The following is a 112,636-nucleotide window of genomic DNA, read 5'->3' on the forward strand; positions in this document are numbered from 1 at the left end:
CGCGCCGACCGCGAAGATGAACGGCTTGCCGGTGACGGCGATCGCGGCCGGATCGGCCTTGAACGCCTCGTCCAGCGCGTTGTTCAGGCTCAGCAGACCGTTCGGGCCGAACGTGCTGGGCCGCGTGTGGTCGAACCCGTTGTCCAGCGTGATCAGTGCCAGCGGCTTGTCCAGGCCGGGCACGGTGACCAGCCGCGTGACGGCCTTGGTGGTGACCTCGTCGGTCAGCTTGGCCGCGAGAGCTTCCAGGGTGCTCACTTGCCCTCCCAGTGGGGGTTCTCCCAGATCACGGTGCCGCCCATGCCGATACCGATGCACATGGTGGTGATGCCGTAGCGGACCTCGGGGTGCTCGGCGAAGTGGCGGGACAGCTGGGTCATCAGGCGGACGCCGGAGGAGGCCAGCGGGTGGCCGCAGGCGATCGCGCCGCCCCACGGGTTGACCCGAGGGTCGTCGTCGGCGATGCCGAAGTGGTCGAGGAAGGCCAGCACCTGGACGGCGAACGCCTCGTTGATCTCGAACAGTCCGATGTCCTCGATGGACAGGCCCGCGCGCTTCAGTGCCTTCTCGGTGGCGGGCACCGGTCCGACGCCCATCACCTCGGGGTCGACGCCCGCGAACGAGTAGGCGACCAGCCGCATACCCACCGGCAGTCCCAGCTCGGCGGCGGTCTCCTCCTCGGCGAGGATGCAGGCCGTCGCGCCGTCGTTCAGACCGGCCGCGTTGCCCGCCGTGACCCTCCCGTGCGGACGGAACGGCGTCTTCAGCTTCTGGAGGTCGTCCTCGGTGGTGCCCGGCCGCGGCGGCTCGTCGGTGGCGGCGAAGCCCCAGCCGTGCTCGGCGGAGCGCGTGGCGACCGGCACCAGCGTGGCGCCGATCTTGCCGGTTTGGACGGCGGCGTCGAACTTGGCCTGCGAGGCGACCGCGAAGGCGTCCGCGCGCTGCTTGGTGATCTCCGGGAACCGGTCGTGCAGGTTCTCCGCGGTCTGGCCCATGACCAGCGCCGAGGGGTCCACCAGCTTGTCGGCCAGGAACCGCGGGTTGGGGTCGACACCCTCGCCCATCGGGTGGCGGCCCATGTGCTCGACGCCGCCCGCGATGGCGATGTCATACGCGCCGAACGCGATGCCGCCCGCGGTGGTGGTCACCGCGGTCATCGCGCCCGCGCACATGCGGTCGATGGCGTAGCCCGGAACCGAGCGGGGCAGGCCCGCCAGCAGCGCGGCCGTGCGGCCGATGGTCAGGCCCTGGTCGCCGATCTGGGTGGTGGCGGCGATGGCCACCTCGTCAACGCGCTCGGGCGGAAGCTCGGGGTGGCGCCGCAGCAGTTCGCGGATGGCCTTGACGATGAGGTCGTCGGCGCGCGTCTCGGCGTAGATGCCCTTCGGACCGGCCTTGCCGAACGGGGTGCGCACCCCGTCGACGAAGACCACGTTCCGAACGCCCTGCCGTGACGCGGCTGCGCCGGGTGCGGGCGCTGCTGGTGCGGCCATGGAAGATCCTCCCGGTATCAGCTGATCGGCCCGAGCCCCGGACAAACCGGTCGCTCGGCGCGGAGTCCATCTTAGCTACCGCTTAGTAACATCCGCGCGGCGATGTAGCCCGTTCCACACCCGATCGGGCAAGTCGCCCGCGCCCCTGATGGAGCCATGCGTTCGATCGAGGGCCGGTCGAATCGGTGTCAAGATCCCTTCGGCGTAGGGCGCCGAATTCGCGTTCCGTTGTTTCACATTGTTCACGTGGGCAAGTGAATAAATTGCCGACGGGCAAGCGTGACACGTCTTTCTATGGTGCTTAGTACTATGCTACTTTGACAAAAGTTCGGCCGCTCCGAACCCCTGCTTGGAGCTGTTATGAATCATGTGTGTTCACGTCTTCATACCACGTTTTCCGATGTGCTCGACACCATTGGTGATTCGCCGTTGATTGGCTTGCGGCGTGTAGTCGATACCCGTGACGCGGCGGTTGTGGTGAAGCTGGAACGCTGCAATCCCGGCGGCAGCGTCAAAGACCGTCCCGCGTGGTATCTGGTGCGTGACGCGGAACAGCGGGGTCTCTTGCGGCCCGGCGGCACGATCATCGAGTCCTCGTCGGGCAACTTCGGTATTTCGCTGGCGATGATCGGTGCCGCTCGCGGCTATCGGGTGATTGTCATCGTCGACCCGAAGGCCACGGTCACGAATCTGGCCATGCTGCGTGCCTTTGGGGCCGAGGTGATCGTGGTGGACGAGCAGGACGACACCGGCTCTTACCACAAGACGCGTATCGCGTTGGCGAATGAGTTGTACCGGCGGATTCCGGGATCGTTTCGGCCGGATCAGTGTTTCAATCCGCTCAACTCGCAGGCCCATTATGTGTCCACCGCCGCGGAACTGGTGGACCAGGCCGGACCCGAGTTGGCGGCCGTCGTGGTCACGGTGAGCACGGGTGGCCAGTTGGGTGGAATCTCTCGCTATCTGACCGACAAGGCGCCCGGTGTGCGGGCGGTGGGAGTCGACGCGGTGGGTTCGGCCATCTTCGGCGGTGCCTCGCATTCGTACCTCATCCCGGGCGTCGGGCTCGGTTGGACGCCGTCCAACCTGGACGACCTGTCCCTGCTGGATTCGGTGTACAAGGTGCCGGATGAGGACGCTTTCCTGGCCTGCCGGGTGCTCGCCCGCCATGAAGGCATCCTCGTCGGCGGCTCGACCGGAGCGGCGCTGTGCGTCGCGTTGCGGCTGGCGCGGGCGTACGGAACGGGTAGCTCCGTCGCTTTGATCGCCGCCGACAGCGGAGAGCGGTATCTGAACACCATCTACGACGACGAGTGGATGAGCGCCCACGGCCTGTGTCTCGACATCTCCTCCGACGCTCTGTGGCGCCGCGTGAACCGCCTGTCCCCTTACAGCGTCGAGCCCCCCGAGACCGCGAACCACCGGCCCGAATTGGCCGCCGAACTCGGCTCGCCGCACGCCGTGGCCCGGGCGAAGCGATGACCACCGACATCCGCCCACCGATCACCAGGGCGGGCGCGTGGTCGGTGCCCGGCTTCCGCAGGCTGTGGCTGGCCAACTCCGCCGATGCGTGGGCGGTGTCGCTGGTGCCCGCCGCGGTGACCTTGGCGCTGGTCCATCAAGGCCATGGGGCGTCGGCGCTCGGCATCGTGCTCGCGGCCAAGACGGTCGGGTTCATCGCGGCGACCGTGCCGGGTGGGCTGCTCGCCGACCGCTGGTCGCGCCGCGTCATGATCATCGCCGCCTGCCTGCTTCGGGTGCTGGCGGCCCTCGCGCTCCCGCTCGCGCTGGCGGGCCCGACGTGGGCGAGCGCGTGCTGCGTGCTGTTGGTCGGCGCGGGCGAAGGCGCCTTCCGCCCATCCTATCAAGCCATGATCGCCCACGTGGTGCCGGAGGCGCAGCGGCAGTCCGCCAACGCCTTGTCCACCATCACCTTTCGCGTCGCGCTGGTCCTCGCTCCCGGTGTCGCCACCGTCGTGACCGCCGTCGCCGGGGCCGAGACGGTGATGGTTGCCGCGGGCGTGTTGTGGGCGGCGGCCGCCTTCGCCATGCGGCCGGTACCCGACCAGCGCGACAGCGCACCGGCGCCGGAGTCGATGCTGCGCCAGTTCGCCGCCGGGGTCCGCGAGGCGCGCCGCCATCCCTGGTTCATGGCGGGCCTGGCCATGCTGGTGGTGGTGCTCAGCGTGGGAGAGGCGTCCCAACTGGTGCTGTTGCCGGTGATCAGCCGCGACCGGTTCGGCACCGATGTGGTCTACGCCGCCGCGCTCACCGCCTACTCCCTCGGTGCGCTGGCAGGCGGCGCGATCATGACACGCTGGCGGCCTGCCCGCCCCGGCTTGGTCGCGGTGACCGGACTGGCGCTGTACGCCGCCATCCCCCTCGCCCTGGCGTTCTCGCATGCGGCGTGGCCCCTGCTCGTTGTCTACGCCGCCGCGGGTCTCGGCATGGAGCTGTTCAACGTGCCCTGGTTCGGTGCGGTGCAACGCGAAGTCGCCCCGCCGATGCAGGCCAGGGTGTCCTCGCTGGACTTCCTGGTGTCCTACTCGATGAGTCCGTTGGGTCTGGTGCTGCTGCCGTCGGCGGTGTCCGCGGTGGGCATGCGGACCGTGCTGATCGGCACCACGGCCCTCGTGCTGCTGGCCTGCGCAGCGACGCTGGCCGTGCCCGGAATGACCCGGTTCACCACCCCTGGGAGGTTGGTATGCGACGCCTCGGCGAACTCGAGGCCGTGATCATGGACTGCCTGTGGACCTGGCAGCGCCCGGTGGCCGTCCGGGAGGTGGAACGGCACCTTCGCGCGCACCGCGAGATCGCCTACACGACGGTGACCACGGTGATGGACAACCTGTATCGCAAGGGCTGGCTGCGGCGGCACCGCGAAGGCAGGGCGTTCATCTACCAGCCCACCCGCAGCCGCGAGGAATACGCCGCCCGGCTGATGCGCGAAGCGCTGGAGCTGAGCAAAGACCACGACACGGCCTTCACCCACTTCCTGCACACGATCAGCCCGGAGGAAACGGAAGCACTCGGCAGAGCCATGGAGAACCTCAACCAGGAGGAGCCCGACACATGATCCTCGCCGCGTTCCTGCTGGGCTGTGGATTCACCCTGGCCTACCGCGGAATGCGTCTGCTGCGACCGGCGACCGACCGGACCCAGACCCCGCTTGCCGCCGTGCTGGCCTGGATCGCCACCGAATTCTCGGCCGTGCTGTGTTGGCTGCTCGGCGGTCTGCTGCTCGCTTGGCCCGAGCTTCTCGTTCCCCGCGCGATCAGCGAGTTCTTCGCCGACTGCGTGCCGATCCTGCACGAGACCGTGGCCAGTCATTTCTCGGTGGTCAGGGTGGCCGGTGCCGTCTTCACCGTCATGGCGGCACTGCATACCGCGGGTTGTGTCGCCGCGGCACTGGCGTTGCCCAGCAGGACGCGCTCCCGGCACGCCGAGGCCATCCGGATCGTCGGGCGCTACGACCCGACGCTGGACTGCTTCGTGATCGACTCCGGTCCGGCGATCAGTTACTGCGTACCCGGTCGATCCCGGCTGGTCGTCGTCACCAGGGCGGCGCTGGACGCGCTCACCCCGCCGCAACTCACCGCGGTGGTCGCCCACGAACGCGCTCACCTCGCCGAACGCCACCACATCCTCGCCGGCCTCGTCAGCGGCCTTGCCCGCGCCTACCGGCTGCCGCTGTTCACCCTCGGCGCGAGCACCGTGCCCCTCCTGTTGGAGATGCGTGCCGACGACGAAGCGGCCCGTCGACACGGTCAACCCGCGGTCGCGGGCGCGCTGTGCTCGCTGGCGGGCTCCCGCGCAACGCCGCCCCTCCAGGTTGTGACCACCGAGGGCTGCGTCGTCACCCGGGTGCGACGGTTGACGGCCGCGCCCGCCACCTGGTCACAGCAACTGCGGGCCTGCTACCGATCCGTGCTGTCCTCTTTGGCCGCGGCCCTCGCCCCTTACGGCGCGTCCGCCCTGCTCCTGGTCACCGCGGCCGCCACGCACTTTGTGGTCTGTCCATGATTGGTCGGGTCAGGTGCGGGGGCGTTCCTGGACGATCCAGGCGTTGCCGTCCGGGTCCTCGAAGGAGAAGAACGAGTTCCAGGTGCCGCCGGGGCCATCGGCCCAATCGCCGTCCTCGAAATGGCGGATGGCGCTGACCGTCACGCCGTTCTCGATGAGTTGGGTGCGGGCGGCGTTGATGTCGGAGACGACGAGCATCATCCCCTTCATCGAGCCCGGCGTGCCCTCGATCGGGCTTCCGGTGGGCAGGTCGACGCCGGTGCCCAGGTGGATTGAGCAGCCGGAGCCGGGTGGGGTGAGCTGGATGGTGCGTCTGGTCTCGGTGAAATGCTCGTCGAGGTCGACGGCGAAGCCGACCTGTTCGCTGTAGAAGCGTTTCGCCCGGTCCAGATCGGAGACCGGGAGCAACACCACTTCGAGTGTCCAGTCCATGCGCGGGAGTCCTTCCATGGGAGTGCTCCCAGGAGTGTGGACTCCGGTACCGACAAAATCTCATCGGTCACGCCGTCGGGACGGCGGATGAGCGTGTCCGCGCTCCACACGGGAGCACCCGGCGTGGACTCCGGTCCCGACAAGACCTCAGCTGTCGGGCATATCCAACCCGTGATCGACGCCTCCGCTGGAGGCACCGAGTGCCGGTCGTGCCGCTCAGGAGCGGGTGACCGCCAAGGCCTGAGTGAGTGCGTCCACAGTCAGGCCGATCTGCCATGCGCGGGCGCCGCCCGCCTTGAGCACGTCGGTGACCGCGTCGGTGGTGATCTCCGCAGGCGGCTGCCAGCAGGTGCGGCGGACCAGGTCCGGTTGCAGCAGGTTCTCCACCGGCAGCCGGTTCTGTTCGGCGATCTTTCCGAGCTTCTCGCGCGCCGCCGACAGTCTCGCCGCGGCCTCCGGGTCGCGGTCGGCCCACCGGTTGGGCGGCGGAGGGCCATCGTGCGACGGGCTCATATCGGGCAACTCCGCCCGCGTGAGCTTGCGCGCCTGGTCCAAGGCGCTCATCCAGGTGTTCGCGACCCGACGCTGGGCGCGGCCGCCGAACACCGGCAGCGCCATCAGCTCCTTCAAGCCCTCCGGGTTCGCGCTGACCGCCTCCACGATGGCGCTGTCGGGCAGCACCCGACCGGGCGCGATGTCCCGCTGACGGGCCAGCGCGTCCCGCGCCTCCCACAGCGCCCGCACCGCGGCCAACTGCCGCGGGTTGCGGATGCGGTGGATACCCGAGGTGCGGCGCCACGGCTCCGCGCGGCCCTTGGCGGGCGGCGCGGTTCTGATCGCCTCGAACTCCTCATGCGCCCAGCCCAGCTTGTTCTGGGCGGCCAGCTCCTGCTCCATTGCGTTGCGCAGCGGAATCAGCAGCTCGACGTCCAGCGCGGCATAGGCCAGCCACTCGTCGGGAAGTGGCCTGCGCGACCAGTCGGCGGCGCCATGGCCCTTCTCCAACTGGTAGCCCAGGATGTTCTCCACCAGCGAGGCCAGCGCGACCCGCTGGAAACCGGCCAGCCTGCCCGCCAGCTCGGTGTCGAACAGCTCTTTAGGCCGCAAACCCAGCTCGGCCAGGCACGGCATGTCCTGAGTGGCCGCGTGCAGCACCCACTCGGCATCGTTGAGCACGTCCACCATCGGCCCGAGGTCGCCGCCCACCGCGATCGGGTCGATCAGCACCGTGCCCGCCCCGTCCCGGCGCAGCTGCACCAGGTAGGCGCGCTGGGAGTACCGGTAACCGGACGCCCGCTCGGTATCGACCCCGATCGGACCGGTGCCTGCGGCCATGGCTCGCGCCGCCGCCCGCAGCGTCACCTCGTCGGTGACGACCGGCGGCACACCGTCCGCCGGGCGGGTCAACAGGACGACCTCGCGTTGGCCCGTGTCGGACTGCCCTTCCAGTTGGCTTGATCCGCGTTCCACCACGGAACCAGACCATACGGGTTGTTGCGTAATAGGTAATCGCTCCTCGCACGACGATCTGCAACGGATCGGGCGCAGGGCGCGTTATGTCGCGCCCTGCGCCCTGCAGCGCAGTGCCCCTGTAGCACCACCGTTGCCGCGGCGGTGCGGCAGCCCGCGTGATCCCGTTGTACTCGTCCCGGCTAGGCCGGTCCGCGTACCTGGTGAAGCTGGGCTCGGGCTGTCAGCGGATGACGCCGGCACGCATGGCCAGCGCAACCATCTGTGCCCGATCCCCGGTGCCCAGCTTGCGCCCGATCCGCGACAGGTGAGATTTCACCGTGAGCGCGGAAAGGTTCAGCGCCTCACCGATTTCCTTGTTGCTACGGCCATCGGCGACAAGCTGGAGCACCTCGACCTCGCGAGCGGAAAGCTCACGCGGCGTGTTGTCCGTACCCGGCACTCTCGTACCGGCGGCCAGCACTGGCGCCACGCTGGGATCGGCATACACGCCGCCATCCAGCACTCGCCGCACTCCGTCGGTGACCACCATGGGCGATGCGGACTTCAGCAGGTAGGCCTGAGCGCCTGCCTGGAAGGCCGACCGGACCGCATAGGGGTCGTCGGAGCTGGCGAGCACCACGATGCGCGGCCATCCCTGGGCACGGAGTTCCGTGACCAGATCAATGCCGCTCCCATCGGGGAGCCCAAGGTCGAGTATCGCGAGGTCGCACGGACCCGTGGCCAGAGCGCGAGCTCGGGCCTCGGCTACCGAGGCAGCCTCGTGTACGGTGCCGGCTCCCATCTGCATCAACCGGGTGGCAATAGCCTCCCGTAGCAGTGGGTGGTCATCGACCACCAGCACCGAGAACAGTTCCTCCCGCGGGTGCGGGACCATGTTGGCCGGCAAAGCACCGGCTGGCGTGGTTCGAACGGCCTGACCTAAGCCGACGGCAGCCACGTCACTACCTCCCTGGAGTCGGTCGTGCCCCCCGACCGGCACCGGGACTCTCGACCAATCAGCCGCGCCACTGATCGACCGAAAGTGGTGTCGACGGAGGCAGCCTAGCCGCCCGGAGGGGTCAGCGGGACGATCAATCGGGTATCTATCCCGATCGAGTTGTCACAGTAGGCCGTCCCGTTCCCCCTTTTGGGGGACTGCTTCCAGTGAGGCTAACGTTTCAAGGACGCAAAACGAAGAAAAAAGATTTGGGGGCCGAATGGACGAGAGCCTGTTACGCGCCGTCGAAGTACTCAAGACGACACCGCTGTCCGACGGTCACAACGACCTTCCATGGGCCCTTCGAGCGCTGGGCGAACGCACTTCCAGGCACCCGCTGGAGATCGACTTGCGGGCCCCGCAACCACCCTTGCACACCGACCTGGCGCGTTTGCGTCAAGGGTGTGTCGGGGTCCAGTTCTGGTCGGTTTACGTGCCATGTAGCTATGCGGGGACCGTCGCGACGGCCGCCGTGCTGGAGCAGATCGAGCTGGTCCATTCGATGATGGAGCAATACCCCGACCATCTCAAGATCGCGCGAACGGCCGATGAGGCGTTGGCCGCGTTCGGAGAGGGCCGGATCGCCTCGCTCCTGGGCGCCGAGGGCGGCCACTGCATCGCGGATTCGCTCGGCGTGCTGCGGGCGCTCTTCCGCCTAGGTGTGCGTTATCTCACTTTGACGCATAACGACAACACATCTTGGGCCGATTCGGCGACCGATAAGCCCGTTGTAGGTGGTTTGTCGGAATTCGGTTGTTCTGTAGTGGCGGAGATGAACCGACTCGGGATGCTCGTCGACCTGTCCCACGTGGCGGAGACGACGATGCGCGACGCCCTCGCCACGTCCAAGGCGCCGGTGATCTTCAGCCACTCCTCGTGCCGCGCGGTCGCCGACCACGTGCGCAACGTGCCCGACGACGTTCTCACCTCCATGGCCGCGGCGGGCGGGGTGTGCATGATCACCTTCGTGCCGGACTTCATCTCGGAGGAGTGCGCGGCGTGGTCAAGGGAACTGACCGCGGACATGAAGGCCCGCGGCGAGAACCCCCGCGACCTGACCCAGCGCGAGGCAGCGGTCGGCAGGCTCCGCCCGATGCCGAAGGCGACCCTGGAAGACGTCGTGCGGCACGTCGAACACGCCCGTGAGGTCGCAGGCATCGACCACATCGGCCTCGGCGGCGACTACGACGGCACCACCGTCCTCCCGGAAGGCCTGGAAGACGTCAGCGGCTACCCACGCCTGATCGCGACCCTCCTCGACCGCGGCTGGTCGGAAAAGGACTGCGCCAAACTCGCGGGCCGCAACACCCTCCGAGTCCTGGCCGAAGCCGAGTCAGTGGCACGGGCCCTCGCCGCCACCTGACCCAAGCAGCCGCCACCCCACCCGCGACTTGCCACTCCCGACTGCCACCCCCGACCCCGCGACTCCCGACCCCGCGACTCCCGACCCCGCGACTCCCGACCCCGCGACTCCCGACCCCGCGACTCCCGACCCCGCGACTCCCGACCCCGCGACTCGCCACACCCGACTCGCCACACCCGACCCGGCTGCCGCCTACCTCAGCCAAGTCGCCCTGGCAGCCGCTCTGTCGAGCCAGCCAGCCGGATCGCCATGCTGCGACCGGGCTGCCGCCCGGCCGAGTTCGGCGCCTGCGGCTCTGCCGGTCGCCATGTCCGGCCCACCCGGGGTTTAGCCGAGGCCAGCGTCCGCGGCATGGGCGCCGGCCTCGCTCGCGGTCGGCCGTCGCCTAGAGGGTGTCCTCACCGCGCCGACGAGGCCCAGGCGCATGATGCGCCCGCAGGTTGTCGTCATGACGTCCTGCGGGCGCATCATGACGACACAGGGCGACATCATGACGACCTGGGCGGGACCTGCGAATTTGGCGCCTGTCGCGTCGGCTTTGTCCGATCTTCGGCGCTAGGGTTCGATCGGGGGCGGCTGTGATCTCGCGGCGGTGGGGTGCTGCCCCCGATACACAAGTTAGCGATGGGGTCTGACATTTCGATCTGTTGACCAGCGCGATCTGTCGGGCAGCGTGGACTGTTGGGCTGCGCGGACTGTTGGGCTGCGCGGACTGTTGAGCGGTGCGGATTGTCGAGCAGCGCGGACTGTTGAGCAGCGCGGACTGTTGAGCAGCGCGGAGCAGGCCTGAACGCGAAGTTGGCTGTGTCCACCACAGGTATCCCGTCGGTTCCCCGCCGAGCGAGCGCGTCCCGGGTGGGAGTTTCACAGTTCGCGGTAGGGGGCTGGCCGATCGTCGCGTCCCGTGAACTGGCCGGACTGGATGGGCATGACGTGGTCGGGCTTCGCGGTGGTGAGGGCGGTGGCCTGCCGGCGCCGAGCGCGCTGTGGGAGGCCTTAGCTGGAGTTGCGTTGGGGGATCATCGCCACGCCGACCGGGGGGAGGCCCGCGGCGCTGGCCAGGAGGGTGCAGAAGGCTTCGGCGTGGGCGTCCAGGGCCAGGTCGGTGGCGGTCCAGGAGGCGCGGAGTTCGAGGTCGTAGCTGCGCTCCGGGCCTGCGATGTCGCCGAAGCGGGCCGAGGACGTGAGGGTGACGGTGCCGCCGAGGGCGGTCCACGCGGCGCCGCTGGTTTCCAGGGCCTCGGTCAGCCAGGACCAGCCGACGTCGGGCAGCAGCGGGTCGGAGGCCAGTTCCGGGTCCAGTTCCGCCGTGGCGTAGACGACCAAGCGAAACTCGCCGTCCCACGCCTCGTTGCCCTCCGGGTCGTGCAACAACACCAGACGGCCGGTGGCGATCTCGCCCGCAGGGCCGTTCACCTCGGCCCCGAAGGCAGCCGACCACGGCGCAAGACGTTGCGGCGGCCGCACCTCACCGAGTTCAACCTCGGCTCGTGGCTTGACTGCGCGCAGTGCCGCCACGGCCTGCCGGAACACCTCGGGTGGTCCCGAAATCCCGGTCACCCGGTGGACTTTAAGTCCGCACCCCCGCCCAAGCGCGCAGGCGCGCCGGGGCGTGTCGGACCGACCACGCGACGCATAAGTCCGAGGCCGTGGCACGATGAAGATGGGCAGGTGTCCGATACCCGCCCTACACCGTTCCACCGGACCCGCCCCGCGAGAGCGCGAGTCCGCACAGACCTGCGGGGGTCGGCCCGCCCGCGAGAGCGCAGCGCGGGGCCAGCCGCACGACACAGGAGCCTCATGACCAACCTCGCCGTTCTCCCGGGCCGTCGGGATCTCGCCGACGCGCCGTTTCTCGTCGCGGCGAGGGGCGGGCGCCCGTCGCGCGTCCCGGTCTGGTTCATGCGCCAGGCAGGGCGCTCGCTGCCGGAGTACCGCAAGCTGCGCGAGGGCACGCCCATGCTTCAGGCCTGCATGACACCGGAGATGGCCTGCGAGATCACCCTCCAGCCGGTGCGCAGGCACGGGGTGGACGCGGCGATCCTGTTCAGCGACATCGTCGTGCCGCTGCGGGCCGCGGGCGTCGACCTGGACATCGTGCCCGGCACCGGACCGGTGGTCGCCAACCCCGTCCGCACCGAGGCCGATGTGGCCGCGCTGCCGAAGCTGGACGCCGAGCAGGTCGAGCCGGTCGCCGACGCCGTGCGGCTGCTCGTGCGGGAACTGGGCAGCACGCCGCTGATCGGCTTCGCCGGTGCGCCGTTCACCCTCGCCTCCTACCTGGTGGAGGGCGGACCGAGCCGCAACCATGAGCGCACCAAGGCGCTGATGTACTCGGCCCCCGAGGTGTGGCACCAGCTGCTGGACTGCCTCGCCGACACCACCCTGACCTTTCTGCGCGCGCAACTGGCCGCGGGCGTCGACGCGGTTCAGCTGTTCGACTCCTGGACCGGCGCGTTGTCGATCGCCGACTACACCGACTTCGTCCAGCCGCACTCGGCCAAGGTCCTCGGCGGACTCGCCGACGCGGGCGTGCCGCGCATCCACTTCGGCGTGGGGACCGGTGAGCTGCTGGGCGCCATGCACCAGGCCGGGGCCGATGTGGTCGGCGTCGACTGGCGGATCCCGCTGGACGAGGCCGCCCGCAGGGTCGGCGGCGGCGTCGCGCTCCAGGGCAACCTGGACCCCGCCGTACTGTTCGCCTCGCCGGAGGTGGTCGAGCGTGAGGTGCGGCGGGTGCTCGCACAGGGCAAGGTCGCGGCGGGCCACATCTTCAACCTCGGACACGGCGTGCTGCCCGACACCGACCCCGCCGTGATCACCCGAGTCGTCGAGCTGGTCCACGAGTTGGGCTGACATGCGTCGGATCGCGATCGTCGGGGGCGGAATCTCCGGCTTGGCGGCGGCCTACCGGCTGCGGGAGCACGCCGAGGTGACCGTCTTCGAGCAGACGGGCACGCCGGGCGGCAAGCTGCGCACCACGGAGTTCGGCGGCGTGGACTACGACCTGGGGGCCGAAGCTTTCCTCGTGCGCAGGCCGGAAGCGGTCGACCTGATCACCGAACTCGGCCTCGCCGACCGCCTCGTGCACCCGGCTGCGGTGGGCGCGACGGTGCGGGCGGGCGGGCGGATCGTTCCGCTGCCCAAGCAGACCATCCTCGGCGTGCCCGCCACCGCCGATGCGATGACCGAACTGCTCTCGCCCGGGGGCTGTGCGCGGCTGAGCGCCGAGACGCAGCTGCCGCCGGTGCGGTTGGAGGGCAAGGACATCGCGGTCGGTGCGCTGGTCCGGGCGCGGATGGGCGACGAGGTGGTCGAGCGGCTGGTCGACCCGCTGCTCGGCGGTGTGTACGCGGGCCGCGCCGACCGGCTCAGCCTGCGCGCGACCATTCCCGCGGTGGCGACCGCCTTGGACAACGGCGCCAATTCGCTGCTGGCCGCCGCGCAGAGCGTGCTGCGCCCGGCCGAAACCGGGCGCAAGCCGGTCTTCGGCGCGCTGACCGGCGGCATGCGCACGCTGGTCGACGCGTTGACCGCCCGCTCCGGCGCCACAATCCGGACGAATACGACGGTCCGCGGCCTGGCGCCGACGGACGGCGGTTGGCGGCTGGAATTCGGCGCAGCGCCGCGACCCGAGTACGAGACCTTCGGCGGCGTGCTGCTCGCCGTACCCGCGCCCGCGGCCCGCAAACTGCTGGCCGACGTCGTTCCCGACGCGGCGGCGGGCTATGCCGATATCGACGTGGCCTCGATGGCCATCGTCGCGCTCGCCCTGCCCGCCGACGCCGCGCTGCCTGACTCCTCGGGCGTGCTGGTCGCGGAGGGGGAGCGGCGCAGCGACGGAATCCCCTTCTCCGCCAAGGCATTCACGTTCTCCAGCCGCAAGTGGCCGCACCTCGGCGGAAACCACGTGCTGGTACGGGGATCGGTCGGCCGCTACCGCGAAACCGGTGTCCTCCAACTGGATGACACCGAGCTCATCTCGGCGATTCGCGGCGACCTCGCTGATCTCACCGGCGTGACGTCGACCCCGGTCGCGGCGGTGGTGCAACGCTGGGGCGGCGGGTTGCCGCAATACGCGGTCGGACACCAGGACGCGGTAGAACGAATTCGCCGGGCGGTGGCGGAGCATCCCGGCCTCGCGGTGGCCAGCGCGGCCATGAACGGCGTGGGCATCCCGGCCTGCATCGCCGCCGCCGATGCGGCGGTGGCTCAGCTGCTCGACACGCGCGAACGTCAGCCATCGTCCTGACCCGCCGTGCCAAAGCGAGCCGGGCTGGGCCAATACGGCGTGCCTGCGCGCGCCGTGCTCACGCGGCCACGCCGCCGACGCTAGGGTTGAATCGGGGGCCGCTGCGGTCTTTCGGTGGCTGGGTGCTGCCCCCGATACACAAGCTAGCGATGAGGTCGGACATCGCGGCATCGGTCAACGCTCGGACGGCCGACTCTCCGCGAAGCGCTGAGCACGGGAGCGGACCTGAGCCTCGTAGGCAAGGTCCCGCGGGCCGGCTCGATCGGAGCTTCTCCACATGCCGATCCTTCAGGCCACCAGCACCGCGAAACAGTCCTCGCGGCAGGTGATCACAGCTCCGGTGCGTGTCTGATGAAGGTGTGGGTGTCGCCGACCGCGGTGAAGCCCGCCGCGGCGTAGAACTCCCTGGGCCAGTCGTCGGCATCGGCCAGCAGGAACAGCAGGTCGCAACCCGCCTCGGCCGATCGGCGCAGGCTCTCCGCGAGGATCGCCCCCGCGTAGCCACGCCCCCGGGCGCGGGGGATGGTGGCCAGCGACTCGAACTGGGCGATGCCCGCGGCCCGGTCCAGGTACAGATCGGCGTGCGACACGACCGCGTCCCCCTCGCGCACCCCCAGGAAGACCACATCGTCGGCGCCGTCCAGTCGGGTCAGGTAGCGGTCGGCCAACTGCTCGACGACCGCCGCGTAGCCCGGCGAATCCAGCCGCTCCTGCCAGGTCACCCGGGAGGCCTCGCGGACGTCGGCGAACTTCAGCGGCTCCACGACGATCGCGCTGTCCCGCGGCGGCGTCACGCCGTCGTGGCACATCACGACGTCCGTCTCGTGCACATAGCCCGCTTCCGCGAACTCCTCGGCGCAGGCCAGGCCGAGCTCATCGGCGTTGACCCTGATCAGGCGGTGTTCCAGGCCCGCGCGGCCCAGCACGTCCTCGGCCGCCGTCAGCGCCTGGCCCGGCGTCACGGACTCGCGCAGGACCAGCTTGTTGTTGTCGTAGGACGCCGGGAACCGGTCATCCAGCACGGCGAAGCCGCCGGGCACCTCCACCGTCCGCCGCGCCTGCCTGCGGGCGAAGTCCTCCAGGAACTCGACGGCCCTGGTGAGTTGGGTCATGATCGCGAACCTACCCGCTGGGTGCCGTGCGAGTGGTCTGGCGGCGGTGGCACGATGGAAACATGACCCGCCTGAACTTCGCCGAGCTCAACGACACCATCCGGTACACCATGTGGTCGGTGTTCCGGGTCCAGCCGGGCAAACTCGGCGAGGACCGCGCCGCCACCGCCCGCGAAGCCCAGGACTACCTGGACGCGCTGGAGGGCAAGGGTGTCATCGTGCGCGGGGTGTACGACCTGGCGGGCATGCGGGCCGACGCCGACTACCTGATCTGGTGGCACGCCGAGCGCATCGAGTCGTTGCAGGAGGCCTACAGCGGCTTCCGGCGGACCACCGCGCTCGGGCGGGTGTCCGACCCGGTGTGGAGCCAGGCCGCGCTGCACCGGCCCGCGGAGTTCAACAAGAGCCACGTGCCCGCGTTCCTCACCGGTGAGGAACCCCGCAGGTACGTGTGCGTCTACCCCTTCGTCCGCTCCTACGAGTGGTACCTGCTGCCCGACGAAGAGCGGCGCGCGATGCTCGCCGAGCACGGCAAGCAGGCTCGCGAGTACCCCGACGTCCGAACCAACACCGTGGCGTCCTTCGCGCTCGGCGACTACGAGTGGATGCTGGCCTTCGAAGCCGACGAACTGCACCGCATCGTGGACCTGATGCGGCACCTGCGCGGCAGCGCGGCCCGGCGCCACGTCCGCGAGGAAATCCCGTTCTACACCGGCACCCGGATCCCGGCCGCGGACCTCGTCACCACGCTTCCGTAACACCGCTTTCGTTCGCGGCAAACGTGACGCCTGCTCATTCTTTCCGGGCAAACGTCACATACACCCGCGATGCTGCTGCTCTGTTCGGGCGAGAAAGACGATCTTGGCTCTTCTTACCTCCGCGTAGGCCATAAATTTCTAGGCAGGCCTTGGGCCGGGGGAGCAGGGGAAGATCGGAGAACCTCGCACGATGGCAGGCTGGACGCGCCACCCCAAGACGCGGCGAAAGCCGTCGGACCCCCCGTCTACCGAGGCGGCGGTTCCCTTGGTGCCCAAGAACATTGTGGAGGCGCAGTCCCGCGCCGAGGCACTGGAGGCCAGACTCGCCGCACAACGCGATGTGCTGCGCCGCGCGTTGGCGAACCCGGTGGCGCCGCTGGACTTCGACTCGCTCAAGAAGTCCCGCCCGTCGATGCCGGACATCGACCCCGCGGTACTGAGCGCGGGCACCGAGCCGCTGCCCAAACCCGCGAGCATCGCCGACCGCCTGCCGCCCAAGCCGGGCATCCGCGGTCTGATCCCCGGTGTGCGGCGGCGGTACCTGGCCGCGGTCCGGGAGGCCATGCGGCGCGCGGAGGAGGACTTCACCCGCTATCGCGCCGCCGAGGCCCGCAGGCGGGAGGACGCCGACGCCGCCGAGAAACTGCGCGCCGCCCAGTCGGCCTGGGAGGCGGTCGCCGAGCAACACGCCGAGGTCGACCGCTACGCCGTCGCCGTGCGCGCGGGCGACCCGCAGGCCGTATGCCACTACTTCCACCGCATGCTCACCGCGTCCGCCGGAGACGACCCGGCGGAGCTGATCATGCACTTCCAGTTGGGCTACGAGCCGGACAACCGGGTGCTGAAGGCACGGTACGAACTGCCGCACCCCGAGATCGTGCCGCCGGATTACGTGGTCCGCTCACCAGGCCTCGCACCGGTGTTCCACCCGCGGGGCGCGGAGGAGCACTCCGAGCTTTACCTGCGGCTGATCGCCCACCTCGCGCTCCGCACGTTGCGCACGATCTTCGGCAGCGACCCGGTGAACCTGGTCGACACGGCGATCGTGAACGGCCTGGTGTCGGCGGTGGAAGAGACCGAGTTGGTGCCCGAGCAGGTCTGCGTGCTCAGCATCGCCGTGCCCGCCAAGCGGTTCGCCGACCTGGACCTGGACGCGGCCGAGGCCGATCCGGTCGTGTGTCTTCGGGACGCGTTGGGTGGCAACCTCACCGAGAACCCGCGCACCCTGCAGCCGGTCCCGCCCGCCCGCTACCAGCCCGTGGCGGACTGACGCGCGTCGGCCGGGTCCGGTCGGTGACCGGACCCGGCCGCGGCCAGTGCGTCAGAAGGGGCGGGCGTCCAGGCGCTTGGACTGGATGAAGCCCGCGACCTTGGCCTCCAGGGAGGCCGGGCGGTCGGTGGGCGCTACGCGGGACGAGGGGGAGTCGGCGGGCACGTCGGGCCTCGGCTCTCCCTTGCAGACGACGCGGCTGCCGGGCAGCACGCCGTCCACCAGGTAGCGGTTGATGAGCTTGGTGGCGCACTCGTTGAAGCCGTACAGGCCGTGCGCGCCGTCATCGGCGACCGAGATCAACGGGTCGTTGAGCTTCGCCGCCATCGCGGGGCCGCTGTCGTAGTGGGTGTTGGCGTCGCCGTCGGCCTGGATCACCAGGCCTGCCGGGTAGCCCGCCCGCTTGAGGTCGGTCACGGCGTCCGGAGGGGTGAAGGTGCGGAAGGTGCACGGCTGGGGGGCGGCGCGGTAGACGCCGAAGCCGTAGGGGTACTTCTCGCGGAAGTGGCGCATGTCGTTGTAGTAGGTGTTGAGGTCACGCGGCCAGTCGGCCTCGCAGGTCACGGTGTCGAACACGCCGGACACCGTCTCCTTGATCGCGATCTCCTTGGCCACCTTGGCGGCCTTGGCCGCGTCGACCACCTTCACGTCCTCCGGCGACTTCACGCCGTCGGCACCGGCGCGAAGCTCGCCGATGATCCACGCGAAGGACTCCCACTCCGGGCGGAACCTCGTGAAGTAGTTGACCACCAGGTCCAGCAGGTTGCGGTCGATGCCCGCCACCGGCTTCTGCGCGAGCTTCGCGGCCAGTGCCTCGTAGCTCGCGATGACCTCGGCCTGGGACTTGCCGAGGCCGAAGGTGTTGTTGCGCTGGCCGGTCCAGGCGGCCCACAGGTCGAAGTTCTCGCGGATCGCGTACGCCTGCGCCTTGAACTGCTCGCGCCAGATCCACTCCGGGTGCACCGCGGAGTCCAGCACGTTGCGGTCCAGGGTCGCCGGGAACAGCGAGCCGTACACCGCCCCCAGGTAGGTGCCGTAGGAGAAGCCAAGATAGTTGATCTTCTTCTCGCCCAGGACGCCGCGCATCACGTCCATGTCCCGCGCGGTGTTCGGGGTGTTGATGTACGGGCGGATGCCGCCCGCGCTGCGCTCGCAGCTTTCCTCGAACTGCCTCGCCTCGGCGGTGAAGATCGCGAACTCGCGGTCGGTCGGCCGGGTGTTGAGCTGGCCGAGCGCGTCGGTGACCTCGCACTCCAGCGGGGTGGAGCGGCCGACGCCGCGGGGGTCGAAGCCGATCAGGTCATAGACCTTGGCGATCGGGTCGTTGCGGAAGTAGTTCGGCATGGACAGGCCGGAACCGCCGGGGCCGCCAGGGTTGATCAGCAGCACGCCGCGCCGCTTGGCGGTGTCGGAGGCCTTGAGCCTGCTCATGGTCACCGCGATGCGCCCGGCATCGGGGTTGCGGTAGTCCAGCGGCGCGATCACCTCGGCGCATTCCAGGCCCGCCAGGCCGGGTGTGGTGCCGCAGGCGCTCCATTCGACCTGCTGGCCGTAGAACTCGCTCAAGCCATTGTCGGCCAATGCGGGGGCGGTGGTGGTGAGCAGTGTTGCCACACTCAACGCCGCGGTCACCGCGGCATTTCTGAATCTACGGGGTCTTGAAACAGAACTTGTCAATGCACTTCCCTCCGTAGCACCTGTGAAGCTGTTGTGCAGCCTACGAATCCGCTGTGCACGCGCGATCCGGCAAAAGAAGTAAATTCGGTCGCGAAAATATGTGCATTGAATGGTCCGATGACATACCGGAATGGGCCGGGGTGGCATTTCCCGGCCCATTCCGGTATTTGGTGGAAGGTGGTTAGCGGGCCTCGCGCTCCAGTCGCTTGAGGTTGACGAAGTTCAGCACCAGCGACTCCAGGCTCTCCGTCGGGGCGCTGCGGGCCGCGCGGCTCGCGACCGCGTTGTCCTCGGGCACGTTCGGCCGCGGGTCACCGGCGCAGGTCACCCTGGTCGGCGGCAGCACGCCGGAGACCAGGTACCGGTCGATGAGGTCCGAGGCGCACTTGTTGCGGGCGTAGAGACCGTGCGTGCCGTCGTCGGCCACCGAGATCAGGTGGTCGCGCAGCTTGGCCGCCATCGCGGGCCCGCCGTCGTAGTGCGTCTGGGTGTCACCGTCGGCCTGGATGACCAGGCCGGTGGGGTAGGCGCGCTTGAGGTCGGTCACCGGGTCCGTGGTGTCGAAACCGCGGAAGGTGCAGTTCCACGGCGCGGCGCGGAGCACGCCGAAGCCGTAGGGGTACTTGTCCCGGAACAGCCGCATGTCGTTGTAGTAGGTGTTGAGGTCGCGCGGCCAGTCGGCCTCGCAGGTCACGGTGTCGAACACGCCCGCCCTGGTCTCGGCGATGCCGACCTCGGCCATCACCTTCGCCGCCTTGGACGCGTCCAGCACGGCCGGGTCGTTCGCAGGCGTGCCCTCGGTGGCCGCCTTCAGCTGGGCGACGGTGTAGCCGTAGCCCGCCCACAGCGGGCGGTAGCGGGTGAACTGCCCGGTCAGCAGGTCGAAGGTGTTGCGATCGATGTCGTTGACCGGCTTGACGTGCAGCGCCGCCGCGACCTTCTCCACAGTGGCCATGACCTCGGCCTGGGTTTTGCCGAGGTGGTAGGTGCCGTCGCGCTTGGCGGCCCAGTCGGCCCACAGGTCGACGTTCTCGCGCAACGCGATGCCCTGGGCCCTGAACTGCGGGCGCCAGATCCAGTCGGGGTGCACCGAGGAGTCCAGCACGTTGCGGTCCAGGTTGGCCGGGAACAGCGAACCGTAGACAGAACCGAGGTAGGTGCCGTAGGAGAAGCCAAGGTAGTTGATCTTCTTCTCGCCCAGCACGCCACGGATGACGTCCATGTCGCGGGTGGTGTTGGGGGTGTTGATGTAGGGCCGGATGCCGCCCGCGGCGCGCTGGCAGGCCTCCTCGGACTCCCGGGCGTCCGCCGACCAACCGGCGAACTCACTGTCCTCGGGGCGGGTGGAGAACTCGGCGATCGGGTCGACGACCTCGCACAGCAGCGCCGTGGACCGGCCGACTCCGCGCGGGTCGAAGCCGATCAGGTCGTAGGCCGCGGCGATGGGCCGCTTGGCGAAGGCCGCGGGCATGCCGAGGCCGGAACCGCCGGGGCCGCCGGGGTTGAGCAGCAGGATCCCGCGGCGCTTGGCCGCGTCGGTGGCCTTGAGCCGCGAGATGGTGACGGTGATCCGCTCATCGGTGGGATTGCGGTAGTTCAGCGGCACGGTCAACTCGGCGCACTCCAGCGTGGCCAGTTGGCCGGACGGCGCGCACTTCGACCAGGTGGGCTGCTGGCTGTAGAACTCCTCCAGGCCTGCGGGGACCTGTGACGGCGCCGCCAGCGCCGAAGCGGGGGTGAACAGGGCACCGGCGAGCGCCAGCGACAGGTATGCCGCGATGCGTCTCCCGGGCAGACGTGCAATCGCCATCGATTTCCTTTCGCAAACCCGCTCCGGAACGCCGCCAGCGTCGGTCTCACGCATCGCGCCCCCAGGCGGAAGGCAATTACGCCGAGCGATTAGAGCCCTCACTCATCGCCCGGTCGGGGTCAGACTAAATGGTGAAAGTTGCCTGCACAACGGCCGTTCGGAGTCGAATTTTCGAGTTATGCGCGTGCTTGATACCCGAATGAGATAGGGCTCGGCACCCATTTGTCCGAATGCCGAGCCCTATTCCTGTTGAAACATGTCAGGGCAGATCCGGGTTGTTCAGCTTCTTGTCGGAGATGAAGCGCTTGGCGAGGTCCTCCAGCGAGGCCGACGCGCCGCGGGCGCGGGCGTGGTCGCCGGGGACGTCCGGGCGGGGGTCGCCCTTGCAGGTGGCCAACCTGCTGCCGGGAAGCACGCCGTCGAGCAGGTAGCGGTCGACGATCTGCCGCGCGCACTCGTTGCGGAAGTACAGGCCGTGCGAGCCGTCGTCGGTGACGGTCACCAGGTTGTTCCGCAGCGTCCGGGCCATCGCGGGGCCGCCGGAGTAGTGGGTCTGGGTGTCGCCGTCGGCCTGCACGACCAGGCCCACCGGGTAGCCCGCCCGCTTGAGGTCGGTCACCGAGTCGGTCGGGGTGAAGCTGCGGAAGGTGCAGACGCTGGGCGCGGCGTTGTAGACGCCCTCGCCGTAGGGCAGGTGGGCGCGGAAGAACCGCATGTCGCGGTAGTAGGAGTTGAGGTCACGCGGCCAGTCGGTCTCGCAGGTCACCGTGTCGAACACGCCAGAGCGCACCTCGGGGATGGCCAGCGCGGCGAACGCCTTCGCCGCCTTCGCCGCGTCCCGCACCGCCGGGTCCGTCGGCGGCTTGTTGCCCGCCAGTTCCGACACCCACTGCGCGGCGATGTCCCAGACGTAGCGGTAGCGGGTGTTGGCGCCGATCGCGTAGTCAAACTGGCTGCGGTCCAGACCGTCGACGGGGTTGGCGTGCAGCTTCGCGGCCAGCCGCTCGACGCTCGCGAGCACCTGCGCCCGGTTGCGGCCCAGGTGGTAGGTGTTGTCGCGCTGCCCGACCCACTCCGCCCAGCGCAGCACGTTCTCCATGGTCGCGACCGTGCGCGCGTTGGCCTGCCGGTGCCAGATCAGCTCGGGGTGGATCGAGGAGTCCAGCACGCTGCGGTCGAGGTTGGCCGGGAACAGCGAGCCGTACACGGCGCCGAGGTAGGTGCCGTAGGAGAAGCCCAGGAAGTTGATCTTCTTCTCGCCGAGCACCGCGCGGATGACGTCCATATCGCGGGCGGTGTTCGGGGTGTTGATGTAGGGGCGGATGCCGCCCGCGGCGCGCTGGCAGCCTTCCTCGTCGGCACGGGCGTCCGCGGCCCAGCCCGCGAAGTCGGCGTCGGCCGGGCGGGAGGAGTACTTCGCGGCGTAGTCGACCTTCTCGCAGAACAGCGCCGTGGACCGGCCCACCCCGCGCGGGTCGAAGCCGATCAGGTCGTAGGCCTGCTCGAGCGGGGTCCCGCCGAGGTACAGCGGGGTGGCCAGGCCCGAACCGCCGGGTCCGCCGGGGTTGAGCAGCAGCACGCCCCGGCGTTTCGCGCCGTCCTTGGCCTTCTGCCGACTAACCGTGACGGTGATGCGCTCTTCGGCCGGGCTGCGGTAGTTCAGCGGCACCGTCAGCTCGGCGCACTCGAGTTCGGCCAGCGAGCCTTCCTCGGCGCACTTCGACCAGTTCGGCTGCTGGTGGTAGAACTCGTCGAGGCCCGGCTCGACGGCGGCGGCGGGGGCGGCGAGCACGCCCGTGAACAGGACGGCGGCGAGCAGGGCGCTGCGCCGTCGCGGCATGGCTGTCATGGTGTCCCTTTCGGACTTCGCGCCAGGACAGCGAGGATTTGTTCCCGGACGTGCGAAGTGCAGATGCCCTCAGGTTTCAACCCGGATGGTTGTTGGCATCAAGGGAGAGCGATAGCCGCCATTCGGCCGCTGTACGGCGGGCGATCAGCCGTGGTCGGGTACCAGCCGCAGGCTGATGGAGTTGATGCAGTACCGCTGGTCGGTGGGCGTCGGATAGCCCTCGCCCTCGAAGACGTGCCCCAGGTGGCTGTGGCAGCGGGAGCAGACGACCTCGACGCGGGTCATGCCGTGGCTGCGGTCCTCGCGGAGGATGACCCGGTCCTCGGCCAGCGGGCTGAAGAACGAGGGCCAGCCGCAATGGGAGTCGAACTTGGTCTCGCTGCGGAACAATTCAAAGCCGCACGCGCGGCACTCGTAGACCCCCACCGTCTTGGTGTCGACATAGCGACCGGTCCACGGCGGCTCGGTGCCCGCCTGCCGCAGAACCGCGTACTCCGCGGGGCTGAGCCTGCTGCGCCATTCCGCCTCGGTCTTCGAGACCGCCCGGTTGGCATCGGCAACGGGTTCCATGGGTTCCACGCTAGTTGTTTTCCCCGACCGGTGGCGGATCAGTACCGCTGGATCAGTCCAGGAATGTCTGCCACACCACACCCAGAGCGCCATAAACCGCCCACACGACTCCGGTGAGTAGCAATAACACCACGAGCACCGCCATCAGCCGGTGATGCCCGCCGGTGCGATTGGCCGAATCGGCGAAGTCGCCGATCCCGTCCAGGTACCCCTCGACGGTGTAGTTGGACCGGTTCTGCTGCATGCGGTCCAGGTGCTCGGCAAAAGCCTGGGCCTCGGGATCGCTGGGATCCAGACCCACCAGATCATCGTGGAACCGGTCCTTCGGTTCCTCGTCCTTGGGAGAGGCGGCTGCCATGCTTAAAAGGTAGCGTCTGTTTTCGTGGCACGTGCTGAAGCGATCGAGTTGACCGTGGGGGACCGCACCGTGCGCGTGTCCAGCCCGGGCAAGGTGTACTTCCCGGACCGGGGCATCACGAAGCTCCAGGTCGTCGAGTATTACGTGAGCGTCGCCCCCGCGCTGCTCGCCGTGCTGCGAGACCGCCCCACCACGTTGAAGCGCTTTCCCGATGGCGTGACCGGCGAACCCTTCTACGCCAAGCGCGTCCCCAAGGGCGCCCCGCCGTGGGTGGAGTCGGTGCGCATCGCCTTCCCCTCCGGCCGCACCGCCGACGAGGTGTGCCCCACCGAGGAGGCCGTGGTCGTCTGGGCCGCCAACCTCGGCACCTTCGACTTTCACCCGTGGCCGGTGCGCCGCCCCGAGGTGGACCACCCCGATGAGCTGCGCATCGACCTCGACCCGCAGCCCGGCACGGGCTTCGCCGAGGCCGCGCAGGTGGCCGGGGTGCTGCGCGAGGTGCTGGCGGAACTGGGCATGGTCGGCTACCCGAAGACCTCCGGCGGCCGCGGTATCCACGTCGCGGTCCGCATCCGCCCCGAATGGGACTTCGTCGGGGTTCGGCACGCCGTGATCGCCCTGTGCCGTGAGGTGGAGCGCCGCATCCCGAAGCTGGCCACCACGGCGTGGTGGAAGGAGGAACGCGGCACCCGCGTGTTCATGGACTACAACCAGGCGGCCCGCGACCGCACGATCGCCTCCGCCTGGTCGGTCCGCGGCACCCCGCGCGCCACGGTTTCCATGCCCGTCACCTGGGATCAGCTGTCCGAGGTGGACCCCGACGACTTCGACGTCTTCACGGTGCCGAAACTGCTGGCCGACAACGGCAACCCGCACGCCGCTCTGGACGACGAGGCCTTCGCCATCGACACGCTGCTGGAGTGGTTCGACCGCGATAAGGCCGAGGGCCAGGGCGATCTGCCGTACCCGCCGGAGTATCCGAAGATGCCCGGCGAGCCCAAGCGCGTCCAGCCGAGCCGAGCTCGCGACGACACGTAATTCGGTTGCCGGGCGCGTTGCGGACTGGCTGCGCCGGAACCGGATCACCGATCCGCCACCTGCCGCGTGATCTCACCGCGCGGCAGTGGGCGGACCTGTTCCACCTCGTCACCGGTGCGGCCGCTCGCGAGCGGCCGCACCGGTGAGGATCAGAACTCGAAGTCGCCGAAGCCCTCGGTCATGTCGCCGACGCCGTCCATGGCCTCGCCGATCATCATGCCGCCGACCACGCCCGCCGCGCCCGCGGCGAGCATGCCGCCCATGCCCATTCCGCCGCGGTGATGACCGCCGTGGTGGCCGCCCATCATGCCGTGGCTGCGCTGGCTGACCTGGCTGAGCCAGTTGTTGATCTCGCTTGCCCAGTCGTGCTGCTCGACCTGCTGGTGCGGCAGGTGCCAGCGGCCGAACGCGTCATGGCCGGAGCTGAACATGCCGCCGCGCTTGTCGGCCTCCAGCACGATCAGCAGGTTCTGCGGATCGGCGAGGAAGGTCAGCTCGACCTCGTTGATGCGGTGGCCGTACTGGTGCGGCGGGAAGAACTCGATCTCCTGGTAGAACGGCAGCGTCTGGTGCGCGCCGCGGATGTGGCCGCGCTCGAGGTCGGCGTTGCGGACGCGGAACCCCAACTGCGCGAAGGCGTCCAGCACGCGCTGCTGCGAGGGCAGCGGGTGGATCGCGACCGGGTCCATATCGCCCTTGTCCACGGCCTTGGCCACCGACAGCTCGGTGCGCAGGCCGATGTGCATGCCGTGCATGTGCTGGCCGTACAGCTCGGTGGGCGGGGCCTCGAGGGGAATCGGGAACTGGAACGGGATCGCGTGCTGCCGGCCCGCCGCGAGCTGGAACGCACCCGCCACGACCGCACGGTGGAACTCGATGGAGGAGTTGTACTCGCTGTCGCCGGACTCGGTCTCGACGCGGGCCACCAGGCTCAGCGCGACGTGCTCGATGGCGACCGGGTGGTCACCGCCCTGGATGCGGACCTCGCCGCCGATCATCTGACCCGGGTAGCAGTGCGGGCTGGACAGCACGGTGTCCACCGACGGGCCGCCCACGCCGAGGGCGCGCATCATCTTCTTGAAGACCACCGGGTTCGTCCTTCCTATCGGGACCGCGGACGGGGTGCGGGCCTCGTGTGATCACGTTCTAGCAGGCCAACGTCTCGTCGGAGTCACCGGTTCCGGACTTCACCGATTCGTGCCCGCCGACGGCCATGATCGGCCGTCTGGAGGAGACGGACACCTCATCACTTACATATGGCTATAAGTACATCGATTCGTTTCAGCGATCGGGTGACGCTGCTTCACACCCGTAGCGGTGTCACAGACTGTTAGGCCAGCCTTACTGTTTGCGTTGCCGGGGCTCATCGATTATGGGAGGTAACCATGACCGTCAAGACTCCTCAGGGCGGATGCAGCTGCTGTGGTTCGTGCACCGGACCTGGCTGCGGGTGCTGCTCCAGCTGTAGCTGAGCATCGGCGAGCTGATCACCCCACCGCCGCGTGGCGGCTGATCAACCCATGATGTTGCGCGGGGCTGTCCCGCGATCCGGCAGGTTCTCCGAGGACACGCCGGTCGCGGGGCGGCCCTCGCCGCTGTTTCAGGGCGGGCAGGTGGTGCCCGCCGACGGCAGGGTGCCCGCCAGCAGGAAACCCGAGACGGCCTCGGTCACACACGTACTGGCGGGATACGCGCCGTGCCCGGCGCCCTGCCAGCGGATCATCACGTCCGAGGACAGCGCCTCGGCGGCCCGCACCGTGCCCTCGCGCGGGGTCATCGGGTCGTTCTCGGTGGCCACCACCAGCATCGGCGGCGCGCCCGCGGCCCGCGGCACCGGCGACGGCTCGGGTACCGGCCACGACGCGCACCACAGCAGCCGCTGCGCGAACAGCCCGCCGAACACCGGCTGGGTCTTGCGCCACTGCTCGGCGAGCGCGCCGATCCGCTCCGGCGGCACCCGGGTGGTGCTGTCGTTGCAGGTGGTGATCAACGCGGCGTCGAAGTTGGCGGGCAGTTCCTCGCCGTCGGTGATCGCGGGCAGCACGAACCGCGTCAGCGCGGTGCCGTCACCGGCAGCCGCCGCACCCAGCGCCGAGGCCAGTTCGGGCCAGCGCTCCCGCGCCGCGAGGCCGGTCAGCAGCGCGGACAGCTTGGTGCCCGCGGTCAGCACGGTGCCCGCGCCGGGAACCGGCGGCGCGTCCAGCAGTTGCCGTACGGCGGCGCGGGGATCGGGACCGAGCGGGCAGCCCGGCCTGGACAGGCAGTCGCGGGCGAAGGCGTCCAGGGTCTGCTCCGCGGCCCTGGACTTCGACTCCGCCTGCGCGATGGCGTCCAGTTCGGGCTCCGGGGCGCCGTCGAGCACCATCCGGCCCACCGCGGTGGGGTAGCGCTCGGCGAAGAAGGACAGCACCCGTGACCCGTCGCCGCGGCCGATCGCGTGCAGCCTGCTCAGCCCCAGCTCCTCGCGAACGCGGTTGAGGTCGGCCGCGGTCCGCCAGGAGTCGTAGGCGGGCAGCCGCTCGTTGAGTTCCAGCGCGCACTGCTGGGTGGCGTCGCGGGCCACGTTGCGCACCGCGGACACCGTGGCCGCGTCGCCCGCACGCGGATCGGCGTCCAGCATCTCCTTGCGGGTTTCCGGCCGCACGCAGCGGGCGCCGTCGGAGTTGCCGCTGCCGCGCCGGTCGATGCCGATCAGCGAGAACTTCTCGAGCAGGGCCGCAGGCACGCTGGCCGCCAGCCGAGCGGCGTAGAGGGTGCCGGGGCCGTCGTTGATGTCGCCGACGATGACCAGCGGGATCTCACCGGTACCGGCCTTGAGCAGCGACAACCGGGCAAAGCCTCGGCCGGGATTCGCGGGAGGGTCGAGTATGCCCAGCATCCGCGCGCACTCGAAGCGCAAGCCCGCTGGCGCGCCGACCGCCGCGGCGGTGGTTTCGGTGCAGTCCGACCAGCCGACGGCCTCGCCCTCCGGCGGGTCCAGTCCCGGCAGCGGCGCGGGCGTCACCGACGGCGCCGGACCCGGCGGCAGGCCCTCGGCCTCACCTACCGCGACCGGTGGCCGCGACGACGGCCCCACCGCGCACCCGGTCAGCGCCAGCAGCCCGGCACACAGCACCGCGAGGCCTGCCGAAACTCTGCGCAACACGCTCCCCGTCCGTCCTTGGCGAAACCTGGGATGGAGCCTGGCATGGGGGTGGTGAGGACTCAGTGAGCGGGGCGCACGTCGCCGCGCAGGACACCGTCGAGGTCGTAGCGGGCGGGCTCCTCCAGCTGGTCGTACCGGCAGGAGGCGGGGTCGCGGTCGGGGCGCCAGCGGACGAACTGGGCGGTGTGCCGGAACCGGGAGGGCATGCCGCCCTCGGTGTGGTCGTAGGACACCTCCACCACGCGTTCCCTGCGCATCGGCTGCCACTGCTGCACCGCGCTCCGCCAACGGTTGATCGACCCCGGCAGCCGCCTGCCGTCGCCCGCCTGCTCCCCGAGCCACGGGTGGTCGACCTCGCCGCGCTCCAGCAGCGGGGCCAGCTCGGCGGCCAACTCGCGGCGCTTGGCGGCGGGGAAGGCACCGACCACGCCGACGCTGTGCAGCACGCCCTTGTCGTCGTGCAGGCCCAGCAGCAGCGACCCGACCGCGGTGCCCGGTTCGGTGTCGGCGTGCCAGCGCAGCCCGGCGACCACGCAGTCCGCGGTGCGGGCGTGCTTGATCTTGAGCATCGTGCGCTTGGCGGGCGTGTACGGCCCGTCCGCGGGCTTGGCGATGAGACCGTCGAGACCGGCGCCCTCGAACAGCTCGAACCACTCCCGCGCCACGCCGTTGTCGGTGGTGGTGGGGGTGAGGTGCAGCCGCGATTCCGGGGGCGGCGAGCCGAACAACTCGTTCATCCGCTCACGCCGTTCGGTGAACGGCTTGCCCGTGAGATCGTCGGAGCCCTCGGCGAGCAGGTCGAAGGCGATGAACCGGGCCGGGGTGGCGGTGGCGAGTTGGTTGATGCGCTTGACCGCGGGGTGGATGCGTTCGCCGAGGGCGTCCCAGTCCAGCTTCCCGGTGCGCGCCACCACCAGTTCGCCGTCCAGCACGGCGGGACGGCGGATGTGCGTGCCGAGCGATTCCACCATCTCGGGGAAGTAGCGGGCCAGGTCCTTGCCGGTGCGCGACTGTAGGTACACATCGCGGCCGTCCAGGAACGCGATGCAGCGGAAACCGTCCCATTTGGGCTCGAACACCAGCCCGTCCTGGTCAGGAATCCCGCTGACGGGACTGGCCAGCATCGGCTGGATGGGCGGCGACAACGGCAACGACATGGCCCCATCCTGCCTGTTGGCGGGTGATGACGCGACGGGCGTCAGGGATCTTCCGGTGCGAGCCGATACTCCAGCCAGCGGTCGGTGACCTGGAGACCGTTGATGACCATGGCCTGGCCGACGGCGTTGTCGCCGAGTTCGCGGATCTCCAACTCGCACGCCTCGGGGTGTTCGTCGGCGAGGCGGTGGATCAGCGCCGAGACCAGCGCCGCGAGCTGCAACCCGGTGGCGCCGCGGTGCCGCACCCGCTCCACGAACGCTTTGCCGCCGGACAGCGCAGCGGAGGCATGGGCGATGGCGGTGCCGTCATCGTCGATGAGCTCGCAGGCCACCGCGCCGTCGGCGGTCACATCCCGGATGCACACCGGCAGCGCCGAGGTGCCGCAGGAGCGGAGGTCGTGGCTGCCCCAGTGCCTGCCCACCTGCTGGTAGACGCTCGCCGACAGCTGTCGCGCCACCTGCCCCGCGAGCCCGGAGGCCAGACCCGACCACCCCAGCTCACGGCCTGAGGCCCACGCGTGCTCGGCCGCCCGCCGGTACAGGCAGACGGCCACGTCCAGCGCCGGTGCGTCCGAGGCCAGCGCAGGCTCGTCCACCATCACCAAGCCGGGCTTTTCGGACAGGCGTGCCGTGCCGAGCACGCGACCGCCCGCGCTACCCACCACCGCGGCACCGTTCACCACGGTGACGGAAATAGTCATGTTCTTCCCTGAAAACGACCCGGTCCTGCCCTGACCCCGCCCACCGTGCCTGCGAAATATGAAGAACTCGTTCGGCTGATATGAAGGAGCGGACAGCGCTCAACTCCTGGTCACAGACTTGTCGGCAGGCCGGGGATGAGGAGGTAGGAGTGTGCGCCTACATCGTGGTCGCTGAAGACGACCCGAGGCAGGCCGAACTGGTCCGCCGCTATCTCGACCGCGAGGGCCACACGGTGCGCGTGGTGTCCGACGGCAGAGCCGCGGTCGACGAGGTGCGCCGCTGCCGCCCCGACCTGTTGGTGCTGGACCTGCTGATGCCGGAGGCGGGCGGGCTGGAGGTCTGCCGGGTGCTGCGCGCCGAGTTCGACCTGCCGGTGCTGATGCTCACCGCGCTGACCTCGGAGGACGATATGGTCCGCGGCTTCGACCTCGGCGCGGACGACTACCTGACCAAGCCCTACAGCCCGCGCGAGCTGATGGCCAGGGTGCGCGCGCTGCTGCGCCGCTCCCGCCGCGGCGATCCGGTCAGTGCCGAGCCGTTGCGGGTCGGGGAGATCCAGGTGGACCCCGTGCGGCACGAGGTGACCGTGCGCGGCGGGCCGGTGCAGTGCACGGCCGCGGAGTTCCGGCTGCTGAACGTGCTGATCTCGCAGCCCGGCCGGGTGTTCAGCCGCAAACAGCTGCTGGGCCTGGCGTTCGGCAGCGAGTTCTGCACCGAGCGGACCGTCGACGTGCACATGATGAACTTGCGCCGCAAGATCGAAGTGGTGCCGCGCAAACCCATCTACCTCGTCACGGTCTACGGCGTCGGCTACAAGCTCAACGACGGTGCCGCCGTTGAGTGACCGGATCCCGCTGCGGCACCGCATGTTCATCCGCCTGCTGGCAGGCTCGGTGCTGGTCGCGGGCGGCGCGGTGGCCGCGACGGCGTGGCTGGCCGCCCAGCGCACCACGGAGGCCATCCGCCAGGAGCACGGCCAGACCCTCAGCGACGACGCCCTCATTCACGAGGAGCTTGTCGACTACGCCGCCACCCACCGCAACTGGGACGAGGTGCGGCCCGTGGTGCTCGACCTGGCCAACCGCACCGGCCGCCGCATCGCACTGGCCACCAACGAGACCGAGCGGCGGATCATCGCCGATTCCGCCGACAGCAGGCTGCCACAGCTGCCGCGCAGACCCGCCTCGGTGATCAGTCCGCTGGAAACCGGCATGATCATGGATGTCTCGGTCGGCCCGGTGCCTCTGTCCGAACAGGAGCGCACCGCGCTGCGGCGGGCGGCGGAGGTCTACGCGGACTGCCTGCGCAAGGAAGGTCGCACCGTCGAGATCGGCTACTGGCCCGGCGGGCGCCCCGATGTCACGTCCGAACCCGAGGACTACGGCGAGGGCCGCTGCTCGGCGGAACCTGTGGAGCGGCTCACCGCCACCGAGCAGCAGGCACTGGACCAGCTGCAAGGCCTGTTCGACACCTGCCTCGCGGCACACGAGGTGAGGCCCGCCAGGCTCGTCGTCGAGTACGGCATGATCGACCTGCCGGAGTCGCTCCAGGGGTCGCAGCAGGCGTCGTCCTGTTTGGACGGAAGCAGGCGCGAGCAGCTCAACCCCGTCGTGGCCCCGCCCGCCCTGCTGTTCATCACCGAGACCGCGGCGCAGGACGCCGACGTGATCACCCTCTCCGCCGCGGGCACCCGCAACATCATCTGCCTGGCAGGCGCGGTCCTGGTGATCGTGGTCGCGGTCAGCGCGGTCCTCGCGGCGCGCCTGTCCCGCCCGGTGCGGGAACTGACCGTGGCCGCCCAGCGCATGCAGGGGGGCGACCGCTCGGCACGGGTGAGCACCAAGGCGGTCGGCGAACTGGCCGCGCTGTCGACGTCGTTCAACGACATGTCCGAGCACCTGGAACGCACCGAAGCGCAGCGCAGACACATGATCAGCGACGTCTCCCACGAGCTGCGCACCCCGGTCACCAACATCCGCGGCTGGCTGGAAGCCGCCCAGGACGGGGTCGCCGAGCTGGACCCCGAACTGCTGGAGCTGCTGCTCGCGGAGACCCTGAGCCTGCAACACCTGATCGACGACCTCCAGCAGCTCGCGCTGGCCGACGCGGGCCAGTTCCAGCTGCGCCTGGAGACCGTCGACCTGGGCGGCCTGCTGCGCCAGTGCACCGCCGCCTACCAGTCCCGCGCCGATACCGCGGGCGTCGAGCTTGGCACCGAGACCGACAGCGTGCACCTGCGCGCCGACCCGCTGCGCCTGCGCCAAGCGGTCGGCAACCTGCTGTGCAACGCCATCCGTCACACCTCACCCGGCGGCCGCATCACCGTCACCGGCAGGCTGGCAGACGAGCACGCGGTGATCACCGTGGCCGACACCGGTTCCGGCATCAGCCGCGAAGACCTCCCGCGCGTCTTCGACCGCTTCTGGCGGGCCGAGAAGTCCCGCAGCCGCCGCACCGGCGGCACCGGCCTCGGCCTGGCCATCGTCCGCCAACTCGCCGAAGCCCACGGCGGCACCGCCGCCATCACCAGCACCGCAGGCCTGGGCACCACGGTCACGATCACCCTGCCGCTGCAACTCGGCTAGGCCAGGGCGCTTGGTCAGGCGTGCGGTGCGGTGGCCCGGATACCGGCGAGCACCACGCCGACGATGCGTTCCGCGTCCGTGCGGGTGAACGGGCGCATGCCCCGGTTGACGATGAGGTGTACCGGGCTGGAGATCATCTCGCCCAGGAAGGAACTGTCGACCGGGGGGAGCTCGCCCTGGTCGACGGCGGCGTCCACCCGCCGTCGCATGGCGGCATCGCCGTCGGGATGGTGGCGACCTTCGCGATGCTGGCGGGCGTCTCGGCGCTCCCGCCGGCGATCGCCTGCGGCGCCATGCTCGGCATGGCCGCAGGCGCGATCGGCGCCTCCGGGTACAACCTGGCCACCAGCATCGAAGCGCCCGAGCGCCAGGGCACGACCGCAGGCCTGGTGTCGGTCGTGCTCGCCCTCGGCTCGGTCGTCTTCAACATCGCCGGGGGCGAGGTGCTCAAAGCGACCCATATTCCCGGGGTCTCTGCCCTCGGTGCCCCGGTGAGCACGGCGACCGGCGTGTACCTCTACGTCGCTATGGCCGGAGCGCTCTTCGTCCTCGCCGCGGTGCCCGCGATCATGCTGGCACGCAACCGGTCTGGGGCGCCGCTGCGTCCGGCTTCACCTGCGCTCCGCCGCGCGTGATGTGACCCGTGGCTTTCTCGGGTCAGGGGACGTCCCAGAAGGCGAGTTCGTGGCGCATGCCCTCGGCGAAAGCCGCGCCGGCGGTGGCCTCGTCGACGTTGGTTTCGTCGAGCATGTCGGCGCAGCGGCGGGCGAGGTCGGCGAAGGCGGGGTCGGCGTAGGTGCGGACCCAGGCGGCGTAGCGGGGTTCGGCGGGCGGGTTCTTCGCCAGTTCGCGGCCCAGCTCCGAGTAGCCCCACATGCACGGCAGCAGCGCGGCGAGACCGCGGCCGTAGTCGGCGGCGGACTCCAATAGGAACGTCGAGTAGGCGCGGCAGGCGGGACCTGGTTGAGGGTCAACCAGGTTGGCGCCGAACTCGGCGGCAAGGCCGCGGTGCAGCTCCAGCTCGTCGTGCCAGGTGGCGTGCGCCAGGTCGACCAGGTCGCCGAGGTGGTTGTCCGGGGCCTGCCAGGCGAGGCGGGTGAACACGCGCACGTAGTTCAACAGGAACAGGTAGTCCTGCTCCAGCCAGGAGCGGAACACCGCGGGGTCGAGGTCGCCGCGGCCGATGCCCGCGACGGTGGGGTGGCGAAGCTGGTCGGCCACGCCACCCCGGTGCTGTTCGATCAGCCTCCGCGAAAGGGTCATGATCCCATCGTCACACGCGGAATCCGCCGCCGTACTGGACGGGCACCCGGCTTGCGGCGCCGAGTTCGATCGCGGCCAGATGCGGCCAGTTCGGGTTGCGCAGCAACTCGCGGCCCAGCAGCACGACGTCGGCCTTGCCGTCGGCGAGGATCTTCTCGGCCTGCCGCGCCTCGGTGATCTTGCCGACGGCGCCGACCTGGAGGTCGGTCTCGGCGCGGACGGTGGCCGCGAAGGGGACCTGGTAGCCGGGAGCGTCCTGGATGGCGGCGTCGAAGGCCACGCCGCCGGAGGAGACGTCGAGCAGGTCGACGCCGCGCGCCAGCAGTTCCTTGGCCAGCCGCACGGTGTCCGGCACCGTCCAGCCCTCGCGGCCGTCGTCGGCGTTCTCGCTGAGCCAGTCGGTGGCGGAGACGCGGAACAGGAGCGGCACCTGCTCACCAACTTCGGCGCGGACGGCGTCGGTGATCTCCAGCGCTACCCGGATGCGGTTCTCGAACGAGCCGCCGTAGGCATCGGTGCGCTTGTTGGTGAAGGGGGAGAGGAACGAGTTGATCAGGTAGCCGTGGGCGCCGTGGATCTCGATGACCTTGAACCCGGCGTCCACCGCGCGCCGTGCGGCTGCGGCGAAGTCGCGCACCACCTGACTGATCTCGGCGGCGGTCAGCTCACGCGGTGCGGGCAGATCCCGGAAGCCCTCGGCGGTAGGCCCCACCGTGATCCAGCCGCCCTGCTCCGGCGTCAGGTGCTGATCGCCCTCCCACGGCGGGGTGGTGGAGGCCTTGCGGCCCGCGTGCGCGAGTTGGATCGCGGGCACCGCGCCGTGTGCCTCGATGCCCGCGGCCACCCTGGCGAACGCGGCCTGCTGGCGGTCGTTCCACAAACCCAGGTCCGCACGGGAGATGCGGCCCTCCGGGCTGACGCCGGTCGCCTCGGTCATCACCAGGCCCGCCCCGCCGACGGCCCGGGTGACGAGGTGGGTGAAGTGCCAGTCATGCGGGGCGCCCTCGTCGGGACCCTCGGTTGCCGCGGAGTACTGGCACATCGGCGCCAGCCACACGCGGTTGGGAATCGTCACGGATCGCAGGGTGATCGGTTCGAACAGCCTTGCCACGGTGCCACCTCGAAGTCAGGGATCAGATCCGTCCGAGGCAACCGCGTAGATAGTTCGGCCTATTCCGAACAATGGCGTGGATCACACCACGCGTTCGCGAGGGCGGGCGTCGAGTTCGAGGCGGACGGCGGTGGGGAGGGACTCGACGCCCAGTGCCTCGCGGGCGCGGGCGAGCACCTGGGAGTCCAGGTCGTCCCACACGGCGCGCAGATCGGCGTCCTCGTTGAGCCACAGTTGGAGCCGCATCGCGGGGGAGTCCGGGGAACCGACCAGACGCACTTTGGCGCGGCCGACGCCGCGGACACCCTCGGCGTCGACGCGGACGGCGTCGGCGATGGCGCCTGCGGTGACGGTCAGGCCGGGTTCCAGCACCATGTCGGGCCGTCGCTCCGGGCGCACCGAGCGGTATGCCCAGCGCAAACCGACGATCAGCGCCAGCAGGCCGATCCCGATGGCGGCGCTCTTGGCGATCTCGGGGTGGCCGCGCAGCCAGTCCATGGCGATCGGGTCCAGTACCGGACGCTGGGCGCGGCCGGTGCCGAGCACGCCGTAGCCGACCAGCAGGGCCGCCGCGGCGAGCGCGAGCAGGAGGACGCCGGTCAGGCCGGTGGAGACGCGCTCGGCGCGAGCCGAGCGGTGCAGTGCCGCGGTCTGCTTGTTCATCGGCGGTCCCTCGCTGAGTCGACGACAACGGACACCCGCGGCGCGCGGGGCATCGGCAGGGCGCCGACAACCTCTTCCGCGGCCTCGGTCAGCCTGGGGCGCAACTCCTCTTCGCCCGCCAGGCCGCTGGTCGCGCGGACCCGGATGCGCTTGGCGCTGGCGCTGACCGACGCACCGCGCACGCCGTCCTGGGCACGCACCCGGTGGCCGACCAGCCTGGCCAGCGAGCGTGGGGAGGTGGTCACCGCGACCTCCGGGGCGGGCTCGCGCAGTCGGATGTCGCGCCGCCCCGCGGTCAACGCGGCGACCAGCAGGATCAAGCCGACCGCGGCGACGCCGAAGGCGATCCAGCGCACCGGGTCGGCCGACCAGGTCACCTCGCCGAGCCTGACCGGCCAAGAGCGCCACGGCACCAGCAGCTCGGTCGACGCGGGCCGCGCCCACGCCCAGGCCACCTCGGTTGCCAGCAGCGCACCCGCCGCGGCCACGGCGAGGCCGAGCAGGGCGGAGATCAGACGGACGATCGCACGCATGCTCACTCCACTCTCGGACGGTTCGCGGGCAGCAGCGCCGACACGGTCACGCCGACCGAACGCACCTGGTAGCCGGTGATCCGCTGCACCTCGTCCCGTACCCGGTCCCGGATCGCGGAAACCGTGTCCCGCACGGGCGCCGGGTACCGCAGCGCGAGGTCCAGCCGGAGGCCGACGATGCCGCCTTCGCCGTCGACCTTGGCGCTGGCGCCGTGTTCGCCCAGGCCCAGTCCGGCGACGCGGCGCCTGCCGCGGGTCACCTCGGGCACCTCGTCGGCGGCGTGCTCGGCGACCTTGCGCACGACCTCCCGCGAGATCTCCAGCCTGCCGCGCTCCTCGACGTCCCCTGGCTCGCCCGGCGTGGGCGCCTCCAGCGCCGTGCTCACCGGTCCCGACCTCGGCCGATCAGCTCACCGATATCCAGCTGACCGTCCAGCACGCGGCCGACGACCAGCCCGATGGCGCCGATCACCAATGTGATCAGGAACGCGCCGAAGCCGCCGACGGCTCCCGCCGCGCCCAGTACCAAACCGGCCAGCAGGCCGAGCTGTGTGTTGTTCATGGCGTTGTTGCCTTCCTCGTCGTTGTCACAGCAGGTGCCGCTTGGGGCGCCCGCGGCGGAAGAAGCGGAACAGCCGGGACCAGCGCCGCTGTACCGCGACCACCGGCCGGTCGTAGCGATCCGGCTCCGCCTGCCGGGCCCGCAGTCGCGCCAAGCCCTCGGCGAAGGCGGCCGGGTCGCCGCCCGCGTCGGGATGGTTGGCCCTGATGTAGGCGCGGATGGCGGCCCGGTGCTGCCTGGTCATCGCTGCTCAGCTCACCGCCAGGTCGGCGACGGTCACGTCCACCGGCACGTCCCCGGCGACCTTGCGCACCGACTTCCGCAGATCCGCCACCACCGTCGGCAGCGGGCTGCCCATCCGCAGCACCACCGCGATGCCGACCGGCTCGCCGGGTTCGAAGCGCACACCTTCGACGCGGCGACCGGGCAGGTAGGAGGCGAGGCTGTCGTGCAGGGCGTGCACGGCGGGGTGCGCGAGCACCGCCGCCGCGATCCGCTCGGCTACCTCCGGCTCACTCGACACGCGAGGAGGCGGGCTGCTCGCCATTCTGCTCGTCCTCACCGGGCAGCTTGATGTCGTTGACGGCGATGTTGACCTCGATGACCTCCAGCCCGGTCATCCGCTCCACCGCGGTGATCACGTTGCGGCGCACCGCCCGTGCCAGGTCCACGATGGATGCGCCGTACTCGACGACGATGTCCAGGTCGATCGCGGCCTGCTTCTCGCCGACCTCCACCGAGACACCGGAGGTCGTCGACGTGCCGCCGCCGGGAATGGCTTCCCGCAGCGCGCCGAAGGCCCGCGAGACGCCGCCGCCCATGGCGTGGACGCCGGAGATCTCGCGTGCGGCGATGCCCGCGATCTTCTGCACCACCGATGAGGAGATGGTCGTCTTGCCCTGCGATGTCTCATCCGCGAGCCGGGCTGGGTTGGCCGCGGTCGAGCGCTGCAGGGATGTCGAGGTGCTGTTGGTCTCCTCGGTGCGCGTGTTCTGCGCCATGGATGGCTCCTTCACTGGGTCGCTTGGGCCGAAGCGGTCCGCCCACTAAGCGTTCTCGCCCCGGCACGTATTGGGATTGCCCAGTACGCCGGACGTGTCGCGGTATCACCCGAATGGGCTAGTCGGGGTCGTGGACGTCGACCACGCGGACCTCCAACGCGGGAGCCGCCGGACCCAGTGTGTCGGCCAGTTCGCGCTGCAAACCGGTGTGCAGCGCGCCGGTGGCCGCGGTGCCGTCGACGCCGTAGCGGATCGCGATGCGCACCAGCAGCACATCGTCCTCGTCGAAGCGCAGTCCGCGCAGGTGCACCCCGGGCAGCCGGTCGATCACGTCGGCGGCCAGTTGGCGGGCCACCGCGAGCAGCGCCCGCTCGGTGATCCGGACGTTGCCGCCGGGCTGCGCGACCTCGGTGGCGGTGACCGCGATCCGGCCCCGCACCCCGCGCACCGATTCCAGGGCGCGCTCCACCAGACCCTGCGGAACCGGCGGGTCGTAGGCCGCGGCGGTGCGCACCGGCGCCCAGCGGCGGTCCAGTTCGGACAGTTCGGCCCGGCAGTACTGGCAGCCCCTCGTGTGCTCGATCAGCTCGGTCAACGCCGGGTCGGTCTCGCCCGCCGGGCGGTCGGCGACCAGCGGAACCAGGGCTTCTGGCAGCCTGCCGCAGGGCAGCGGATGCTCGGCGAACCGTTCTCCGCTCATCGCTGCTCCTTCAACTTGGCCAGGAGGGCCACCCTGGCGCGATGCAACCGCGAGCGCAAGGCGGCGACGTTCACGTCGAGCACGGCCGCGATCTCTTCGTAACTCAAACCCTCCAGTTCGCGCAGCACCAGCGGAATCCGCTGCGACGGCTCCAGCGTGGCTATCGCGGCCTGCACGGCGCTGACCTGCTCGGAGCGGATCACGCTGCCCTCGGGGCTGTCCCCGGAACTCGGCTCGGGGGCGCCCTCCAGCGGGACGGTCGGGCGACGGCGCCGCAGATGTGCCAGTGCGGCGTTGGTGACCACCCGGTACAGCCAGGTCGACGGCGCGGCCTCGCCGCGGAACCGGGACAGCCCTCGCCAGGCGGAGATCCAGGTCTCCTGCACCACGTCCTCGGCCTCGGCCGGGCTGCCCACGATGCGCAGCGCCACCCGGTACAGCTTCTCGGTGTGCCGCCGCACCAGCGTCTCGAACGCCAGGTGGTCACCCCGAGCCGCGGCGGTCAGCAGCGCCTCGTCGGTCACCTCGGTGCCCGCGCTCATTCCCTGATCCTGGTGTATCGGAGGAATAGGTGCCCGGTGTCGTCCGACAGCACCGCCGACGCCAGGGTCATCGGCAGCGGGTCGCCGGGCAACAGGCCGAGCGCGATGCGACCGGCGTCCCCGCCCGCCAGCACCGGCGCGACCGTCAGGCACAACTCGTCGGCGAGGTCCGCGGCGATCAGGCTGCCGAACAGCCGCGGCCCGCCCTCGCAGGCGATCCGGTACAGGTTCCGGTCGGCCAGCGCGCCCAGCGCCAGGTCGAGGTCCACCGCGCCCTCGCCCGCCACGATCACCTCGGCGCCCGCCTCGGCCACCTCGCGGCGCCGCTCCTCGGGCGCGGCCGCGCAGGTGATCACCAGCGGCGGGACCGTGGTGTCGGCGATCAGCGGGGCCTCCGGCGGCAGCGAGCACGTGTTGGTCACCACGGCCACCGGCGGCAGCCCGGTCAGGCCGAGCCGTTCGCGGCGCTTGCGGCGGCGTTCGGTTGGCCTGATGCCGCGGTAGCCCTCGATCATGGCGGTGCCGAGGCCGACGAGGACGACATCGGACAGATCGCGGATCATGCCGAGCAGCCGGGTGTCCTCCCGGCTGGTCAGGCCCTCCGAGCTGCCTGCGACGGTCACGGCGCCGTCCGCGCTGGAGACGAAGTTGACGCGCAGCCACGGACGCGACAGCGGCTGCGGGAAGGCGTAAAGCTCCTCCAGCGTCTCGTCGGAGGCGAGTGGCCCGGGCAACAACCTGTGCACGCCGACAATCCCAACACGGCCGATACCCTTTGTGCATGCCAGCCCCGTCGTTGAGTGCCCGATCGCCCGAGGTCAGCGCGGACGAGTTGGTGCAGGCCATGGCCCCTCCGCCCCGATTCGACGCGGTGCGTTTCGACACGTACCTGCCCAGTTCGGATGAACCGAGCCAGGCGCGTGCTCTGGACGAATGCCGATTTTTCGCCGATCGGGTGACCTTGGGCGGCCGCAGGCAGGGCTGGTTGCGCTCGGTGTTCGGTGGCAGGCACAGCCCGCCCGAGCAGCCCGGCCTGTACCTCGACGGCGGTTTCGGGGTCGGCAAGACCCACCTGCTGGCCTCGATCTGGCACGCCGCGCCCGGACCGAAGTCCTACGGCACCTTCGTGGAGCTCACCCATTTGGTCGGTGCGCTGGGCTTCGCCACCGCGGTGGAGCGGCTGTCGGCGCACCGGCTGCTGGCGATCGACGAGTTCGAACTGGACGACCCCGGCGACACGATGCTGGTCACCCGGCTGATCGCGGAGCTCACCGAGGCGGGCGTGTCCATCGCGGCGACGTCCAACACGCTGCCGGACAAGTTGGGGGAGGGCCGGTTCGCGGCAGAGGACTTCCTGCGCGAGATCCACGCCATGTCCGCCCGGTTCGGCGTGGTGCGCGTGGACGGCCCGGACTACCGGCACCGCGGCCTGCCGCCCGCTCCTGAGCCGGTGGCCGACGCCGAGATCGACGGATTGGCCGCGGCCCGGCCGGGCTCCACTGTGGACTCCTTCGACGAGCTGTGCGCGCACTTGGCGACGCTGCACCCGTCCAAGTACGGGCGGTTGGTGGACGGGGTCAGTGCGGTCTACCTGCGAGGACTGCACCCGCTGGAGGACCAGGGCGTCGCGCTGCGCGTGGTGGCGCTGGCCGACCGACTCTACGATCGCGCCGTGCCGGTGATCGTGTCGGGCCGCCCGCTCTCGGAGCTGTTCACCGAGGAGATGCTGCGCGGCGGCTACCGCAAGAAGTACCTGCGGGCGGTGTCGAGGTTGGTGGCGCTGTCCCGCGACGCGGTGGTGGCGTGAACCTCACGCCCGCTTGGTTGCGCACCACGGACGGCGAGAACCGGCTGGCGGTCAGCGTGGTCATCGTGGCCGCGATCGTGTTGCAGCTGGTGCTGCCGGATCGGCTGGCGCTCGAACCCCGCTACCTGCTGCCCGGCTTGGAGGTGCTGCTGCTGGTGGCGCTGGTGTTCGCCAACCCGGTGCGGTTCACCCGGGAGACGCAGGCCGTGCGGATCGCGTCGCTGACGCTGACCGCGTTGATCAACGTGGCCAACGCGGCGTCGATCGTGTTGCTGGTTCGGCTGATCGTGGGCGGCGCCCCGATGGACGGCGGTCAGCTGTTGGGCAGCGCCGCGGCGATCTGGTCCACCAACGTGATCGCGTTCGGGTTGTGGTTCTGGGAGCTCGACCGGGGCGGGCCGTTCGCCCGGCGTGAGTCGCGGCGTCCGCATCCGGATTTCCTGTTCCCGCAGATGGCCGATCCGGAGCTCACGCATTCCGAGTGGGAGCCGCAGTTCTTCGACTACCTGTACCTGTCGTTCACGAACGCCACGGCCTTCAGCCCGACCGACACCATGCCGCTGGCCCGCTGGGCGAAGCTGCTGATGATGGTGCAGGCCGGTTTGTCGGTGGTGACGCTGGCGTTGGTGGCGGCCCGCGCGGTGAACATCCTCGGCGGCTGACCTGGCGAGGTGCGCTGCGACCAGCGCGAGGTGGCGCCGGTCGCGCGGTGTGCGGACCGGCGACGGTGTGCTGCCACCAGCGTGCGATGGAACCGTTCGTGTGATGTGCGGACCGGCGATGGCGTGCCGCGACGAGCGCGAGATGGAACCGGTCGTGCGGTGTTCGAACCGGCGAAGGCTTGCATGACGAGCGTTGGTGACACCGGTTGTGCGAACCGGCGGTCGTTGTCGTCAGACCCGATCAGCTTGCTGCGCCCGATTTGACGACAACGACGCCTTGTTCGCATCCAGGGATCCCTACCATTAATCCTAGAGGTTTTCGGGGCTAGAGCGGGGAAGCGCCGAGGGTGGTGAGCAGGCCGGTGAGGGCGCCGATCTCCTTCTGCTGCTCGGCGACGATCACCGCGGCCAGTCCGCGTACCTGTTGGTGCTCCGCGGTGTTGGCCGCCTCCGATGCCATCGTCACACCGCCCTGGTGGTGGCGGATCATCACCTGGAGGAACCACACCTCCAACTCGCGGCCGGACAGTTCGCCGAGGCGGTTGAGCTCGGGCATCGACGCCATGCCCGGCATCGCCTCGGCGTGGGAGTGCTCCCGCATCCACGACATGCCGTTGTCGGAGGCCACCTGCGGGGCGCCCCACAACGCCAGCCACCCCTGCATCTGGCCGATCTCCCGCAACTGGTTGCTCTCGATCGTGGACGCCGCGGTCGCCACCTGCGGACCGACCCGGCCGCGCACCATCGACGCCATGTCCACCGCTTGCTGGTGGTGAGCGATCATGTCCTGGCTGAACCCGACGTCCACCTTGGACGCCACCGGCTGCTCACTGCCGGAGTCCCTGAACACCAGGGCTCCCGCGCCGAAACCGAGCAGCAGTGCGACCAGCAGCGCGATGACGCGGCGGGTCATCGCAGCGGGAAGGCGCCGTTGGTGAACCGCAACGCCAGCGCGCCGTTGTCGTCGCAGGAGACGAACAGCTTGTCCCCGTTGAAGAACGGCGGCGACATACACCAGTCCGCGGTCATGTCCACCGGCCCCAGGTTCAGCGCGGGCTTGCCGATGTTGCCGTTGGTGAAGTCCGAGACGGTGGCGCCCACCGGGATGAACGCGTGCGCCGAGTTCACCAGGTCCGCCTTCTTCCCGGCCTCGCCGCCGGGGTTGTAGTAGGCGATCTCCTTGGGGTTCGCCAGGTTACGCACGTCGAAGACGCGGATGCCGGACTGGGTCCAGCCGCAGGCCAGCGCGGTCGGGTCGGTGGTGCGGTCCAGCGTGCAGTAGTGAGCCTCGTAGCCGAAGATCCCGTTGCGCGCGGTGTCGGCGGCCCTGGCGTCCTTGTGCTCGGGGCGGTTGATCTCCAGCTTGATCTGCCGGGTGGTGCGCGGGTTGCGCTCGTCGCTGAGGTCGATGAACCGCACGCCGCCGGAGCCGAACTCGTCCGCCACCACCAGGTACGGCTTGCCGCCGTCGGTGAAGGGGATGGCGTGCTGGGTGATCAGGCCGTCCGTCCAGCTGATCTGCGACACCTGCCGCAGCCGCGGGAACAGGCTGCGCCGCTGGATGTCGCCGGCGTCGAACACGGTGATCCCGGCGGGAACGGCGCTGGCCACGTAGATCCGGTTGCCGTCGGGGCTGACGCCGAAGCCGTGGTTGCTCAGGCCGGTGCTGCCCAGGAAGACCACCCGCGGCAGGGCCGGGTTGGACACGTCGATCGCGCCGATGGTGCCACCCGCCGCGCCGGTCGCCCAGTAGGTGTTGCCGTCGGGGGACCAGCCGCCCTCGTGGCCGGGGAACGCACCGGGCAGCGTGAGGTTGGTGCCCGCGAGCCCGTTGAGCAGCCGCGGTTTCGTGCAGTCGGTCTTGATGTCATAGAGCGACAGGAATAGCCCGCCCGAGCCCGCGCCGACCGAGACGGCGGCGAGCAGACCGCGCTTCTCGTTGACCTTCAGCGTCTCCCAGGTTCCGCCCAGCGTGGCCGGGCTGACCAGGGAGGTGGCGAGCCTCGGGTTGGCCGGGTCGGAGGCGTCGATGACGTTCACGCCGCGGTTGCGGGCGGTCAGCGCACCGGGCAGGAGCGTGCCGAGGTACAGGCAGTCGCCATAGGACGCACCCACCGTCGCCTGACCCTGTGACTGGTACTGCCCGTCCAGCTTCAGGTTGCAGCTGTAGGGTTGCTGGCTGCGCCCGCTCTGCCGGTCGGCCAGCGGCACCTGGCCCTGCACGCCGGGTTCCCGCTCGGCGCCCGGACCGCAGTCGGCCCTGCTCACGGCGGTGTCGGGCGGGGTGTCGGCGCCTGTGGGCACCGCTGCGGTTGTTGCGATCAATGCGGCCACCGCCGCCACAGCCAAAACCCGTCCGCGCACCTGAAGACCTCCCAGGCCAGAGTGAGCCACGCCACGTGGGTGGCCATACTGTGACAGAGCCCTCAGCGCTGGTTACTGGAAAGTAACTTATGTCACAAGCGAGACGCCCTAGTCCTCGAATTCGGCGCTCAATGCCCCTGTTCGGACGGCCTTGTCCAGTTCGGCGTGGTCGGCCTCGGTCTGGTCGGCGTAGCGCACCGCGTAGTCGCCGATCGCCTCGTCGAGGCCGTCGCCGTCCTTGCCTTCGCCGCAGTACCCGGCCAGCAGCCGCGGGTCGACCGAGCGGGAGTGCGCCCGCGCCAGCAGTGCGCCCGCGAGGCGGCCGTAGTCGTCGAGGTGGTCGCGGCGCAGCGCGGTGGGGTCGATGTCGCCCTTGAGGTTGCGGAACTGCCGCACGATGTAGTCGCGCCCGTCGATGCTGGTCCAGCCCAGCAGGATGTCCGTCTCGGCCTGCACCAGCCGGGCCCCGTTGACCACCCGCTCGCCTTGGTGCTTGGGCGGCGTGCCAGGCAGGTGCGGCGCCAGCGACGACGGCCGCATCTCCTTGACCTGCAAGACCAGCGCGTCGTCGTCGTTGCCGTGCAGCAGCACCACATAGGACCGCAGGCCCACACTGCCGGTGCCCACCACCCGGAAGGCCACATCGGACACCGCGTAGCGCAGGATGAGGTTGCGCCGCGACTCCCGCAGGGTGTCCACATAGGAGTCGAGCCCGGCGATGACCTCCTGCTCGGTCCGGCCCGTCACCTGGAACAGCACCGGCGGGCTCTCCACGAACCGCCACTGCTTGTCGTGGTCCAACGTGGTCCACTTGCCCGCGACCTTGCCGCTGGTGTTCTTGCGGGCCTTGGCCGCGGCCTTCTCGAAGTCGTCCAGCAACTCGTCTGCCTTGGCGCGACCGATCGCGGAGGCGTCGGTCAGCGCGGTCCACGATCGCAGGAACCCCTCGTCGGCCAGGGCGGCGATGGTGCGGCGGTAGGCGCCGACCACATCCTGCGCCGCCTCCAGGCAGCCCTTCTCCGACACGCCGCCCACCCGTCCGGCCAGCACCAGACTGGTGGCCAGGCGCTTGAGGTCCCATTCGAAGGGCCCGACGACGGTCTCGTCGAAGTCGTTGATGTCCATCACGATGGTCCCGCCGGGGCTGCCGTACAGCCCGAAGTTCGCCGCATGGGCATCGCCGCAGATCTGCGCGTCCAAACCGGCCGTCGGGTAGGCGGCGAGGTCGGCGCCCATCAGGCCCGCGGCGCCTCGGAAGAACGCGAACGGGTTGGCCAGCATCCGCCCGGTCCGCAGCGGGATGAGGTGCTCCAGCCGCCCGGCGTTGCTCGCCGCGAGGAAGTCGAGCACACCGGGCCGATCGTCGGCCGCCGCGGCGTGGTCGTGCGCCGCGTGCGCCACCTTCTCCCGCAGCGCCGCCCCACGTCCGCGCACCTCGGCGGCGGGCGTCCAGCGGTTCGAACTCAGCCTGGCATCCCCGATTCCCATCCCGCCATCTTCACCCAACCGGGGCTCTTGACGCCGCCGATTCGGGCGCGATGTGACGCGACTGATGTTTGTGCAGGTGAGGCCCTGGTCATGGCTTCAGCAGGCGGGTTCCCGCTGTGCCCAGGGCTGGGCCGCCTCGAGTTGGGCCGCCAGGCGGAACAGCAGCGGTTCGGAGCCGAGGCGGCCGATGAACTGCACGCCGAGCGGGAGGCCGTCGGGCGTCCAGCGCAGCGGCACCGACATGGCGGGGCGGCCGGTGAGGTTGCCGATGAAGGTGTACGGGGTCAGCGCCAGCGACTTGCGGCCCTCCTGCTCCACCATGCCCGTCGCCGCGACCGCCCCACCCAGGCCCAGCGCCAACGCGATCCGGCCGCTGAGGTGCTTGAAGCGCGGCGTGGCGGTGGCGCCGATCGCGACCGGCGGGGCGGCGACGGTCGGGGTGAGCAGCAGGTCGTGGCGGGCGTGGAAGTCGTCCAACTGCCGGTTGTAGACGTCCCAGCGCTGGTGGGCCATCAGGTAGCGCTCGATGCCGTGGCGGCGGCCCGCGGCCGCGACCAGTCGGGTGTCCACCTCGAACTCGCCTGGCTTCGCGCCGGTGTCCCGCCGCACCCCGGCCAGCATCGCCGCCATGCTGGCGAACCAGACCAGAAAGAAGTCCTCGGTCAGCTGCTCGTAATCCCAGGCGGGTTCGGCCTGCTCCACCTCGTGGCCCAGGTCGGCGAGCAGCGCCGCGGCCTGTTTCACCGCGGTCACCGCCTCGGCGTGCGGCTCGTTGCCCACCGGGGAGGTGGTGCTGAAGCCGATCCGCAGCCTGCCCGGTTCGACGCCGACCTCCTCGAGATAGGGCCGCTCGGGCGACGCGACGAGGTAGTGGGCGCCGGGCTCAACACCGAGGATCGCGTCGAGCGCCGCGGCGCTGTCCCGCACGCTGCGGGAGACCACTCCGTTGGCCACCGAACCGTGGATGGGGGAGACGAACTCCGGTCCCATCGGCACGCTGCCGCGGCTGGGCTTGAGGCCGAACAGCCCGCAGTGCGAGGCCGGGATGCGGATCGAGCCCGCGCCGTCGTTGGCGCCCGCCAGCGGCACGATGCCCGCGGCGACGGCCGCCGCCGACCCGCCCGATGAGCCGCCCGGCGTCCGGTCGAGGTCCCAGGGGTTGCGCGCCGGGCCGTACACCAGCGATTCGGTGACGCCCTTGATGCCGAACTCCGGCACGTTCGTCTTGCCGATCACCACCAGGCCCGCGTCCAGCCAGCGGCGCACGATCTCGGCGTGGGTGCCCGCGACCCTGCTGCGCAGCGCCCGCGAGCCGCTGATCGTCGGCAGCCCGGCGTAATCCTGGAAGATGTCCTTGAGTAGGAACGGAACCCCGGCCAGCGGGCCGTCCAAGGGCTCCTTGAGCCGGGCCTGTGCGTGCTCGAACATCGGGGCCACCACGGCGTTGAGCCGCGGGTTGACCTCCTCGGCCCGCGCGATGGCGGCCGCTACCACTTCATCGGCACCGACTTGGCCGTCCTTGATGAGCCGAGCCAGCCCTACGCCGTCGTGTCGCCGGTACTCCGCGTAATCCACGAAAAGCGATGTTACCGATTGGTAGCCCGGTGATAAGTCTCCGGAAGTGTGCGGATCGCGCAAAAGCTGATGGCAGCTCCGATGATGAGGTACACCGAGATCGCCCAGCTCTGCCTGCCCGCCGCCGCGAACAACGCGGTGGCGATGAACGGCGACAGCCCGCCGCCCAGGGTCGCGCCCAGCTGGTAGCCGACCGAGGCGCCGCTGTAGCGCACGCGCGTGTCGAACTGCTCCACCAGGAACGCCGCCATCGGCCCGAAGATCGCCGAGGAGCCGAGGAATCCGATCGCCATCGCCAGGATGATCGCGGCAGGCGAGCCGGTGTCCAGCAGCCAGAAGAACGGGAACGCGAACACCGCGAGGAACACCGCCCCGCCCGCGGTGACCGGTTTGCGGCCCCAGCGGTCCGACAGCGCCGAGAACCCCAGTACGGCCAGCACCTGGATCAGGCTGCCGACCACGATGCCGGTCAGCACCACGTCGCGGTCGACGTCCAGTGTGGACACCGCATAGCTGAGCGTGAAGGTCGACATGACGTAGACGAACATGTTGAAGCCCAGGTTCACCGCCGCCGCCAGCGCCACCGTGCCCGGCTGCGTCCGCAACACCGCCACGATCGGCCGCCGCTCCGTGGCGCCCTCGCGCCGCAGCGCGGCGAACGACGGGCTCTCCACCACGCCGAGCCGCACGAACAGCCCGACCGCGACCAGCACGATGCTGAACAGGAACGGCAGCCGCCAGCCCCAGTCGTACAGCTCCTCGGGCGACAGCCCGGAGAGCAGCATGAACACCCCGGTGGCCAGGAACAGGCCGAGCGGCGAGCCGAGCATGGTCCAGCTTCCGTAGAAGCCGCGTCGGTCGGCCGGGGCGTGCTCGACGGCCATCAGCGTGGCGCCGCCCCATTCCCCGCCCACCGAGAAGCCCTGCACCAGGCGCAGCGCGACCAGCAGGATCGGCGCCCACACCCCGATGCTGTGGTAGCTGGGCAGCAGCCCGATCAGGAAGGTGGAGACGCCCATCGCCAGCAGGGTGAGCACCAGCATCGACTTGCGGCCGATCCGGTCGCCGAAGTGGCCGATGACGATCCCGCCCAGCGGGCGGGCCACGAAGCCCACCCCGAACGCCGCGAACGCCAGCAGCGTGCCGACCAGCGGTTCCGAGCCGGGGAAGAAGAGCTTCGGGAACACCAGCGCGGCGGCGGTGCCGTAGATGAAGAAGTCGTAGAACTCGATCGCCGTGCCCGCGCTGCTGGCCAGCGCGATCTTCCAGGGGATGGCGCGCGGTGGATCGTCGGTGACAACGCTCATCAGCACCCCCGGTTGATGTACGGCCCGGATAACGCTAACCGAGTCGCCCGCTCGCACAGCAGGCCTTTTTCCGGCAGGCGAAAACACCGCGGCCCTCCCCGCCTGGTGCGGCGGGGAGGGCCGGGTGAGCCGGTGGTCAGCCGGGGAAGAAGGTGTCGATGGCGGTGTTGATCCACCCCTGGACGTCGTTCGGGGTCGGCACCGGCAGGTCGTCGCCGGGGGCGGCCTGCCCGACGGTCTCCGCGCCCGGGGGCACCTCGGCGTTCGCGACAGCCGTCGCGGCGAAGACCGCTCCCGCGGCGGCGAGGCCCGCCACCGCGGTCTTCAGGGTTGTCCGGCGCATGAGCTGGACCTCCTCAACTGATCGGATGGCACTGCTTGTATCGCAGCGAGCCGCTGGAAGCCCTTTCATATACGCCATTCGGCTTAGCATCTACCGCCCAATCGGGTGAGCTGGTGACCGCCAACGCGAGACCCGGCCGCACCTACCAGGGCCGGGCGGGCGCAGGCGGATCACTGGCTCCGCCACACGGTGCCGCGGCGCTCGTACTCCAGGACCTGCTCGACGCCGAGCGCCGTCTGCGGCCCGAAGTGCCGCTCGACCAGCCACAGTCCGAGTTCCAGCCCCGAGGTGATGCCGCCCGCGGTGACCAGGTCGCCGTCGTCCACCACCCGAGCCTTGACGATCTTCCCGCCCTGCTTCTCCAGGTCCGCGATTGCGATGTGGTGCGTGGTGCACGGCCTGCCCTTGGTGATGCCCGCCGCGGACAGCAGCATCGCCCCGGTGCACACCGAGGTGATGGTCAGCCCCGGCCGCTGCGCCGCCTTGAGGATCCGCGGGATGTGCCCCTTCCTGATCTCGGCGTCGAGTCCCGGCCGATCGCCCCCGCCGCCATAACCACCACCGGCGACCACGATCAGGTCCGCGTTCTCGGGTTCCCACCCGTGCTCGATGGCGATCTTGGTGCCGAAGCCGGTGGTGATCCGCCCCGGCTGCCCCGAGGTGACGAAGCGCGGTTCCACCTTCGCCCCGAAGTGCGTCGCGTGCCGGAACACCTCGTGCGGCGCGATGAAGTCCAGTTCGTCGGCGCCGTCGAACACCAACAGATGAATGCGCAAGGTCTGACTCCGTTCACCCATCGCGAACGCGGGCGCCGCCGTCGCCGCCGTGGCCATACCCGCGGCGACCACCGCCCCCGTCCGCAACAAATCGCGTCTGTTCACGCCTACGAGCCTGACTGGGCGCGGTGATCGCGAAAAGCGGCAGAAATGCCGCCCTGCGATAGATTCCAGCCATGCATGTCATCGGAGTGGCAGCTCTGGAAGGAGTGGTGGGCTTCGACCTCACCACGCCGTGCCAGGTCTTCGCCGCCGCCCGCCGCGCCGACGGCACCAGCCCCTACGAGGTGCGCGTCTGCGCCGACACCCAGCCAACGGTGACCGCGGTCGGCACCACGTCGTTCCAACTCAGCACGCCTTACGGCCTCGACGACCTGGTCGCGGCGGACACGATCATCATCCCCGGCCTCGCCGACTACCGGCGCCCGCAGCCGGCGAAGCTGCTCCAGGTCCTGAACGACGCCGCCGCGAGGGGCGCCCGTATCGCCTCGATCTGCACCGGCGCCTTCGTCCTGGCCGCCACCGGTCTCCTCGCGGGCTCCCGCGTCACCACCCACTGGAACGCCGCCGAGGACTTGGCCGCCGACCATCCCGACCTCGAGGTCGACCCCGCCGTCCTGTTCATCGACAACGGCCAGTTCCTGACCTCCGCGGGCGTCTGCGCGGGCCTCGACCTGTGCCTACACCTCATCCGCCGCGACCACGGCGCCGCGCTGGCCGCGACCGCCGCCCGCATCATCGTGATGCCCCCACACCGCGAAGGCGGCCAAGCCCAGTTCATCGAGTACCGCCCCACCACAAAGGACGGCACCCTCCGCTCCACCCTGGACTGGCTGGCCCACAACCTGCACCGCAACCTGACCCTGGACGAGATCGCCGCCAACGCCGCCATGAGCGTGCGAACCCTCAACCGCCGGTTTCGCGCCCAGACCGGCACCACCCCACTGCGCTGGCTGATCCAAACCCGCCTACACCGAGCCCAGGAACTGCTCGAAACCACCGACCTCCCAGTCGAAACCATCGCCACCCAAACCGGCTTCGGCTCCCCGGTAACCCTCCGCCAACACTTCACCCGCCACCTGGGCACCAGCCCCAGCACCTACCGCACCACATTCCACCGCCCCTAGCCCTTCGCGCACCAGGCCGGCGATTGGGGTGCAACAGCTCAGGAGGCTTGTTGTGGGTTCGGAGTGGATCGAGGCGTGGGTGTACGCCCGCGAGCCGAAGCGGAAGAAGGACAGGTCGGCGCAGACCGTGAGACATCGGAAACGCTCGACCACGGAAACAGAAACGGCACAATCGCCGCTCGTCATCGTTTAATGGTGGCTGTCGAGAACAATACGGAAGTCATTGATTAGGTATACTTAATTTATCGCTTTACCGGAAACTACCCGATTATGCGGCGGGCCGCAACTCGATCAGGCGGCAATAAGCGTGGGTGAGCGACGCTCCGCACTGAAGACATGCGGTCGTGGCCGCTTCCCCGAAGACACTCCCGTCGGCGCGTCTTTTGGCAATACCCGTGAACTTAATTGTGGACGGGACGCTTCGATTGCGATTGGGCTCGACCGATGTCTAAGCTTCTACACGTCCAGCGCTTTTGTCGACATCGGTAAATCGGCATTTGCGTAGCCTCAGTGGCTGGAATAAGCGGATGGATATGTTCGTCCGCCCCCAGTCGTGGACCCACCCCGCTGCCACGACCTGGACACGGGCTGGGAGCTGTGCGCACGGACAACTCGGGCGGCGCCGATACATCCTACGGCGACTCCCGCGGACCGCGGTTCGTGCAGGCCGGCAACCGCAGGCAACTCATCGGAATCACCTGGGGCTCGCGCAGCGGTCTCAATGCGGAAATTTGCGGCAATACCCCTTCCGTCTACTCGAGTGTGGCCCTGGCTCGAGTGGATCAGGCAGCACAAGAACACCATCACCGCGCTCGGCGGCATTCGACCCGCCACCTGATGAACAGTTCATGACTGCGGTGCCCCAAGCGCGCTCCGCGTACGAGAAGCATTCCCAAACCCTGGAGAACACATGAATTTCCTACCCAGTCGTCTGCTGATCGCCTGTCTCGCTGTACCCGCGATCTACATCGGAGCCGCCGCACCAGCCCTCGCCGGTAGCGGCGCGTCGCCGGTCGTCGATCCCGCAGGCGACGTCGTCAACCTCGAGACCGGGGATGCGGTGGAGAAGCCGGAGGGCGACCTCGTCGCCGCCGACGCACGCCGCAGCGGCGGCAATCTGGAACTGACCTTCAAGACCGCCAAGCCCACCAACCCGGCGGAGGACCCGGCCTGGCAGGAACACGCGGCAGCGCCGATCGTGCTCGACACCGACAGCAGCGACGCCGAGGAGGAATACCTGCTGTACTACGGCACTTACGACGGCGTCGACGGGCTCGTCGCCCGCCTCTTCAAGAACAACAAGGACGGAACGCTGGAACCGCTCTACGACGCCGCCACCGCCTACAAGGACGGCGTCAACACCATCACTCTGCCGCTGTCGACCATCGGGAGCCCCGGCGAGATCGGCTACCGCACCATCATGTACTACCCGCTCGACGACACCCAGCAGCCTGCCTTGACCGAGGACTCCGCACCCAACGACGGCTACGCCAAGGTCGACTGACGCAACACCCGTCGACCCATTCCGTAGTGGATGGAGCACCGGGCGGTGGGGTGAGGATTGGTAGAAATCCCGCCCCACCGCTGACCAACTCGGCGGTGAACCCCGCCATCGCCTTCCGCGACGACGGCACCCTCAATCGAGTGCATCGCAACTCCCTGGGGACGTCAGGCGACCCCAGGGAGTTGCGGTGGCGGGTCAGCGGGTGAGGACCTTGGCGATGGCGTCGATGCCGCGGTCGAGTTCCTCGCGGGTGATCACCAACGGGGGGGCGACGCGGAGGGTGTTGTCGTGGGTCTCCTTGCACAGGACGCCCAAGTCGCGGAGTGCGTAGGAGGCCTGCTTGCCGCTCGGCCCGCCGGGGGCGATCTCCACGCCCGCCCATAGGCCGCGGCCGCGGACTTCGGCGATGCCGTGGCCGACGAACTCGCCGAGGCGGGCGTGAAGGTGGGCGCCGAGGTCGCGGGAGCGCTGCTGGAATTCGCCGGTGCTCAGCAGGCGGATCACCGCGCGGCCGACGGCGCAGGCCAGCGGGTTGCCGCCGAAGGTGGAGCCGTGCTCGCCGGGACGGAGCACACCGAGCACATCGCGGCGGCCGACCACCGCCGACACCGGCAGGATGCCGCCGCCCAGCGCCTTGCCCAGCGTGTACAGGTCCGCCCGCACACCTTCGTGGTCGAGCGCGAACAGCTCACCGGTGCGCGCTAGGCCGGACTGGATCTCGTCGGCGATCATCAGCACGCCCTGGGCGTCGCACGCCCGGCGCACCTCGCGCAGGTAGCCCGCGGGCGGCACGACGACGCCTGCCTCGCCCTGGATCGGCTCCAGCAGCACCGCGGCGGTGGACGGCGTGATCGCCGCCCGCAGCGCCTCGATGTCGCCGTACTTCACCGCGGTGAAGCCCGGGGTGTACGGGCCGAACTCGTTGTGCGCGGTCGCGTCGTCGGAGAAGGAGATGATCGTGGTGGTGCGGCCGTGGAAGTTCGACCCGGCGACCACGATGTGCGCCTGGTTCTCCGCGACCCCCTTGACCTGGTAGGCCCACTTGCGGGCGACCTTGATCGCGGACTCGACGGCCTCGGCGCCGGAGTTCATCGGCAGCACAAGCTCGGTGCCGGTCAGCTCGGCCAGCTCGCGGCAGAACATGCCGAGCTGGTCGTGGTGGAACGCCCGGCTGGTCAGCGTCACCTTGTTCAGCTGCTCCACCGCGGCGGCGACCAGCGCGGGGTGGCGGTGCCCGAAGTTCAGGGCGGAGTAGCCCGACAGCAGGTCGAGGTAGCGGCGACCCTCCACATCGGTCACCCAGGCCCCATCGGCCTCGGCGATCACGACCGGCAGCGGGTGGTAGTTGTGCGTGCTCCACGCCTCGTCGAGGGCAACGAAGTCGGCGGTGGCGCTCGGCGTGGTGGGCCGGCTGTCAGCGGTGAGCGTCATGCCCTAAGGCTATGTCGGCTGGACCGGCGATTTCATCCACTGACCATTGTGTCGAACAGATGAACGTTGCGTGTTCACGCAACTCAGCGATGAAATCTTGCGCAGCCGACAAAAACGGGCGCGCCGTCCTACTCTCGGTCAATGGCTAAGGACGACGTGCGCTCGGCGCTCCGGGTGGCGGGTGAGGTGGATCTCGCCGCCATCGACCCGGCCCGAATTCCATTCGGGCCGAAGAACAAGGAGAAGGCACTGGCCGGAATGGGCCGCATGGCCGCTGAGCTCGACGCGTTGCAGGAGCGCCTCTACGCCGAAGGCACCCGCAGTGTCCTGCTGGTGCTGCAGGGCATGGACACCTCCGGCAAGGGCGGCACGATTCGGCACGTGGTCGGCCTGGTCAACCCGGTGGGGCTGCACATCGCCTCGTTCAAGGCGCCCTCGCCGGAGGAACTGCGGCACCACTTTCTCTGGCGCATCCGCAGGCAGGTGCCGGGGCCCGGCCGGATCGGCGTTTTCGACCGCTCCCACTACGAAGACGTGCTGGTCGTCCGGGTGGAGCAGCTGGTGCCGGAGGACAGGTGGCGCAAACGCTACGGCGAGATCAACAGGTTCGAGGCGCAGCTGGCGGGCCAGGGCGTGACGGTGATCAAGTGCTTCCTGCACATCTCGGCCGAGGAACAGAAGAAGCGGCTGCTGGCCCGACTTGATAATCCGGACAAGCAGTGGAAATACAATCCACGCGACCTGGACGCGCGGCGGCGGTGGAGCGACTATCAGGACGCCTACGCCGAGGCCCTGTACCGGTGTTCGACGGCGGACGCACCGTGGTATGTCATCCCCTCGGACCGGAAGTGGTACCGGAACTGGGCTGTCGCGAGCCTTCTCCTGGAGACGCTGACCGAGCTCAAACCCGCGAATCCGCGCCCGACTTACAACCCGGCGGTGGAAAGACAGCGCCTCCTGGCAGAGGACCCGCTTCGCTAGCCAGGTACACCCTTTTGGTGGCGTTATCACCCATTCGGGTTTGATTGTCCTGGTCAGGGCAGCGTCAACAAGGAAGCTTCAATCGCAATGTGATTGAAGCCTAAACAACATGGCGTGCTGCACAGTGCCCGCCGGGTTGGCTAGTCTCGATGCACATTGGCGTCGCTCAGCGTGGACGTACGGTCACCGACAGCACCGCAGGGGACCAGGTCGAGACGGTGGGGGTGAGCGCGTTGTACCGGGTGTCGACGGACGTCGGCGGCACGTTTTCCGACGTCATCGCCTATGACGACGATACGGGTGAGTACTCCGTCGCGAAGTCTCCCACCACACCGGAAGACCTTACCGAGGGTGTTTTCGCCGCGCTGGGCGGGACGCACTGCGACCCCGCCCGCATCGCGCTCGCCGTGCACGCCACGACCCTCGGGCTCAACGCCCTGGTGGACCGCCGCGGCGCGCGGGTGATGCTGCTGGCCACTCGCGGCGTCGGTGACGTCTACCAACTCGGCAGGCCGGAGCCGCTGGTCACGCGTGCGGACACGGTGGAGATCGGCGGCAGGCTCGGCGCCGACGGTTCGGAACTGGAGCCGCTGGACACCGATGCGGTCCGCCGGGCCGCGGAGCGGGCGCGGGTCGAGGGCTTCGATGCCATCGCGGTCTGCTTCCTGTTCAGCCACGTCGACCCCGCCCACGAGGTGCTCGCGGGCGAGATCCTCCGGGACGAGCTTGGCCCCGACGCCTGGATCTCGCTGTCGCACCAGGTCGCCAGGGAGAGGCGGGAGTACGAGCGGACCTCCTCGACGGTGATCGAGGCCTACACCGCGCCCGCCGTGCGCAACTACCTCGGCAGGCTGGAGAAGACCTTTGTGGACAGAGGTCTGCCGGTGCCGCCGCACGTCATGCAGTCCGCGGGCGGTGTGGCCAGTGTGGAGTCGGCCCGCCGCCGCCCATTGCAGACGCTGCGGGCGGGCCCGGTCGGCGGCACCATGGGTGCCGTCGCGCTGGCCCGGCTGCTGGACCGCCCGAACCTGATCTGCGTGGACATGGGCGGTACCTCCGTCGACGTGTCGTTGGTCGTCGACGGCGCCCCGGAGTGGGCAGCCGAAACGAACTTGGCGGGCTTCCCGCTGATGCTGCCCACTGTGAAGGTGCACAGCATCGGCGCGGGCGGTGGATCTATCGCCTATGCCGAAGCGGGCGGACTGCGAGTCGGGCCGTGCTCGGCGGGCGCCGTCCCCGGACCCGCCTGTTACGGCCGCGGCGGACGGGCCGCGACCGTCACCGACGCGCACTGCGTGCTGGGCAGGGTCGACGCGCATGCCTTCGCGGGCGGGGCCCTGCGACTCGACCTCAGTGCCGCGTACGAAGCGGTGGCCGCCCTCGGCGACGAACTCGACCTGAGCCCGGTGCAGATGGCCGAGGGCATCTGCGATGTGGTCAACGCCCACCTGGCGCAGGCGATCCGAGGGGTGGCCGTCGAACGCGGCTTGGAGCCCGCAGGGTTCAGCCTGGTGGCTTTCGGTGGAGCGGGCCCGATGCACGCGGCGTACCTGGCCGCGGAGTTGGGCATCGCCGACGTGATCGTTCCCCCGCATCCCGGCGCGTTCTCCGCGCTCGGCATGCTGTGCACCGAGGCTCGCCGGGATTTCGCCCGTTCCTTCTTCGGTACCTCGATGGACGGGGTGGGGGAGGCGCTGCTCGCGTTGCGGGCCGAGGCGGAGGCGGCGGTGGACTTCGACGGCCCGGCCCGCTTCGAGTACGCGGCCGATCTGCGCTATGCGGGCCGGGAACACGTGTTGACGGTGCCGATGGCCGGTCCCGTCGACGATCAGGTCCTGCGGCGTTTCGCCGAGTCACACCAGCGCAGGTACGGGCGGACCGAGCCGGACACGCCGATCGAGGTCCTGGTGCTGCGCTGTGTGGCGTTCGGCGGCCTCGGTCCGGTGGCGGCACCCTCGGTGTCCACTGTGGACCAACCGGTGCCGCAGCTGGTGCGGCCCGCGGTATTCGACCAGCTTGAACAGGACACGCTGGTCGTGCAGCGGGACATGCTGGGTGCGGGTTACCGCTTCGCCGGGCCCGCGCTGGTGGTGGAGCCGACCGCGACCACCGTCGTGCCGCCCGGGGTTGAGTGCGTTGTCGATGAGCATGGCTGTCTGCGTCTGTGCCGTGGAGGTGCCCGTTGACTCTCAGACAGGATCTGCGTGACTTCGCCGCCACCGCCGGGCCTTCGGGGCAGGTGCCCGTCCAGCGCGGCACGGGTTTCGACGGGCCGACGCTGCGAGAGCGGCTGGCGGGCCACCGGCTGCCGCTGGACCCGATCACCACCGAGATCCTGCGCGGCGCGCTGCTCGCGGCGGCGGAGGAGATGGTCACCGTGCTGCGGCGGGAGGGACTGCCTGACGGCGACCCGGTGGCGGTCGCCATCGTGGACTCCGAGCACCGTGTCCTGGCGCAGTCGTCCACATTGGATGTCCCTTGTGGACTTGAAGACAGCGTGCGACACACCGAGGAGCGGTTCGGCGGCTGGCGGGCCGGGGATCTGTGGCTGTGGAACGCGCCCTGCCCCGGCGGGACGCATTACGACCAGACCGTCTACGCGCCGATCGTGGTGGACGACCTGCTCGCCGGGTTCGCCGTGGTCCGACTGCACCGGCCCGGCTCGGCCGTGTCCTGGACCGGCCCGGTCCGCCTGCGGCCGTCCGCTGAGCTGGCCCGGCAGTTTGCCGCGGTCCGCACCGGACAGTCCCGGCTGACCGAGGTCGTGCGTCGCTGGGGTTATCCGACGCTGCTGGCGGCGGCGGAGCGGATCTTCGACCAGACCGAGCGGCTGGAGGCCCGGCAGCTGCGCAGGCTGCGGGCCGGTGTGTATGAGACCGCAGGCGTCACCGTGGCTGTCGCCGAGGAGCGGATCGTCGTCGAGATCGCCGGGAGCATCGCCGCCGCGCAGGCGGCAGCGTGCAGGCAGGCTTATCGGCGGGTGGTCGGGACGATCCCGGTCACCGGCGGCTCGTACCGCCGTCTTGAGGTGGTGACCCAGCCGGGTGGCCCGTCCGTGCCTGCTTCGATGCTGACGGATCTGGTGCTCGCCGCCTTGGCCGCGGCGGAGTCGTCCGTCGTGGAGCCCGAGCAGGCACGGCGGCAGGGCGGCGCGGGGGTCGAGGAGTTGGAGACGCGGTACCCGCTGGTGGTCGAGCGGTTTGGGCTGCGGCCCGGCGCTGGGGGTGCCGGGCGGCAGCCCGCCGCGGAGCGGCTGTCCGGTGAGTACCGGATGACCGCCGACGCGACGGTCGTGCCGTGGTGGTCGGCCGATGCGGAGGTGGTGGTCAACGCCGGGCGGACCGACGAACGCCGCCCACCGGCCACGACGGCCCTGTACCTCTCGGCAGGCGACACGATCTCCTGCACCTGGCACGCGCCCGCCCGGCGGACCGACCTGCCGGCCGAGGAGCACCCGGACCGGATCGGCGCGGCGTAACCGCGGCTCATTCGTGAGCGGCGAGAAACCGGATGGTGCGGGCGGTGTTGCCTGGGCATCCGACCGGGCACCCAGGCAACACCGGGAGAATTACTTCTCGAGCAGCTTCAGGTCGTGCTTCGCGAATGGGATGGAGACCGGGTAGACGACCGTGACGGTCTTGCTGCCGTCCGTGCCGCCGCCGGTCAGAGTGCCGATGGCGGTCTCGCCCTCGTACACGGCGCCACCGCTGTCACCACCGGCGGAATTCATGTCCTCGACCAAGGTCATGTTTTTGATGGTGTAGGTGTTGCCCTGGTTGTCGCCGATGTTCAACGTCTGGTCCACCGCATAGACCGTGCCGCAGGATTTCTGAGTGGTGGCGCCGCTCTTGCACAGCTTCTGGCCGATGGAAGGCTCACCGACCTTGGTGATGGGCTCGACCTTGCCGCCCTCGTAGGTGTTCACGCCCGGTTCCTGAGGCAGGCCACCGGTGTTGGGCAGCAGGGCGTAGTCACCGCCGGGCCACAGGACGTCCTCGACGGTGCCGATCTTCTTCCCGTCGAGGGTGTACCAGTCCTTCTTCCCGCTGACACCCGGGCAGTGGCCCGCGAAGAGGAGGTAGGGCTTTCCGCCCTTGGTCACGTTGAAGCCGTTGGAGCAGCTGTGCCTGCCGCCGGTGGTGCTGATGGAGATCCCGTCACCACCGGCGATGTACAGCTGGATCGGCACCGTCGACCGCTGCACGCGGACCGCGTCGCCGTACTGACGCAACCTCTCCGTCAGCCGGGCCGCCCCCTGGGGATCGGCGTTGCCGTACAACGTCACCACCAGCCGACCGGAGCGACTGTCCACGCCCCAAGAGGTTCCGGCCACCTTCTCGTGCTGTTCCAGAGCGTTGCTGATCTCCAGCGAACGCGCGGCGGAACGGGGTTCCGCGGACGCCGACACAGACTGGGTGGCAACCGTGGTGGCGAGCAGGGCACTTGCCGCCAGGGAGGCGGTCAACGCACCGCGGATTCGTTTGCTCATGTGCAGGGATTTCACGCACAACTCCAAACGGACGGCTGGACCGAATTGTGTCCAGTGATATGAAAGGGGTTGTCGCAGATTAACCCTGCCGGACAAGAGCGGTCTATTTCGCGAATACGTCGAAATTTCGATATTTATTCTTTTTCGGAGATGGCTCTCGAATCCGTGTCGAGCGCATAGCCCCGCTTTGCGGGTACCTGCACGTTATCCACGGTCTGATGATGCGCGCTCAGCCTAAGAAGGTGCCATATCCCGTTGCGTGCTGTCGGCTATATCCTCGCTGGTGCAGCGCCTCCGCCACATATTCAAAGCACGAAACATCGTCAGACTGGACTCGCAGGTCGGAATTCACGGGCGTGACATGCCGTCGCTGCGCGGTTCCCTGGTCAGCGGTTGGACTGGAGTACGTGGCAGGCCAGGTGCAGCGGCAGCCGCGAGGCCGGGTCGCCGGGGTCGATGCCCAGGTCGCGTAGGCGGTCCAGGCGGGTGGCGATGGTGTTGCGGTGCACGCCGAGGCGGGCGGCGGCGTCCTTGGCCGAGCCGCCGGAGTCCAGGATCGCGGCGAGGGTGGCCAGCAGGGCACCGTCGGCGTCGACCTCCAGCAGCGGCGCCAGCACCTGGCGGGCGGGTTCGCTGAGGTCGCGGGGCAGTGCGGCGAGCAGCCGGCTGGGGCCCAGTTCCGTTGCGGTGACGACGGTTCCGGCGCCGGAGTTGCGGGCGACCGCGGCGGCGGCCGTGGCGTGGTGGATCGCGGCGCGCAGGCCCGTCACGTCGGTGCCGGGGCCGCCGATGCCCGCGGCCAGCGGGGTCAGGGTGCCGACCCGCCACAGCGCGGCCGCGCAGCGGTCGCGGAGCTTGGCCAACTCGTCCTCGCCCGCGTGCTCGTCGAAGGGCACCCAGGACACCCAGCCCTCGGCGTGCGGCACCAGGAAGTCGCCGATGCCCGCGTTCGCCCAAGCCGCGGCCAGGCTGGAGCTGAGTGTCTCGGTGGGGGCGCTGTCCAGCGGTGCCAGCGCGACGGCGGCGAGCCTGCCGTGCAGCGGCCAGCCCAGTGCGGCGGCGTGCGCGATGAACTCCTCGTCGTCGGCGACGTTGGGGCGCACCAGCAGCGTCGACAGCAGGGCGGCGGCGACCCTGGGCTCCCGCTCGGCCCGCAGTCGGGACGCGGCGGCCCACGCCGCCAGCGAGGCGCCCGCGATGCGCAGCACCCCGGACACGGTGTCCTGCCAGCCGCGCGAGCGGGCGGACAGCAGCGCGACGAGCCTGCCCAACTCCGCACCGTCGGGGCCGTTGACCGGCTCGTCCAGCACCGGGGCGTCGCCGGTCCGCCACGCGTCCATCGCGGTGCGGCGGCCCGCGGCGAGTTCGCCGCCGGGGCTGATCAACGCCACCTGGACGCCCGGCAGGCGTTCGTTGAGCACGCCCAGCACGGCGCGCACCGAGAAACCGGCCTCGGCCAGGCGCAGCGCGCATTGCGCGGTCAGCGTGGCGCGGGCCGCCTCCGGCCTGCTCACCGCGGCGGCCATGGCCAGCGCGCAGGCGTCGATGCCGCCGTCCACGGCGATGAGGGGGATGCCCAGCCTGCTGGCCAGGTCGGCCGAAGGGGCGCCGACGACTTCGGCGGGGGCGACGACGCAGGCGGCGGCGCGTTCCCAGGCGTGCCGCAGCGCGACCTCGACGGCCCAGCCGCCGCGGGCGGCGGCCCTGGTCAGCACCAAGCCGTGGTGTGGGGGCGCGGTGGCGGTCTCGGCAACGTCGTTGATCAACACGATGCCGCGGACCGCGCGGTCCAGCGCGGCCGTTCCGGACAGCCTCGCCTCGGTCAGCGGACCGCCGTGCACCAGCTCGGCGACCGTCAGCGGTTCGACGCCGCCGATCATGGTGCGGTGGCGGACATGCTGGGCAGGCCGAACGCGACCGGCCCTCCGATGCGCCTGCCCTCCGGCGTGTGCCACGCGGGAGCGGCGGGCAGGACCAACACTTCCAACTCCATTCCGATGGTGAGCTGCTCGCCGTTGCGGGCCTGACGGCCGGGTACGGCCAGCATGCAGATGTTATCCGGCACGGACGCCGCGGTGCCGCCATCGGTCATGGCCAGCAACACCTCGTTGTGCATCTCCAACCGGATCACGCGCCGCCTGCCGTGGGACTCACGAAGCACAACGCTGCCGGGTCCGGCCGGATACGCCTGGTCAGCCCATTGGGCGGTACGGTGCTCGATCTCGATCACCTGGCCGCGGCACAGCAGCCTGCCGCCGAGGCCGCGGGCGAAGTGCTCGGCGGGCATGTCGGTGGAGCTGCGCAGCGTCCGGCCGGTCTCGATGGCGCGGGAGACCGTGCCGTGGATGCCCGCGGCGGCGAGCCTGGCCACGCTCGCCGGATAGCAGGCGCAGCCCGCCCAGCCGCCCGCGCTCAGCGCCAGCGGCCGCACCAGCGACTCCAGCCGGTCCACCGGGGTGTCCAGCACGACGCACTCGCCGCTGCTGCCGGTCACCGCCAGCGGCGTCGGGCTGATGCCGCCGAGGGTGAAGGTGGTCTGCTCGATGAGCGGGAACACCCGGCCCATCCCGTCCAGGTCGATCAGCGGCAGCCCGAGCCGGGCGGCGGCGATCACCGGTGTCACCGCGTTCACGCCCGCCGCGTTCAACGCGCAGATCGCGGACAGCTCGCGCCCGAGCCACCGCTCCAGCGCCCGCACGGCGTCGGCGAGTTCCTCCCCGGTGGGAAGCTGCTCCTCCAGCATGTACGCGGACCCGATCTGCCCCACCGCCGCGGCCTGCGCTTCGGGGTCGAGCTCGATCGCCTCGACCAGCCGCACCGGGCCACGGTGCGCCAGCTCATGCCGCAGCCACTGGGTGATCGTGTACCCGGAGTCGCCGACGGTCGCCCCGTACATGAGCGCCCCGGCGAACAGGTCGTCGACATCGTGCTCGGTGATCTCACGCATCCGCCGCACCCCCGATGGCACGCAGCCGCATCAGCGCACCCCCGCCGGGGTCCGGTCGAGCCTGCCGGTGGCGCGGACCCGCAGCCGGAACACCGTGCCGGGCAGAAACGACAGCGGCATGGCCCGCGATTCCACCAGCTTGACGCTGGCCGGGTCGGCGCCCGCGGACACCGCGCCCGCCAGTGCCTGTTCGTTGGCCAGCGCCAAGGCGCGGTCCAGGTCGCGGTGCCCGCCGTCGACGACGATCACCCGCTCCACCTCGGCCGCGGGCTGGGCGCTCGCCGCCCCCACCGCGGGCGCGACGTCGGCGTACTCCGGCAGCTGCACCTTCGCCTCGGTGATCATCGGCGCCAGGCAGGCGGCGGGCCCGACCGCCACCATCGGCGCCGGGGCGGCCGCCTCGCGCAGCCGGGCGGCCAGCCGGTCCAGGCGGGCGGCCGCGGCCCGCACCGCCTTGTTCGCGGTGAGGTGGTTCAGCCAGGCAGGCGGCGGCTCGAAACCGGCCAGCCCGGCGCAGGCCGCCGCGTCGAAGACGGTGAGTTCGGGGCCGCCGAAGGCCTTCGGCAGGCCGTACCCCTCGCGCAGGGTGCCGGATGACTCGATCAGCGTGCGCCCGCCGATGCCCGCGTAGATCAGCTGCGGCAGTGGCAGCGCCACCCGCAGGCCCTCCATCTCCAGCGCGCTGGTCTGCTGGGCCAGCCGCGGCGCCCCGTCGTTGACCACTCCGGCGCGGCTGCACAGGGCGCCGATCTCCAGCACCAGCGCCCGGTCGACGCCCGCCAGCACGCTCGCCCCGCGCAGCGCGATCGCGGGCCCCGCCTCCAGCGCGAGCACCGGGAACCGGCGAAGCTGCTCGGCGTTCATCAGCGTGGCGTCGTGTCGGGTGAACAGCAGCGGGACGGACAGCCCGAGGGAGCTGAGGACCTCGCGGCAGGTGTCGACGGTCCGCTCCGCCAGTGGGCGCAGCGCGGCGTTGAGCGCCGCGGTGCTTTCCCGTTCCTGCAGGCCGAGGCCGCCGACCTCATGCGAGAGGGTGACCTGAAGGCCCGTGGCGGCGATGGTCTCGGCGACCGCGGTCTCGTGCTCGGGGGTGGCGGGGGAGAAGTTCGCGGTGACGGCGATGCCGCTGGCCCCGCGTTCGGCGGCCTGTTCCGCGAACGTGCGGACGGCGGGCAGATCCAGCGGGCTGAGCCTGCGCCCGCATACGTCGTGCCCGCCGTGCAGGACCGCGTCGCCGCAGACCACGGCGGCGCGCAGTGCGGCGGGCCAGCAGCTCAGCGGGCCGAGCAGGTGCCCGCCGCGCTGGGTCACCCGGAGCACGGCGATCGGTGCCAGCGAGGTCAGGGCGCGCACCGACTGCGACAGCCAGCCGGGGGAGATCGTCACGGAGGTGATGGAGAACCGCGTCAGGTCACCGATCGCGCCCAGCGCCCCGCGCAGGCCCGCGGCGATATCGGTCGTGCCGGGGATCTTGCAGGCCCGAACGACCTTCCCGTCATCCAGCACGGCGATATCCAGGCAGGCCGAGCCGAACGCCACGCCTAGCCGCATCTGGTGCTCCTCGGTCCCTCCACCAGCAGCCTAGCGGAGCTCACCCGCCACCACGGGCGATGATCAACTACAAATCTCCAGGTCACCACGTTGTGCACCCCTCGGATTCCCGCCCTGGTGACGTGAAGCCCACTGAACCCGTTTTGGTGTCCAGAATCCCTTTGATGACGGTGTCTTAACGAATTCTGGACACCAAATCGGGGGAGGTGCGTCAGCGGGTGGTGGGTTGGAAGGTTCGGAGGCGGAGGCTGTTGGTCACGACGAACAGGCTGGACAGGGCCATCGCGGCGCCCGCGATCATGGGGTTGAGCAGGCCAAGCGCGGCCAGCGGGAGAGCTGCCACGTTGTAGGCGAAGGCCCAGAACAGGTTGCCTTTGATGGTCGCCAGCGTCCGGCGGGACAGGCGGATCGCGTCGACCGCTGCCCGCAGGTCGCCCCGGACCAGCGTCAGGTCGCTGGCCTCGATGGCCGCGTCGGTGCCGCTGCCCATCGCCAGGCCCAGGTCGGCCTGGGCCAGGGCGGGGGCGTCGTTCACGCCGTCGCCGACCATGGCCACCACGCGGCCCTCGTCCTGGAGGCGTTTGACCTGGGCGACCTTGTCGGCGGGCAGCACCTCGGCGATGACCGCGCCGGGGTCGATGCCGACCTCGTCCGCCACCGCCGCGGCGGCCGCGGCGTTGTCGCCGGTCAGCAGGATGGGCTTGAGACCGAGTGCGCGCAGGCCGGTGATGGCCTCCGCGGAGGTGGGCTTGACGGTGTCGGCCACGATCAGCACCGCGCGGGCGGCGCCGTTCCAGCCGACGGCGACCACGGTGCGGCCCGCGGACTCCGCCTGCTTCTTGGCCACCAGCAGCGTCTCCGACAACTCCATGCCGTGGTGGGCCAGCAGCGCGGGCCGCCCGACGACCACCTCGTGGCCCGCGACCGTGCCGCGCACGCCGAGCCCTTCGACGTTGCGGAAGCCCTCGACGGGTTCGGTGTCCTGGTCGGCACCCGCCGCGATGGCCTTGGCGATGGGATGCTCCGAGGCGTGTTCCAAGGCCGCGGCCCACCGCAACGCGGTCGTCGCGTCCTCACCGTCGGCGGGCACGACCTCGACCAGGCTCATCTTCCCGCTGGTCACGGTGCCCGTCTTGTCCAGCACCACGGTGTCGACCCGGCGGGTGGACTCCAGCACCTCGGGGCCCTTGATCACCACGCCAAGCTGCGCGCCGCGGCCGGTGCCGACCAGCAGCGCGGTCGGCGTGGCCAGGCCAAGCGCACACGGGCAGGCGATGATCAGCACGGCGACCGCCGCCGTGAACGCCATGCTCGCCGCCGCGCCGGTCACCAGCCAGGCGAGCAGCGTCAGCAGTGACAGGCCGATCACGATCGGCACGAACACCGCGGAGATCCGGTCCGCCAGCCGCTGCACCTGCGCCTTGCCGCTCTGTGCCTGCTCGACCAGCCTGGCAAGCTGCGCAAGCTGGGTGTCGGCGCCGATCCTGGTGGCGCGCACCTCAAGCCGTCCGCCCGCGTTGACCGCGGCGCCGAAAACCGGGTCGCCGGGGCCGACCTCGGCGGGCACCGATTCGCCGGTGAGCATGCTGGTGTCCACAGCGGACTCGCCGCGCTCGATGACGCCGTCGGTGGCGATCTTCTCACCGGGGCGCACCACGAAGTGCTCGCCGACGGCGAGTTGGTCGACGGGGATGCGGACCTCGGTGACATTGCCTTCAGGGCCTGCGGGCCCGGGCACGTTGCGCAGCACCGAGACCTCCTTGGCGCCCAGTTCGAGCAGCGCCCGCAGCGCGGCGCCCGCGCGGCGCTTGGCGCGGGCCTCGAAATAGCGGCCGGTGAGGATGAACGTGGTGACGCCCGCCGCCACCTCGAAGTAGATGTTGGCCAGCCCGTGGCCGTGGGCGACGGTGAACTCGAAGCCGTGGGTCAGGCCGAGCCTGCCCGCCTCTCCGAGGAACAACGCGTACAGCGACCACAGGTAGGCCGCGGTGACACCCAGCGACACCAGGGTGTCCATGGTGGCGGTGCGGTGCCGGGCGTTGGCCAGCGCGGCGGCGTGGAACGGCCAGGCGCCGTAGACCACCACGGGGGTGGCCAGCACCAGCGACCACCACTGCCAGCCGATGAACTGCCAGGCGGGCACCATCGCGACCGCGACCACCGGCAGCGCCAGCATCAGGCTGACCAGCAGCCGGTCCCGCAGCGCGCCCGTGGAGTCCACAGTGGACTCAGGTCGCGGGGTGGGCAGGGCGGCGGTGTAACCCGCCGCCTCCACCTGCTTGATCAGCTCGTCCGAGCCGACCTCGGCGGGCGCCCGCACGGTGGCCTTCTCGGTGGCGTAGTTGACCGTGGCGAGGACGCCGTCGAGCTTGTTGAGCCTGCGTTCGACCCGCGCCGCGCACGAGGCGCAGGTCATGCCACCAACCGTCAGCTCGACCTGCCTGGTGCCCCGCCGCCGGGTGTCGGGAATGGTGGCACTCATCGGATCAGGCCGCGGTCAGTTCGTAGCCTGCTTCGGTCACGGCCTCTTTGACGCTCGCGACCTCCAGCGGCTCGGTGCTGGTGACGGTCACCTTGCCGGTCGGCACGTCCACGTCGACCTGCTGCACGCCGCTCAGCTTGTTGATCTCTTCGGAGACGTGCGATGCGCAGTGTCCACAGGTCATGCCGGTCACCGTGTAGGTGGCGGTGGTCATGGGTTGTTCTCCTTGTTCGACCGCTGGAAAATTCAGGACCGCACGAGACGGGCGATGGCATCGCTCGCCTCGCGAACCTTGGCGTCGGCCACCTCGCCGCCCTCGGAGATGGCCTGGCTGACGCAGTGCTTGAGGTGCTCGTCGATGAGCGCGATGGACACCGACTGCAACGCCCTGGTCGCCGCGGAGATCTGGGTGAGCACGTCGATGCAGTACTCCCCGTTGTCGATCATCCGTTGCAGACCGCGGACCTGCCCCTCGATCCGGCGAAGCCGGCGAAGGTGCTCGTCCTTCTTGTCGGCGTATCCATGCATGGCAGGGCTCCCTGAATGAGCTGACGCGGCTCTGCGCCACGACCCCCACTATATACCCCTTGGGGGTACCGGGTATGTCCCGTGTGCTCTCTCCCACATACGGCATACCCAGTACCGCGGTTCAGATCCAGAGCCCACCGGCTTTTGCGCCACGCTACGTATCGACCCGTGCGTTCTGTTGACAAAGCGCGCACGCCGCTCGCTCAGCACGCATCAATCCGATGCCGGTTCGCCAACGAAAGGCCAACCGGCCCGAAATCGCCACCGGAGCTGGTACAACACCACCGAACGGAGTGAACGCTCTTCCGCTGATCGCCGCGGTGGAGAACGGGCGCACGTCATTCCGGTAAACGTGTGCGCTCGTTCTCGGGGAAAGCGCCGGTAGCGGGGTATCCAGATGCGGTGAGATTCCTCTCCGTGCTCACGCTCATCATCTCCGTGGCCATGGTCGGCCTGCCCGCCCATGCCTGCGAAGAGGACCGTCCCGGCACCATCGTGCCGCTGTACAGTCCGCCGACCTCCCCGACCTGGGACCGGCTGATCATGGCGAAGCGTTGGTACCCCAAGGTGCCCGTGGTGGCGATCATCAACCCGCCCGCCACCATCCCCGAGGCCGAACACGAGGAGTACCGGCACGGCGTGCTCCGCCTGCGGGCCGAAGGCATCCTGCCCATCGCCTACCTGACCACCTCCTACGCCAACCTTCCGCTGGAGCAGGTGCTGGCCGAGGTGGAGCGGCTCGACCGGTCCTACCCCGGCTTGCAGGGCCTGTTCCTGGACGAGATGAGCAACGTGCCCGGCCGGGAGCCCTTCTACCAGGAGGTTTCCGACCACGCGCGCACCTTGGACCTGGACTATCTGGTCGGCAACCCCGGCACCGCGACGCTGGAGAGCTACCTGGACATGGTCGATGTCCTTGTGCTGCACGACAACGCCGCACCGCCCGCGCAGTGCTCGGTGGCCGACTGGCAGCACCACTACGACGCGAGCAACTTCGCCGCGCTCGGCTACGCCACCGGTGCGGTGGACCCGGCGCTGGTGGCCTCCTGCACCGACCACATCGGCTGGCTCTACCTCACCGACGACGTGCTGCCCAACCCCTGGGACACCCTGCCCCCGTACTTCCGGTCCCTGCTGTCGGCCCTGAACTACTGAGCGGCGCTTCGCCGGTCGTGAGTGCGGAGTTCCGTGAGAAGGAACTCCGCACTCACGATCCGACACACCTTCAGTGGCCTAGACCGCCGCGGGTTCCAGCCGGTGCGTCTTGGTCAGACCGCGGATCGCCAGCGCGCAGGCCGTGCCGACGGCCGCGAGCACCAGCCACGGCAGCGCGGGCAGGCCGTTGGCACGCGCCAGGTCCAGCGCCGCGCCGGTGCCGAGGTTGCCCACGGCGATCCCGATCCCGCACAGGGTGCTGTAGAAGCCGTAGTGCGTGGCGACCAACCGGTTGCCCGACAACGCGACGATGGTGTCCATCTCGAACGGGTACAGCACCAGCGTCGCGAGGCTGAGCAGCGCCGCCGAGACCACCAGCGGCGCCAGGGTCAGCACCGCCTCCGGTGTCGATGCCGCCGCCTGCGCGCCACTGGTCAGCAGCGGGGGCAGGAACGCCATCGCCATCAGCGCCAGCCCGAGCACCAGGTTTTCGCCGGAGCTGAACCGCTCGCGGCACCACGCCGTGATCCGCACCTGGCCGAGGACCGCCACCAGGCCGGACACGGCGAACAACACGCCGACACCGACCGTTGCCGTCAACTCACCGCCCGCGAGCCTGCGCACCTCCAGGGGCAACGCCAGATACACCTGGAAGCTCAGCACGTACGAGCCGATCATGGCCACCGAGAACACCACGAAATCCCGGTTGGACACTACCGCCCGCCATTGCCCGGCAAGGGAAACCGGCTCGGCGTGTCCCCGATGCGCGGGCAGCGAGCGGATCTGCAGGACGGTCAGCACCGCGAACACCGCCGCCGCCACCGAGGCGGTGAGCTGGAAGGAGATGCCGGTCAACACGGTGCCCACCAGCGGTCCCGCCAGGATGCCGGTCTGGTAGAAGACGTTGAACAACGCGAACGCCTCCACCCGGCGCTCACCGGAGTCCGCCGCGACGTAGGCGCGCACCGCCGGGTTGAACAACGCGCCCGCGAAGCCGGTCGCCGCGGAGGCGATGAGCAGCGCGGGCAGCGAGTCGGCGAAGCCCAGCAGCGCGAAACCCGCGGTGCGCAGCAGGCAGCCCGCCACGATCATCGGCTTGTAGCCCCACCGGTCGGCCAGCGCCCCGCCCAGCAGGAACATGCCCTGCTGGGAGAGGTTGCGCACGCCGAGCACCAGCCCGACCACCCACGCCGCCATGCCCAGCCCGCCGGACAGATGCGCTGCGACATAGGGGATCAGCATGTAGAAGCCGAGGTTGATGGTGAGCTGGTTGAGCAGCAGCAGCCGGGTCGGCCGGTTGAACGACCGGAACTGCGCCAGGGTCTGCCTCATGCGGCGGCACCGCCCGCCGGGTCGACCACGGTGGTGCACCGCGTCCAGCCGGTGACCTCGGCGGCCATCGGGTCGGAGATCTCCGCAGGCTGCGTCGGGCGGCCACCGAGCAGGCCGTTGCGCAGGCAGTACTCGTCGTTGAACACGGTGTCGAAGTACCGCTGCGGCCCGTCGGGGAAGACCGCGGCGATGCGGGTGCGCGCCGGGTTCCGCTCGGCCAGCCAGCCCGCGACCAGCGCCACCGCGCCGACGCTCCAGCCGCCGGTGGCGAAGCGACTGGCGGCCAGCGACCGCGCCGACCACACCGCCTCGGCGGGCGCGACCCAATGCACCTCATCGAAGGCGGAGTAGTCCACGTTGCGCGGGTAGATGCTGGAGCCGAGACCCCGCATCAGCCGCGGCCGGGCGGGCTGGCCGAAGATGGTCGAGCCGACGGTGTCCACGCCGACCAGCCGCAGATGCGGGTAGAACTCCCGCAGTACACGCGCGATGCCCGCCGAGTGCCCGCCGGTGCCCACCGAGCAGACCAGCACGTCGATCCGCCCCAGCTGGGCCACCAGTTCCAGCGCCAGTTCGCTGTAGGCGGCGACGTTGTCGGGGTTGTTGTACTGGTCCGGGCAGTACGCGCCGGGGTGCTCGGCCAGCAGTTCGGCCACCCGATCCCGGCGGGCCTGCTGCCAGCCGCCGGTGGGATGCGGCTCAGTGACCACGTCGACCCTGGTGCCGTGCGCGGCCAGCAGCCGCCGCATCATCGGCTCCATGCCGGGGTCGGTGACCAGGGTGACCGGGTGCCCGTGCACCTGGCCCGCGACGGCCAGGCCGAGACCAAGGGTGCCGCTGGTGGACTCCACGATCATGGCGCCGGGCGCGAGTTCGCCCCGCTCCCGCGCTCGGGACACCATATGCAGCGCGGGCCGGTCCTTCATGCCGCCGGGGTTCTGGCCTTCGAGCTTGGCCCAGAAGCCCTTGCCGTCCGTGGTGAACGGCTCATCGACCCACAGCACGGGGGTGTTGCCCACCATGGTGCGCAGCGTGGTGCAGCGCAGTGCCGAGGCCGGGGGGACGGCCTGCGCGGTCAGCGCGGGAAGCGCGGGCAGGGTCGGGCGGACGGGGGTATGCAAGGTTTCCATCGATGCTCTCTCGTCGATGTCGGAGCGGGGGTGGACTCCATGCGGGTCAACGCCCGCCTACAGAAGGCGGTGCGGACCCGGGGAAAGTTCCTAGCTCCGAGCGACGCAGACGACGGTGAGCAGACTCCTGCCCCACAGCGGACACTGCCTTGTTCCGCGCTCCGCGCGGGCGGCGGGCCGGGACAGCGCGGGGGTCACGATGCCCGCGAAGCCGGTGACCAGCGACAACGCCGGATCGAGGTCGAAATCGGGCTGGAGATCCCTCGGCAGCGCGAGGCAGGTGAGGTGCTCCGCGGATTGCGTGGGATGGTCCTCGCACCCGTTATGTCCACTGTGGCCAGTCTGGGACACGGAGTGTCCATGCTGGACATCGCCGAACCCGTCGACGCAGCCCGGGGCTCCGACGTGGAGCGCGAGGAAGCCCGCCAGCACGACGAATGCGAAATACCAACGCATACGTCGCCGAGAAGCAGCGGGCCGGGCCGTCATGGCGCCGAATGTACCGGCAAACGCTGTCCCCGAGTAGCGGGTGAAATTAACTGCCAATTCGGGTAAATAGTAAGAAATTCGCAAATGGGGCGGCTTTACGACTCGCTCGCCGGATGCGGTGGTAACGCCGTTACGGCGGATCTGCGGCGGCTGAAGCTCCCCGCGACGGACGTGACATGCCGGTGGCGGTGGCTGGTCCGGAAAGCCGGTCACTCTGCCACCGCTCGACCCCCAGGCACGAGCGGTGGCAGCAACCGGCTCCCCTCCGGTGATGCCTCAGCCCGTGATGCCCCTCGCGATCACGGGCCCAATCCACTAGCCCGGTCGTGTCCGCCGACTCCCTCGCGCCTCGACAAACACTGGCGAGAACCTGCAACCTCGCCCAACCCGAAGACGAACGGTCCCACTCCGCCGTATCCTGGTCACCGAAATCGTGATTGTTTTCAGTCTCGCGAGATTGGAACACGGGTCCAAGGGGGTTCCCGTTTCCTAACTCAACGGGAAACGGGTATCCGAGGAGGAAGGCGGGCCTTTGCCGTCGTTCGGAGCCGAGTTGCGGCGGCTACGTGAGGACCGGGGGATGTCGCTGGCCGCGCTGTCCCGGGTGGTGCACTACAGCAAGGGCTACCTGAGCAAGATCGAGAACGGGCTCAAACCCGCTACCGTCGATCTCGCCCGCAGCGCCGAGCAGGCACTCAACGCGCCGGGCGCGCTGGTGGACCTCGTCGTGGAGGCCGCTCCCCGACCGCGCGGCATGATGAGCGCGCTCAAACCCGCCCAACTGCCCACCGGCGTCGCCGAGTTCGTCGGCCGCGACGGCGACATCGGGCAGCTGGACTCGATCCTGGACGCCGAGAGCCAGCCCGGCGCGGTGCGCATCGTGGCCATCAACGGCTCGCCCGGCGTCGGCAAGACCACGCTGGCGCTGCGCTGGGCACATTCGATCAAGGACCGGTTCGCCGACGGCGCGTTGTTCGCCAACCTCCGCGGCTACGACCCGGCCGGGCTGCCCGCCGAGCCCGCCGAGGTGCTCGGCGACTTCCTTCGCGCGCTCGGGGTGCCGCCCGCGAGCGTCCCAGCGGGCACCGACACCCGCGCAACGCTGTTCCGCACTCTGCTGGACGGCAAGAACATGCTCGTGCTGCTGGACAACGCGGCCGACGCCGACCAGGTGCGCCCGCTGCTGCCCGGCTGCCCGGACTGCGTGGTGATCGTGACCAGCCGCAGCAGGCTGTCCGGACTCGTCGCCCGCGACGGGGCGCTGCGGGTCAGCCTCGACCCGCTGCCGCCCGGCGAGGCCGTCGCGCTGCTGCGCAGGGTGATCGGCGCGACCCGGGCCGACGCCGAGCCCGCGGCCGCCGCGGAACTCGCCTGGCGCTGCGCCTACCTGCCGCTCGCGCTGCGGGTGGCCGCCGAGCGGATCGCCAGCCGCCCGCATATGGCGCTGGCCGACCTGTGCGGCGAACTCGTGCTGGAGCGGGACCGGCTGGACATGCTCACCGTGGACGAGGACGAGTCCTCGGCGGTGCGAGCCGTGTTCTCCTGGTCCTACCAGGCGCTGCCCGAGCCCGCGGCCAGGGTGTTCCGCATGCTGGGCCTGCACGTGGGCACCGACATCTCCACCGAGGCCGCCGCCGCGCTGGCCGACGAGACCGTGCCGAGGGCGCGGCGCATGTTGGACACGCTGGCGGGCGTGCACCTGCTGGACGAGGTGGCCCGCGACCGGTACCGGCTGCACGACCTGCTGCGGGTTTACGCCGCCGAGCGCAGCGATACCGAGGAGGCCGAGGACCAGCGGGAGCAGGCGGTGGACCGCATGCTCGGCTTCTACCTGCACACGGCCGACGCCGCGAACAAGGTGCTGGCCCCGGAGCGGGCGCACGTCCCGCTGGACCCGCCGCCCGCGGGCTGTGTGCCGATCGAGTTCACCACCTACGGCCAGGCGCTGGAGTGGTGCGACACCGAGTTGCTCAACCTGGTGGCCTCCACCCGGCTGGCGGCCAAGTCGGGCCGACACGACCGGGCGTGGAAGCTGCCGATCGTGATGTGGGACTACTTCCAGCTTCGCAATCCCTGGGACGCCTGGATCACCATGCACAACCTGGGTCTCACCTCGGCCCGCGGCATCTCCGATGGGACCGGCGAGGCGTGGATCCTGCACAACCTGGCCTACGCCTACTGGAACCTGGGCAGGCTCGAGGAGGCCCGCGACCACTTCGAGCGGGCGCTGTCGATCCGGCGGGAACTCGGCGACAACTGGGGTCAGGCCTGGAGCCTGAGCGGCCTGGGTGTGGTGTGCAGCAAGATGGACCGCTGCGAGGAAGCGCTGGGTCACTTCGGCAGCGCGCTGACGCTGTTCCAGGACATCGACTACCGCCACGGCGTCGGCGTGGTCTACGCCTACGCCGCCAACGCCTGCCGGGTGCTGGGCAGGACCGAGGACGCGCTGAACTACCTCGGCCAGGCGCTGAGCACGCTGCGCGAGATCGGCGACCGGGCGGGGGAGGGCTACACCCTCGGTGTCGTCGGCGAGGTGCTGCGTGAACTCGGCCGCAACACCGAGGCGCTGGAGCAGATCGAGTCGGCCCTGCTGGTGCGCAGGGAGGCGGGTGACCGCTCCGGCGTCGGGGAGTCCCTGCACACCAAGGCGAAGGTGCTCGGCGACATTGGTGACCTCGACGGCGCCCGCGCCGCGCTGCGGGACGCGTTGGAGATCTTCGAGGAGGTCGGCGACCCGCGCGCCGACGAGGTGCGCGAGGAGCTACGGACTCTCGGACACGGCAACGACATCCCCGCCCTGAGCTGACGGCTCGGGGGGACATCGCCGCGACCTGGAGGGCCTACCGCAGGCCATCGAGCCGGCCTCGGTGCGGCTTGTGCTGGTCGCCGTCTAACGCGACTCCAGCATCACCTTATGACCGGCTCGGGCGTGAGCGCGCTCAGCAGATCCCATCGGCCGGATACACGGGTGGCCCGCAGTCACGAGCCCTGGTCCGCTGACACCCACTCGCCGCCCGCCATCACCGCGGACACCGTGAGTTCCTCGGTCAGCACCACCAGGTCGGCCTTCTTGCCGACCTCCAGCGAGCCGATCTCCTTGTCCAGGCCCAATGCCCGCGCGGGTGCCATGGCGGCCGCGGCGGCCGCGACCTCGATGGGCACGCCGCCCCGGTGCACCGTCCGGCGGAACGCGTCGTCCATGGTGAGCGTGGAACCGGCCAGCGAATCGCGGTCCGCGAGCCGGGCGACCCCGCCGGAGACCTCGACCTCCAGCGCGCCCAGCCGGTAGCGCCCGTCGCCCATGCCCGCCGCGCTCATCGCGTCGGTGATCAGCGCCGTGCGCTGCGGGGCGGAGCGGAACACCAGGTCGACGATGGAGGGGTGCAGGTGCCTGCCGTCGTTGATCAACTCGACGGTGACCCGGTCGTCGCACAGCAGCGCCGTGACCGGGCCCGGCTCGCGGTGGTGCAGCCCGCGCATGCCGTTGAACAGGTGGGTCGCCACGGTGGCGCCCGCCTCGATCGCCGCCTGCGTCTGGGCGTGCCCGGCGTCGGTGTGGCCGACTGCCGCCACCACCCCGTCCTCGGCCAGCCTGCGCACCGCGGCCAAGGCGCCCGTCAGTTCGGGGGCCAGCGTCACCATCCGGATGGTGCCCCGGCCCGCCTTCAGCAGCCCGTTCACCGCCTCCGGGGTGGGATCGCGCAGCAGGGCCGGGTCATGGGCGCCGCAGCGGGCGGCGGCCAGGAACGGCCCCTCCAGGTGCAGCCCGGCGAAAAGGCCGTCCTCCACCAGACCCGCCAGGGTGTCCACCGTCCGGGTGAGCTGTTCGAGGTCCTCGGTCACCGTGCTGGCGATGACGGTGGTGCTGCCGTGCTCGCGGTGGAAGCGGGCCGCCGCCCGCACCTCACCTTCGTCCGGGCTGCTGAAGCTGGCCCCGCCACCGCCATGGCAGTGGATGTCGACGAAGCCGGGCACCACCCACCGCCCGCCGAGGTCGACCGCGTCCCCGCCGTCGACGGGCGGGAACCCACCGGCTTCGACCCGCCGGATGTGGGCACCGTCGACATGCAGCGCCCCGTGCTGGACCCCGCCGGGCAACACCAGCCGAGCATTGTGCAGGACAACCACGAGGCCCCCGAGTATTCACGTCACCGGCAACTGGTTTAGACCATACAAGTTGGGTGCCCACCTGCGCCAAGATCACGTTTTCGACATGTTGACAGTTGACAACCCGGCACATCGAATGGTGCGGCTTCTTCCGAAAAGCGGTGATTCGTCTCCGACTTATACCGATGCGCTATGCGTGATTCAACTGCGACGCACGGTGGCCAACGATGGACGTCCGAAGGCCGATCCGGTAGGCGGCAGGCCGGTGTGGCCTGCGGTTGCCTCCTCCCCAACATTCGTGGAAGGACCGCCGTGGTTACCTCGCGTGTCAGCACCGCCCCGACTCCGTCCGAGCCGACCTCAACCTCCACCTTCGTCAACGGTCACTTTCCCCGTCGGAAAGCGATCGTCATCACGCTCAGCGCGCTCGCGGGCTTCCTGCTCAGCGTCGCGTGGTCGGCCCGGTTCGTGGACCGGACCATCGGCGGCACCATCGCCGACACGCTCCTCGGCCAGGAAGCAACGGACGTCACGATCACCGGTGCCGCCGGGGGCATCGCCTTCGCTCTGGTGACCGGGATCGCGGGCACCTTCACCGCCTGCAACGTCGCGGTGTTCGGCACGATGGCGCCGATGCTCGGCAGGCCGGGCAGCGTGTGGACCCGGATGCTGACCGCGTTGCGCCCCTTGGGATGGCTGACCGTCGGCGCGGTGGCCGTCTCCGCGGTCTACGGCGCCGTGGTGGGTCTGGTCGGCACCGCGATGCCGCAGTTCTCGACGACCGCCAACGTGCCGGGTTCGTTGTCCGGTCGCAGCATCCAGTCGATGGTGGTGTTCGGGCTGATCGGCATCGCCCTGGTCTACCTCGGCCTCGCCGCGCTGGGTGTGGTCCGCGACCCGTTCGCCAAGGTCTCCCGACGCTACCCGCAGGCGCCGATGGTGTTCATGGGCGCGCTGGTCGGCGCGTTCCTCATCGGGCGGCCGTTCCCGTTGTTCCGCCAGTTGTTCCGGGACGCGGCGGAGAGCGGGAACCCGCTGTACGGAGCGGCCGTGTTCACCTTGCAGTCGGTCGGCAACGTCGTGATCATGGCGGTGCTGCTGCTGGCCGTGACCGCCTTGTTCGGCAGGCGATTGGCCCGCTGGTTCACCGAGAACCCGCGGCGCGCCACCATCGCCACCGCCGCGGGCCTGATCGCCGCGGGCGTGTTCACCTTCCTGTACTGGGACGTCCGGCTGCTCGCGGGCCGCGGCATCCTGCCCTGGTACCCGATCGCCCCTTGGGCCTGATCGCGTCTGCTGCTGTCGGTGACCGGCGGCCTCTTCGAAGTCGCCTTGGGCGCCCTGCTCATCGGCAGGGACTTCCCCGCCGCACCCGCGCCTGCCCACGCCGCGCCCGCGGTGTCATGACGGCGTCTCGGCCGAAGCGGCGCGACGCCGGAGGTGGTCGAGAACCCGCTGCCCGCGGGGCGAGAGGCGGTAGCCGACGGTCAGGCTCTCGGTCAGGCCCAGTTCCTTCAGCCTGCGCACGTCGGCCTTGAACGGCAGCATCTCCCGACCCGCCCGCTCGGCCAGGTCCTTGGCGCGCACCTCGGGATGCGCCGCGATGAGCTCAAGGAATCGGCGGGTCCACGGTCCGCGACGGGCCCGGGCGTCCATCCGCTCCAGGTTCGCGGCGATGTCGTCCAACTCATCGGAACGCAACTCGTCCCGGCCGCGCAGGCCTGCGCGTTCATCGGGGCCCGCCAACGAGATCTCGACGCGGTACAGGGCGCGGTCCTCGCCCGTCCGCAGGCTCCGGTCGAACTCCGCGTGATCACGCAGCCCCGCCCGGCGCAGGTCGTCCTCGGTCACCTCGGCCCGCTCGATGCGCCGCACCGACCCGACGGCGACCACCCCGACCGCGGTGCGCAGCCTGCTGCCGGGGCGCACCGTCGGTCTGCGCCAGCGGCGGAACGCGAGGTCGAGTTCTCCCGCGGCCAAGCGACGCAAGGCGTCCTGGGTGAACTGCACCTTCGAATGCCTACCACGACCCCCACTACGGTGCGACCGGCGCCGTTGGCTGCTCGGCGGTGGCGGTCCGCAGCGACGGGGCGAACCGGTAGACCGCCACCATGAACAGGGCGACCGCGCCCAGCGCGGCGTGCAGGCCGATCAGCTTGGCCAGCCCGCCGATCAACACCGGTCCGACCAGGAACCCCAGGTAGCCGAGGGTCGCGACGGCGGCGATGGCGCGGCCGGGGGACCGGCTGTCCGCCCGGCCCGCGGCGCTCCACGCCAGCGGCACCATCCCGGACAAGCCCAACCCGATCAGCCCGAAGCCGACCACTCCCGCCACCGGGTGGGTCACGGCGACGGTCAGCACGAACCCGGCCGCGGCGACCACGGCGGCCACCCGCGTGAACACCGCCGCGCCGACGGTGCCGACGACGCGATCGACCACCAGGCGCACCGCCACCATGGTCGCCGAGCAGGCGAAGTAGCCCAGCGACGCCACCGCGGCCGACGCTCCCGTCACCTCGACCAGGTAGACCGCGCTCCAGTCGTTCACGGTGCCCTCGGCAACGAAAGCGCAGAACGCGATGATCCCCATCGGCAGCAGCGCGAGGCTGGGCAGGGCGAAAGCGGCGCCGCCCTGTCCCTGATCCGGCCCGGTGAGGAAGCAGCCCAGGATCGCGGCCACGCCGATCCCCAACAGCACCACCATGACCACGGGAAAGTGCGTGGTGATGGGGATGTGTCGGCCTGCGGCGATTGCGCTGATTCCGGAACCCGCGAGCCCGCCGATGTTCCAGAACGCGTGGAAGCCGCCGAAAATGGACCGGCCGTACAACTGCTCGACCCGTGCGGCGTGCGCGTTCATCGACACGTCGAGAACACTGTTGCCGACGCCCAGCAGGAACAACGCGGCGATGAACGATGGCAGGTTCCAGGCCAGCACGACCAGCCCGAGGCTGCCGCACAACACGACCGCACCTACCAGCGCGCACAGCCTGCTGCCGATCTTGGTGATCATCGCCCCCGCGACCAGCAACGCGGCGACGGAGCCCGCGGCAAGCCCGAACAGGGCGACCGCGAGTTCCCCGGTACCCAACTGGAGGCGTTCCTGCGCGGCCGGAACACGCGCCGCCCAGGTCGCGAAAGCCGCGCCGCAGAGGGAGAAAATCACCGAGACCCCGAACCGAGCCCGCCGCGCAGCAGCCGTCACGAGGAGCGACCGTACCGTTCGGTACACACCGCCACCAACCGCATTCTCGTCAAATACACTGAATCCTTTCCGCTTTCGCCGATAAAGAAACGACGTGCACAGAGGAATGTGGTCTGTCCCATTTGTCGCAAGGTAACCGCACTATTCGGTTGCCGTGGTGCGGCTGATGCGGCGAGCATGGCACCGTGACCCCACCGCAGCACCGCGCCGACGTGTTCGTCGATCCCGCCGCCGACCCGAGGGAGGGCGGAGCCTCGCTTGGCGACGAGCGGGCGACGCTCGTAAAGTTCCTGCGCTGCCAGCGCCTGACGCTGCGCCTCAAATGCGAAGGCCTCGACGCCACCCAGCTGGCCCGCCGCGCGGTGGAGCCCTCCACCATGTCGCTGCTCGGGCTGGTGCGGCACCTGGCCGATGTCGAACGCGGCTGGTTCCGCATGCGGTTCGCCGGTGAGAACGTGCCCAAGCGGTACCAGACCCCCGAGCAGCCCGACGCCGATTTCGACGGCGCCGTGCCCGATCCCGCGGTGGTCGAGGAGGCGTGGGCCGCCTGGCACGAGGAGACCGCCTTCGCCGACCGATTCGTCCGCGACACCGACCTCGGCTTCGTTGGACGCGACGGCGCGGGAAAGCCCCTTTCGCTGCGTGAGCTACTGGTCCACATGATCGAGGAGTACGCCCGCCACAACGGCCACGCCGACCTGCTCCGCGAACGCATCGACGGCCGCATCGGCGAGTAGGCCCCGCATACCGCTGAGATCCACATCAAAGCGAAGACGGATTCACCTTGCGGGCTTTAGGATCTGTCCCCGTGATCGCCACGCTGACCCGCCCGGACCCGGATCGGGTCGAGTCACCGCAATCACCTTCGGAGTGCGAGGCGCCCCTGCCGGGCGACCCGATGCCTGCCGATCGGCTGCGTGGCTGGGTCGTCACGCTGGTGATCACGGTGATCGGCGGTGTGATCCGGTTTTGGGATCTGGGTTTCCCGACCGACAAGGGCACCCCGGTCTTCGATGAGAAGTACTACGCCGCGCAGGCCTGGCAGGTGCTGCGCAACGGCGGTTACGAGGACAACCCCGGCTACGAGTACGTGGTGCACCCGCCGCTGGGCAAGCAGCTGATCGGGCTCGGCGAGTTGCTCTTCGGCTACACCGGCTGGGGCTGGCGGTTCACCGCCGCGATCGCGGGCACCCTGTCGATTCTGCTGATCGTGCGGGCGGCCCGGCGGCTGACCAGGTCCACCATGCTCGGTGCGGTCGCGGGCGTCCTGCTCAGCTGCGACGGTGTCAGCCACGTGATGTCGCGCATCGGCATGCTCGACATCTTCATGGCCTTCTTCATCATCGCCGCCTTCGCCGCGTTGCTGGTCGACCGCGACCAGATACGGTCGCGGCTGGCGGTGGCGGTCCGAGAAGGCTGGGCACACGACACGGTCCACGGGCCCGCGCTCGGATTTCGCTGGTGGCGCCTTATCGCGGCGGTCTCGCTCGGCCTCGCCTGCGGGGTGAAATGGTCGGGGTTGTTCTTCGTCGCCGCCTTCGCGGTGCTCAGCGTGCTGTGGGACTACACGGCCCGCCGCGCCGCGGGCGTGCCCGCCCCCATCCTCGGCGTCATCCGGCGCGACCTGCCCGCCTCGCTGTGGGCTTTCCTCGCGATCCCGGTGCTGGCGTACCTGGCCACCTGGTGGGGATGGTTCGCAGGCGAGACCGGCATCGACCGGCATGCGGGCACACTCGCCGACGGTCCCCTGTGGATGCCGGACGCCCTGCGCGGGCTGTGGTACTACAGCAGCAAGGTGCTGGACTTCCACAGCGGGCTCACCACCGGGTTGAACGGCGCGCAGCCGCATCCGTGGGAGTCCAAGCCGTGGAGCTGGCCGATGGGTCTGCGGCCCATGCTCTTCCATTACGACGGCAGCACCGGTGGCTGCGGGGGAGTGAGCTGCGTCAGCGCCACGATGCTCATCGGCACCCCGGCCATGTGGTGGCTCGCCTTCCCCATGCTGGGTTGGGCGCTGTGGCGGGTCTTCACCCGCTACGACTGGCGCTACGCCGCGGTGCTGGTCGGCTACGGCGCTGCCTGGCTGCCGTGGTTTCACAACATCGACCGTCAGATGTACTTCTTCTACACCACGCCGATGGTGCCGTTCCTGGTGCTGGGTCTGACCCTGGCGTTGGGCCAGATCCTCGGCAAGGCCGGGGTCGGCGCCGAGCGCAGGAACACCGGCCTGCTCGTGGTGTCGCTCTACATCGGACTCGTGGTGGCCAACTTCGCCTGGCTGTGGCCCATCCTCGTCGGGGACCCCATCACCAACGAGCGGTGGCAGGCCGAACTGTGGCTGCCGTCGTGGCGCTGATCGGGACTGAACCGCGGTGCCCCGACGCCACCGGCCTGGCGCGCGTACCGGACAAGGTCATCGCTGGGAAAGGTCGAGCCGCAGGACTATCTCGCCGTCGTCGATGTCGCCGGTCGGCTCAAACCCGAATCGCCGATAGAAAGGCCCCGGCCCGCCTTCGCCTGGTTGGTGGCTGGTCAGCAACTCGGTGGCGCCGTCTTCCCGCACAAGGTCGACAACCTGGGTGAGCGTCGCGCGGCCGAAGCCACGTCCCTGGTGGCGCGCGTCGATGAGCAGCCGCCACAGGAAGTACGGCCCGATGATGCCGGGGCGGCCGGGCGGCACATTCCAGCTGAGCATGACGAAACCGACCGGCTCATCCGCCGAGTAGACGGCCCGGTACCAGGGCTCACCTTCGGGTGTCGCCGCGGCATCCTCCAACGACCTGGCCACCGATGCGACAAAACGCTCCTGAGCGGGGTTCACGCGAAGCGCGCGGACCGCGTCGCGGTTCGCCTCGGTGATCTCGACGAAACGCACAACGGGTGGTGTCACGTCGCGCCCGATCAGGCTGCGTAGTTGCGCAGTAACCGCAGTGCCGTCGGACCATGCGGTCCGGTAGCGGTCAGCCCGGACCGCTCCGGGGTCAGCCGCCGTGCGCCGACCCGGCAGAACGCCCCGCCCGGTCCGGTGATCACCGACTCCGCGTCGTCGGGACCGAACCGCCAGACCTCTCCGTCCGGGCCGGTCAGTTCGGCCCGCACCGGGCCGAACTCCAGGTTCTCCAGCGCGAACGCGTACGGAAGGGTCCGGTACGCGAGCCGAGCGATGTGCCGCAGGCGCGCGGTATCCGGGTAGGGGATGGACAGCGGGCCCGTGATGTCCAGGGCGTGCGCCCAGTGCTCGGCCAGCCGGGTGGTGGCCATCGTCGCGGGCCGCAGCGGCGTCGAGGCCCACACCGAGGCCCGGTCGGGGTCGGCGGTCCGCAGCAGTCGCAGCGACTCGCGCCGCGCCGCCTGCCAGCGTGGGTAGACCACCTCGGGCCCGGCCCGCTCGGTCGTCACCCACAGCTCCATCGCCTCGTCAACGCTGAGCCCACCGCGATTGGACGAGAGCGTGGTGGTCCGCAGCGGCGAACCGGTGACCGTCGCTGCGACGGCTTCCTCGCTCTGCGCGAGATGCAGCACCACGTCGACGACGGACCAGCCCGCGGCTTCCGACGGGCTCGCCCAATCGGCCTCGGAAAGCCCCGCGAAGATGCCGTCCAGCCGATCGTATTCGGCCTCCAGATCGTCAAAGATCTCCACTTCGGCACCGTACCGCCCGGATGTGCGAACTCATCGCCAGTTTCGTCATCGGTGAAAGGCCGCCGCGGCGGTGTAGCGGCGGGCCAGGTGCGCGAAGGCGGTTCGGAGTTCGGCTGGTCCGACGACCTCGATGTCGGCGTCGAACCTGCCGATGGTGGCGGCCAAGCCGGGCCATGACCAGGAGCCCAGCACGAGCCTGCACCGGTTGGGGCCGAGTTCCTCGACGACCCCGTCGTGGACGTAGCGGGACACGGCTGCCGCGGGCAGGTCGAGGATCACCTCGCCGCGGCAGGGCCAGTCCCCGTAGCCGCGGAATCGGTTGGTCAGAAAGGCGGCCACGTCCTCTCCGGGCAGTTCGCGCGGGGTGAAGCGGGGTCCGGTGGGGGTGCGGGGGGTGATCCGGTCGGCGCGGAAGGTGCGCCAGTCTTCGCGGTCGAGGTCCCACGCGACTAGGTACCAGCGTCCGCCCCAGGTGGCAAGGTGGTGGGGCTCCGCCCGCCGCGGCGGGGTGGTGTCCTCGCCTGCCGCTGACGGGTAGTCGAAGCGCAGCACTTCGCGGGCGTGCACGGCGGCGCTGAGCGCCATGAGGACGCCGCTGTCGACCCGCGGGTGCGGTCGGGGGTGTTCCACGGCGGTGACCTGGAGGGTGTCGATCCGGTGGCGCAGCCGCGCGGGCATGACCTGCCGGACGGTGTTCAACGCGCGGGCCGCGGCCTCCTCGATGCCCGCACCGGTCGTGGTGGCGATCCGGAGCGCCACGGCGAGCGCGACGGCTTGGTCGTCGTCGAACAGCAGCGGAGGCAGCTCAGTGCCCGCGTCGAGCCGGTACCCGCCCTCGGGGCCTTTGACGGCCAGGATCGGATAGCCGAGTTCGCGCAGGCGGTCCACGTCGCGGCGCACGGTGCGCGGGCTGATGTCCAGCCGCTCGGCCAGCAGCGCGCCCGGCCAGTCCCGGCGTGCCTGCAACAACGAGAGCAGCGACAGCAGCCGCGCTGAGGTTTTCTGCACATCGTCGATATTGCCACGAGAAGAGGTCACATCCTGTCCTCTTCTCCTGCGAGGGTTGTCCCGTGCCAGACGACACCGAACCGAAGGGCGCGAACACCGTGACCACACCGACCACCCTCGACGCCGAGCGCGCCGATCTGCTCGCGCACCTCGCGTCCATGCGATCCACCCTGACCAACACCATCCGCGGGCTCGACACCGAGCAACTCGGCGCGAGCCCCACGGTGAGCGCGCTGTGCCTTGGCGGTCTGATCAAGCACGTCGCGTCCGCGGAGGAAGGCTGGCTGCGCTTCGTCGTCGAGGGCCCGGCGGCGATCAGCTTCGACCTGCCCGACGGCGTGAGCTGGGAAGACCTCATGGCCGGCACCGTCAGTGAGTTCCCGCAGTGGATGATCGACCACCAGAACAGCTTCCGGATGCTGCCCGGAGAGACGGCGGCCGACATCCTCGCTCGCTACGAGCAGGTCGCCGCCAAGACCGAGGAGATCATCGCCGGAGTCCCCGACCTGTCGGCGACCCAACCGCTGCCCGCGGCGCCCTGGCACGAGCCGGGGACGGCGTGGAGTGTGCGCCGGGTGCTGATGCACGTCATCACCGAGACCGCCCAGCACGCCGGACACGCGGACATCCTGCGCGAGTCGCTCGACGGGCAGACCTCGACCTGATGACCGTTCTGGGCACCCGGGCGCTCAACCGCGCGACGCTGGCCCGGCAGTTGCTGCTCGACCGCGCGGACCTGCCTGCGCTCGACGCGGTCGAGCACCTCTGCGGCCTGCAAGCGCAGGAGCCGCAGGAACCTTTCATCGGGCTCTGGTCCCGGCTGCGCGCGTTCGACCCCGCGGCGCTGTCGGACCTGCTGACCGGGCGGAGCGTGGTGCGGACCCACCTCATGCGCCGCACCGTGCACCTTCTCACCGCGGCCGACGTGCTGGCCTGGCGATCTCGGTACGACAGCATGCTGCGCGGGCGGGTGCTCGGGGTCTACCGCCGCGAGTTGGCGGGGGTGGATCTCGACGAACTCGCCGCGGTGGGCCGGGCGGCGCTGGCCGACGGTGAACCCCGCTCGATGGCCGAACTCGGGCGGGCCCTCGCCGAGCGCTGGCCTGCCGTGGGACCGCGGACCCTGGGCGAGATGCTGATCGCCGTCATCCCGGTGGTGCAACTGCCGCCCCGCGGCCTGTGGCGCACCCGAGCAGGCGTGCGCAACCTGCCGATCGCCTCCTGGCTGGGTAGCGAGGCCGACCCACCGGCCCCGGAAGGCTCCGATCCGGTCGGTCAGGTCCTGGTGCGGCGCTACTTGGCCGCGTTCGGTCCGGCGGCCACCGCCGACCTGCGCGCCTGGTGCGGCCTGACCGGGCTGCCCGCCGCGGTCGCCGCGATGCGCGGAGAGCTGGTGACCTTCCGCGACGAGCGGGGCCGCGAACTGATCGACCTGCCCGACGCGCCGCGTCCCGACCCCGACACCCCCGCCCCGGTGCGGTTCCTGCCCGCGTTCGACAACGCGATCCTCGGCTACCACGACCGCGGCCGCATCATCGACGACGCCGACCGCGGCCTGTCGGTGGCGGGTGCCAGGGTCGTGCTGGTCGACGGCCGGGTCGCCGCGACCTGGCAGGTCGAGGCGGACACCGTGACCGTCAGCCCGTTACGCGGCTTGTCCCGAGCCGACCGCGCGGCCGTCGCCGAGGAAGGGCGAGAACTGGCGGCGTTCCTCTCCGACAACGACAGCGACCGCGTCCGGATCGCCGCCTCTCCCCGCTGAGCGCAGGCTCTCAGGGCGCTCCGACGTAGTCCGCGAGGTGCTCGCCCGTGAGCGTGGACCGGGCGGCGACGAGGTCGGCGGGCGTGCCCTCGAAGACGACTTTGCCGCCGTCGTGGCCCGCGCCGGGACCCAGGTCGATGATCCAGTCGGCATGCGCCATGACCGCCTGGTGATGCTCGATGACGATGACCGACTTGCCGGTGTCCACCAGCCGGTCGAGCAGGCCGAGCAGGTGCTCGACATCGGCGAGGTGCAGACCGGTGGTCGGCTCGTCCAAGACGTAGACCCCGCCCTTCTCAGCCATGTGGGTGGCCAACTTGAGCCGCTGCCTCTCACCGCCGGACAGCGTGGTGAGCGGCTGGCCCAGGCTGAGGTAGCCGAGCCCGACGGCGGCGAGCCGCCCGAGGATGGCGTGCGCGGCGTGCGTGCGCGCCTCACCAGCGCCGAAGAACTCCTCGGCCTCGGTCACCGACATCGCGAGCACCTCGCTGATGTCGCGGCCACCGAGGTGGTACTCCAGCACCGACGCCTGGAACCGCTTCCCCTCACACTCCTCGCAGGTGGTGGCCACGCCCGCCATCATCGCCAGGTCCATGTAGACGACGCCCGCGCCGTTGCAGTTGGGGCAGGCGCCCTCGGAGTTGGCGCTGAACAACGCGGGCTTCACGCCGTTGGCCTTGGCGAACGCCTTGCGGATCGGGTCGAGCAGCCCGGTGTAGGTCGCCGGGTTGCTGCGCCGCGAGCCGCGGATCGCGCCCTGGTCGATCGACACCACCCCGGCGCCCGCGGGGATCGACCCGTGCACCAGCGAACTCTTGCCGGAGCCCGCGACGCCGGTGATGACGACCAGCACCCCCAGCGGGATGTCGACGTCGACGTTCTGGAGGTTGTGCGTGTTCGCGCCGCGGATCTCCAGCGCGCCGGAGGCCTTGCGCACGGTTTCCTTGAGGGCGGCACGGTCGTCGAAGTGCCGGCCGGTGATGGTGCCCGCGGACCGCAGGCCCTCGACGGTGCCCTCGAAGCAGACGGTGCCGCCCGCGGTGCCCGCGCCGGGGCCGAGGTCGACGACATGGTCGGCGATCACGATCGTCTCCGGCTTGTGCTCCACCACGAGCACCGTGTTGCCCTTGTCCCGCAGCCGCAGCAGCAGGGCGTTCATCCGCTGGATGTCATGGGGGTGCAGGCCGATGGTGGGCTCGTCGAAGACGTAGGTGACGTCGGTGAGCGAGGAACCGAGGTGGCGGATCATCTTGACGCGCTGCGCCTCGCCGCCAGACAGCGTGCCCGACGGCCGCTCGAGGGAGAGGTAGCCCAGCCCGATCTCCACGAACGAGTCGAGGGTCCGGCGCAGCGTCCCGAGCAGCGGCGCCACCGACGGCTCGTCGAGGTCGCGGACCCAGTCGGCCAGGTCGCTGATCTGCATCGAGCAGGCGTCGGCGATGCTGATCCCCTTGATCTTGGAGGACCGGGCGGCCTCGCTGAGTCGAGTGCCGCCGCAGTCGGGGCAGGACGTGAACGTCACCGCTCGCTCAACGAAGGCCCGGATATGCGGCTGCAGCGCTTCCTTGTCCTTGGACAGGAACGACTTCTGGACCTTGGGGATCAGCCCCTCGTAGGTGAGGTTGACGCCGTCGACCTTCACCTTGACCGGTTCCTTGTAGAGGAAGTCGCGGAGTTCCTTCTTGGTGTAGTCGCGGATCGGCTTGTTCGGGTCGACAAAGCCCGACTCCGCGTAGACCCGCACCGTCCAGAAGCTGTCCGACTTCCAGCCGGGGATGGTGAACGCGCCGTCCGCGAGCGACTTGGAGTCGTCGTAAAGCTGGGTGAGGTCGATATCGGAGACCGAGCCGCGGCCTTCACAGCGCGGGCACATGCCGCCGATGATGCTGAAGCTGCGACGTTCCTTCACGGTCTGCCCGGCGCGCTCCAAGGTGACCGCGCCCGCTCCGCTGATCGAGGCGACGTTGAAGGAGAACGCCTGCGGTGAGCCGACGTGGGGTTGGCCGAGCCTGCTGAACAGGATGCGCAGCATCGCGTTGGCGTCGGTGGCGGTGCCGACCGTCGAACGCACGTCGCCGCCCATCCGCTGCTGGTCGACGATGATCGCGGTGGTCAGCCCGTCGAGCACGTCGACCTCGGGCCGCGCCAGCGTCGGCATGAAGCCCTGCACGAAGGCGCTGTAGGTCTCGTTGATCATCCGCTGCGACTCGGCGGCGATCGTGCCGAACACCAGCGAGCTCTTACCCGAGCCGGAGACGCCGGTGAACACCGTCAGCCTGCGCTTGGGGATCTCGACGCTGACGTCCTTGAGGTTGTTCACTCGCGCGCCGTGCACGCGGATCAAATCGTGGCTGTCGGCAACGTGCGGCGCAGGCGACCGCGTGTCCGTCCGCGTGGCTGTGCTCATCGTGTCTCCATCCCCTAAGGCGGCGCTCCGCCTCGGTGTCGCCTGACTCGATCTAACCAGCTCTGACCGGTACGTCTGGTTTCCTCGGTACGCACGGCGCACCCCAGCCGGACGGCCCGACCGGCGGGGTTCGATGTCGGTCGGGCTGTCCGTCGGCTGCGCGACGCGAGCGGCTCAGGTCAACTCTTGGATGCGGATCAGGTTGCCCGCCGGATCGCGGAAGGCGCAGTCACGGACGCCGTAGGGCTGGTCGGTGGGTTCCTGGACGACCTCGGCGCCTGCTGCCTGCAACCGGTCGAAGGTGCTGCCGAGGTCCTTGGTGGCGAGATTGATACCGCCGTAGGTGCCCTTGGCCATCATCTCGCTGATGGTGCGGCGCTCGTCCTCGGTGATGCCGGGGTCGGCGGCGGGCGGGTGCAGGACGATGGACGTGCCGGGCTGGTTCGCGGGTCCGACCGTGAGCCAGCGCATCCCGTTGTATCCGACGTCGTTGCGGACCTCGAAGCCGAGGATGTCGCGGTAGAACGCCAGGGAGGCGTCCGGGTCGCTGTGCGGGAGGAAGCTCGAGTGAATGTTGATATCCATGGCGGCCACGTTAGGTCCGGCTCGGGGACCGCGCTTCTCGATTCCTGACGGGTCTGGTCACCTGTTTCGCAACGCAAGGCGGCATGCCTGCCGTCGCGCGGGCCGCCCGCTGCCGGTAGGTACTGGGCGGTACGCCGACCAGTTCGGTGAACCGGGTGCTGAAGGTGCCCAGTGACGAACAGCCGACCGCGAAACAGACCTCGGTGACGCTGAGGTCGCCACGCCGAAGCAGCGCCATGGCCCGTTCGATGCGCCGCGTCATCAGATAGGCGTACGGCGACTCGCCGTAGGCACGCCGGAACTCCCGGCTGAGGTGCCCGGCCGACATGCTCACGCCGCGTGCGAGCGCCTCGACGTCCAGCGGCTGCGCGTACTCCCGGTCGATCCGGTCCCGAACACGCCGCAGCCGCGCGAGGTCGCGCAACTGCTGCGCCGCGGTTGGTCTGCTGGTCACGTGCCAGATCGTGCCACATCACACGCCCAGACGGTCGAGCACCGAAACCCGAGCACCGGGTGGACACCGAACCGCAACACCGCTCGGGCCGGACTTGATGGCCGCGACCTGTTCGAAGGCCAACTACCGGAATCTGCCTCGCAACAGCCGTACCCGGCACTGTGTCGACACCGGAGCGGCACTCACGTGATGCACGTGATCGAGATGCGCTGGGTCGAGGTCCAGTCGGGGGTATCCGGCGGCGCGGCGCCATGCTCCACCAGGTGCTCCTGGAGGCGAGCGTGGCGGAATTGGTACACCGCGCCCGCCCGGCGCAGCACACCGCGGCGGTGGGCGTCGTCCAGGAACCTCAGCAGGCGCCACGGCAGCCGACCCCGCAGCGCCAACCAATGCCTGGTGAGGACGTACCAGCTCCACGGACAGGCCATGGGACCGGTGACCGTTGTCGCCTTCTGCTTGCTCATCAGGGCGGCCGCGGCGCCGCCCATCACGCCCGCCGTGACCGCCCAGCTCACGGTGGGGTGGAACCCGAAGACCGGTCCCGCCAGGACGCCGACCAGCAGTCCCGAACCCAGGCACTCCACGAGGATTCTCACGAACGCGGCGGTGCGGTCGCGGCGCAACACCGACAGCGGCGTCGGCGAGCGGATGGCTTCGGCGGGGGTGTTGAACCACGCCATCGCCGTGAACGCCACCGCCATGCCGATCCCTGAGGTGATGCCGCATTGCAGAGAGAGCCAGGACCACGCGGCCAGATCATTGCCAAGGCCGGGCACGACGAACGCGGGCAACATGACGCCGACTCCCATCGCGCCCCCAATCCCCAGGCCCCACAGCAGGGTGTGCACGAGGTGCCGCGGAGCGCCCGCCGCCCGCAGGTTGATCTCCTGCGGACGAGTGGGCGGTGAGGTCAGGAACATCGCGACCACCCCGGCGGTGAACCCTCCGGTCCCGCCCGCCGACAGGCCGATCGAGGTGGAGAGACCGCCGACGATCAAGCCGACACCGGCCAACAGGCCCGACACGGTGTAGAGGAACACGCCGATGGACACCGTGCCCGCGGGTGGCAATGCCCTGGGCAACTGCCACCAGGCGAAATCGTTGGTCCCGAGGCGGTTGAGGTGCGCGGCGAGACAGGTCAGCCAGCGGTGGACCTGGTCGGGCCGGTACCGCGGCGCCGCGCTGTGCTCGCTGCCCGGTGCAGGCGGGCGGGGGTGCGAGGTGTAGCTGGCCGGGATGAAGGCCGCCAGCAGGTGGTGTTCGATCGCCTCGTGATCGGGGAAGCGGTTCCGGTCGAGCAACTCGGCGGGGTCCGCGGCCGGACTGTCGTAGGCGGCGCGGACCAGCGACACCATCAACGGTGAGGACAGCGCGGTGGCCAGTTCCCCCTTCGGGTACGCGGCCAGATGGCTGAACACCGGTGACCACCGGCCGCCGCCCGCGACGCGCCCACCCGACAGGAAGGTGATCGCATCGCCGGGAGTGACGGGCTCGAGTTCCACGACGGCGGCGGTGGCGAGCACGCTGTCGCCGATCGCGACCGCCGTCTCGTACTCCCCGCTGCGGCAGGTGACGATGACGGGCTTGTCCGCGCACGCCCGGTCTATCGCCGCGATCGCCGCCGGGTGCAGTTCGGCAGGCACCTCGTCCAGGCCGTCCAGGATCGGCAGCACATGGCCTTCCTCCACGAGCCGCGCCGCGGCCTGCGGGCCGAACACGTCGGTGCTCGCCAGCGCCGGGTACTCCTCGAGCAACCGCTGCGTCATCCACTGGTGCAGATGCTGGGTACGGGCGTCCCAGGAGGACACCGACAGCAGCACCGGCACCGGATCACCTTCGCGTCGCCGTTCCAGCAGGCCGAGGGTGAGGATGATCGCCAGTACGGTCTTGCCCGCGCCGGGCGCGCCGAGCACCACGAGTTGGCGGTGGGGCAGGTCGAGGAACGTGGGCACCAGCCCGGCGACGCCACCCCGCAGCCGATGGCCGTACTCGGCGGCGGACTCCTCGCCGACCACCGCGGCCGGTTCCGCCGCGACCGGGCGGCCGGTCGCCGACCACCTCAGCTGAAGCGGTTGCGGCCGACGCAGCATGCGCGTCTCGGCCTCCAGCCGCCACTGCCTGCCGATGGTCGCCGCCAGGTCCGCGACCGCGTGATCGAGTTTGGTCCGCTCATCGGCGTCGGTCCGGTCCTCCGAACTTCGCCGCCTGCGTGCCTCCAGCATGGCCAGCGCCCCGGCGAGCAGCAGCCCGATCGGCCAGGCCAGCCAGAGGAAAGGCTTCACGCGCTCTGGGATGGTGCCCGCGGCGAGGTTGGTCATGACCGGAAGCAGGAAGATGGCGACGAAGATCAGCAACAACCTCGCCCGCGAGGACTGCCGCATCCACCAAACCCCTTTCCAGGGCTGCCCCACCAACAGAGACGTCTGTTTTAGGGCACAAACCCACCGTACGGGGCCGCTTTCCCATTTTCGCAACGATTTCGCGACCGTCGGTCGCTCTGCGGACACTGTCCGCGACCATCGAGGTCAGGAAAGCGCCATGCCTGGTTTCCGCCGCGCATAGCGCACCCGGCAGGGACTGGCGGGCCATTTGGTCTTGGCGCCCTTGACCGGCTGCGGGTCGGGGTCGAGGAGGGTGAACTCGAAATCGCGCAGCAGCATCCCCAGGATGACCTTCATCTCCAGGTAGGCGAAGTGCACGCCGAGGCATCGGTGCAGGCCACCGCCGAATCCCACCAGGGTCGCCTTGGACTTCGGGCTGTCGGTGAAGCGGTCGGGCAGGTAGCGGTGCGGATCGGGATACAGCTCGGGCAGGCGGTGGGTGGCGGCCGGTGAGACGAAGACGATGTCGCCCCGATCCATCCGGTACCCGGCGTAGTCGAGCCCCTCGTCCACCGCGCGCGCCATCACGTGGGCCACCGGGTGCAGCCGTTCGGTCTCGTGCAGGCAGCGGTCAAGATGTGTCAGCTTCTTGATGTGATCCATGGTGATCTCGGCGCCGTCGTCCGCCATCTCGTCCGCCTCGATCACGGCCCGGCGCAGTTCCGCCGGATGCCGCAGCAGGTCGATCAGCGCCCAGCTGATGTGACCAGTCGTGGTTTCGTGCCCCGCCCAGGTGAACAACAGGATCATGTTGATGAGCACGGTGTCCGGGATGCGTTCGCCGTCGTCGTAACGCGCGCCGATCAGCGTCTGCAGGAAGTCGCCTGGTTCGACCGGATCGTGTCGCCGCTGGGTGATCACCTCGCCCAGGACGGTGTGCAGCTCACGCTTGGCGTGCTGGGAGCGGATCAGGTGCGGCAGCGGAAGCCACGTCGGCAGGATCATCTCCAGGCCGCCGGAGAAGCGGCGGAACCGATCGAAGAACCCGTTGCCGAGATCGGCGGCGAACCGCTCCCCGAGGAACGCCCGCGCGGCGATGCGCATCACGAGCGGTCCCAGGGTGTGGACCAGGTCGAACTCACCCCGCTCGCCGAGCCGCCTGCGGAACTGCTCCACCTCGGCGGCCATGTCCCGCACATACGTCCTGAGCACCGCGCCCTGGAATCGGGGCAGCACCACCGCGCGCTGCCGCTTGTACTCACCGGGCTCGGCGAAGAAGTAGAAGTTCGGGTCGAACATCCTGGGCAGGAACGGATAGGCCGCGCGGATGGACAGGCGCTTGTCCGTTTCGCTGAAGAAGAACCGCGTGTGCTCGCTGCCCAGGAGCACGTGAGCCTGCCGTCCACCCAGGTTGAGGCGGTAGATGTGCCCCCATTCCCGCCTGCCGCGCTCCAGCAGCTCGAATGGCCTGCGCAGAAACTCCACGGCGTGCCCGACCATGGGTCTCGCACCGGACACCAGCGGCGGCAGATCGGCTTTATCTCCGATCACGCGTCCCGACCGTACCCGTTTGACCTGTATGTGCCTATCCGCCACGAGTGTCCACCTCGCAGTGCGAGGCTCTCCGCCGCCAGATGTCGCGGGCATTGCCTCGCGAAACGGGGTTGCCCCGGATCGAGGCAGGAGTATGACTGACACATGATCGAGCCGATTCCAACGAATCTCGACCGGTACGGCCACGCGGAGCTGCCGTGGAGCAGACCGCGTGACCTCCTTGCGACCGAATCGCCTACCGCCGACCTGACGTTCTTCGTGGCGACCGTGCGACCCGACGGGCGACCGCATTCGGCGGGCGTCGGGGCCGTGTGGGTGGACGACGCGCTGTACTTCACGAGCGGGCCGGGCACTCGCAGGGCGCGCAACCTGGCGGCGAACCCGGCGTGCAGTGTGTCGGTGCGTCTGCCCGGTATCGACCTGGTGCTCGAAGGGGAGGCCCATCGGATCACCGATGCGCCCACCTTGGAGCGCGTGGCGGCCGTGTACCACGAGGCAGGCTGGCCCGCTTCGGTGACGGGCGACGCCTTCACCGCCCCGTACAGCGCTCCCAGCGCGGGCCCTCCGCCCTGGCACCTGTACCGCCTCACCCTGCACACCGCCATCGGCGTGGCAGGCGCCGAGCCGCACGGCGCCACCCGCTGGGACTTCGCCCACTGACTCGACCCCCACGACTGTCCACCTCGTCTGTTCGGCCCGCCTTGCTCGACGGCACCGCGGAACCAGTGAATGTGCACGTTCTGCGGTGCCGTCGGCATTGTCGGGCGCGAGTCGTCGGCGGTGGGCAAGCGGGTTCCCGCGGTGCGGGTCGCAACGATGGCGATGCGCAATCGGCACACAATCAACCCATTATGCAGGCCAGTCGGTTATTTCTGTCCGACCGCTGAAACCTATTCGACTGCCGGAGCGTTGACGGGAGAGTGCTTTTCACTTAGTGTTGGGCGGGCAGACTGAAGATCAAGTAGTTCTTGTGTACTGGGGCAGTCGGAAACCGACGTTTTCGTGATTGTCGGCTTTCCTGTAAAAAATTTTTACTTTCTGGTCATCGCTTTGTCGCGCATTATTCGGTTCTCTGGGTGGCGGCCGGTTTCGCTTGCGGAGGAATTGTGTCCGATGGTGTGTCTGGGTGGGAGTCGGGGTTCGGTTCCTATTTCAGGTTGCTGAAGTCCCCCGGTTCCTCCTGGCTTTCGCTGTCGGGGTTGATTGGACGTTTTCCCGCTTCGATGCGGTCGGTCGGCTGCGTGATGCTGATCTTGGCGGTCATGGGTTCGCTTCGGATCGCCGGACTGGTCGCGGCGGCGATCGTGATCTCGCAGGGCGTCGCGGGGCCGGTGCTCGGCAGGGTGGCGGACCGGGTCGGTCAGCGCAAGGTGCTCGTCGTCGCGTCGGCCTCGCATGGGGTGGGCATCAGCCTGCTCGTGGTTGCCGTGTTGGTCGAGGCGCCGCTGTGGGTGTTGATCGTCGCGGCGGTGTGTGCCGGCGGCACGGCGGTACCGGTCGGCCCCTTCGTGCGGGCCCGGTGGGCGGCGATGGTCGAGCCGGAGCGGCTGCGGACCGCCTATGCCTTGGAGTCGGTGTTCGACGAGATCGTTTTCGTGGTGGGCCCCTTGCTGGTCACCCTGCTGGTGACGGTCGTGCACCCGACCGGAGGTCTGGTCGCCTGCGTGTTGCTGGTGACCTCCGGTTGTGTCGGGCTGGCGCTGCACCGGGCGTCCGAGCCGGTCTCCGGCCGGACGGCCGGTCGGCCTAGCGGCCGGGCGATCGGTGTGCCGGGGGTCCGAGTGCTGGTTGTCGCGTACGCGGGCATGGGTGTCTTCCTCGGCGCGGTCGACATCGCGTTGATCGCCTTCGCCAGGGAACACCAGGTGCCGGAATACGCCGGGGTGCTGCTGGCACTGACGGCGTTGGGGAGCCTGGTCGCGGGAGTCTGCTTCGGCGCGGTGAACTGGCGGGGGCCCAAGGATCGGCTTTTCCTGGTGGTGATTTCCCTGCTGGGTCTCGGTGCGGTCCCGCTCGCACTCACCGAGTCGGTGGCGGTGATGACGGTATTCGCGCTTCTTTCCGGTGTGGCCGTCGCTCCTACCTGGATCGCGGGCAGTTCCCTGCTGGAGTCACTGGCGCCGAAGGGCTCACTCTCGGAGGCGTTCTCCTGGCTTTCCAGCGTTGCCGCGATGGGTTTCTCGCTGGGAATCGCTATCGGCGGATACCTTGCCAACTCGGGCGGTTCGGAACAGGCGGCCTGGCTGGCTGTCGCCGGAGGAGTATGCGCACTGGCCGTCACCGCGGTCGGTTACAAGGCGTTGCGTGTGAAGTCTTCGCCGGACGTCGCCTTGGCGGCTGCGTCGGCGTGATAGGGCACCTGGTGGGGGAAGGATGAGTTCGTGAGTCACAAGAATTCGGCGGGGCTGGAGAATGTTTCCATCGGCGCTCCGGTCGCGCGTATCTCGTTCGATGAATTTCGCGCCTTCGGGCGGGATGCCATCATTCGGGCCGATGTCCCGGTGGTGATCAACAGATTGCCGAGGGAAACCCGTGGTTTCGGCAGGGAGGTGCTGACCGAGCGCCTCGGGGACGCGATGGTGACGCTGTTCTCCGAGCCGAGCGACCGGCAGAACACCGACCGGTGGACGACGTCGAAGATCCGACTTGGGGAGTTCTTCGAACGGTATCCCGCCGGAGCCGAATCCGGCGCCTGGCATCGCATCGTCTCGAACATCATGAACCGCCCGGACGATGTGCGGGCGATTCTGGGTTTCCCTCCCGATGAGCTGTTCGGCCATCGCCGACTCCGGAACGCGGCCAACCTCTGGATCAGCCACCGCAGCGTGTTCACCCAGAGCCACTTCGACGAGCTCGAGAACTTCAACATCCAACTGGAGGGCAGCAAGCGGTTCATCGCGCTGCCGCCCGGATACCGGGACTACTACCCGCGGTCGGTGCTGCGGGGGTTCGGCGACCGGTCGCAGGCATTCGACTTCACCGACGTCGACGCGCACCGGTTCCCGCGGCTCGCCGCGAAACTCGCGCAGCGCAGGGAGATCGTCCTCGAACCCGGCGAGATGCTCTACCTGCCGCTGGGCTGGTGGCACCAGGCCGAGTCGCTGGCGGAACTGAACATCAACATGAACTTCTGGATGTGGGACCCGAAGATCCTGCGCCGCCCTTACGTGCTGGGCAACGCGTTGTTCACGGCCGCGTACCGCAAGCTCAAGGGCGTCTACAACTACCAGCCCGAGCCCGCGGGCACCGGGGCAGCGTGATGGCCGACCGCAAGCTGATCACGCCAACCAACACCTACCGCAACAACGACAAGGCGATCGGCGTCGGGAACGCGTTCTGGGACATGTCCGAGCACAATGGACTGGCAGGCATCGTGGCCGACCTCGAAGACGACGTCCTGCGCACCGGCGACGGCCACGAGTTCGTCAACTTCAGCTGCTGCTCCTACCTCGGTCTCGACTCCCACCCGAAGGTGATCGAGGGCGCCGTGGACGCTTTGCGCCGCTACGGCGTCCTCGACCACTGCATCGCCCGTGCCCGCCTGCAGATCCCCGCCCTGCGTGAGCTGGAGGCCTCCCTTGGCGAACTGTTCGACGCCGACGTCTTGAGCGCCGTGTCCGCCAGCAGCGCCTCCGGCGGTCTGCTGCCGTTCATCGCCTCCGGCCACCTCGGCGACGGCACCCGGCCGCTGATGGTGTTCGACCGGCAGGCCCACATCTCGCTGGCCGCCGCCAAACCCGCGTGCGCCGACGAAACCGAGGTCGTGACCTGCGGGCATCACGACCTCGACTTCATCGAGGACCGCTGCAAGTCCTACGCCAGAGTCTGCTACGTCCTGGACGGCAGCGACAGCCTGGGTGGGTACGCCCCGGTCAAGGAATTGGCCGAGTTGCAGGAGAAGTACGGCCTACAGGTGTTCTATGACGACTCCCACTCGGTGTCGGCCTACGGCGAGCGGGGCGTCGGCTACGTCCGCTCGCACAGTCCGGTGCTGGACCACCGCACGATCACGGTGGTGACTCTGAACAAGGCCTTCGGCACCAGCGGCGCGGCGATTCTGACCAACGGGCAGTCGAAGGACGCGCTGCACGTCCTGGAGCGCTTCGGCCCGCTCAACTACTCGCAGAACCTGAACACCGCGGCGGTCGGCGCGAGCCTGGCCTCGGCGGAGATCCACCGGAGTCCCGAACTGACCGCGCTGCAACACCGGCTCTACGACAACATCGGGCTGTTCGACTCGCTGATCCACACCGAGCAGGCGGGATCGACCTATCCGATCCGGCTGGTGCCGATGAGCGACTCTACGGTCATCGAGGCGGGCCGCCGGGTATTCGAAGCGGGCTTCTATGTCTCGCCGGTGTTCTTCCCCATCGTCGCCCGCGGCACCGCCGGGCTGCGGGTCATGCTCCGCGCCAACCAGACCGACGAGCAGGTCCGCGGGCTGTGCGCCGTGCTCGCCGAGGTGGGGGCGCCACCGGTGGAGCGTGCCGGATGACCGCCGCCCGCGCGATACCGCGCAGCATCCTCTACACCCCGGCGCTGTCCATGGACCGCGTGGTGAAGGCCTGGTCCTACGACGCCGACCTGCACCTGATCGACTTGGAGGACTCCGTTCCCGGCCCGGCGAAGGAGCAGGCACGGACCATCTGCCGTGCGGCGCTCGCGCAAGCCCGCGACGCGGGCACCATCGCGGTCCGGGTCAACGAACTCGGCGGCATGGACGCGGTGCGGGACCTGCTGATGCTCGCCGACAGTCCGGCCAGGCCGGGCTTCATCGTGATGACCATGGTCAGGTGTGCGACCGAAGTCGTGCTGCTGCGCGACATTCTCGCCTCCGCCGGGGCGCACCCGGAGATCTACGTGACCGTCGAGACGGTGGAGGCGGTCACCGGCCTCGACGGTATCGCCGCGGTGAGCGACGGACTGGTCCTCGGCTCGGCGGATCTGGCCGCCACCCTGGGCATCGAGATCACCTGGGCGGGCATGCTGGCCGCCCGCCAGGCCATGGCGCTGGCCTGCGCCCGGTACGGCATCGGGTGCGTCGACACCGGCAACTTCCGCCTGTCGGACCGATCGGTGCTGGCGACCGAGATCGAGCGAAGCCGTGCCCTCGGCTTCCACGGCAAGGCCACCGTCCATCCCGGCGAGCTTGACGCCATCAACCTGGCATTTCGACCGGACGAGGCCGCGTTGAGCGCCGCCCGCCGGGTCACCGAGGCGGTGCGCGCGGCGGCCGGGGGCGTCGCCGTCCTGGACGGGAACATGATCGGCCCGCCGTTCGCCAGGATGGCCCGCACGACCGTGGCGCGCGGACAGGCGTGGGCCACCCGATTCGGCCGAGCCGCCACCAGCACCAACGGCAGGGAGACCGCGATATGAACTCGGCTGAGCCGATACTCGTCGCCATCATCGGCACCGGGATGATCGGGATGGACCTCGTCAACAAGATCGACCGCTCGCCGCTGCTGACCTGCGGGCTGGTCGCGGGGCGCAACGATCACTCAGCGGGCCTGCGGCATGCCGCCGCGCTCGGCTACCCGATCACGGCGGGCGGCATCGACGCCCTGCTGGCGGCGCCACGTCCGTTCGACGTGGTCTTCGACGCCACCAACGCGCAGTCCCACGCCGAACACTGGCGCAGGTTGGAGGGTTCGGGCTCGCTGCTGGTCGACCTGACGCCCAGCAGGGTGGGGCGGATGGTGGTGCCGACCGTGACCGGAACCGCCGCCCCCACCCACCGCAACGTCAGCATGATCAGCTGCGGGGGACAGGCGGCCACCCCGATCGTGCACGCGCTGGCCAAGCGGTTCCCGACCAGCTACGTCGAGGTGGTCACGACCGCCGCGACCGCCATCGCGGGCCGCGCCACGCGCCTCAACCTGGACGAGTACATCGACACCACGCAGCACGCCATCAGGACGTTCTCCGGTGTCCGCCACGTCAAGGCGATCCTCAACATCAGCCCCGCGGAGCCCCCGCCCACCTTCCGGGTGGCCATCACCGCCGATGTCCACGGCGCGGACGCCGAGTCGGTGCACACGCTTGTCGACGAGGTGGCCGAGCAGGTCCGCGCGTTCGCGCCCGGCTACGCGATCGCCGCGTGCACGGTGACCGACGGACGGGTGTTCGTCTCCGTTGAGGTGACCGCGGAAAGCGACGTGCTGCCCCGGCACGCGGGGAACCTGGACATCATCAACGCGGCAGCCGTGCTGGTCGCCGAACAGTACGCGGTCGGACGAAACCTGGCCGTCACGACAGGGGTGCGCTCATGAGCGACGCAGGCGCCCGGCGGGTGCTCATCCACGATCCCACCCTGCGCGATGGACACCACGCGGTACGGCACCAACTTGGTGCGGAGAAGCTGCGCGGCTACGCCGCCGCGGCCGACGCGGCAGGCATCCCGGTGGTGGAGGTGGGCCACGGGAACGGGCTCGGCGCCTCCTCCCTACAGGTCGGGCGCGCCGCCCTCACGGATGACCAGATGCTGGCAACCGTGCGGGAAGCCTTGCGGCACAGTAGGATGGGTGTGTTCATGCTGCCCGGCTGGGGCACCACGGCCGACCTGAAGAAGGCGCTGGCACATGGCGCTGACGTGGTTCGCATCGGCACGCACTGCACCGAGGTGACCCTCGCCGAACGCCATATCGGGTTCCTGAGCGAAGCGGGCGCGGAGGCACACGGGGTGCTGCTGATGAGCCATATGGCCACCCCGCGGCAGCTGGCCGAGCAGTGCGCGTTGTTCGTGGAGTACGGCGCGCAGGCGGTGGGAATCTTTGACTCCTCCGGCCACTTCCTGCCGCCGGATGTCACCGAGCGGATCACCGCGATCACCGAGGCGGTCGACGTGCCGGTGATCTTCCACGGGCACAACAACCTGGGCATGGCCGTGGCCAACTCGGTCGCCGCCGCGCAGGCGGGCGCCGGGATCATCGACGGCTGCGCGCGGGGCTTCGGCGCGGGCGCGGGCAACACCCAGCTCGAGGCACTGGTCCCGGTGCTGGAACGCATGGGGTTCGCGACCGGCATCGACCTGTACGGCCTGCTCGACGCCGCGGACTTCGCCGAACGCGACCTCATGCCCGCGCCCCCGGTGACCGACTCGATGAGCATCATCAGCGGCCTGGCCGGGGTGTTCTCCGGATTCAAGCCCAGGGTGCTCGACATCGCCGCCCGCATGGGTGTCGACCCACGCGATGTGTTCTTCGAACTCGGCAGGCGGCAGGCCGTCGCGGGACAGGAGGACCTCATCGTCGACGTCGCCGTCGAGCTGGGCCGAGTAACCGGCGGAAAGGCCGCGGTATGAGCGCCTCTCCGCTGATGATCGACGCGTCGGACATGGCGGGCACCGAGCTTCTGCCGCTGGTCATCGACACGCTGGCGGAGGCCTTTCGCGACCTCTGGACCAGCCAGGCGCCGTTCCCACCGCGCACCCTGCTCCGCCACGGATCGTCCGAACTCCTGGTCAGCCCGGCGGCGTGGGAGCAGCGCGGAGTGGCCTCCGTCAAGGTCACCACGCTCACCCCGGACAACCCCGGCCGGGGACTGCCGTTGATCCACGGCGTTGTCGTACTGACCGAGATCGACACCGGTCGGATCATCGCCTTGCTGGAGGGCGCCGAGCTGACCGCCGTGCGCACCGGCGCCGTGGCCGGGTTGGCGACGCGGCTGTGCGCTCCGCCGGACGCCACCGAGCTGGCGATCCTGGGCGCCGGCGTGCAGGCGCGGGCGTTGCTGTGCGCCATGGGTGCCGTGCGACCGATCCGCTCCGTTCGGCTGTGCTCCCGCACCCCGGCGCGCACGGTCGCCTTCGCGGACTGGATACGCGCCCATGTGTCGCCACCGGTCCAGGTCAGCGTGTGCGACACACCGCGGACCACCGTCCGGGACGCCGAGATCATCTGCACCGCCACCTCCACCAGCGGACGCACACCCCTGATCGACGCCGAATGGGTGGCCGACGGCGCCCATCTCAACGTGATCGGCGGCACGCACGAGGACGCGATCGAGGTCGATCCGGCGCTGCTGGGTACCGCGTTCGTCGCGGTGGAGCAACGCGCCGCAGCGTTGACGGAGGCGGGCGAGGTTCGGGCCGCGCTGGCAGGCGGACTCATCGAATCCCACGACCTGCACGAGTTGGGCGCGCTGCTGACCGGCGAGGCCGAGGCGGACAGCGGACGAACCACGCTGTTCCGCAGCGTCGGCCTGGCGATCGAGGACACCGCTGCCGCGGTCGCCATGTACGAGGCCACCCGCCGACAATCAGCGGCCGGATAGGGGAGAACGAGCCATGGCTTTGCGGCAGGTCGGTGACAACGAGTACGTCGAGGAGCACGGCGGCGACTACGAGGACTTCGAAGCGGGCATGGTGATCAGGCACTGGCCGGGGCGGACGATCTCCGAGGCCGACAACACCTGGCTCACACTGCTGCTGATGAACCAGCACCCGCTGCACTTCGACCGGCACTACGGCGCGGGGAGCGAGTACGGGCAGGTCCTGGTGAACAGCTCCATCACGCTGGCGCTGATCGGCGGCATGACGGTGCAGGCACTGTCCGCGCGTGCGGTGGCCAACCTCGGCTGGGATCGGGTTCGGTTGGCGGAGCCGGTGTTCGTCGGCGACACGCTGTACGCGACAAGCCGGATTCTGGCCAAGCGGCGCTCCAAGTCCCGTCCCGCGCAGGGAATCGTGACCGTGGAGACGACCGGAGCGAAATCCTCGGGCGAGACCGTCATCGTGTTCGAACGGTCTTTCCTGGTCAGGTGCAGGGATTCCGAACCGACAGGCTGACTTGCAGGACATCGGAACCCGGCGGACAGCGTGCCATCGCATTCCCGGAATTGGAGATCTCGGGCTGGAGAATGACTCTCTTGCCACCCTCGCCCGGTACACAAATCCGTCCGCTCCGAATGAATCGACGTCGACTCATCGCCTACCGCCCCAAACCGCCCATTGAGTTAACGGACGTTGCCCAATCGACTACTTTCCGTACCGGAAGCGAGAAGGTCACGCCCGCCGATCCGCGCCGACATCCCCTGTCCTCGACACCGTGATTCCGCTCGCCGAGCGACGAGTTCCCTCGGTATGGCGTAGCGTTATCTCTTGATCACCGCTAGCGAGGTGGGGGCGGATGGGGGCAGCAGGAGCCGAGCGGGGACGCCGTCATCAACCAGGGCCGCGAGGACCCTGTATAGGCGGCGATGTAATGGGCCGACCATGTGTTACGAGACCCACCGACCGGATATCCAATCCGGGAGCACCAAGATCGGTTGCTCCCGAGTTTCCTCCATAACAGCCGGACGGCCTGCCGATGAAGGTCATCGACAGGCCGTCCGGGCTGCGTATTCAGTTGTGGGCGATACTGGGTTCGAACCAGTGACCCCTGCCGTGTGAAGGCAGTGCTCTTCCGCTGAGCTAATCGCCCGCAGGCCTGCCAGCCGGGTTTCCCCGCGGCGAGATGGAACTTTACCGGATCACTGGGCGGGGGTGAAATCGGGGTGGGTCGACTCTTGGCGCTGTGCACATCGACGCCCGGTGCTTAGGGTTTGGCGGGTGATGGACACCCGGCAGCTGGCAACGTTCGCCACCGTGGTGCGGACCGGCTCGTTCTCGGCCGCGGCCAGGGAGATGCGCTGCAGCCAGCCCGCGGTCAGCCAGCAGATGCGGGCTTTGGAACGCAGTGTCGGCGGGCCCCTGTTCCTGCGGGTCGGTCGAGGGCTGGAGCTGACCGAGGCGGGGCGGGTGCTCGCCGAGCGCAGCGCCGCCATCCTCAGCGACCTGGCGGTGACCCAGCAGCAGGTGCACGCGGTGGCCGCGCTGGACTTCAGCACGGTGCGGATCTGTGCGTTTCCCAGCGCCAACGTGTCGCTGGTGCCCGCGGCGGCGGCCTCCATCATCGGTGGGCGCCCCCGGATCCGGCTGGAACTGATCGAGTTGGAGCCGCCGGATTCGCTCCAGCTTCTGCGGGACGCAAGCTGCGAGATGGTGTTGGCGTTCAGCTACGACGACGAGCCGGAGGACGACTCCGCGGCGGGGATGCTGCGGGTGCCGGTGATGGACGACGCCATGTCGCTGCTGCTGCCTGCCGACCATCCCTTCGCGGGCAAGCGGGCGCTCGGGCTGGCCGAGCTTTCCCAGGAACGGTGGATCGGGGGCTGCCCGCGCTGCGCGGACACCCTGATCCGCGCCTGCGCGAAGGAGGGCTTCACGCCCGACATCGTGTGCGCCACCGACGACAACCTGGCGATCCAGAGCCTGGTCGCGGCCGGGCTCGGGGTGGCGCTGGTGCCGGGGCTGGTGCAGTCGTTCCTGCTGCACCCCAAGATCGTGGCGGTGCCGGTGGAGCCCCGGCTGCGTCGGCACGTCGCGTTGTTCACCTGGCCGGACCTGATCCGGGTGCCCGCGGTCCGGGTCGCGATCGACGCGGTGATCGGTTCCGCCAAGGGAATCCCCGCTCACCTGGACTCATAACAATCCCTTTCAGGGGTCCAGGCAAGCGCCGTCTACTCCCGTCCGGCCAGCGGTGCGAGCCTCGGAGACGTGATTACCGCCGGGGCAGCGTTGCCCGCCTTGCGCACCGGAGCGCGGCTTGCGCCCGGTCTGGTCGTCGCAGGCTGCGGAGTCGCCGCGGCATTCCTGCTCAACCGGTTCGTCCCCGCGATCGGCGTCCTGACCGGCGCGGTGCTGCTGGGGATGATCGTCGGCAACCTGGGGCTGGTCCGCGATTCGTTCTCGCCGGGACTCCGGGTGGCGGGCAAGCGGCTGCTGCGGGTCGGGGTGGCGCTGCTGGGGCTGCGGCTGGCGCTGGGCGATGTGCTCGCGCTGGGCCCGGGTGTGCTGGCGCTGATCGTGATCGCGGTCGCCGTCACCTTCGTCGGCACCCGGTGGCTGGGCCGCGTCCTCGGCCTGCCAGAGGGACTTTCGCTGCTGGTCGCCACCGGGTTCTCCATCTGCGGAGCCTCGGCGGTGGTCGCCATGAACGGCGTCCGCGAGCAAGACGAGCAGGACGTGGCCAAGGCATTGGGCCTGGTCACCCTGTGCGGCAGCATCGCGATGCTGGCTCTGCCATCCCTGCAGCAGAGCCTGCTGCTCCCGGCCCAGGGCTACGGCATCTGGGCCGGGGGCAGTGTGCACGAGGTGGCGCAGGTGGTGGCCGCGGCGGCGCCGGTGAGCGGGGCGCTGGCCATCGCGGTCGCGGTGAAGCTGACCAGGGTCGTGCTGCTCGCCCCGCTGCTGATGATCGTCAGCGTGGCCGAGCGCCGCAACTGCACGAGTGCCGCCCGCCCGCCGATCGTGCCGCTGTTCGTCGCGGTGTTCCTGGCGCTGGCCGTGGTGCGGAGCCTGAACCTGTTGCCCACCGTGGCGCTGGACGCCGCGAAGCTGGCCGATGGGCTGCTGCTGGCCGCCGCCATGTTCGCGCTGGGCACCGCCGTGCGGCTGCGTGACCTGTTCCGCTCCGGTCTGCCGCTGGCGGCGCTCGGTCTGCTGTCCACGGCGCTGATCGCGGGCGTGACCCTCGCGGGCGTGGCACTGCTGACGTGACCGGAAAGGAGCCCATCATGCGGACAACCAGGTTGATCGCCGACCTCAGAGCCGCCGTCCGGCTGCCCGGCGGCGACGCGGAGGTGAGTCGCCGCGTCGCGCGGGCGCTGCGCCCGCACCTGTTCCGCGAGGACCTGCTGGCCCCTGCGCACCGGGAGCCCGCCGAGGACGGCTACCGCCAGCACGTGCTGCACGTCGAACCGGACGGCGCGTTCTCGGTCGTGTCGCTGGTGTGGCTGCCGGGACAGCACACCCCGATCCACGACCACGTCTCCTGGTGCGTCGTCGGCACCTACCGCGGCGCCGAGGAGGAGACGCAGTACCGCCTCGACTCGCGGCATCTGGTGCCGGTGTCGACCACCAGGACACCGCAGGGCACCGTGTGCAGCCTGACCCCGCCGGGCGACATCCACTCGGTGCGCAACGCCTCCGACGACCTGTCGATCTCGATCCACGTCTACGGCGCCGACATCAGCGTGCTGGGTTCCAGCATCCGGCGGTGCTACGACCTGCCGGTGCTGGTCGGCAGCCCTTAGCGCCTGCTCAGCGGCGAGTTCAACCAGTCGAGGCCGAGGTCGAACCAGCGGTTGGCCATGCCGAACACGCCGAGCACCCACAGGGTGAGCACGACGATGAGACCGGTCGCGGCCATCACCAGCAGCCGGACCAGCGTGGACTGCCTGCCGAGCCAGTCGGCCCACCGGTGGTAGTAGCGGCGGGCGAACTCGTTGACGCGGTGCGCCCACACGAACTCCGAGGCGAGGATCTCCAGGCCGAAGAACACCACGAGCCAGCCGGGGCCGGGGTACGGGATCATGATCAGGCCCGCGACCAGCACCAAGCCGCCGAGCGTTCCGATCGCGATCCGGTACACGCGGTTGAGCGTCGGACGCTGGCGGATGCGTTCCCTACGCCGTCGAACCGCCGCCCGCGCCCGGCGGTACAGCGACGGCTTCCGGTTCTCAGACTGCGGCATCTCGTCGACGCCGACCCCCTCGCTCGACATTCGTTCCCTTCACTCCACCCGGCCGCCCGCGACGACCTCGGTCGGGGAGGTGGACAGGCCGCGATCGGTTTCAGCGAGATCATGAACGCGGAGAACCGATCCACCTCGTTGGACCAGGGTACGGATACGGCTCGGCCTCGATCGGGCGCCACGTCGAACCACCGTGACCCACCCGGGTGCTGCTCGGCCACGGTGTCGTCGGATCAGCGACCACGCAGGCACGGCAGCCGGCGTCCTGGACTGCTCAGCGGGTCTGGGGAGCCACCGCGGCGCGTGACTTATCCAAGCGCGCCGAACGGTGACGGTCACAGCAGGCTGTCCGCAGCCTCTGAAGCGCCTGTGGCCACGTTCAGGAGGAACACCCGAGCCTCCGGCCCACCGCGCCCCTGAGAGCCTCCCAGCCCTCTGTAGGGGCCAATACGCCCCAGCCCCGGAGCTCCGCTCTCGGCGGCGTCCGTGTCACGGCGGCGCATGAAAGTCGGCGTTTAGCGCTTTGGCAGGGCCGGGCGCGGTCGGCTCCCACCACAGTGCTAGGAAGGCTTACCGGACGACATCCTCAGCCATGTCCGGATCGACGCAAATTCGTTTCAGAAGTGAAAGGGCCTGACGGCAGTATCTGTCGTAGAGCGTGGCAAACGCTTGCCGGTCCCGGTTCGCGACGCGGCGACCGAGGTCGGCATCCGACGGTTCCCGCCGTTCAGGGGCCAGACAGACCGGATGGAGCCGTGCCACGCCGCGAAAGGAGTAGGCGGATCGGCCACCGGCCGGAGCCGCACACAAGGCGCTCGCACGGCAATGATCGAATGTTCAGGCTAGACCGGGAGTAGAGAGTTGACGCAGGGCATCTGTTCACAGAGCGCAACATTTTCGTAGCGCAGGGACATCTCGATGCAACTAATGGGTGATTAGTCGCGGTTTTCCGAGCGTTCCACCCCACATTTGCGTCACAACATACGTGCTCGGTCGTTTCCTGGACCGGGAAGGAACAGGGAGGCGACACCAATCATGCGCAAGGAACACGTTACCGTCCGCTCCACAGCGGTATTTGATCTCCTGGCGCCTCGGACCCCAGCCGTACCGGTGCAGGTCGAGCTGCGCTACGACACCCAGGACCCCTACGCGGTCGTTGCCGCGTTCCGGACCGGTCGGGCCGGATGGGTCGAATGGGTGTTCGCCCGTGACCTGCTGGCCGACGGTCTGATCGCGGACGCAGGCGATGGAGACGTCCGGATCCGTCCGGTCATCGACGAGCCGGAGATCGTGCTGATCGAGCTGAGCTCGCCGTCGGGCCACGCCATGTTCGAGGCCTCGGCTCAGGAACTCGCCGAGTTCCTGGACCGCACCTACGACATCGTCATGCCGGGCAACGAGAACCTCTGGGTCTCGGTCGACGACGCGCTCTCGCACCTGATCGCAGGCGACCTGACCTGACCGAACCCCCTGCGGGTGCCGTCACCCGAAACGAAGACGGCACCCCGATTTGATCCAGCTTCACCGCGTCGGATAAGGTTTCGCCACGCAACGCCGAGACGGCCGCTCGCGAAGGCCCGGAAGCGAATGCGACATGCGGACGTAGCGCAGTTGGTAGCGCATCACCTTGCCAAGGTGAGGGTCGCGGGTTCGAGTCCCGTCGTCCGCTCGGCTGAGGCCTCAAGCCGGTTGCCAATCCATGATTCGGTAGCTTCGTGGGGCACGTCGGCGGAGTGGCCGAGTGGCTTAGGCAAGGGCCTGCAAAGCCCTGTACGCGGGTTCGATTCCCGCCTCCGCCTCGGACGATTAGCTCAGTGGGAGAGCACTACCTTGACACGGTAGGGGTCACTGGTTCAATCCCAGTATCGTCCACCAGTTATACGCAGCTCAGACGGCCTGTCGATGATCTTCATCGACAGGCCGTCGTGCTGTCATGGGAGCAATGTGGAGCCACACAACCCCAGAAAAAATTACTGATTCCCACACCTCAGTCGCAGCGATCAGACATCCCACACCGACAGACCGACCCTCATCGGGGCCTCAAGCCCGGCGATCGCAGCCAAGGAAATGCCACCAGTGTGGAACTGATCACGGTGACACCGTTCGTGAGACGACCGACAAACGGCAGGTCCAACAAGATCGACATGTCACCGGGGTGAGACCTACAGAGCCCCGCAGCGGGCCCTCAAGCTGTTCGGTGGCTTATGCGGCGGAGATTGCGGGCGCGGTAGGCATGCGGCTATCGGTTGGTGCCGCGCCGGAAGGCTGTGCGGTAGTCCCGTGGGCGTTGTCCGGTGTGTTTGGCGAAGAGAGCGGCGAACGTGCCGGAGTCCCGGTAACCGACCGCGGCGCAGATGCCTGCGATGGTGCGATCCGTCGTTTCGAGGAGGTGGCGGGCGCGACGGACGCGTGCCGACTGTAGGTACTCAAGCGGGCTCTGGCCGGTCTCCTCCGCGAAGCGCCGCAGCAGCGTCCGAGTGCTGACGTTGAAGGTGTCAGCCAACGCGGCGAGGTCGTATCGGGCGGCCGGCTTCTGGTCGAGTCGTCGCATGACCCGGTGGGAGAACTCGTTGCCGGGCTGCGGAAGGAGACGCGCGTCGACGTACGGGGTCTGGGACGACCGTGCGTCGTCGACCAGCGCCACCCGTGCGGTCGTCCGAGCCACCTCGGCGCCACTGTGTTCGCGGATCAGCTCCAGCGCGAAGTCGTACATGGCACTGAAGGCCGCCGTCGTCGTGACTCCCTTGTCGGTGACGACCAAGTGCTCGGGCCGGACATCGGCGTCAGGACAGCGTTGAGCCAGTTCGTCCGCGAAGAGCCATGAGGTCGTTGCCCGGCGTCCGTTGAGAAGCCCCGCCTGAGCGAGCAGGAACGCACCGACACAGATTGAGACGACCGCGTTGCCGGTGGCGGCATGCGCGCGGATCGCCGCGACTTCGCAGGCGAGGGAGGCGAGCTTCGCGTCCACGTCGATGCCCGGAACGAGCTCGAACCCCGGCACCACAAGGACATCGACCTCGCGTAGCGGGGAGACCGCCAGCGTCGCACCGCCCGATGCGGCGACGCGACGTCGAGGCGAGACAATCGCTACCTCGTATCCGGCGCGGTCCGGGCCTGCGATGCGCGTGGCCATCGTGAGGAGATCGGGCACGCCGTACACCTCGGACGCGAAGCAGCCCGGATAGGCCAGGACGCCCACTCGCAGCATTTGGCGAGATTACCCGAATATCTGGCGATCCGGCCTATCGCAGTGAGCGGGCACCGTGATCCACGCTGTCGGGGTGAACGAACGCCTCGACGATGCGATCACCGACTTCTCCCGCCGCCTGCTGGGGGTGGACGGCGTGACGAAGACGGTGTATGTCGGGGGTACCGGGCCGGCCGTGGTGCTGATGCCGGAGATGCCGGGCATCAGTCCGGACGTTCTCCGGCTCGCGCGATGGGTGCGGGAGGCGGGCTTCACCGTCTACGTCCCGTCACTGTTCGGGATCGACGGCGCCTATCCCACGGCCGAGGATGGTGAGAAGGTTGCCCGTCGCGCGTGCGTCAGCGCCGAGTTCCGTGCGTTCGCCGGGGGCGGCACCAGCCCCGTCACTGCGTGGCTGCGCGGGCTCGCACGGCTTGCCCACGCCGAATGCGGCGGTCCCGGCGTCGGCGCGATCGGCCTTTGCTTCACCGGCAACTTCGCCCTCACCATGGCACTCGAACCGGCCGTCATCGCACCGGTGGTCAACCACCCATCACTGCCGCTGGACGACCCGGGCGGACTCGAACTCAGCGACGAGGACGCGAACGCGGTCCGAGATCGCATCGCGCGCGACGGACTGAAGGTTCTCGCCTATCGCTTCGACAACGACCGCTGGTGCACCGGTCGGCGATTCGCCGCCTACCAAGCACTCCTTGGCGACGCCTTCGACGGCCGCGTCCTGCCAGGTGGTGCCGCGAACACCGACCCGCCCCCGTTCTTCCGCGATGTGGTCCAGACTCCGCACAGCGTCGTCACCGCCCACCTCGTCGACTCGAACGGACATCCCACACTGCAAGCCAAAGACGAGATCCTCGCCTTCCTGACCGAACGCCTAAGCCCATGCGGGAGCCGACGGCCAAACGACAAGCCATGAGCCGCAGCAGTCCGATGGCGGGCCCACACAGGTCCCCGGCATACCGCACCGAACCCGCGAGCTGAGCGCTCACCGATCACCCCGACCGTAAAGTGATCCGCCATGAAGGAAGAAGATCAGCGGTGGATTCGACAGGCGCGCAACGACATCAACGCCCTGTATGAGATGCAGACCGAGAAGGACCGCGCCATCGCTGACCTGCATGTACGAGTGTCCAGGCTTGAACAGGACTGCCTTCGCCAAGGTGGCGGTCAGCGAAAGCCGTGCCCACCATACCTACGGCGCACAGTGGGAAGCCGGTCATTCCCCACCCTCATGACGCCGATCATCGGCGTGGCCTCCATCCTGTGGGGATGCAGTTGGGAATCCAACGTAATGACGCTGATCCATTAGTCCCCGGCTGTGGCTTTGCCGATGACAAGCGACCGCATTGGTCCGTGAGTTTGGCCGCACCTCGCTGTCGGTGGCGGCGTGTGCCGGTGAGATCCGACCGCACGACCTCGTAGCGGCAGGCCGCCGCCCCGCGGTCGGCGGCATGAGCGGAAGTCGTCCGGCGGTGTCCTACCGAAGCGTGGTCCCTCTCGACACGTTATGTGACACCTACGGCTTGGCCGACGAGGTGATCGGCGATCCGGCCGGGGCCGCGGAGTCCGGCACCCCCGCGTAGTCGGGCAGCTCGACGCCGTTGATCGCGCGCCTGACCAGCTCGGTGAACCACTCGCCTGCGAAATCGGGGCGCGGCTCAGCGTCTGGCCCGGGGACGTCGCGGCTGCGGGCGTTCAACCGGCCGATCTCCTGGTTGGCCTCGACGAACGAGCGCATCCGCGCCTCGTAGCGGGCGAACCCGGCGTCGGGGTCCCAACCGGCGGCGGCCAGCTCTCCAGCCAGCAGGTAGGCACCGACCAAGGCCAGCCCGGTGCCCTGCCCGGACATCGGCGACGAGCTGAACGCCGCGTCCCCGAGCAGCCCCACCCGTCCACTCGACCAGCGGTCCATCACCACCTGGGCGACCTGATCGAGGTAGAAGTCCGGGGTGTCGTCCAGGTGCGCGAGGATGTCCTGGGTCAACCAGCCCAGGCCCGCCATCCGCTCACGCAGCAGGACCTTCTGGGCCGCGACATCACGGTAGTCGACGTCGAAGTCGGCCGAGGCGAAGTAGAACATGGCCATCGCCCGGGTGGCGTCCTGGATGGGCCGCAGGAGGGCGGAGCGCCCGGACTCCTGATCCTGGTACTCGAGCAGCCAGCGGTCCAGCCCGAACTCGTTGGGCACACTGTAGAAGGCCAGCACGTGCCCGAGGTGGCGCAGGAACCGCTCATGCGGCCCGAAGACCATCGCTCGCAGCGCCGAGTGCAGCCCATCGGCCCCGACCACCAGGTCGAAGCGCCGCCGGTCGCCGCCCGCGAAGACCACGTCGACCCCGTCCGCGTCCTGGGCGAGCCCGGCGATTCGGTCGCCGAAGATGTACTCGACGCCGTCGCGGGTGTCGTCGTAGAGAACCTGGGACAGGTCCCCGCGCAGGATCTCGATCTCCGCGATGAACCCGTCGCCACCGTCGTCGTCGGCACGGAAGGTCTCCAGCACATGCCCGTCCGCGTCCACGGTGTGCGCGCCTGCGGTGTCGGTGCACGCCGCGCGCACCGCCGCGTCCAGCCCCATGCGCCCGATGACCTCCTTGGCCACCCCGCGCGCGTCCACCGCCTGCCCGCCGGGACGCAGCTCGAGAGCCCGCTCCACCACGGTCACCTCGGCCCCCCGCCGACGCAGCCAGTGGGCCAGCGCGGGCCCCGCGATGCTCGCCCCCGCCACCAACACCCTGGGACCGCTCACCCGCGTCCCCAGCTCGCCAGTCCGGATGGTGTGCTCCTGCTTGGAGTCGCCGACGCTCATCACTGCCTCCACGTGCTTCCTCCCGCGCTGGAACGTTCCCAGCACAGGCCCACCGCTGTCGGTGTGCCCAGCCGTATCGACCACGGATCCGCACAAAACTCATCGGCACGACCGAAATCGCGTCCGCCCTCCCGCAGAAGTTGTCGCTGGCAACGGTGGGCATTCCGGCGGCGTAGGCCCGTTCTGTGACGCTTGCGTGACGGTGCAAGCACACTGGATGCCATGGGCACGGCAGAAGGGGGAGTCGTGGCGTCCACCCCCCTGATTCCGAGGTGACTCGGCGGCTGATGCGTGTCGGGGTGATGCAGCGGGTCACGACTGGGGTGCGCCGGATTACGCCGGGAAATCTGGTGGCGGTGCTGTGCGCAGGGGCGTTGGCTGCGGTGATCGCGACAGCAGGAACGGTGACCGCGGGCGGAGCCGCCGTCGTGGCCGGGCTGGGTGTGCTCGGCTCGGTGGGTGCCAACGTGCTCACCGAGGTGGTCCGTGCACAGCGCGTTATGCCTTTCCTTTGCCCGAACAGGTGGGACCAACCACCGCTCAACATGGGAACGAGATCACCACGCCGGGTCCATACCCACAGGTCAACGAGTTTCGTCGGCAGCCCAGATCTGCGTTCCAGCGGCGCTGGCGGCAGGCGTGACGGCGGCCGCCGTCGACTGGCTTCCTAGGAACCGAACGCGGGTTCGTGGTACTTCAATGCCGGTTCTGGGGTGATGGCGGTTCAGCAGTACTCCGCCGTGACTAACACTTACTTGATGAGGAGTTCTCCGCGTGGATCTACCAAGCACCAGCAGAAGAGTGTTGACCTATGTCTGCACGGGTATCGTCGCTGTGGTCGCCGCCGCACTGGTTCAGGCGCCCGCGCAAGCCACTTCAGCGGCCACGTACTCGTACAGCTACGAAAACGGCTACCAGGGTTGGGTGGGCAAGACCGACCAGAACACCGGAACGCCGGAGTGCCTGCCCCATAACTCGGCCGTGGCGCGCTCGACCGCCAAGGCCAGACAGGGCCAATACAGCATCGACTTCCAGGCGCACGGCCGCCATGACTGTGGCCTGCTCTGGATCGAGCGCAAGTTCTCCGTCGGCACCACCGCGCCGGTGAACCTCACCCTTTCGTTCTGGCTGTGGAGCGAGGACTCCGTGATCGGCACCGGGGGCACGAACGCCGTTTCGGCCTACAGCGCCGCTGAGTGCGTCACCGATCCGATCCAGGGCGAACCCGGCTGGACAGGGTTCACCGAGCTCGGTTCGACGGGCCATGCCGAAGGCGCAGGCTGGTACAACTACCGGCACCAGGCGAGGGTGACACCCAATGCCAGCGGCCAGATCTGCGTCGCACAGGCGCTGAAGGTCTCCTCGACCTACGACTTCATCAAGAATTACTACCTCGACGAGACCACGGTCACGCTGTCCTAGAAGCAGGCACAAGTCGAGCCGGGACGCCGGCAAGTGCCGGCGCACCAGCGAGTTGAACGGCCCGGCATGGCCGGTGTGGTTGCGTCCCGACAGGATCACCGTCGGGACGCAGCCACCATGTGCTGCCGCCGGCCGCCGAACCCCCAAGCCAACAGGCACGATGACGCGCACGAGGGAGTGCCACGAAACTGAGGGGTCACGGTGTTGGTGTTCGAGCGGGCGACCCGGACCGGCGCGGATGGAATCCAGCGGACCGGGGCTCCTTCGAGTACACCGGCTGGTGCCGGGACTTGCAGAACGAGCGGGAGCAGCCCGGCGATGCGAGCCCATGATCGTTGCCCGCTGGGGCGCAGAGCACGTCATCGGCGACCTGCTCCATGGCCGCCCTCAGCGGTTGTGATTCGTCGTCCAGGATGTCACCGAGGTTCAGCGAGATGACGACCCGTCTGCTGCCGTCGGGGGTGCCCGCCATGATGGAGGCGGTGCCGTGCCAGCCTCCGGTGTGGCCGAGCTTGATCCCGCAGGGGGTGGGCAGCTCGTCCAGCCCGAGGCCGTAGGCACCGACCGGCAGCGGCCAGGTCTTGCGCATCTCGGCGTAGAGCTCCGGGCGCAGCAGCCTGCCGCCGAGGAGGGCGTTGAGGAAGCGGTCCAGGTCCCGGGTGGTGGAGATGATCTCCCCGGCGGCGTGCGCCTGAGACGGGTTGTACTCGGTGACATCGACCAGGTGCTTGTTGCCGTCGGCGATGAACCCGTAGTAGTTGTGCGCGTGCGGGCCGGGAATCCGGTGGTCGGTACCGGGCAGCGTGGTTCCGGTGAGGCCCAGCGGGATGACGATGCGGTGGCGGACAGCGTCGGCGTAGGGTTTACCGGTCACGGCTTCGATGAGCAGCCCGGCCAGCAGGTAGTTGGTGTTGGAGTAGGACCAGTCGGTGCCGGGTGGGAACCGGGCGGGCTTGGCCAGCGCCAGCGCGACCACCTCGGCGGGGTCGTAGGTCCGGTAGCGGTTGTCGAGGAAGTCCTTCTCCCAAATCGGGATGAGTGGCTCGCCGTCCGGCTCGTACACGTAGTTGTAGATGCCGCTGGTGTGCTGCAACAGCGTCCGCACTGTGATCCGGCGGTCAAGGTCGAATTCCGGCAGGTGGCCGCGGACGGGGTCGTCCAGCCCGATCCGGCCCTCGCCGACGAGCTGGAGGACGACGGTGGCCACTACCGTCTTGGTGATGCTGTCGACGCGGAACCTGGCGCCAAGGGGACCGGTCGGTGCGTTCCGAGCTCGGCGACGCCAGCCCTGGCCACCCGCACCGTGCCCGCGTCGAAGACGCGGATCTGCGCGCCCGCCGCACCCTGCTCCACCAGCGACCGCAGAGCCCGCCGCAGGTCCGGGTCGTCGGGCGCCGACGGTTCGGCGACGGCCTGCGAGGTGAACGTCACCGACGTGGCCACGGCAACGGCGAGCACCTTGTTCCTGATCACGGCAACCCCCAGAGAAACCCGTTGCCCCCTGTGTGTTCCCGGCCAGGACGTCATGACCACAGCCCGCCGCGGCGGAGACCGCGAACCCGCGTCCGCGGGGACCGGGAGGAGGTGCAGTGCGGGCTGTGGGGATCATGGGAATGTCGCGAACAGCACCTGGCGGCGGATCCGGCGGCTCCACGGCTTGCCGACGACAAGCGACCGCATTAGTCCGCGAGTTTGGCCGCACCACGCTGTCGGTGGCGGCGTGTCGGTGAGATCCGACCGCACGACCTCATAGCGGC

105 protein-coding genes and 4 tRNA genes (1 of these 109 only partly in view) are annotated in these 112,636 nt (G+C 69.7%); 46 read left to right on the top strand and 63 right to left on the bottom strand.

All coding sequences use genetic code 11. The annotated features are described in order from the left end of the window. Both ACU6XJ_RS19705 and ACU6XJ_RS19710 read right to left on the bottom strand, forming a co-directional pair. Window positions 1–258: the beginning of a 3-hydroxyacyl-CoA dehydrogenase NAD-binding domain-containing protein gene (locus ACU6XJ_RS19705; RefSeq protein WP_476313516.1), read on the bottom strand. The gene continues 1,845 nt to the left of window position 1, outside the view; only the first 258 of its 2,103 coding nucleotides appear in the window; its start codon is at window positions 256–258; its stop codon lies off the left edge, out of view. Continuing rightward, on the bottom strand, window positions 255–1,493 hold the full coding sequence (locus tag ACU6XJ_RS19710; RefSeq protein ID WP_476313518.1) for a thiolase family protein: 1,239 nt from the start codon (window positions 1,491–1,493) through the stop codon (window positions 255–257). The genes ACU6XJ_RS19705 and ACU6XJ_RS19710 overlap by 4 nt, the downstream gene beginning before the upstream one ends. Before the next feature lie 360 nt (window positions 1,494–1,853). Here ACU6XJ_RS19710 and ACU6XJ_RS19715 point away from each other — a divergent pair, with 360 nt between their 5' ends. Genes ACU6XJ_RS19715 through ACU6XJ_RS19730 form a run of 4 tightly spaced genes read left to right on the top strand, consistent with a single transcriptional unit; the run spans window position 1,854 to window position 5,516 of the window. Beyond that, window positions 1,854–2,975 (top strand): PLP-dependent cysteine synthase family protein, encoded by a 1,122-nt coding sequence (locus ACU6XJ_RS19715; RefSeq protein WP_476313520.1) that lies wholly within the window; start codon window positions 1,854–1,856, stop codon window positions 2,973–2,975. Next, window positions 2,972–4,228 carry an MFS transporter gene (locus ACU6XJ_RS19720; RefSeq protein WP_476313522.1) on the top strand — a complete coding sequence of 419 codons (1,257 nt, stop codon included), beginning with the start codon at window positions 2,972–2,974 and terminating at the stop codon, window positions 4,226–4,228. The genes ACU6XJ_RS19715 and ACU6XJ_RS19720 overlap by 4 nt, the downstream gene beginning before the upstream one ends. After that, entirely contained in the window at window positions 4,198–4,569 is a 372-nt protein-coding gene (locus tag ACU6XJ_RS19725; protein WP_476313523.1) for a BlaI/MecI/CopY family transcriptional regulator, read from the top strand. The genes ACU6XJ_RS19720 and ACU6XJ_RS19725 overlap by 31 nt, the downstream gene beginning before the upstream one ends. Then, window positions 4,566–5,516, top strand: a complete 951-nt coding sequence (locus ACU6XJ_RS19730; RefSeq protein WP_476313525.1) for a M56 family metallopeptidase — start codon at window positions 4,566–4,568, stop codon at window positions 5,514–5,516. The genes ACU6XJ_RS19725 and ACU6XJ_RS19730 overlap by 4 nt, the downstream gene beginning before the upstream one ends. Before the next feature lie 9 nt (window positions 5,517–5,525). On the opposite strand, the gene ACU6XJ_RS19735 is transcribed toward ACU6XJ_RS19730, so the two are convergent. The 3 genes from ACU6XJ_RS19735 to ACU6XJ_RS19745 form a co-directional block, all read right to left on the bottom strand. Next, window positions 5,526–5,966 (bottom strand): VOC family protein, encoded by a 441-nt coding sequence (locus tag ACU6XJ_RS19735; RefSeq protein ID WP_476313527.1) that lies wholly within the window; start codon window positions 5,964–5,966, stop codon window positions 5,526–5,528. A 198-nt stretch (window positions 5,967–6,164) separates the two neighbouring features. Continuing rightward, window positions 6,165–7,418, bottom strand: a complete 1,254-nt coding sequence (locus ACU6XJ_RS19740) for a ribonuclease D (protein WP_476313529.1) — start codon at window positions 7,416–7,418, stop codon at window positions 6,165–6,167. A gap of 223 nt (window positions 7,419–7,641) precedes the next feature. Next, window positions 7,642–8,358: a response regulator gene (locus ACU6XJ_RS19745; protein ID WP_476313531.1), complete on the bottom strand. Its 717-nt coding sequence runs from the start codon at window positions 8,356–8,358 to the stop codon at window positions 7,642–7,644. 259 nt (window positions 8,359–8,617) lie between these two features. Here ACU6XJ_RS19745 and ACU6XJ_RS19750 point away from each other — a divergent pair, with 259 nt between their 5' ends. Then, complete coding sequence (locus tag ACU6XJ_RS19750; protein ID WP_476313533.1) at window positions 8,618–9,760, top strand: dipeptidase; 1,143 nt, start codon at window positions 8,618–8,620, stop codon at window positions 9,758–9,760. 996 nt (window positions 9,761–10,756) lie between these two features. Here the strand turns inward: ACU6XJ_RS19750 and ACU6XJ_RS19755 are convergent. Continuing rightward, window positions 10,757–11,320 carry a DUF3000 domain-containing protein gene (locus ACU6XJ_RS19755; protein ID WP_476313535.1) on the bottom strand — a complete coding sequence of 188 codons (564 nt, stop codon included), beginning with the start codon at window positions 11,318–11,320 and terminating at the stop codon, window positions 10,757–10,759. Window positions 11,321–11,560: 240 nt separating this feature from the next. Here ACU6XJ_RS19755 and hemE point away from each other — a divergent pair, with 240 nt between their 5' ends. Beyond that, window positions 11,561–12,616: a uroporphyrinogen decarboxylase gene (hemE, locus tag ACU6XJ_RS19760; RefSeq protein WP_476313537.1), complete on the top strand. Its 1,056-nt coding sequence runs from the start codon at window positions 11,561–11,563 to the stop codon at window positions 12,614–12,616. Window position 12,617: 1 nt separating this feature from the next. Further along, window positions 12,618–14,012, top strand: coding sequence for a protoporphyrinogen oxidase (hemG, locus tag ACU6XJ_RS19765; protein ID WP_476313539.1), 1,395 nt, complete (start codon window positions 12,618–12,620; stop codon window positions 14,010–14,012). Window positions 14,013–14,341: 329 nt separating this feature from the next. Here hemG and ACU6XJ_RS19770 read toward each other — a convergent pair whose 3' ends face one another. Next, window positions 14,342–15,124 carry a GNAT family N-acetyltransferase gene (locus ACU6XJ_RS19770; protein WP_476313541.1) on the bottom strand — a complete coding sequence of 261 codons (783 nt, stop codon included), beginning with the start codon at window positions 15,122–15,124 and terminating at the stop codon, window positions 14,342–14,344. A 62-nt stretch (window positions 15,125–15,186) separates the two neighbouring features. On the opposite strand from ACU6XJ_RS19770, the gene hemQ reads away from it, so the two are divergent. Continuing rightward, the gene (hemQ, locus tag ACU6XJ_RS19775) at window positions 15,187–15,882 is read left to right on the top strand and encodes a hydrogen peroxide-dependent heme synthase (RefSeq protein WP_476313543.1); all 696 of its coding nucleotides are present in this window, start codon (window positions 15,187–15,189) and stop codon (window positions 15,880–15,882) included. Between the two features lie 268 nt (window positions 15,883–16,150). After that, a complete protein-coding gene (locus ACU6XJ_RS19780) occupies window positions 16,151–17,152 on the top strand; it encodes a hypothetical protein (protein WP_476313545.1) in 1,002 nt (333 codons plus the stop codon). 51 nt (window positions 17,153–17,203) lie between these two features. On the opposite strand, the gene ACU6XJ_RS19785 is transcribed toward ACU6XJ_RS19780, so the two are convergent. The 5 genes from ACU6XJ_RS19785 to ACU6XJ_RS19805 form a co-directional block, all read right to left on the bottom strand. After that, complete coding sequence (locus ACU6XJ_RS19785) at window positions 17,204–18,784, bottom strand: alpha/beta fold hydrolase (protein WP_476313547.1); 1,581 nt, start codon at window positions 18,782–18,784, stop codon at window positions 17,204–17,206. Window positions 18,785–19,010: 226 nt separating this feature from the next. Further along, entirely contained in the window at window positions 19,011–20,639 is a 1,629-nt protein-coding gene (locus tag ACU6XJ_RS19790; RefSeq protein WP_476313548.1) for an alpha/beta fold hydrolase, read from the bottom strand. 259 nt (window positions 20,640–20,898) lie between these two features. Then, the gene (locus tag ACU6XJ_RS19795; RefSeq protein WP_476313550.1) at window positions 20,899–22,479 is read right to left on the bottom strand and encodes an alpha/beta fold hydrolase; all 1,581 of its coding nucleotides are present in this window, start codon (window positions 22,477–22,479) and stop codon (window positions 20,899–20,901) included. Between the two features lie 153 nt (window positions 22,480–22,632). Next, a complete protein-coding gene (msrB, locus tag ACU6XJ_RS19800; protein WP_476313552.1) occupies window positions 22,633–23,058 on the bottom strand; it encodes a peptide-methionine (R)-S-oxide reductase MsrB in 426 nt (141 codons plus the stop codon). Window positions 23,059–23,110: 52 nt separating this feature from the next. Next, on the bottom strand, window positions 23,111–23,416 hold the full coding sequence (locus ACU6XJ_RS19805; RefSeq protein ID WP_476313554.1) for a hypothetical protein: 306 nt from the start codon (window positions 23,414–23,416) through the stop codon (window positions 23,111–23,113). Between the two features lie 24 nt (window positions 23,417–23,440). Between ACU6XJ_RS19805 and ligD the strand changes: the two genes are divergently transcribed. Next, window positions 23,441–24,454 (top strand): non-homologous end-joining DNA ligase, encoded by a 1,014-nt coding sequence (gene ligD, locus ACU6XJ_RS19810; RefSeq protein WP_476313556.1) that lies wholly within the window; start codon window positions 23,441–23,443, stop codon window positions 24,452–24,454. Between the two features lie 149 nt (window positions 24,455–24,603). On the opposite strand, the gene ACU6XJ_RS19815 is transcribed toward ligD, so the two are convergent. The 4 genes from ACU6XJ_RS19815 to ACU6XJ_RS19830 all read right to left on the bottom strand — a co-directional run bounded on the left by ACU6XJ_RS19815 (window position 24,604) and on the right by ACU6XJ_RS19830 (window position 29,457). Then, a complete protein-coding gene (locus ACU6XJ_RS19815; RefSeq protein ID WP_476313558.1) occupies window positions 24,604–25,542 on the bottom strand; it encodes a sporulation protein in 939 nt (312 codons plus the stop codon). A gap of 512 nt (window positions 25,543–26,054) precedes the next feature. Next, complete coding sequence (locus ACU6XJ_RS19820; protein ID WP_476313560.1) at window positions 26,055–27,599, bottom strand: alpha/beta hydrolase; 1,545 nt, start codon at window positions 27,597–27,599, stop codon at window positions 26,055–26,057. Between the two features lie 59 nt (window positions 27,600–27,658). Beyond that, a complete protein-coding gene (locus ACU6XJ_RS19825) occupies window positions 27,659–28,756 on the bottom strand; it encodes an ATP-dependent DNA ligase (protein ID WP_476313562.1) in 1,098 nt (365 codons plus the stop codon). Window positions 28,757–28,797: 41 nt separating this feature from the next. After that, window positions 28,798–29,457 (bottom strand): hypothetical protein, encoded by a 660-nt coding sequence (locus ACU6XJ_RS19830; RefSeq protein WP_476313564.1) that lies wholly within the window; start codon window positions 29,455–29,457, stop codon window positions 28,798–28,800. A 149-nt stretch (window positions 29,458–29,606) separates the two neighbouring features. Here ACU6XJ_RS19830 and ACU6XJ_RS19835 point away from each other — a divergent pair, with 149 nt between their 5' ends. Further along, window positions 29,607–30,302, top strand: a complete 696-nt coding sequence (locus tag ACU6XJ_RS19835; RefSeq protein WP_476313566.1) for a response regulator transcription factor — start codon at window positions 29,607–29,609, stop codon at window positions 30,300–30,302. Beyond that, window positions 30,295–32,043: a sensor histidine kinase gene (locus tag ACU6XJ_RS19840; RefSeq protein ID WP_476313568.1), complete on the top strand. Its 1,749-nt coding sequence runs from the start codon at window positions 30,295–30,297 to the stop codon at window positions 32,041–32,043. The genes ACU6XJ_RS19835 and ACU6XJ_RS19840 overlap by 8 nt, the downstream gene beginning before the upstream one ends. A 14-nt stretch (window positions 32,044–32,057) precedes the next feature. On the opposite strand, the gene ACU6XJ_RS19845 is transcribed toward ACU6XJ_RS19840, so the two are convergent. Beyond that, window positions 32,058–32,252 (bottom strand): TetR family transcriptional regulator C-terminal domain-containing protein, encoded by a 195-nt coding sequence (locus ACU6XJ_RS19845; protein ID WP_476313570.1) that lies wholly within the window; start codon window positions 32,250–32,252, stop codon window positions 32,058–32,060. Window positions 32,253–32,273: 21 nt separating this feature from the next. Here ACU6XJ_RS19845 and ACU6XJ_RS19850 point away from each other — a divergent pair, with 21 nt between their 5' ends. Next, window positions 32,274–32,678: a hypothetical protein gene (locus ACU6XJ_RS19850; RefSeq protein WP_476313572.1), complete on the top strand. Its 405-nt coding sequence runs from the start codon at window positions 32,274–32,276 to the stop codon at window positions 32,676–32,678. A gap of 22 nt (window positions 32,679–32,700) precedes the next feature. On the opposite strand, the gene ACU6XJ_RS19855 is transcribed toward ACU6XJ_RS19850, so the two are convergent. The 12 genes from ACU6XJ_RS19855 to ACU6XJ_RS19910 all read right to left on the bottom strand — a co-directional run bounded on the left by ACU6XJ_RS19855 (window position 32,701) and on the right by ACU6XJ_RS19910 (window position 39,164). Next, window positions 32,701–33,306, bottom strand: a complete 606-nt coding sequence (locus tag ACU6XJ_RS19855) for a TenA family protein (protein WP_476313574.1) — start codon at window positions 33,304–33,306, stop codon at window positions 32,701–32,703. Between the two features lie 10 nt (window positions 33,307–33,316). Continuing rightward, the gene (locus ACU6XJ_RS19860; protein WP_476313576.1) at window positions 33,317–34,417 is read right to left on the bottom strand and encodes an NADH:flavin oxidoreductase/NADH oxidase; all 1,101 of its coding nucleotides are present in this window, start codon (window positions 34,415–34,417) and stop codon (window positions 33,317–33,319) included. 81 nt (window positions 34,418–34,498) lie between these two features. Then, window positions 34,499–35,080 carry an Asp23/Gls24 family envelope stress response protein gene (locus tag ACU6XJ_RS19865; protein WP_476313577.1) on the bottom strand — a complete coding sequence of 194 codons (582 nt, stop codon included), beginning with the start codon at window positions 35,078–35,080 and terminating at the stop codon, window positions 34,499–34,501. Then, window positions 35,077–35,613 (bottom strand): DUF6286 domain-containing protein, encoded by a 537-nt coding sequence (locus tag ACU6XJ_RS19870; RefSeq protein WP_476313579.1) that lies wholly within the window; start codon window positions 35,611–35,613, stop codon window positions 35,077–35,079. The genes ACU6XJ_RS19865 and ACU6XJ_RS19870 overlap by 4 nt, the downstream gene beginning before the upstream one ends. 2 nt (window positions 35,614–35,615) lie before the next feature. After that, window positions 35,616–35,999 carry an Asp23/Gls24 family envelope stress response protein gene (locus tag ACU6XJ_RS19875; RefSeq protein WP_476313581.1) on the bottom strand — a complete coding sequence of 128 codons (384 nt, stop codon included), beginning with the start codon at window positions 35,997–35,999 and terminating at the stop codon, window positions 35,616–35,618. After that, on the bottom strand, window positions 35,996–36,175 hold the full coding sequence (locus ACU6XJ_RS19880; RefSeq protein ID WP_476313583.1) for a hypothetical protein: 180 nt from the start codon (window positions 36,173–36,175) through the stop codon (window positions 35,996–35,998). Before ACU6XJ_RS19880 ends, ACU6XJ_RS19875 begins: the two co-directional genes overlap by 4 nt. 25 nt (window positions 36,176–36,200) lie before the next feature. Beyond that, window positions 36,201–36,419: a hypothetical protein gene (locus ACU6XJ_RS19885; RefSeq protein ID WP_476313585.1), complete on the bottom strand. Its 219-nt coding sequence runs from the start codon at window positions 36,417–36,419 to the stop codon at window positions 36,201–36,203. Between the two features lie 6 nt (window positions 36,420–36,425). Continuing rightward, the gene (locus ACU6XJ_RS19890) at window positions 36,426–36,698 is read right to left on the bottom strand and encodes a hypothetical protein (protein WP_476313586.1); all 273 of its coding nucleotides are present in this window, start codon (window positions 36,696–36,698) and stop codon (window positions 36,426–36,428) included. Beyond that, a complete protein-coding gene (locus tag ACU6XJ_RS19895) occupies window positions 36,688–37,176 on the bottom strand; it encodes an Asp23/Gls24 family envelope stress response protein (RefSeq protein WP_476313588.1) in 489 nt (162 codons plus the stop codon). Before ACU6XJ_RS19895 ends, ACU6XJ_RS19890 begins: the two co-directional genes overlap by 11 nt. Before the next feature lie 118 nt (window positions 37,177–37,294). Further along, window positions 37,295–37,876 carry an anti-sigma factor gene (locus tag ACU6XJ_RS19900; protein WP_476313590.1) on the bottom strand — a complete coding sequence of 194 codons (582 nt, stop codon included), beginning with the start codon at window positions 37,874–37,876 and terminating at the stop codon, window positions 37,295–37,297. After that, complete coding sequence (locus tag ACU6XJ_RS19905; protein ID WP_476313592.1) at window positions 37,873–38,418, bottom strand: RNA polymerase sigma factor; 546 nt, start codon at window positions 38,416–38,418, stop codon at window positions 37,873–37,875. Before ACU6XJ_RS19905 ends, ACU6XJ_RS19900 begins: the two co-directional genes overlap by 4 nt. Continuing rightward, entirely contained in the window at window positions 38,415–39,164 is a 750-nt protein-coding gene (locus ACU6XJ_RS19910; protein ID WP_476313594.1) for a pyrimidine reductase family protein, read from the bottom strand. Before ACU6XJ_RS19910 ends, ACU6XJ_RS19905 begins: the two co-directional genes overlap by 4 nt. A gap of 35 nt (window positions 39,165–39,199) precedes the next feature. Between ACU6XJ_RS19910 and zapE the strand changes: the two genes are divergently transcribed. Both zapE and ACU6XJ_RS19920 read left to right on the top strand, forming a co-directional pair. Then, window positions 39,200–40,225: a cell division protein ZapE gene (gene zapE / locus ACU6XJ_RS19915; protein WP_476313596.1), complete on the top strand. Its 1,026-nt coding sequence runs from the start codon at window positions 39,200–39,202 to the stop codon at window positions 40,223–40,225. Continuing rightward, the gene (locus ACU6XJ_RS19920; RefSeq protein WP_476313598.1) at window positions 40,222–40,887 is read left to right on the top strand and encodes a hypothetical protein; all 666 of its coding nucleotides are present in this window, start codon (window positions 40,222–40,224) and stop codon (window positions 40,885–40,887) included. Before zapE ends, ACU6XJ_RS19920 begins: the two co-directional genes overlap by 4 nt. A 325-nt stretch (window positions 40,888–41,212) precedes the next feature. Here the strand turns inward: ACU6XJ_RS19920 and ACU6XJ_RS19925 are convergent, their stop codons facing one another. From ACU6XJ_RS19925 to ACU6XJ_RS19955, 7 genes are all read right to left on the bottom strand, one after another. Beyond that, window positions 41,213–41,800: a DUF305 domain-containing protein gene (locus ACU6XJ_RS19925; RefSeq protein WP_476313600.1), complete on the bottom strand. Its 588-nt coding sequence runs from the start codon at window positions 41,798–41,800 to the stop codon at window positions 41,213–41,215. Next, complete coding sequence (locus ACU6XJ_RS19930) at window positions 41,797–43,251, bottom strand: LVIVD repeat-containing protein (protein WP_476313602.1); 1,455 nt, start codon at window positions 43,249–43,251, stop codon at window positions 41,797–41,799. Before ACU6XJ_RS19930 ends, ACU6XJ_RS19925 begins: the two co-directional genes overlap by 4 nt. 108 nt (window positions 43,252–43,359) lie before the next feature. Beyond that, complete coding sequence (locus ACU6XJ_RS19935; protein WP_476313603.1) at window positions 43,360–44,739, bottom strand: DUF2252 domain-containing protein; 1,380 nt, start codon at window positions 44,737–44,739, stop codon at window positions 43,360–43,362. Between the two features lie 96 nt (window positions 44,740–44,835). Beyond that, window positions 44,836–46,314, bottom strand: a complete 1,479-nt coding sequence (locus ACU6XJ_RS19940; protein ID WP_476313604.1) for an amidase — start codon at window positions 46,312–46,314, stop codon at window positions 44,836–44,838. Between the two features lie 11 nt (window positions 46,315–46,325). After that, window positions 46,326–47,621 (bottom strand): MFS transporter, encoded by a 1,296-nt coding sequence (locus ACU6XJ_RS19945; protein ID WP_476313606.1) that lies wholly within the window; start codon window positions 47,619–47,621, stop codon window positions 46,326–46,328. A gap of 136 nt (window positions 47,622–47,757) precedes the next feature. Then, complete coding sequence (locus ACU6XJ_RS19950) at window positions 47,758–47,964, bottom strand: hypothetical protein (protein WP_476313608.1); 207 nt, start codon at window positions 47,962–47,964, stop codon at window positions 47,758–47,760. A 170-nt stretch (window positions 47,965–48,134) separates the two neighbouring features. Next, on the bottom strand, window positions 48,135–48,845 hold the full coding sequence (locus tag ACU6XJ_RS19955; protein ID WP_476313610.1) for a DJ-1/PfpI family protein: 711 nt from the start codon (window positions 48,843–48,845) through the stop codon (window positions 48,135–48,137). A 71-nt stretch (window positions 48,846–48,916) separates the two neighbouring features. On the opposite strand from ACU6XJ_RS19955, the gene ACU6XJ_RS19960 reads away from it, so the two are divergent. Both ACU6XJ_RS19960 and ACU6XJ_RS19965 read left to right on the top strand, forming a co-directional pair. After that, the gene (locus ACU6XJ_RS19960) at window positions 48,917–49,867 is read left to right on the top strand and encodes a GlxA family transcriptional regulator (RefSeq protein ID WP_476313612.1); all 951 of its coding nucleotides are present in this window, start codon (window positions 48,917–48,919) and stop codon (window positions 49,865–49,867) included. Window positions 49,868–50,777: 910 nt separating this feature from the next. Continuing rightward, window positions 50,778–51,371 carry a hypothetical protein gene (locus ACU6XJ_RS19965; protein ID WP_476313614.1) on the top strand — a complete coding sequence of 198 codons (594 nt, stop codon included), beginning with the start codon at window positions 50,778–50,780 and terminating at the stop codon, window positions 51,369–51,371. Between the two features lie 195 nt (window positions 51,372–51,566). Here ACU6XJ_RS19965 and rocD read toward each other — a convergent pair whose 3' ends face one another. Next, a complete protein-coding gene (gene rocD / locus ACU6XJ_RS19970; protein WP_476313616.1) occupies window positions 51,567–52,802 on the bottom strand; it encodes an ornithine--oxo-acid transaminase in 1,236 nt (411 codons plus the stop codon). A 141-nt stretch (window positions 52,803–52,943) separates the two neighbouring features. Between rocD and ACU6XJ_RS19975 the strand changes: the two genes are divergently transcribed. The 3 genes from ACU6XJ_RS19975 (at window position 52,944) to ACU6XJ_RS19985 (ending at window position 57,261) form a co-directional block, all read left to right on the top strand. Then, the gene (locus ACU6XJ_RS19975; RefSeq protein ID WP_476313618.1) at window positions 52,944–53,783 is read left to right on the top strand and encodes a PPK2 family polyphosphate kinase; all 840 of its coding nucleotides are present in this window, start codon (window positions 52,944–52,946) and stop codon (window positions 53,781–53,783) included. 149 nt (window positions 53,784–53,932) lie between these two features. Then, a complete protein-coding gene (locus ACU6XJ_RS19980; RefSeq protein WP_476313620.1) occupies window positions 53,933–55,969 on the top strand; it encodes a hydantoinase/oxoprolinase family protein in 2,037 nt (678 codons plus the stop codon). After that, window positions 55,966–57,261, top strand: coding sequence for a hydantoinase B/oxoprolinase family protein (locus ACU6XJ_RS19985; RefSeq protein WP_476313622.1), 1,296 nt, complete (start codon window positions 55,966–55,968; stop codon window positions 57,259–57,261). The genes ACU6XJ_RS19980 and ACU6XJ_RS19985 overlap by 4 nt, the downstream gene beginning before the upstream one ends. Window positions 57,262–57,351: 90 nt before the next feature. Here the strand turns inward: ACU6XJ_RS19985 and ACU6XJ_RS19990 are convergent, their stop codons facing one another. The 7 genes from ACU6XJ_RS19990 to ACU6XJ_RS20020 all read right to left on the bottom strand — a co-directional run bounded on the left by ACU6XJ_RS19990 (window position 57,352) and on the right by ACU6XJ_RS20020 (window position 65,780). Beyond that, window positions 57,352–58,272, bottom strand: a complete 921-nt coding sequence (locus ACU6XJ_RS19990) for a S1 family peptidase (protein ID WP_476313624.1) — start codon at window positions 58,270–58,272, stop codon at window positions 57,352–57,354. Window positions 58,273–58,658: 386 nt separating this feature from the next. Continuing rightward, window positions 58,659–60,152, bottom strand: a complete 1,494-nt coding sequence (locus ACU6XJ_RS19995; protein ID WP_476313626.1) for a PucR family transcriptional regulator — start codon at window positions 60,150–60,152, stop codon at window positions 58,659–58,661. Beyond that, entirely contained in the window at window positions 60,149–61,219 is a 1,071-nt protein-coding gene (locus ACU6XJ_RS20000) for a DUF917 domain-containing protein (protein ID WP_476313628.1), read from the bottom strand. Before ACU6XJ_RS20000 ends, ACU6XJ_RS19995 begins: the two co-directional genes overlap by 4 nt. A 30-nt stretch (window positions 61,220–61,249) precedes the next feature. Beyond that, the gene (locus ACU6XJ_RS20005; RefSeq protein ID WP_476313630.1) at window positions 61,250–62,770 is read right to left on the bottom strand and encodes a hydantoinase/oxoprolinase N-terminal domain-containing protein; all 1,521 of its coding nucleotides are present in this window, start codon (window positions 62,768–62,770) and stop codon (window positions 61,250–61,252) included. A gap of 211 nt (window positions 62,771–62,981) precedes the next feature. Next, window positions 62,982–65,252, bottom strand: a complete 2,271-nt coding sequence (locus ACU6XJ_RS20010; RefSeq protein WP_476313632.1) for a heavy metal translocating P-type ATPase — start codon at window positions 65,250–65,252, stop codon at window positions 62,982–62,984. 4 nt (window positions 65,253–65,256) lie between these two features. Further along, window positions 65,257–65,466, bottom strand: a complete 210-nt coding sequence (locus ACU6XJ_RS20015) for a heavy-metal-associated domain-containing protein (protein ID WP_476313634.1) — start codon at window positions 65,464–65,466, stop codon at window positions 65,257–65,259. Window positions 65,467–65,498: 32 nt separating this feature from the next. Beyond that, window positions 65,499–65,780 (bottom strand): metal-sensitive transcriptional regulator, encoded by a 282-nt coding sequence (locus ACU6XJ_RS20020; RefSeq protein WP_476313636.1) that lies wholly within the window; start codon window positions 65,778–65,780, stop codon window positions 65,499–65,501. A 402-nt stretch (window positions 65,781–66,182) separates the two neighbouring features. Between ACU6XJ_RS20020 and ACU6XJ_RS20025 the strand changes: the two genes are divergently transcribed. Next, window positions 66,183–66,935 (top strand): spherulation-specific family 4 protein, encoded by a 753-nt coding sequence (locus tag ACU6XJ_RS20025; protein ID WP_476313637.1) that lies wholly within the window; start codon window positions 66,183–66,185, stop codon window positions 66,933–66,935. A 78-nt stretch (window positions 66,936–67,013) separates the two neighbouring features. On the opposite strand, the gene ACU6XJ_RS20030 is transcribed toward ACU6XJ_RS20025, so the two are convergent. From ACU6XJ_RS20030 to ACU6XJ_RS20040, 3 genes are all read right to left on the bottom strand, one after another. Further along, window positions 67,014–68,267, bottom strand: a complete 1,254-nt coding sequence (locus ACU6XJ_RS20030) for an MFS transporter (protein WP_476313639.1) — start codon at window positions 68,265–68,267, stop codon at window positions 67,014–67,016. Then, on the bottom strand, window positions 68,264–69,397 hold the full coding sequence (locus ACU6XJ_RS20035) for a PLP-dependent cysteine synthase family protein (protein WP_476313641.1): 1,134 nt from the start codon (window positions 69,395–69,397) through the stop codon (window positions 68,264–68,266). The genes ACU6XJ_RS20030 and ACU6XJ_RS20035 overlap by 4 nt, the downstream gene beginning before the upstream one ends. Window positions 69,398–69,487: 90 nt before the next feature. Continuing rightward, window positions 69,488–69,748: a hypothetical protein gene (locus ACU6XJ_RS20040; RefSeq protein ID WP_476313642.1), complete on the bottom strand. Its 261-nt coding sequence runs from the start codon at window positions 69,746–69,748 to the stop codon at window positions 69,488–69,490. A gap of 670 nt (window positions 69,749–70,418) precedes the next feature. Here ACU6XJ_RS20040 and ACU6XJ_RS20045 point away from each other — a divergent pair. After that, entirely contained in the window at window positions 70,419–72,692 is a 2,274-nt protein-coding gene (locus tag ACU6XJ_RS20045; RefSeq protein ID WP_476313644.1) for an ATP-binding protein, read from the top strand. A gap of 173 nt (window positions 72,693–72,865) precedes the next feature. On the opposite strand, the gene nagA is transcribed toward ACU6XJ_RS20045, so the two are convergent. Then, window positions 72,866–74,014, bottom strand: coding sequence for an N-acetylglucosamine-6-phosphate deacetylase (nagA, locus tag ACU6XJ_RS20050; RefSeq protein WP_476313646.1), 1,149 nt, complete (start codon window positions 74,012–74,014; stop codon window positions 72,866–72,868). A 291-nt stretch (window positions 74,015–74,305) separates the two neighbouring features. On the opposite strand from nagA, the gene ACU6XJ_RS20055 reads away from it, so the two are divergent. Then, window positions 74,306–75,280 carry a hypothetical protein gene (locus ACU6XJ_RS20055; protein ID WP_476313648.1) on the top strand — a complete coding sequence of 325 codons (975 nt, stop codon included), beginning with the start codon at window positions 74,306–74,308 and terminating at the stop codon, window positions 75,278–75,280. A 114-nt stretch (window positions 75,281–75,394) separates the two neighbouring features. Here the strand turns inward: ACU6XJ_RS20055 and ACU6XJ_RS20060 are convergent, their stop codons facing one another. Both ACU6XJ_RS20060 and ACU6XJ_RS20065 read right to left on the bottom strand, forming a co-directional pair. Continuing rightward, window positions 75,395–76,003 (bottom strand): hypothetical protein, encoded by a 609-nt coding sequence (locus ACU6XJ_RS20060; RefSeq protein ID WP_476313650.1) that lies wholly within the window; start codon window positions 76,001–76,003, stop codon window positions 75,395–75,397. A gap of 25 nt (window positions 76,004–76,028) precedes the next feature. Further along, window positions 76,029–77,198 (bottom strand): MFS transporter, encoded by a 1,170-nt coding sequence (locus ACU6XJ_RS20065; RefSeq protein WP_476313652.1) that lies wholly within the window; start codon window positions 77,196–77,198, stop codon window positions 76,029–76,031. Between the two features lie 185 nt (window positions 77,199–77,383). On the opposite strand from ACU6XJ_RS20065, the gene ACU6XJ_RS20070 reads away from it, so the two are divergent. Both ACU6XJ_RS20070 and ACU6XJ_RS20075 read left to right on the top strand, forming a co-directional pair. Beyond that, window positions 77,384–77,935 carry a DinB family protein gene (locus ACU6XJ_RS20070; protein ID WP_476313654.1) on the top strand — a complete coding sequence of 184 codons (552 nt, stop codon included), beginning with the start codon at window positions 77,384–77,386 and terminating at the stop codon, window positions 77,933–77,935. A 71-nt stretch (window positions 77,936–78,006) separates the two neighbouring features. Further along, window positions 78,007–79,554, top strand: a complete 1,548-nt coding sequence (locus tag ACU6XJ_RS20075) for a dolichyl-phosphate-mannose--protein mannosyltransferase (protein ID WP_476313656.1) — start codon at window positions 78,007–78,009, stop codon at window positions 79,552–79,554. Window positions 79,555–79,611: 57 nt separating this feature from the next. Here the strand turns inward: ACU6XJ_RS20075 and ACU6XJ_RS20080 are convergent, their stop codons facing one another. The 3 genes from ACU6XJ_RS20080 to ACU6XJ_RS20090 are packed head-to-tail and all read right to left on the bottom strand — an operon-like array spanning window position 79,612 to window position 81,848. Next, window positions 79,612–80,088, bottom strand: a complete 477-nt coding sequence (locus ACU6XJ_RS20080; protein ID WP_476313658.1) for a GNAT family N-acetyltransferase — start codon at window positions 80,086–80,088, stop codon at window positions 79,612–79,614. Between the two features lie 11 nt (window positions 80,089–80,099). Beyond that, complete coding sequence (locus tag ACU6XJ_RS20085; protein ID WP_476313660.1) at window positions 80,100–80,840, bottom strand: maleylpyruvate isomerase family mycothiol-dependent enzyme; 741 nt, start codon at window positions 80,838–80,840, stop codon at window positions 80,100–80,102. A gap of 45 nt (window positions 80,841–80,885) precedes the next feature. Further along, on the bottom strand, window positions 80,886–81,848 hold the full coding sequence (locus tag ACU6XJ_RS20090; protein WP_476314106.1) for a helix-turn-helix transcriptional regulator: 963 nt from the start codon (window positions 81,846–81,848) through the stop codon (window positions 80,886–80,888). 62 nt (window positions 81,849–81,910) lie between these two features. On the opposite strand from ACU6XJ_RS20090, the gene ACU6XJ_RS20095 reads away from it, so the two are divergent. After that, the gene (locus tag ACU6XJ_RS20095) at window positions 81,911–82,513 is read left to right on the top strand and encodes a DinB family protein (protein WP_476313662.1); all 603 of its coding nucleotides are present in this window, start codon (window positions 81,911–81,913) and stop codon (window positions 82,511–82,513) included. Further along, entirely contained in the window at window positions 82,513–83,610 is a 1,098-nt protein-coding gene (locus ACU6XJ_RS20100; RefSeq protein WP_476313663.1) for a winged helix DNA-binding domain-containing protein, read from the top strand. Before ACU6XJ_RS20095 ends, ACU6XJ_RS20100 begins: the two co-directional genes overlap by 1 nt. 10 nt (window positions 83,611–83,620) lie before the next feature. Here the strand turns inward: ACU6XJ_RS20100 and ACU6XJ_RS20105 are convergent, their stop codons facing one another. From ACU6XJ_RS20105 to ACU6XJ_RS20125, 5 genes are all read right to left on the bottom strand, one after another. After that, window positions 83,621–86,017: an ATP-binding cassette domain-containing protein gene (locus ACU6XJ_RS20105; protein ID WP_476313665.1), complete on the bottom strand. Its 2,397-nt coding sequence runs from the start codon at window positions 86,015–86,017 to the stop codon at window positions 83,621–83,623. A gap of 174 nt (window positions 86,018–86,191) precedes the next feature. Continuing rightward, entirely contained in the window at window positions 86,192–86,602 is a 411-nt protein-coding gene (locus ACU6XJ_RS20110; RefSeq protein ID WP_476313667.1) for a VOC family protein, read from the bottom strand. A 10-nt stretch (window positions 86,603–86,612) separates the two neighbouring features. After that, window positions 86,613–87,056, bottom strand: coding sequence for a helix-turn-helix transcriptional regulator (locus ACU6XJ_RS20115; protein WP_476313669.1), 444 nt, complete (start codon window positions 87,054–87,056; stop codon window positions 86,613–86,615). Between the two features lie 182 nt (window positions 87,057–87,238). Next, window positions 87,239–89,437, bottom strand: a complete 2,199-nt coding sequence (locus tag ACU6XJ_RS20120) for an NACHT domain-containing protein (protein WP_476313671.1) — start codon at window positions 89,435–89,437, stop codon at window positions 87,239–87,241. 144 nt (window positions 89,438–89,581) lie between these two features. Further along, entirely contained in the window at window positions 89,582–90,928 is a 1,347-nt protein-coding gene (locus ACU6XJ_RS20125; RefSeq protein WP_476313673.1) for a cytochrome P450, read from the bottom strand. Window positions 90,929–91,075: 147 nt separating this feature from the next. Here ACU6XJ_RS20125 and ACU6XJ_RS20130 point away from each other — a divergent pair, with 147 nt between their 5' ends. The 9 genes from ACU6XJ_RS20130 (at window position 91,076) to ACU6XJ_RS20170 (ending at window position 99,719) form a co-directional block, all read left to right on the top strand. After that, complete coding sequence (locus ACU6XJ_RS20130) at window positions 91,076–91,591, top strand: pyridoxamine 5'-phosphate oxidase family protein (RefSeq protein WP_476313675.1); 516 nt, start codon at window positions 91,076–91,078, stop codon at window positions 91,589–91,591. A gap of 602 nt (window positions 91,592–92,193) precedes the next feature. Next, window positions 92,194–93,282 carry an MFS transporter gene (locus tag ACU6XJ_RS20135; RefSeq protein ID WP_476313677.1) on the top strand — a complete coding sequence of 363 codons (1,089 nt, stop codon included), beginning with the start codon at window positions 92,194–92,196 and terminating at the stop codon, window positions 93,280–93,282. A gap of 30 nt (window positions 93,283–93,312) precedes the next feature. Next, window positions 93,313–94,191 carry a cupin-like domain-containing protein gene (locus ACU6XJ_RS20140; RefSeq protein WP_476313679.1) on the top strand — a complete coding sequence of 293 codons (879 nt, stop codon included), beginning with the start codon at window positions 93,313–93,315 and terminating at the stop codon, window positions 94,189–94,191. After that, complete coding sequence (locus ACU6XJ_RS20145) at window positions 94,191–95,426, top strand: 8-amino-7-oxononanoate synthase family protein (protein ID WP_476313680.1); 1,236 nt, start codon at window positions 94,191–94,193, stop codon at window positions 95,424–95,426. Before ACU6XJ_RS20140 ends, ACU6XJ_RS20145 begins: the two co-directional genes overlap by 1 nt. Continuing rightward, a complete protein-coding gene (locus ACU6XJ_RS20150; protein ID WP_476313682.1) occupies window positions 95,423–96,310 on the top strand; it encodes an HpcH/HpaI aldolase/citrate lyase family protein in 888 nt (295 codons plus the stop codon). Before ACU6XJ_RS20145 ends, ACU6XJ_RS20150 begins: the two co-directional genes overlap by 4 nt. Beyond that, window positions 96,307–97,203 (top strand): acetaldehyde dehydrogenase (acetylating), encoded by an 897-nt coding sequence (locus tag ACU6XJ_RS20155; protein ID WP_476313684.1) that lies wholly within the window; start codon window positions 96,307–96,309, stop codon window positions 97,201–97,203. Before ACU6XJ_RS20150 ends, ACU6XJ_RS20155 begins: the two co-directional genes overlap by 4 nt. Further along, window positions 97,200–98,234, top strand: coding sequence for a 4-hydroxy-2-oxovalerate aldolase (gene dmpG / locus ACU6XJ_RS20160; protein WP_476313687.1), 1,035 nt, complete (start codon window positions 97,200–97,202; stop codon window positions 98,232–98,234). Before ACU6XJ_RS20155 ends, dmpG begins: the two co-directional genes overlap by 4 nt. Next, complete coding sequence (locus ACU6XJ_RS20165; RefSeq protein ID WP_476313689.1) at window positions 98,231–99,205, top strand: ornithine cyclodeaminase family protein; 975 nt, start codon at window positions 98,231–98,233, stop codon at window positions 99,203–99,205. Before dmpG ends, ACU6XJ_RS20165 begins: the two co-directional genes overlap by 4 nt. A gap of 13 nt (window positions 99,206–99,218) precedes the next feature. Beyond that, on the top strand, window positions 99,219–99,719 hold the full coding sequence (locus ACU6XJ_RS20170) for a MaoC family dehydratase (protein WP_476313691.1): 501 nt from the start codon (window positions 99,219–99,221) through the stop codon (window positions 99,717–99,719). 562 nt (window positions 99,720–100,281) lie between these two features. Here the strand turns inward: ACU6XJ_RS20170 and ACU6XJ_RS20175 are convergent. Next, a tRNA-Val gene (locus ACU6XJ_RS20175) sits at window positions 100,282–100,353 on the bottom strand. A 131-nt stretch (window positions 100,354–100,484) separates the two neighbouring features. On the opposite strand from ACU6XJ_RS20175, the gene ACU6XJ_RS20180 reads away from it, so the two are divergent. From ACU6XJ_RS20180 to ACU6XJ_RS20190, 3 genes are all read left to right on the top strand, one after another. Next, window positions 100,485–101,399, top strand: coding sequence for a LysR family transcriptional regulator (locus tag ACU6XJ_RS20180; RefSeq protein ID WP_476313693.1), 915 nt, complete (start codon window positions 100,485–100,487; stop codon window positions 101,397–101,399). A gap of 69 nt (window positions 101,400–101,468) precedes the next feature. Beyond that, window positions 101,469–102,470, top strand: coding sequence for a YeiH family protein (locus ACU6XJ_RS20185; RefSeq protein WP_476313695.1), 1,002 nt, complete (start codon window positions 101,469–101,471; stop codon window positions 102,468–102,470). A gap of 17 nt (window positions 102,471–102,487) precedes the next feature. Further along, entirely contained in the window at window positions 102,488–103,006 is a 519-nt protein-coding gene (locus ACU6XJ_RS20190; RefSeq protein ID WP_476313697.1) for a cysteine dioxygenase family protein, read from the top strand. Here ACU6XJ_RS20190 and ACU6XJ_RS20195 read toward each other — a convergent pair. Beyond that, on the bottom strand, window positions 103,003–103,476 hold the full coding sequence (locus ACU6XJ_RS20195) for a TIGR02611 family protein (protein WP_476313699.1): 474 nt from the start codon (window positions 103,474–103,476) through the stop codon (window positions 103,003–103,005). The two genes, ACU6XJ_RS20190 and ACU6XJ_RS20195, sit on opposite strands and share 4 nt — an antisense overlap. 1,005 nt (window positions 103,477–104,481) lie before the next feature. Here ACU6XJ_RS20195 and ACU6XJ_RS20200 point away from each other — a divergent pair. The 4 genes from ACU6XJ_RS20200 (at window position 104,482) to ACU6XJ_RS20215 (ending at window position 105,321) form a co-directional block, all read left to right on the top strand. Next, complete coding sequence (locus ACU6XJ_RS20200; RefSeq protein ID WP_476313700.1) at window positions 104,482–104,907, top strand: SsgA family sporulation/cell division regulator; 426 nt, start codon at window positions 104,482–104,484, stop codon at window positions 104,905–104,907. Window positions 104,908–105,042: 135 nt separating this feature from the next. Next, window positions 105,043–105,115: transfer RNA gene (locus ACU6XJ_RS20205), tRNA-Gly, on the top strand. Between the two features lie 58 nt (window positions 105,116–105,173). Beyond that, a tRNA-Cys gene (locus ACU6XJ_RS20210) sits at window positions 105,174–105,245 on the top strand. Window position 105,246: 1 nt separating this feature from the next. Further along, window positions 105,247–105,321: transfer RNA gene (locus ACU6XJ_RS20215), tRNA-Val, on the top strand. Between the two features lie 364 nt (window positions 105,322–105,685). On the opposite strand, the gene ACU6XJ_RS20220 is transcribed toward ACU6XJ_RS20215, so the two are convergent. Then, window positions 105,686–106,654 carry a GlxA family transcriptional regulator gene (locus ACU6XJ_RS20220; protein WP_476313702.1) on the bottom strand — a complete coding sequence of 323 codons (969 nt, stop codon included), beginning with the start codon at window positions 106,652–106,654 and terminating at the stop codon, window positions 105,686–105,688. Window positions 106,655–106,727: 73 nt separating this feature from the next. On the opposite strand from ACU6XJ_RS20220, the gene ACU6XJ_RS20225 reads away from it, so the two are divergent. Both ACU6XJ_RS20225 and ACU6XJ_RS20230 read left to right on the top strand, forming a co-directional pair. Next, window positions 106,728–107,567, top strand: coding sequence for a dienelactone hydrolase family protein (locus ACU6XJ_RS20225; RefSeq protein ID WP_476313704.1), 840 nt, complete (start codon window positions 106,728–106,730; stop codon window positions 107,565–107,567). 102 nt (window positions 107,568–107,669) lie between these two features. Beyond that, window positions 107,670–107,960 carry a hypothetical protein gene (locus tag ACU6XJ_RS20230; RefSeq protein ID WP_476313706.1) on the top strand — a complete coding sequence of 97 codons (291 nt, stop codon included), beginning with the start codon at window positions 107,670–107,672 and terminating at the stop codon, window positions 107,958–107,960. A 207-nt stretch (window positions 107,961–108,167) separates the two neighbouring features. Here ACU6XJ_RS20230 and ACU6XJ_RS20235 read toward each other — a convergent pair whose 3' ends face one another. Beyond that, window positions 108,168–109,457: an FAD-dependent monooxygenase gene (locus ACU6XJ_RS20235; protein ID WP_476313708.1), complete on the bottom strand. Its 1,290-nt coding sequence runs from the start codon at window positions 109,455–109,457 to the stop codon at window positions 108,168–108,170. A gap of 801 nt (window positions 109,458–110,258) precedes the next feature. Here ACU6XJ_RS20235 and ACU6XJ_RS20240 point away from each other — a divergent pair. After that, window positions 110,259–110,879 (top strand): hypothetical protein, encoded by a 621-nt coding sequence (locus tag ACU6XJ_RS20240; RefSeq protein ID WP_476313709.1) that lies wholly within the window; start codon window positions 110,259–110,261, stop codon window positions 110,877–110,879. Between the two features lie 196 nt (window positions 110,880–111,075). Here the strand turns inward: ACU6XJ_RS20240 and ACU6XJ_RS20245 are convergent, their stop codons facing one another. Beyond that, the gene (locus ACU6XJ_RS20245) at window positions 111,076–112,488 is read right to left on the bottom strand and encodes a serine hydrolase domain-containing protein (protein ID WP_476313711.1); all 1,413 of its coding nucleotides are present in this window, start codon (window positions 112,486–112,488) and stop codon (window positions 111,076–111,078) included. Window positions 112,489–112,636: the final 148 nt, after the last annotated feature.

This window comes from Actinorectispora metalli (genome assembly GCF_056323685.1).

What these genes read in the sequence shown, in the direction of transcription:
- ACU6XJ_RS19710 (WP_476313518.1), bottom strand. Translation starts at nt 1,493, where the DNA reads ATGGCCGCACCAGCAGCGCCCGCACCCGGCGCAGCCGCGTCACGGCAG.
- ACU6XJ_RS19715 (WP_476313520.1), top strand. Translation starts at nt 1,854, where the DNA reads ATGAATCATGTGTGTTCACGTCTTCATACCACGTTTTCCGATGTGCTC.
- ACU6XJ_RS19720 (WP_476313522.1), top strand. Translation starts at nt 2,972, where the DNA reads ATGACCACCGACATCCGCCCACCGATCACCAGGGCGGGCGCGTGGTCG.
- ACU6XJ_RS19725 (WP_476313523.1), top strand. Translation starts at nt 4,198, where the DNA reads ATGCGACGCCTCGGCGAACTCGAGGCCGTGATCATGGACTGCCTGTGG.
- ACU6XJ_RS19730 (WP_476313525.1), top strand. Translation starts at nt 4,566, where the DNA reads ATGATCCTCGCCGCGTTCCTGCTGGGCTGTGGATTCACCCTGGCCTAC.
- ACU6XJ_RS19735 (WP_476313527.1), bottom strand. Translation starts at nt 5,966, where the DNA reads ATGGAAGGACTCCCGCGCATGGACTGGACACTCGAAGTGGTGTTGCTC.
- ACU6XJ_RS19750 (WP_476313533.1), top strand. Translation starts at nt 8,618, where the DNA reads ATGGACGAGAGCCTGTTACGCGCCGTCGAAGTACTCAAGACGACACCG.
- hemE (WP_476313537.1), top strand. Translation starts at nt 11,561, where the DNA reads ATGACCAACCTCGCCGTTCTCCCGGGCCGTCGGGATCTCGCCGACGCG.
- hemG (WP_476313539.1), top strand. Translation starts at nt 12,618, where the DNA reads ATGCGTCGGATCGCGATCGTCGGGGGCGGAATCTCCGGCTTGGCGGCG.
- ACU6XJ_RS19770 (WP_476313541.1), bottom strand. Translation starts at nt 15,124, where the DNA reads ATGACCCAACTCACCAGGGCCGTCGAGTTCCTGGAGGACTTCGCCCGC.
- hemQ (WP_476313543.1), top strand. Translation starts at nt 15,187, where the DNA reads ATGACCCGCCTGAACTTCGCCGAGCTCAACGACACCATCCGGTACACC.
- ACU6XJ_RS19790 (WP_476313548.1), bottom strand. Translation starts at nt 20,639, where the DNA reads ATGGCGATTGCACGTCTGCCCGGGAGACGCATCGCGGCATACCTGTCG.
- ACU6XJ_RS19795 (WP_476313550.1), bottom strand. Translation starts at nt 22,479, where the DNA reads ATGCCGCGACGGCGCAGCGCCCTGCTCGCCGCCGTCCTGTTCACGGGC.
- msrB (WP_476313552.1), bottom strand. Translation starts at nt 23,058, where the DNA reads ATGGAACCCGTTGCCGATGCCAACCGGGCGGTCTCGAAGACCGAGGCG.
- ACU6XJ_RS19805 (WP_476313554.1), bottom strand. Translation starts at nt 23,416, where the DNA reads ATGGCAGCCGCCTCTCCCAAGGACGAGGAACCGAAGGACCGGTTCCAC.
- ACU6XJ_RS19825 (WP_476313562.1), bottom strand. Translation starts at nt 28,756, where the DNA reads ATGTCGTTGCCGTTGTCGCCGCCCATCCAGCCGATGCTGGCCAGTCCC.
- ACU6XJ_RS19830 (WP_476313564.1), bottom strand. Translation starts at nt 29,457, where the DNA reads ATGACTATTTCCGTCACCGTGGTGAACGGTGCCGCGGTGGTGGGTAGC.
- ACU6XJ_RS19845 (WP_476313570.1), bottom strand. Translation starts at nt 32,252, where the DNA reads ATGCGACGGCGGGTGGACGCCGCCGTCGACCAGGGCGAGCTCCCCCCG.
- ACU6XJ_RS19855 (WP_476313574.1), bottom strand. Translation starts at nt 33,306, where the DNA reads ATGACCCTTTCGCGGAGGCTGATCGAACAGCACCGGGGTGGCGTGGCC.
- ACU6XJ_RS19865 (WP_476313577.1), bottom strand. Translation starts at nt 35,080, where the DNA reads ATGAACAAGCAGACCGCGGCACTGCACCGCTCGGCTCGCGCCGAGCGC.
- ACU6XJ_RS19870 (WP_476313579.1), bottom strand. Translation starts at nt 35,613, where the DNA reads ATGCGTGCGATCGTCCGTCTGATCTCCGCCCTGCTCGGCCTCGCCGTG.
- ACU6XJ_RS19880 (WP_476313583.1), bottom strand. Translation starts at nt 36,175, where the DNA reads ATGAACAACACACAGCTCGGCCTGCTGGCCGGTTTGGTACTGGGCGCG.
- ACU6XJ_RS19885 (WP_476313585.1), bottom strand. Translation starts at nt 36,419, where the DNA reads ATGACCAGGCAGCACCGGGCCGCCATCCGCGCCTACATCAGGGCCAAC.
- ACU6XJ_RS19895 (WP_476313588.1), bottom strand. Translation starts at nt 37,176, where the DNA reads ATGGCGCAGAACACGCGCACCGAGGAGACCAACAGCACCTCGACATCC.
- ACU6XJ_RS19900 (WP_476313590.1), bottom strand. Translation starts at nt 37,876, where the DNA reads ATGAGCGGAGAACGGTTCGCCGAGCATCCGCTGCCCTGCGGCAGGCTG.
- ACU6XJ_RS19905 (WP_476313592.1), bottom strand. Translation starts at nt 38,418, where the DNA reads ATGAGCGCGGGCACCGAGGTGACCGACGAGGCGCTGCTGACCGCCGCG.
- zapE (WP_476313596.1), top strand. Translation starts at nt 39,200, where the DNA reads ATGCCAGCCCCGTCGTTGAGTGCCCGATCGCCCGAGGTCAGCGCGGAC.
- ACU6XJ_RS19925 (WP_476313600.1), bottom strand. Translation starts at nt 41,800, where the DNA reads ATGACCCGCCGCGTCATCGCGCTGCTGGTCGCACTGCTGCTCGGTTTC.
- ACU6XJ_RS19935 (WP_476313603.1), bottom strand. Translation starts at nt 44,739, where the DNA reads ATGGGAATCGGGGATGCCAGGCTGAGTTCGAACCGCTGGACGCCCGCC.
- ACU6XJ_RS19945 (WP_476313606.1), bottom strand. Translation starts at nt 47,621, where the DNA reads ATGAGCGTTGTCACCGACGATCCACCGCGCGCCATCCCCTGGAAGATC.
- ACU6XJ_RS19950 (WP_476313608.1), bottom strand. Translation starts at nt 47,964, where the DNA reads ATGCGCCGGACAACCCTGAAGACCGCGGTGGCGGGCCTCGCCGCCGCG.
- ACU6XJ_RS19960 (WP_476313612.1), top strand. Translation starts at nt 48,917, where the DNA reads ATGCATGTCATCGGAGTGGCAGCTCTGGAAGGAGTGGTGGGCTTCGAC.
- ACU6XJ_RS19965 (WP_476313614.1), top strand. Translation starts at nt 50,778, where the DNA reads ATGAATTTCCTACCCAGTCGTCTGCTGATCGCCTGTCTCGCTGTACCC.
- rocD (WP_476313616.1), bottom strand. Translation starts at nt 52,802, where the DNA reads ATGACGCTCACCGCTGACAGCCGGCCCACCACGCCGAGCGCCACCGCC.
- ACU6XJ_RS19975 (WP_476313618.1), top strand. Translation starts at nt 52,944, where the DNA reads ATGGCTAAGGACGACGTGCGCTCGGCGCTCCGGGTGGCGGGTGAGGTG.
- ACU6XJ_RS19980 (WP_476313620.1), top strand. Translation starts at nt 53,933, where the DNA reads ATGCACATTGGCGTCGCTCAGCGTGGACGTACGGTCACCGACAGCACC.
- ACU6XJ_RS19990 (WP_476313624.1), bottom strand. Translation starts at nt 58,272, where the DNA reads ATGAGCAAACGAATCCGCGGTGCGTTGACCGCCTCCCTGGCGGCAAGT.
- ACU6XJ_RS19995 (WP_476313626.1), bottom strand. Translation starts at nt 60,152, where the DNA reads ATGATCGGCGGCGTCGAACCGCTGACGGTCGCCGAGCTGGTGCACGGC.
- ACU6XJ_RS20000 (WP_476313628.1), bottom strand. Translation starts at nt 61,219, where the DNA reads ATGCGTGAGATCACCGAGCACGATGTCGACGACCTGTTCGCCGGGGCG.
- ACU6XJ_RS20005 (WP_476313630.1), bottom strand. Translation starts at nt 62,770, where the DNA reads ATGCGGCTAGGCGTGGCGTTCGGCTCGGCCTGCCTGGATATCGCCGTG.
- ACU6XJ_RS20010 (WP_476313632.1), bottom strand. Translation starts at nt 65,252, where the DNA reads ATGAGTGCCACCATTCCCGACACCCGGCGGCGGGGCACCAGGCAGGTC.
- ACU6XJ_RS20015 (WP_476313634.1), bottom strand. Translation starts at nt 65,466, where the DNA reads ATGACCACCGCCACCTACACGGTGACCGGCATGACCTGTGGACACTGC.
- ACU6XJ_RS20020 (WP_476313636.1), bottom strand. Translation starts at nt 65,780, where the DNA reads ATGCATGGATACGCCGACAAGAAGGACGAGCACCTTCGCCGGCTTCGC.
- ACU6XJ_RS20030 (WP_476313639.1), bottom strand. Translation starts at nt 68,267, where the DNA reads ATGAGGCAGACCCTGGCGCAGTTCCGGTCGTTCAACCGGCCGACCCGG.
- ACU6XJ_RS20035 (WP_476313641.1), bottom strand. Translation starts at nt 69,397, where the DNA reads ATGGAAACCTTGCATACCCCCGTCCGCCCGACCCTGCCCGCGCTTCCC.
- ACU6XJ_RS20100 (WP_476313663.1), top strand. Translation starts at nt 82,513, where the DNA reads ATGACCGTTCTGGGCACCCGGGCGCTCAACCGCGCGACGCTGGCCCGG.
- ACU6XJ_RS20105 (WP_476313665.1), bottom strand. Translation starts at nt 86,017, where the DNA reads ATGAGCACAGCCACGCGGACGGACACGCGGTCGCCTGCGCCGCACGTT.
- ACU6XJ_RS20110 (WP_476313667.1), bottom strand. Translation starts at nt 86,602, where the DNA reads ATGGATATCAACATTCACTCGAGCTTCCTCCCGCACAGCGACCCGGAC.
- ACU6XJ_RS20120 (WP_476313671.1), bottom strand. Translation starts at nt 89,437, where the DNA reads ATGCGGCAGTCCTCGCGGGCGAGGTTGTTGCTGATCTTCGTCGCCATC.
- ACU6XJ_RS20130 (WP_476313675.1), top strand. Translation starts at nt 91,076, where the DNA reads ATGATCGAGCCGATTCCAACGAATCTCGACCGGTACGGCCACGCGGAG.
- ACU6XJ_RS20135 (WP_476313677.1), top strand. Translation starts at nt 92,194, where the DNA reads ATGGGTTCGCTTCGGATCGCCGGACTGGTCGCGGCGGCGATCGTGATC.
- ACU6XJ_RS20145 (WP_476313680.1), top strand. Translation starts at nt 94,191, where the DNA reads ATGGCCGACCGCAAGCTGATCACGCCAACCAACACCTACCGCAACAAC.
- ACU6XJ_RS20150 (WP_476313682.1), top strand. Translation starts at nt 95,423, where the DNA reads ATGACCGCCGCCCGCGCGATACCGCGCAGCATCCTCTACACCCCGGCG.
- ACU6XJ_RS20155 (WP_476313684.1), top strand. Translation starts at nt 96,307, where the DNA reads ATGAACTCGGCTGAGCCGATACTCGTCGCCATCATCGGCACCGGGATG.
- dmpG (WP_476313687.1), top strand. Translation starts at nt 97,200, where the DNA reads ATGAGCGACGCAGGCGCCCGGCGGGTGCTCATCCACGATCCCACCCTG.
- ACU6XJ_RS20165 (WP_476313689.1), top strand. Translation starts at nt 98,231, where the DNA reads ATGAGCGCCTCTCCGCTGATGATCGACGCGTCGGACATGGCGGGCACC.
- ACU6XJ_RS20170 (WP_476313691.1), top strand. Translation starts at nt 99,219, where the DNA reads ATGGCTTTGCGGCAGGTCGGTGACAACGAGTACGTCGAGGAGCACGGC.
- ACU6XJ_RS20180 (WP_476313693.1), top strand. Translation starts at nt 100,485, where the DNA reads ATGGACACCCGGCAGCTGGCAACGTTCGCCACCGTGGTGCGGACCGGC.
- ACU6XJ_RS20190 (WP_476313697.1), top strand. Translation starts at nt 102,488, where the DNA reads ATGCGGACAACCAGGTTGATCGCCGACCTCAGAGCCGCCGTCCGGCTG.
- ACU6XJ_RS20195 (WP_476313699.1), bottom strand. Translation starts at nt 103,476, where the DNA reads ATGTCGAGCGAGGGGGTCGGCGTCGACGAGATGCCGCAGTCTGAGAAC.
- ACU6XJ_RS20200 (WP_476313700.1), top strand. Translation starts at nt 104,482, where the DNA reads ATGCGCAAGGAACACGTTACCGTCCGCTCCACAGCGGTATTTGATCTC.
- ACU6XJ_RS20220 (WP_476313702.1), bottom strand. Translation starts at nt 106,654, where the DNA reads ATGCTGCGAGTGGGCGTCCTGGCCTATCCGGGCTGCTTCGCGTCCGAG.
- ACU6XJ_RS20230 (WP_476313706.1), top strand. Translation starts at nt 107,670, where the DNA reads ATGAAGGAAGAAGATCAGCGGTGGATTCGACAGGCGCGCAACGACATC.
- ACU6XJ_RS20235 (WP_476313708.1), bottom strand. Translation starts at nt 109,457, where the DNA reads ATGAGCGTCGGCGACTCCAAGCAGGAGCACACCATCCGGACTGGCGAG.
- ACU6XJ_RS20245 (WP_476313711.1), bottom strand. Translation starts at nt 112,488, where the DNA reads ATGATCCCCACAGCCCGCACTGCACCTCCTCCCGGTCCCCGCGGACGC.